Source organism: Mesorhizobium sp. M1396, from assembly GCF_040317725.1.
Classification (GTDB): Bacteria; Pseudomonadota; Alphaproteobacteria; order Rhizobiales; family Rhizobiaceae; genus Mesorhizobium.
The window spans coordinates 1-110,392 of sequence record NZ_JAMYLA010000007.1 but is presented as its reverse complement, the minus strand read 5'-3'; the positions used below and the strand labels follow the sequence as shown (position 1 = coordinate 110,392).

Here is a 110,392-nt window from a genome sequence, read left to right as displayed (position 1 = left end):
GCGCCCAGGAGGCGGCGGAATGCCTGATGACCGTGTGGCCGCTCAATCGCGGCCCGCGCCATCGTGATGCCCTCGACACTTGCCTCAAAGTGCTGGAAGGTTATCGTTCGACAGCGGATGCGCGCCGGGCGCTGATTGAAGCCGCCAAGGAATCGGAAGTTCTGGTGCCCGACGACAAACTGCCCGACGACCGGCTGCACTGAGCGGACGGACCTTTCAACCGGAGGTTTTCATGGCGAAGCTGACTTATAAGATCGTCGAGCATGACGGCGGTTGGGCCTACAAGGTCGGAGCGACGTTCTCGGAGACGTTTCCCACCCATCAGGACGCATTGCGCGCCGCCGAAATCGCTTCGGCCGAGCAACGGATCGCCGGAGCCACGGACGGCATCCAGTACGAGGATGCCGATGGCGAATGGCATGAGGAACTGGCCGACGGCCGGGATCGGCCTCAGACAGAGGTTTCCGACTAGTTTGGGATCTACAGTCAGTTTTTGGCATTGAGCGGGACGCCGGCCGCGGACGTCCGGAGAGGAAACGCTCCGCGGCCAGCAACCGCCGCGTGGCCCTATTTGCCGCAGTACCGATCGTTGACGTTCAGCCCGGCATTGGCGTCTGGACCGGGCGTGTGATCGGCACATGGGCCAATCCCGCCGGTATTGCCCAAAGTGTTCAACCCGGAGCCATCCGCACTGATACTACCGGTGGTGTTGGGATCGACAGTCGTCCGGTCTTCATTGCCGAACAACCACCAGCTATGGTTTGGAATAGTTGCTATCCGACGACGGCGCCATCGCCGCTGTGGCAAGACCGATCGTCAGGACGGATGCTGCGAGTAGTTTTGTGTACATTTTGAATTACTCCATATCTTCGTCGTCTTGGGTGCGACACGGGGTAAAACCCGGCATTCAGCCGAATGGTTCCTTGAAATTGTTGTGAAGCCGGTTTGATGTCGGCTTGGAAAACGCACGTGCCGCAAGGCGTTTGATGAAGGCAATGACCCGGTCCGGCTCATTGAATTGAGGCATGTGGCCGAGGCCGTCGACAGATTCGAAATCAAGTGTTTCGATCTTGTCCTGCATTGGCTCGCCGTGGGTACGGATATCGATGACGCGGTCGGCCGTTCCGAAGAGAATGCCAGCCGGCATAACGATCTCGCCATAGCGCTGCTCGATGCGGCCGAGATCTTGCTCGACCGCGACGACATCGGAGGACGTGGCGTAGAAATGGGTTGGCCTCAGCCCGAGCCATCCACCTGCGTCGACCATGTAGTCGGCAGGAAAAACCCGCGGCGCGAAGATGAATTCCATTGTCGGCCGCGCATATCGGAGACTTGTCGGTATCGCCATGGTGTAAGCCATGATCCAGCGCAGCGGGCGTGAGGGGATATAGAGCAAGCCGGACTTTTCGCGCATGCCGGCTTCCAGATGGGTCAATGGCGCCAAAAGCGCGATGCCGGAAATCGCCTCGGGATGCTCCACTGCCAGGGTCAGCGCGACGGCGCCGCCCAGCGAGTGACCGACCACCAGCGGCCTTTCCAGCCCCAGGGCTTCAATGAAGCGTCGCACGATCTCGGCCTGTTCGGGCAGCCGGCCCGTGGCGCCGCGCGCTCGCACCGAATAGCCCGACCCCGGTCGATCGAGCGCGATCAACCGGTAGCCCGGACCGAACCGTTCGAACAGAGTGTGCCGGAAATGATGGAGCTGGGCGCCAAGCCCGTGCACGAAGACAATCGGCTGCCCCTCACCCTGATCGACATAGTGGATGCGGTTGCCGTCGACCTCGATGAATTTTCCGACCGGCGGCACCAGCCTTTCAGCCTTGGCGGCGATCCACAGCGTCGCCAGCACCAGACTGGCGATCCCCAGGACCGCCAGCAGGAACAGCGTGCCCAGAAGCCATGACAGAATCGGCAAGATCATTGTTCACCGGACCAGAACCCGCATGAGCTTAGCTTCCTCCGATCCAGGTGCAACCTTCCGTCGAAACGGCGAGCGCGAAGGTCGTCCGTTTCGACGGTCGACTTTTGTGACGCGGCACCCTGTCCGGTTGGCAATGGATATCTCGGGTGCGGATTGTTCACCGTTCCGGCGGCATTGCGGCCGCCGCCGCGCCGCGCTATCTCAGGCCACCCGTCATACCGGAGCCTCCCATGCCTGAAATCGTGACCGCGGCCATGCTCGTCATCGGCGATGAGATTCTGTCTGGCCGAACCAAGGACAAGAACATCGGCCATCTCGCCGATATCATGACGGCGATCGGCATCGACCTGAAGGAGGTGCGCATCGTCCCGGATGAGGAAGACGAGATCATTGCCGCGGTGAACGCCGTGCGCGCCCGTTACACCTATGTGTTCACCACTGGCGGCATTGGCCCGACGCATGACGACATCACGGCCGATTCCATTTCCAAGGCTTTTGGCGTGCCTTGCGAATACGATGCCAAGGCCTATGCACTGCTGGGGGCAAGTTACGCCGCGCGCGGCATCGAATACACGGAGGCCCGCAAACGCATGGCACGGATGCCACGTGGTGCCGATCTCATCGACAACCCGGTGTCCGTTGCACCCGGCTTCCGTATCGGCAACGTCCATGTCATGGCCGGTGTGCCGTCGATCTTCCAGGCCATGCTCGACAATGTCGTGCCGACGCTAAAGGCCGGCACGAAAATGCTGTCGGCAACCGTGCCCTGCCCATTCGGCGAAGGCCTTATCGGCGGGCCGCTTGGCGATATCCAGAAAGCGCATCCGGACACGATCATCGGCTCCTATCCGAAATATGGCGACGGCAAGTTCTGGACCGAACTGGTGGTGCGTGCCCGCAGCCAGGAGGCCCTGGATGCCGCGCGTACCGATGTCGAGGCAATGGTGGCCGGGTTCGCCAGCAATCCCGGCTGAGCTGGTCCAGACCGGAACCAAGCACGACGCTGCAACGTTTCCTCGGCACGAGTTCGGTAGCTCGTAGATTGAGGGATTATCATGCGCTTCAAAACCATTGTCGCCATTCTGCAGAACGAGCAGGACGCGGAGCGCGTGCTCGACTGCGCCATTCCTCTCGCCAACCGGTTCCAGAGCCATCTGATCGGTATCCACGCCGAAACGCTTCCCGTGCCCTACACCTCGGCCACGGGCTTTCCGGACACTGAATTCCTGCAGGTTTCGGCCGACATGAACCGCGAGCGTGCCGAAAAACTGCAGGCGACTTTCCTCAGACGTATCGAGGATTCCGGCCTGTCCTTCGAGTGGCGAAGCCTGGAGAGCTTTTCGGGCGACAGTGCGCTGACCGGGATTTCGAGCGTGCGCGCCGCCGACCTGATCATTGCGGCGCAGCGCGAAACGGGCGGTGACCCGAGCGCTGATGTCGACACGCTGGTCTATGATGCCGGCCGGCCGGTGCTGGTGGTGCCGCATGAGGGTCCGCTGATCACCACCTTCAAACACGTCCTGCTCGCCTGGAACGGCAGCAAGGAGGCGGCGCGCGCCGCTTTCGACGCGCTGCCCTTCATCATCGAAGCCGAGAAGACCGAGATATTGGTCATCGATCCGCCTGAAACGCTCGACGACAGCGCGGAGGCCGCCGGCGCCGAAATCGCGTCAGCGCTGTCGCGCCACGGCGCCACCGTCAGCGTCTCGCTGCAGCAGTCGGGAGGCAATTCGATCGACGACATCATCCAGACCAGGATCGCGGAGACCGGCGCCGATCTGCTGGTGCTCGGCGCCTTCAGCCACTCCTGGCTGCGACAACTTCTGTTCGGCGGCGTGACGCGCAGTGTGCTGCGCACCGCGCCGGTAGCAGCCTTCCTGTCGCGTTGACGCATGTCGCGCAGGTCGCGGGTTTTGAGACAACGACATGCAGACTTGGAGCGGATCGCATGCATCTGTTTCGATGCGACGCGTTTGAAGTCCACCGCGATCGCTCAGGCCTGCGCTTGCCAAGGCCCCTGCTCTTGCCAAGACCCCTGCTCTTGCCAAGGCCCATGCTCTTGCCAAGATGGGGGCTTTCCAGCTAATTCCGCGCGCATTCCCCTGTTTTCTTGCGCGCGATCCCCGCGTGCTGCGGAGTGCGCGACATGTCCCTTCCCGAAAAAGCCTTTCCGGTCTCCTGGGACCAGTTCCATCGTGACGCCCGGGCGCTCGCCTGGCGGCTTGCCGGCGCCAACAAGGGGCAGTGGAAAGCGATCGTCTGCATCACGCGCGGCGGGCTGGTCCCCGCGGCGATCATCTCGCGCGAACTCGGCATCCGCGTCATCGAGACGGTCTGCGTCGCCTCCTATCACGACTATACCAGCCAGGGGCAACTGCAGGTGCTGAAAGAGATCACGCCGGCCTTGCTGGCCGACGATGGCGCCGGCGTGCTGATCATCGACGACCTGACCGATACCGGCAAGACGGCGGGCATCGTGCGCGCGATGATGCCGAAGGCGCATTTCGCCACCGTCTACGCCAAGCCGAAAGGCCGGCCGCTGATCGATACTTTTGTCACCGAAGTCAGCCAGGACACCTGGATCTATTTTCCGTGGGACATGGGCTTCACCTACCAGAAGCCGATCGCCGACGATCACGCCAGCTGATTCGCAACAACCTGGCTGTTACAGATCAGCAGCTTGCACGGCATTATTTGCTTTCGCGAATAGGCCCGGCAGGCCGGATATTTTGCGAAATCGACGTCTATTGGCGGAAATCGGCCGGACGAATGAAATTTTTTACTTTTATTGCCGACAATTAGCCCTAAGATTCGTGAGACGGCAAACGATTCCGGAGGCTGGGGCTAGCTTCTTCGATGTTGACGAGGCCAACGACGCACAATCATCTGGCCGAAAGGGTCCGACGGCTCTTCGGCACGGCGCCGTGCCGCCTTCAGGTCGCCGCCCTGCCCTGGCGCGATGCCGGGAACGGTGTCGAGATCCTGCTGATCACCAGCCGCGATACCGGCCGTTGGGTGTTGCCAAAGGGTTGGCCCGAGGCCAGGGAGCCGCTCTGCGAGGCCGCGGCGCGCGAAGCCGCCGAGGAAGCTGGGCTGCGGGGGAGTATCTCTCATCTCGAAGCCGGCCGCTACTTCTACGCCAAGGTGCTGGCTTCCGGCGAAGAAGTGCCGTGCGAGGTCCTGGTGTTCCCGCTGCACGTCGACAAGATCGCCGACCGCTGGAAGGAAAAACACTCCCGCACCCGCAAATGGGTCAGTTCCAGCGAAGCCGTGCGCATGATTAACGAACCCGACCTTTGCCAGATCATCGCCTATTTCTGCGCCGACCCGCACAGTTTCCCCTGACGCGACATTGAGCGGCGGCATCGCGCTGCCTGCAACCGGATCGGTTTGCAAGGGCAAGCGGAACGGCTTTTTCAAAGGCGAGACACGCTGCGCCGCGCATCGACGTGAATGCTTTGCTAAGGAATCAAGGGTACGATTCGGCAGCTCTGGTATTTTCATCGATGGCGAACCCCGCAAATCCAATTCCGAACGAGTCCGGCGAGCCCCAGCGCGAGCATCGTCCGCGCGTGCTCAAGGGCGGGTCGATCATCACCGGAATTTCGAATTCGGAAGTCGGTTGCACGCTGCGCAATCAGCACGAAGGTGGCGCCGAACTGAAGATACCACTCGAAGCCCGGGTTCCCGATCGCTTCCTTCTCTATGTGCCGCTCGACGGCATTGCCTATCGGTGCGAGGTTCGCTGGCGGCGCAATGACCGCCTTGGCGTGCAGTTCACCGGCACCGAGCCAAAGCCCCGGCTGCACTACGGCTGATCCTGTCGGAACCTGGGGGCAAGCGCGTGCCTCACCCCCTTGCCCTGGCAATAGTGTGAACATCGCCCGCATCCACGTCTCCCATTGGGCGGCAATTGCGATCGCCGCGCCGGTTTCTATCCCCGTTATCCACATATGTGACACACAAGATGTTGGGGTCACAAAAGCTACGCAAACGAATCCTTGACGGCGCAAAACGAGTCGCCTTTTATAGGCCATGCGCTTCTGTTGAGAGTGCGACCGGAAAGTTCTGAGCCCGGTATTTTTCCCGGATTATGTGCGTTTTTGCTCGCATTTCCGCCCGTTTACGAGGCCGGCGGAAGCGTTGGAATTGTGGGGCGATTGGGGACAATTGGGACAATTGTCAGGCTTGAATAAATTGTCTGTTAACACTATATTTAGTGTTTGCAGGTACGTTCGACGCTAGATAGTGTGAATTTCCCTCAAGTGAGGGAATCGAAAAAATCAGTTTTGAGGGACCCGTGGGGTTCGTCGGCGCGTTGGACAGTTACTTCGCAAGGAGTTTTGACCAGCAGGGCCGGCGGAGACCGCGAAATGGAGAGCCGGCCGTTTTCGAACGCCGGCAGACGGCGGACATGCGTGTTTCGCATTGGGGGCAGAAATCCCCTGACGAAAGCGCTATATATAGACAAAAGGGACCGGACCAATGCGCATCGAGCGTCGTTTCACCAAGCCAGGACAATCTGCCTATGCGGAGATCGAATTCCGCAAGGCGCTTTCGGAGATCAAGAATCCGGATGGTTCGGTGGTGTTCCGCTTGGACAACATCGATGTGCCGGCGCAGTTCTCCCAGGTCGCCGCCGACATCCTGGCGCAGAAGTATTTCCGCAAGGCCGGTGTCCCCGCACGCCTGAAGAAGATCGAGGAGAACGACGTCCCCTCCTTCCTGTGGCGCTCCGTCGCCGACGAGGCGGAACTTGCCAAGCTGCCGGAAGCCGAGCGCTACGGTTCCGAGATCGACGCCCGCCAGGTCTTCGACCGGCTGGCAGGCACCTGGACCTATTGGGGCTGGAAGGGCGGCTACTTCAAGGCGTCGGAGGAAGATGCGCGCGCCTTCCGAGACGAGCTTGCCTACATGCTGGCCACCCAGCGCGTGGCGCCGAATTCGCCGCAATGGTTCAACACCGGCCTGCACTGGGCCTATGGCATCGACGGCCCGAGCCAGGGCCACTTCTATGTCGACCCGTTCACCGGCAAGCTGACCAAGTCGAAATCCTCCTACGAGCATCCGCAGCCGCACGCCTGCTTCATCCAGGGCGTGCAGGACGACCTCGTCAACGAGGGCGGCATCATGGACCTCTGGGTGCGTGAAGCGCGCCTGTTCAAATATGGCTCCGGCACCGGCTCCAACTTCTCGCTGCTGCGCGGCGAAGGCGAAAAGCTGTCGGGCGGCGGTCGCTCGTCCGGCCTGATGAGCTTCCTCAAGATCGGCGACCGCGCGGCAGGCGCCATCAAGTCGGGCGGCACGACGCGCCGCGCCGCCAAAATGGTCATCGTCGACGCCGACCACCCCGATATCGAGGAATTCATCGACTGGAAGGTCAATGAAGAGCAGAAGGTCGCCTCGCTGGTGACCGGCTCCAAGATCGTCAAGAAGCATCTCGAAGCGATCATGAAGGCCTGCGTCAATTGCGAAGGCAATGGCGACGACTGCTTCGATCCATCGATCAACTCCGCGCTGAAGCGCGAGATCAAGGCGGCCAAGAAATCCGCCGTGCCGGAGAACTACATCTACCGCGTCATCCAGTTCGCCAAGCAGGGCTATTCGTCGATGTCGTTCAAGACTTACGACACCGACTGGGATTCGGATGCCTACCTCACGGTTTCGGGCCAGAACTCCAACAATTCGGTGTCGCTGAAGGACGACTTCCTGCGCGCTGTCGAGGACGATGCCGACTGGCACCTGACCGCCCGCAAGGACGGCAAGGTGCTGAAGACGCTGAAGGCACGGGACCTGTGGGAAAAGATCGGCTATGCCGCCTGGGCATCTGCCGATCCGGGCCTGCATTTCAACACGACGATGAACGACTGGCACACCTGCGCTTCCGCCGGTGCGATCCGGGCGTCCAATCCGTGCTCGGAATACATGTTCCTCGACGACACGGCCTGCAACTTGGCCTCGATCAATCTGCTACCCTACCGCAACGCCGACGGCACCATCGACATCGCCGCTTACGAGCACACCGTACGGCTGTGGACCATCGTGCTCGAAATCTCGGTCATGATGGCGCAGTTCCCGTCGAAGGAGATCGCCAAGCAGTCCTATGAATACCGCACGCTCGGCCTCGGCTATGCCAATATTGGCGGCCTGCTGATGACCTCGGGTATTCCCTACGATTCCGACGAGGGCCGCGCCATCTGCGCCGCCCTCACCGCGATCATGACCGGTGTCGCCTATGCCACGTCGGCTGAGATGGCCGGCGAGCTTGGCGCCTTCGCCGATTACGACCGCAACGCCCAGAATATGCTGCGCGTCATGCGCAACCACCGCCGTGCCGCCTATGGCGAGAAGCAGGGCTATGAGAAGCTCGCCGTCAATCCGGTGCCGCTGGTCGCCTCCGACCTGAAGCAGCCGGAACTCGCAACCCACGCCAAGGCCGCCTGGGACCGCGCCATCGAGCTTGGCGAGGAGCATGGCTATCGCAATGCGCAGGCAACCGTGATCGCGCCGACCGGCACGATCGGCCTGGTCATGGATTGCGACACCACCGGCATCGAGCCCGATTTCGCGCTGGTCAAGTTCAAGAAGCTGGCCGGCGGCGGCTACTTCAAGATCATCAACCGCGCCGTGCCTGAAGCGCTGCGCACGCTCGGCTACTCCGAGGCCCAGATCGGCGAGATGGAGGCCTATGCGGTCGGCCACGGCAATCTCAACCAGGCGCCGGCCATCAACCCCGGCGCGCTCAAGGCCAAGGGTTTCACCGACGACAAGATCGCGGCGCTCAATGCAGCGCTGAAGTCGGCCTTCGACATCAAGTTCGTCTTCAACCAGTGGACGCTCGGCGCCGACTGGGTGAAGGAGACGTTCGGGTTCTCCGACGAGCAGCTCAACGACTTCTCGTTCGAGATACTGCCGGCGCTGGGCTTCTCCAGGAAGGACATCGAGGCCGCCAACATCCATGTCTGCGGTGCGATGACGCTGGAAGGCGCGCCCTTCCTCAAGCCCGAACACCTCGCCGTGTTCGACTGCGCCAGCCCGTGCGGCAAGATCGGCAAGCGCTCGCTGTCGATCAACAGCCACATCCAGATGATGGCGGCGGCACAGCCCTTCATCTCCGGCGCCATCTCCAAGACCATCAACATGCCCAACGATGCCACGGTGGAAGACGCCAAGGGCGCCTACATGCTGTCGTGGAAGCTGGCGCTGAAGGCCAACGCGCTCTACCGCGACGGCTCGAAGCTGTCGCAGCCGCTCAATTCCTCGCTGCTCGCCGATGTCGAGGACGACGAGGACGAAGCTCTCGAGCAACTGATCGCCGCACCGGCGGCGGCGCGCGCGGCACAGATCACCGAGCGGATCGTCGAGCGCATCATCGAGCGCGTGTCGCGCGAGCAGGAAAAGCTGCCCGGCCGCCGCAAGGGCTATACGCAGAAGGCCAAGATCGGTGGCAACACCATCTTCCTGCGCACCGGCGAATATGACGATGGCCGCCTCGGCGAGATCTTCATCGACATGAACAAGGAAGGCGCGACGCTGCGTGGCCTTCTCAACAACTTCGCCATCGCCATCTCGCTCGGCCTGCAGTACGGCGTGCCGCTCGACGAATATGTGCACGCCTTCACCTTCACCAAATTCGAGCCAGCCGGCATGGTGCAGGGCAACGACGCCATCAAGAGCGCGACGTCGATCCTCGACTACGTGTTCCGCGAGCTGGCGATCTCCTATCTCGGCCGCAACGACCTCGCCCATGTCGACCAGTCGGACTTTTCCAACACCGCACTTGGCCGCGGCATCAGCGAAGGCAAGACGGACGCGGTCTCCAAGGGCCTGACCCGTGGCGCCTCGCCGGTGAAGCTGGTGTCGCGTGTCAGCGGCAATGATCCGAAAGGCTTTGCAGCCCCCTCGGGCGCCCCTGGCCGCTCGGTGCCGACAGCCTTCTCCGGCTCCAACGTGCTGGCGCTGAAACCGGCCAGCGACGAAGCGGTCGCCTACAAGCGCGACTATGAGGAGCGGGCGAAGGAACTGGCCGAGGACATCACCTTCGAGGAAGCGGCTGCATCCGACGCCACGGCAGGCTTGTTCACCGATGCCGCGGCCCTTGAGGCGGCCGAAGCCAAGAAACTCGCCAACGACCGCCGCGCCAAATCGCTGCTCCAGGGCTACACCGGCAATTCCTGCTCCGAGTGCCAGAATTTTACCATGGTGCGGAACGGGACTTGTGAGAAGTGCGACACGTGTGGTTCGACGAGCGGGTGCAGCTGAGAGCTGATGCCGCCTCGGCTTACGGTTCGCGAAGTCATTCGCCTGCTGGAGGCCGACGGCTGGTATCTGGTTGCAACCAAGGGCAGTCATCGCCAATATAAGCACAAGATCAAAGCCGGCCGCGTCACCGTGGCCGGCAAGCCGTCTGAAGAGGTTGCACAGGGAACACTGAACAGCATCCTCAAGCAGTCTGGTTTGAAGGAGTGATGGCATGCGCTACGCGGTAGTGATTGAAAAAGCGGGTGATAATTTCTCCGCCTATGTGCCGGACCTCCCCGGCTGCATCGCGACCGGTGCGACCGTACCTGAGGTGGAAACCGAGATTCGCGACGCAATCCGCTTTCACATCGAAGGTTTGCGCGCCGATGGGCTGGACGTGCCCAAGGGTGTCAGCCTCGCGGAATACGTAGAGGCATAGAAGGCAGACCACATAGCCCAATCAATCCGGATTGGACTTGGTCTCGGTACCTACCCCGCCGGCAACACGTACAGCGTCTGCTCGTCAAACAGCGGCTCGTCCTGGCCTATTCGCACGAACAGCAGCTTGCGCGCCTCACCCGGCACCTCGAAATACTGGATGCCATCCGGCATTTCGCCCCAGTCGCCGCAGGGCGGCTCTGGAACCTCGTTGGGGTCGGCCACCGCTTTCAGTTCTTTCGCGTAGGCCGCGTCGGGGCTGAATGTGTAGCGCTTGATGCCGGCGGGAACTGTGCCCTCGGTGTAAGGCGCCAGCACGCAGCGCGCGCTGACGGTCTTGTCGGTCTTTTGCAGGAACAGACGCTGCAAGGCGGCCTCGGCGGTTTCGCCTGATATGATGTCGAAGACCTCGATAAGAGGGTCGGCCGCGCCGCCATCGCTGTATTTGATGGCAAGGGCATTGCCGGCGAATTCGAAGTGGATCTGGCGGAAGCCGAAATCGCAGCGCTGCACCCAGGCGGCGAGCCCGACACTCCTGTCGGACAGCCTTTCCCAGACGCATTTGTCAATGGGCGGGCGCGACGGCGCCGGCTCGCCCGCCACGGCGGATATCGTCGTGGATGCAAGCAGGGCGCTGACCCAGATGATCGATTTCATGGCACTATTCATCGTTGCATCCTGTCAAAGTGAAGGCATCCCAGGCCGAACCATCGGGATTGGCATTGGCGAAATCAGCCAATTCGCTGAAGGCCACACCGAAATCGGGTAAAAGCAGCCCTTTCGGCGCCGCTGTCGCTTCGCGCGAATTCAACTGCTCGGCGCCGCCGCCGGTCAAGGCATAGACTTGGCCCTGCCATATCCTGCACAGCCCGCTGCCATCCTGCAGGCCCGCTTCGCGGTCGTCGTCTGTGCAGGTGTGGCGGATGGTGCCGAGCGGAAAGGAATTCCTGCCGTTGGTCCAGGTGATGTCGGCCGGCAGGCTTGTGCCGGTGTTGGGCACGGTCAGCGAAAACACCTGCGCCGTCAGCGCCGCCGGCTCGTTGGCGAGCGGCCGAAATTGCATGACGGCACCCGAGCGCTGTTCCCGATAGGTGGCGTGGCTCAGAAGGCAGTCCGTGGCGCTCGCCGCCTGCATCGGACCGAGAAGGCCCAGGAAGACGAAGGCCAGTTTGCGGGTGATCATTAGATGTCTCTGGGAAAGCGTTGCCTGGGTACTCCCGCACAGTCGCATCATCCGTGCAAAAGCATAAGCGAAATCCGGAACGGCAGCGTTTGTCCACGCCTGGACGAAACGTATCCCGTATCGTTCCCAACAGTCTGTATGGTCGAGCGCAACAACGAAGGAGAAAACCCGGTGATGCGGCGCTTTATGACGACGATGACGATGTCCGCATTCGCGGTTGGCCCTGCGATGGCGGCGGCGCCCTATGTCGGAGCATGGTCCAGCGACCGGCTGAACTGCAGTGCGACCGCCGACGTCCAAAGCCAGACTGTGTTCACCGTGGATCGGGCGTCGCTGTCGCTTCCCGAATTCGGCTGCGAGCACGCGACGTTTCGCAAAAACCCGACCGGCTGGGTGGTGCATGCCAGCCAGTGCTACGGGTCGGACCCGTCACTGGAGGAGCCGTTCACGCGCGTCATCCGTATCGTCAGGCATGGCGCCACGGTGCGGTTCACCTGGCATGGCTTCGACAGCGGGCCCCTCGTCCGCTGCTGAAGGCATCCGGCGCCTCACACCAGCAGGGCGATCGCTTGTGGCGGAGACCACCAATTGTCGAAGTCGGCGCCGCCCCTCATCGCCCTGCCGGGCACTTCTCCCCGTATAGTGACGGGGTGAAGTGGGGCCGGCCGCAACCTCGGCACCCATTCTGCAACGCTGGAGATTGGCGAAATCCATCGCGAAAGCGTCCTTCTCCCCGTCACTATACGGGGAGAAGATGCCGGCAGGCAGATGAGGGGCGGCGCCAACGTCCGGAAAAGGTTGGGGTACGAATCCGAACCCGAAGCGATTGTCCGCTCACACCAGCCCGACCAGAAACGCGGCGCCGCCGAGAAAGCCAACCGAACAGACCCACAGCAACCAGAGGCCGCGCACCCGGCATTCGAGCACCGCCGAGGCGGGGTTAGCGGGGTCATAGCGCACGTCGACCTTGCTGCCCTCGACATACTGCCGTGCCTGACCGCCGACGAGGCCGAGCAGCGAAGCCGTCACGGTGGCGCCGAAGGTGACGCGATCGGCACTGTAGCGCTGGCCGGCGACGCCATAGGAGTAGACGATCCGCGATTTGAAGACCGTGCGCCAGCGTCGATAGCCTGAATGGCTTCGCAGCGCCTGCAGGCCTGACGCGTCGACGCGGCCGGCCGCGACCGGCCATTTTGCCGCCTGCTCGGCCAACGATTTCTGGGCGAAACCCATGCGCAGGACAAACAGGCCCATGAACAGCAGCAGCGCTCCCGCGCCGAGATTCTGCGGCTTGGGCAGATGCGGCCCGATAGCCTCCAGGACGCCCCCGACGGAAAACACCAGCACAACCGCGCCGATCACCAACCCTGCCGAAAGCTGCACCATGAACTTGAAGGCGCCGTCCGGCATGGTGCGCTCGATCACGGCTTTGCCCGGATCGGCCGGATTGTAGAAGACGGTCACTTCCGCGCCGCGAGGAAACTGCGCAAGGGTTTCGGCGACTCCGAAATTCCCCAAATTCTCCTTCACGCTGTAGCGCGAGCTTTGAAATTTCTTGCCGCCGACCTTGTATTCAAAGGTGATCGCCGGAAAATTGCGCATTTCGGTGGTATCAGTGCTATCCGAGCCAACGCCCGAGCGCCTCACTTCACGGGCTTCGACGCGCGACGAGATGATCTTTCCCGGCGCCGGCAACCAGCGGCTGAGTGCCTTTACCTCTCGCCATTTCAGGAAGGTGATGAGCGACAACATGCCGGCGACCACGCAGGCAAAGCCGACAAGCAAAATCTTGAGTTCCAACTCGTCTCCCCCCAGGAGTGCAGGAGCCTGCACATAGACAGCAAGGCTGCGGCAATGTCTTGTTTATTCGCGAAGCCTCCCCTTCGGATCTGGAAACGACTGTCTTCCGTTGATCTGGATCAACGCACATGCACCGTGCGTGCTGTCTTCTCGACACTCATCGAAGGGAGAACCAACGTGTCGACTTACGACCTCATGATTACGGCCGCGGTCTTGCTCTATTTCGGGTCATTCTCCGCGGTCCTGGCCTATGCCACCCTCGATGAATCGCGTCGCCGGCCACGCAGATAAGAGCAGCGCAAACAGCAACAGCCACGCGCGAAGGAACGCCGGGCCTGATCGGCTGCTTCAGTTGGCGTCGGCGACGGAGATCCGGCCACCGGCCCAGGCGCGCCATTGCCGTTCGTCGCCGTGGAAGACGTTGAGGTCGATGCGGCCGGTGACGCCATGCGACAGGCCGGAGCCGGAATACTGCCAGAACAGCCATTTGCGATCGGGGTAGACCTTTGACGGGTGCCGCGCCACCGCCCGCAGCCAGAACGGATAATCGAGGAAGGCGCCGCGCAGATTGTCGCGATAGAAATCGGGCGCGGTGTAGACGATGGGCCGCTGGCCGTAATGGCGCTCCAGCCTGTCCATGAACACCTGCATCTTCTCCAGCACCTTTTCACGCGACGGCCGCCGCTTGCAGCTGGACTCGCCGTTCCACTCGACGTCGATCACCGGCGGCAGAGCGCCTTCGACCCTGGGCACGTTGCGGATAAACCAGTCGGCCTGCTCGCCGGCCGTACGGCACCAGTAGAAAAAGTGATAGGCGCCGCGCTTCAGGCCGGCGGCGTCGGCATTGCGCCAGTTCCTGGTGAACATCGGATCGAGGTGGTCGCCACCGTCGGTCGCCTTGATGTAGGCGAAGTTGGCGCCCTGAGCGCGTAGCTTGTTCCAGTTGACGTTGCCCTGCCAGCGCGAGACGTCGACGCCGTGCACGGCAAGGTAACGGGGCGAAGCCTTGCCGAAATTGATCGGCTTGGCATCACGAAATCCATAGCGCGTAAGCGGCCCGGCAAGCATCGGAAGCGCCGCGCGGCTGAGCAGCCTCGGCGGCGATACCAGGGCCGCCGGCTCGATTGAGGGCTCGACGCTGTCCGACGGATCAGGCGCAGAAAGTGCCACCGTCTCTTCCTCCGCCAGTCCGAAAGGCCGCGGACTTTCGTCGACCGGCGCCATTTCGACGCTCGGCGCCTTGCTGGCCATTGCCCGCGGCACCGCCGCGATAGGCGCCGGCGGCCGTATCACGGAACTGGTGGTTTCGCTCGACGGCTTCTGCAAATCCAAAGCGTCGACGCCGGCCGTCGACGTACAGCCGGCAAGGCATAGCGATGCGATCAAGAAACTGATGGCGCCCGAAATCCGCATCTGGACCTGTACTCAAAACACAACAGACCGAGGGCAAAACGACAGCCAACGGACAAACCGGATCAGTTATGAATGAGAAATTACCAATAAAGTTTGAATCAAAGATTATTTGCCCGAGCGAGGGTTCCAAGCGGGGTCGGGAAGTGACCTCGGGCGCTAGCCGTTCTTCCTGAATACCCCAATCATCGGCCCCAGGTTCCAGTAGTCGTCATTGCGGCCGATGGCCGGTGCGAACAGGCTGGATATCGTGCCGTCGAGGAACAGCGCATTGTTGCAGCCGAGCGCGTCGCGGAAAAGACGGGCGAAGGCATGGAAGGTCACCGTGCCGTTCGAAATCGCGAAGACCGCGACGCCGTCCTTGCGCACCCCGACACCGTCGCGGGTTTTGCGCGAGGTGCCGTCGGCCTGGAATTTCGGATGCAGCTTACCGTCGATCACCAGCATCGGCCCGGATTGGGTCGCATAGTCGACGGGCGGACGCCTTTTCACAAAATCCTTGGTGGCGCGGACCGCCGCCTTGCCGTCGCGCATGTAGAAGATGCCATTCGGCTGTAGGGAAAAATTGCCGCTTCCCGACCCGGTCTTCACAGAAGCCATTTCCTGGCCCTGCTCGACATACAGACCGACCGGCGCGAGGTTCGGGTGATACATGCCGGCATTGATGCCGAACAGCATCGTGCGCCCAGCCGCCCGCTGCGAGGCAGCCAGATTGTGCAGCGACTGAAACGGCTTGCCCGCCGGATCCTTCCAGAACAGTTCGACCTGATATCGCTTCGGGTCAACCTCGCACACGAGATAGCTGGTCGCCTCGAAGGCGAAGTCCCGGCACGGCGGCAGCGAGGCAACCCATTGGCCAAACCCCATGCCGAGTGCCGCCACCGACGGCAGCGCGCCCTTGGCCAGCGCCAGCAGCAACGGCACCGATTGCAGAAGGGTGAAGAAATCCATGCGCGTGCTGGAATCCAGATTCGGGGTCCAGTACGGATATAGCCCGTTTCAAGCGATACTGCCCATCGCTACGCTCAGCAATAGGACGACGCCGAGCACCCCGCGATAGATGACAAACGGCCAGGCCGAGAAACGCTCCAGCACACGCATCAGGCCCCTTGGGCGGTCGAGGAAATCGGCAGCAGTTCGGTGATGCCTTGCACGACGCCGAGGAACGCCACCTTGGCAGGCCGACGAAGCTCGTGTCCAGGCCTTGAGTGCAAATGTCGGCCAATGTCGAATTCCATGCATGAGAGATCGGGCTTGCGCGGACCGACCAGTCGAGATCAATCCCGGGCAAGCCTTATCGTCATGGGCCAGATAATCAAATTACGGATTTGTAAGCTGATGCGCCGGCATGCGCGCGATTGAAAACCGACCCAGCTTGGGCCGGTCTGAGATTCACTGGGAAAATTGCAACGCGATTACGGGCAGAGCCAGAGTTTCTGGCATGCCCTGGCGATCACATGAGCCGGTGGAACAACAGGCTCATCGACGGAAGGCCGGCGAACCCGTTCGAGCAGCATGCGCACCTGTTCGGGGCGCACACGGTCGCGCTCCATCACAAGCAGGACCATCGGATCGCTCAAAAGCTCGTCCAGGGTGGTGATGCTGTCGTTCATCCGTCGTCTCCTCGAATGCCGTACCCGCGACCCATAAATAGGGAGACAATGATGGCCCGCCAATGACGCTTTGCCGGCTATCTCGTGTTGATTTGGATTAAATTCTGTTCAGGCGGTGCCCTCCGTTCCGAAGAAAAAACTAGCCTGGCGGCGGGGCGCCTTCGTACTGCGGCAGGCCGTCATCGAGCACCAGCCAGGGCTGCTTCGAGGCCGTGAAAATGTGCATTTGCGGCTTGAAAACCGTGGGGTCGTCGAGCGAACCGGTGGTGATGCCGATAATCCCCGCGGAATCACGCCGGGAAAACATCGTCGTGCCGCAGTTCGGGCAAAAGCCGCGCTTGAGGTCCGGCGAGGAGTTTGCCGTCGCCAGCGGCCCGTCGACCGTCAAATCGTCGATGCGAAACAGCACACGTGCGTTGAAGGCGGCGCCGATCGCCTTCTGGCAAACGCGGCAGTGGCAAATGCGCTCATTGATCGGGGCCGCGTCCGCGCGGTAGCGCACCGCCTTGCACAGGCATCCGCCCTCATATCTTGCCATTGTCTGGATCCATTGGTGGGAGAGAATAGGGGCAAGTTAGTGGCGGGACCGTTTGGGTCAATTGAAAAGCTTTGATACAACGTCATCGCTTATGCTGATGCGGGCGGCCATGACGCCGGACATCGAAACCATCGTAATGACCGCGTGAAAATCCGCCGACTGCCGCTAGACAGCCGGCGGTTTGGGCGGTCATTCCGTTTCGCCGACCACCTCGTCCCAGGTCTTCACCTTGGTCTCGCCATTGAGGAAAGGCAGGGCCGCGGCCGTCAGTTCCGGGGCGAAGAAGACGTCGTAGTGGGTACGGTTGGGCAGGATCGCCAGCCGGTTCTGCGACAGGTTCTCACGCATCCAGCCGGCGTCCTTCAGCCCGCCGCCGAGCATCTGGTAAAACTTGATCTCGTGCTCGGGCTTGTACATATCGCTGTCGCCATAGGCCAGCATGACCGGCATCTTCAGCTTGGCGACGTCGGCCGAGTAGTCGTAGTTCTGGCGCATGAAATTGCCAAGCGCGTCGAGCAGTTTCGGGAAATCGTCTGGATGTGGCGCCACCGCGACATAGGATTTGTACATCGGCGTGTCCTTCATGAACTTAGCCGCGGCCGCGCTCACCTGCGCCTGCTGCGGGCGCATCTCGTCATAGAAGCCGTCGGCCGCGTAGCCGGTGGATACCAGCACGAGGCGGCGCACCGCTTCGGGATGCTGGACAGCAAGACGGAATGCGACGCCGCCGCCCAGGGAATACCCCATGACGTCGATCTTGTCGTAGCCGAGCGCCTTGACGATATCGGCCATGTCGTCGCCCATCGCCTCCAGGCTGAACGGCCGATCGCCGAGTGCCGTGCGGCCATGGCCCTGCAGGTCGACGCCGATGACCGTGCGGTTCTCGGCAAGTTTCGGCAGGATCGGCGCGAACATATCCGTGGTGCCAAGACCGCCATGCAGCAGAAGCAGCGGCTCGCCCTTGCCATAGATGGCATAATAATAGTTCAGGCCGTTGATCGGCAGCAGGCCGGACTTTTCCGGCTTCGGCAGTGCATTCGTTTCAGTCGTCATGGCGGATTTTGTCTCCTCTGCATTGGTGGTGCCCGGGCAGCCAACGAGTGCTACGACCGAAGCAAAAATGGCGAAAAACAGGGTTTTGAGCATATCGATCTCCTCTCCTGCCGATATCAAAGCGTCATGCCGATCAAGGCGTTTGGCCGATCAAAGAGTTTTAGCGAGTTCTTCGAGCTGGTCGGTGCACTGTCCCCAACCCTCGTGGAAACCCATCTTCTCATGCTGTTCGCGGTCTGCGACGCTCCAGTGCCTGACCCGAGCGATGTAGCGGGTCTTGCCGTTGCCCTCGTCCTCGAAGGTCAGCACCACGGTCATGAACGGCTTTTCCGATGGCTCCCAAGCCTCTGTGTAGGCGTCGGTGAAGACGATCTTCTTGCCGGGAACGACTTCAAGGAAAACACCAGGGTTGGGGAATTCGTTGCCGTCCGGGCTAGCCATGACGACAAGGCTCGAGCCGCCGCTGCGCACATCCATCTCGGCGCGCGGCGTCGTCCATGGCTTTGGCGAGAACCATCGCGTGACCAGCTTCGGATCGGTCCAGCAGCGGTACACGTTCTCGCGCGGCGCATCGATGATGCGAGCCAGGACCAGTTCGCGGTCGTTGGCGGGAGCGATGTCGAGCTTGGTGGTCATGAAGATGTCCTCGGCTGTCGGTTTGATCTGGCTTCCGTCCCAAGGACGAGCCGATGAACCGCAAGCCGACACCGCCGGCGAAAAAATGTCAGCACCGTCTCCATTGGCCCGAGGCGTCACCCAACTTCGTCATCCTCGGGTCTGCGCCGCGTCGCTGCGCTCCTTGGCTCCGCCCGTGGATGACGAAGCGATGGGCGCGTTTCCGCCAATCGCCGGGGCATTCAACTTATTAAGGCAGCATATTTGATCCAGAAACTGGGTGTTCTTGTCGACGTGTCAGTGACGCTTGGCTTGCACCAGATAGGCCTCGATCTCGGTCTCGCCGAGCCACTTGGCCGCTTCCAGCCGATGCAGGCCTTCGACGAGGATATGGCGCTTGCCGTCATGGCGAACCTGGATCGGCGTCTTCATGCCGTTTTCCAGAATGTCCTCGGCCAGATGGCGGACGGTCTCGGGATGCAGCGTCTTCTTGCGCGCCGTCGGCACGTAGATCTCGTCGACCTTGACCTTTTGCACTCTGAGCATGCCGATCCCCCTGGCGGAAACGCCGCCTCCCCTGAGATAGTCCGTTTGATGGAGGCGGCCAAGGGTGCGGCTAACGAATGCTGGCCCGATCGTTTCCATTTGACGCTGGACCGGCAGATCGCCGAAATGGCGGCCTCGAACTTCTCCGGTGTTCATGACCCATCTGCCGACCGAGTTTCCCGATTTCGGACTGACGCCGGAGCAGCGCCGGCACGCGGTGCGCGGCCACTACTACGAGTGGCCTGGCATGGATGGCGAGCGCGGCGAGATCTGGTGCTACAGCGACCGGTTTTCCTATCGCGCCGGCGAGACGGTGGCGTTGCATGTCAGTTCGACGGCCTCGCGGTTCAATATCGCAATCGTCCGCGACGGCGGCACGGAGACCAAAGTGTTCGAGCAGGCAGGCATTGCGGCACGCTGGCAGGACACGCCCGACCAATGTTCGGCCGAAGGTTGCGGCTGGGACGTGTCCTTCGAATTCCGCGTCGAGTCGGACTGGCCATCCGGCGCCTACCGGGTGACGCTGACCGCCGATGGCCGTGATGGCAAGCCGATCCAATGCCACCATCTGTTCATCGTCAGCCCGCAGCCAGGCCGCAAACCCGGCCGTGTGCTGCAGGTGGCGGCGACGGGCACCTGGCTCGCCTACAACACTTGGGGCGGTTCCAACCATTACCAGGGCATCACCGGGCCGGACCGCAACCAGTATTCGCCCATCGTGTCGACGCAGCGCCCATGGTGCCGTGGCTTCGTCGTGCTGCCGAAGGACGCGCCACGCGTGCCGCTGGAAGTCGCCGTGCCGCCGAAGACGGTGCCGCGTTATCCGCATATGGAGTGGGCGCTCGCCACCGGCCATTCGAAGAAATACGCTTCGTCGGGCTGGGCGAGCTATGACAGCCACTTCTTCCGCTTCGCCGAACGGGCCGGCTATGAAGTCGATCTCGCCAGCCAGCATGATTTGCACTTTTCGCCCGAGATTCTCGACGGCTACGACTGCGCCGTCTTCGTCGGCCATGATGAATACTGGACCTGGGAGATGCGCGACGCCCTCGACAATTATGTCGGGCGCGGCGGCCATGCGGCGCGCTTTGCCGGCAATTTCATGTGGCAGACGCGGCTCGAGGACGAAGGTCGCCGGCAGGTCTGCTACAAATATCGCTCGCGTGCCGAAGACCCGACCTATCTCCCAGGCGGCGACGTCACCCGCGCCACCAATTCCTGGGAAGCGCCGGAAATCGCCCGGCCTGGTTCGGCGACCTTCGGGCTCAACGCGACGCGCGGCGTCTATGCCGGCTGGGGCGGTTGCGCGCCGCGCGGCGTGCGTGGCTTTCCGGTCTACCGGCCCGAGCACTGGGCCTTCGCCGGCACTGGCATCTACTACGGTGACCTGCTGGGCGCCGACAGCCATGTCTACGGCTATGAGGTCGACGGGCTCGACTTCGAGATACGCGGCGGCCTGCCCTATCCAACGGCCACAAGCGGCGCACCTGATGGCCTCCAGGTTCTCGCCGTCGGAATGGCCAGCCAGGTCGAGGAAAGCGCCGATATCCCGATCGAGGACCAGTTCCTCACCGACGAGGATGGGCGTTTCACCGCCGAAACGCTGTTTGGCGAGGCGAGCGACGCTAATCTGGAAAAAGTCAAACGGGGCAATGGCATGATCGTCAACTTCCCGCGCGGCAAGGGCGAGGTGTTCCACGCCGGAAGCTGCGAATGGGTCGCAGGCCTGCTAAGACAGGACCCGATGGTCGAACGCGTCACAAAAAATGTCCTCGATCGTTACCTCGGAAAGTCCTGACATGTCGAAAACCCAGACCGCCGCTCAAGACACCGAAGCTCGGCGAGAATCGCACCTGTTCTATCTGTCCAACCTGCGCCGACCGCTGATCGACCGCGCCGAAGGCATCTACATGTGGACGCGGGACGGCCGCCGCTTCATCGACGGATCGAGCGGCCCGATGGTCGCCAATATCGGCCATTCCAACCGCAACGTGCTGGATGCCATGAAGCGGCAGATGGACCGCGCCACCTTCGCCTACCGCCTGCATTTCGAGAACGAGCCGGCGGAAGAACTGGCACGTGAGCTGGCCGGCAAGCTGCCGGAAGGCATGGACCGCATCTTCTTCGTCTCGGGCGGCTCGGAAGCAACCGAATCCTGCATCAAGCTGGCGCGGCAATGGGCGGTCGCCACCGGCCAGGCAAGCCGCTGGAAGGTGATCACGCGCTTCCCCTCCTATCATGGCGGGACGCTGGGTTCGCTGTCGATCACCGGCGACGATGCGCTGGCCGAAACTTTCGAGCCGATGATGCGGGTGATGCCGACCGTGCCGGCACCGAATGCCTGGCGCGACCGCGACAATCTTTCGATGGAACAGCGCGGCATCCGCTATGCCGACATGCTGGAGGAGAAGATCCTGGCCGAAGGGCCGGAGAGCGTGGTCGCCTTCATCATGGAGCCGATCGGCGGTGCGGCGACCGTGGCCCTGGTCGCGCCTGACAGCTACTATCCGCGCATCCGCCAGATCTGCGACCGCTACGGCATCCTGCTCATCCACGACGAAGTGATGAGCGGCGCCGGCCGCACCGGAAAATTCCTCGGCGGCGATCACTGGAACTGCAAGCCCGACATCGTCGCGCTGTCCAAGGGACTTGGCTCGGGCTATGTGCCGCTTGGCGCGCTGGCGGCACCGATGCGGCTGGTGCAGCCGCTGCTCGCCTCGGGCGGCTTCCAGCACGGCCACACCTACGCCGGCAATCCGCTGGCCTGCGCCGCAGGGCTTGCGGTGCTCGGTGAAATGGACCGGCTTGACCTGATCGCCAATGCGGCTGCCATGGGCGACGTGCTGATGGACGGGCTGAAGGGGCTGGCGAAACGGTTTCCATTCATCGCCGACGTGCGCGGCAAGGGCCTGCTCACCGGCGCCCAGATGGTTGCCGATCCCGAGACGCTCCGACCGATCGACCAGACCAAGAAGGCCACGCAGCGGCTGCTCGACCTCGCCTATGAGCGCGGGCTGATCATCTATGGCCGCAGGGTCAAGGGCGGCGTCGACGGCGACAATTTCATGGTCGCGCCGCCGATGATCGTCACCAGGAAGCAGGTCGGCGAGATCGTCTCCATCATCGGCGACTCGCTGGACGTTCTCGCTTCCGAGTTCGACCTGCCGGTCGAAGGTCGGGGGTAGAAGAATGGCGCCGAGAAAGGTCATCATCACCTGCGCCGTCACCGGCTCGGTGCACACGCCGTCTATGTCGCCCTATCTGCCGGTAACGCCGGACCAGATCGCCACCGACGCGATCGCGGCGGCCGAAGCCGGCGCTTCGATCCTGCATCTGCACGCCCGCGACCCCAGGGATGGCCGCCCAACCGCCGATCCGGATGTCTACATGCAGTTCCTGCCGCGCATCAAGCAGGCGACCGATGCGGTGATCAACATCACCACCGGCGGCTCGTCGCTGATGACGCTGGATCAGCGGCTAGCTGCACCGCTCAGGACCGAACCGGAGATGTGCTCGCTCAACATGGGCTCGATGAATTTCGCGCTGTTTCCCATGCTCGACAAGCCACGGGAATGGCAGCACGAATGGGAGCCCAAGCTGCTGGAAGCGACGCGCGACACCATCTTCAAGAACACCTTCGCCGATATGGAAGGCGTGCTGGAGAGGCTGGGTAAGGGTTGCGGCACACGCTTCGAATTCGAGTGCTACGACGTCGGCCATCTCTATTCGCTGGCGCATTTCCGCGACCGGGGCCTGGTGTCGGGACCGCTGTTCATCCAGTTCGTGCTGGGCATATTGGGCGGCATCGGCGCCGACCCTGACAATCTCGTCCACATGAAGCGCATCGCAGACAAATTGTTCGGCGACAGCTACCAGTTCTCGGTGCTGGCCGCCGGCCGCAATCAGATGCCGCTGATCTCGATCGCAGCAGCCATGGGCGGTAATGTCCGTGTCGGGCTGGAGGACAGTCTTTATGACGGCCGCCAGCTGGCGAAATCCAATGCCGACCAGGTGCGCCGCATCCGTGGCATTCTCGACGGGCTCTCGCTGGAGGTCGCCACGCCCGCCGAAGCGCGCGACATGCTGGCCCTCAAGGGCGGCGACCGGGTGGCGTTTTGAGAGACGACCGTGATCAATCCATCAGCCAATGACGTCCGGCTTCGCCCCGGAACCCTTGATGACGCCGAAACCATCCATGCCGCACTCTTGCGCCTCGGCACCCATATCGGCGCGCATGAGGAGATCACGTCCACCGCTGATGATCTCCGCCGCTACGGCTTTGGCGAAAAGCCAGCTTTCTCGACGTTGATCGCCGAGGTCGGCGGCGAGTTCGCCGGTCTCTGCCTGTATTTCCCGATCTTTTCGACCTGGATGGGGCGGCCTGGCGTCTATGTGCAGGACCTCTATGTCGAGGACCGTTTTCGCGGCCGCAAGATCGGCGAGCGGCTGCTGCGGCACGTTGCGGCGCGGTGCCGGAAAGAGGGCGGCGCCTATCTCCGACTGTCCGTCGACACCGACAATGAGGGTGCCAAGGTCTTTTATGAAAGGCTGGGCATCGCCTGGTCGAGCTATGAGCAGACGCAGAAGATCATCGGCGAGGCCTTCTTTGCCTTCGCCGACGCGACCGAGAATGGGGAGCAGGAATGAAAGCCTTCTATGCCGAGGAACAGAAGCGCCACGACCCCAAGGCATTTCTTTCGAGCGGTGCGGCGCAGCCCAATCCGGAAAAGCCGGAGCGCGTCGAGAGATTGCTAGCCGGCGCAAAATCCGCAGGCTGCACGATCGAGCGGCCGCGCAATCTTGGGCTCGGCCCGGTCGCGGCGGTGCATACACCGGAATATCTGCATTTCCTCGAACATATCCACGCTCGCTGGCAGCGCATCGAGGGCGGGTCGGCCGAAGTGATCCCCAACATCCACCCGATCGCCCGCAACGGCTCCTATCCGGCTTCGGCGGTCGGCCAGGCCGGCTACCACATGGCCGATACCGCTTGCCCGATCTCGGGCGAGACATGGCAGAGCGCGCTGTGGAGCGCCTGGAGCGCGGTCGAAGCCGCCGAGGCGGTGATATCAGGCGCACCGGCCGCCTACGCGCTGTGCCGCCCGCCCGGCCATCACGCCTTTGCAGATGTCGCCGGCGGATTCTGCTTCATCAACAATTCGGCGATGGCCGCGCAGGTCTTGCGCAAGCGGGCGGCGCGGGTAACGATCCTCGATGTCGACCTGCATCATGGCAATGGCACGCAAGGCATCTTCTATTCACGGCCTGATGTTCTCACTGTCTCGCTGCATGCCGATCCGGTGCGCTTCTATCCGTTCTTCTGGGGCCACGCCGACGAGCGCGGCGAAGGGCCTGGCCTCGGCTATAACTTCAACCTGCCGCTGCCGCGCAAATCCACTGATGCGGCGTTTCTGGAATCGCTAGAGGTGGCATTCCAGCGCATTCGTGCCTTTTCGCCCGACGCGCTGGTCGTGGCGCTCGGCCTCGACGCGTTCGAGGGCGATCCGTTCGGTGGACTTTCGGTGACGACACCGGGCTTCTCGCGCATTGGCGAGGCCATCGCCAAGCTCGGCCTGCCGACCGTCATCGTCCAGGAAGGCGGTTATCTCTGCGACGAGCTCGGCGACAATCTCACCGCCTTCCTCACCGGCTTCGGCGGCAAGGCGCGGTGATTTTGCCCTGACAGTGCGTCAGGAGCGCTGTTGTCTGAGCATCGCGATCACCCGATGCACGCTCTCCAGCGTCTCGTCGATTTCGGCAGATGTGTTGTAGTGGGCGATGCCGATGCGCACGACGCCTTGCTCGGCCGGAATGCCGAGCTGGTGGACGATCTCCCAGGCGTAGTTGTGGCCGGACCACAGGAAGATGTTTTCGGCGTTCATCTGCCGCACGATCGTTTCCGGCACTATGCCGTCGACCGTGAAGGACACGGTCGGCACGCGTTCGCCAAGCTGCTTCGGATCGGTGATGCCGTGGATGGTCAAGCCCCCGATATCGGACAGGCCATCGATCAGCCGTTGCGCCAGCGGGTTCTCGTAGGCGGTCGAGACGTCGAACGCCTTGGCGATCTTCCGCCTTCTTGAACCGCCCTCGCCCGCAGCGGCGCCGAGATCGGCAAAGTAATCGACGGCGGCGGTGAGGCCGGCCATCAGCTCGATCTGCGGCGTGCCCAGTTCAAACCGCTCCGGCAGGCCATTGGACGAGCAACGGCACTTGTATGGTCTCAGGCCATCGATGACGTCGCGCAGGCCCCACAATATGCCCATATGCGGACCGAAGAATTTGTAGGCCGAGCAGATCAGGAAATCGCAGCCGATGTCCTGCACGTCGATCAGGCCGTGCGGAGCGAACTGCACGGCGTCGACATAGACAAGGGCGCCGGCATTCCTGGCGATGGCGGTCAGCGCCTTCACCCGGTTGATCGAGCCGGTCAGGTTGCTGGCGTAGTTCAACGCGACCAGCCGGGTCCTATCCGTAAGCAGCGCGGCCAGCGTCGCCTCTTCGACCTGCCAGCTCATTTCGTCGAACGGCAGCCAGCGCACGACGAGGCCGAGGTCCTCGGCCAGTTGCAGCCAGGGCGAGACGTTGCCCTCATGGTCCATGCGGGTGAGGATGATCTCGTCGCCAGGCTGCATCGTGCGGCCAAGCGTGCGCGACATGTGATAGGTCAGCGTCGTCATGTTGGCGCCGATTATGATCTCCTCGGTGCTTGCGGCGCCAAGGAAATCGGCCATTGCCGCGTGCGCCTCGTCGACGACGGCCTGCGCGGCAACCGTCGTTTCGAAATAGCCGCCGAGATTAGCATTGGTGGTCAGGAGACAGCGCGACACGGCGTCCGCGACGGCTTGCGGCACCTGCGTGCCGGCAGGGTTGTCGAGATAGATGCGGCGGCGGCCCTTATCGGTCAGGGAAAGAGCCGGAAACTTTTGACGCACTGTCTCGACCGGAAAATTCATTGTCGCCCGCTCCCTTGGAATTATCGAGTATTCGCCACATCCGATCCCGTTCAGGGACAGGGATTGCCGACCCGCTGGTGGATCGCATCCACCGCCTTCTGCATCTCCTCGGTCCAGACGACATCGACGGAAGACAGCGCCATGTCGAGCTGCGAAATGGTCGTAGCGCCGACGATGTTGGAGGTGGCGAAGAGCCGACTTGAGACATAGGCATTGGCAAACAGTGCCGGCTCCAGGCCAAAGGAGCGCGCCAACTCATTGTATTCAAGCTGGGCTTCGGCGGCACCTGGCGTCTCGTAGCGCTGGCCGCGATTGAACAGTTGCGAACGCGACCCCTGCGGACGCGCGCCATGGTCGTATTTGCCGGTGAGGTAGCCCTGCGCCAGCGGCGAATAGGGGAGCAGCGACACCTGCTCGCGCTCGCAGACCTCGGCGAGGTTCACCTCGAAGGTGCGGTTGACGAGATTGTAGGCGTTCTGGATCGACGCGACGCGCGGGCCGATACCCTTGTCAGCCTCGGCAAGGAACCGCATCACGCCCCAGGAACTCTCGTTCGACAGGCCGAAATGGCGGATCTTTCCCACCTTCACCAGTTCGTCGAACACGGCGAGCGTCTCGGCGATCGGTGTTTCGTCGGCCGGCGCGCCCACAGAATCGGCGCGCGGCGATACGGCGCCGACGCGCGTCGGATTGGCGCCCCAGGGAATGTCCCGTTCCGGCCAATGGATCTGGTAGAGGTCGATGTAGTCGGTGCCGAGCTTGGCCAGCGATTTCTCGATGGCGTCAAAAATATCGGCGCGCACCAATTGCGATGGCCTGTCGCCGCGAAACCACCGGTTGGCCGTGCGGCCGACGACCTTGGAGGCAAGGATCACCTTGTCGCGGTTGCGGTTGGCTTTCATCCAGCTGCCGATGATCTTTTCGGTCCACCCTTGCGTCTCCGCCTTGGGCGGGATCGGGTAGAGTTCGGCGGTGTCGATGAAATTGACGCCGCGCGAGAAAGCCAGGTCCATCTGGGCGTGGCCTTCGGCCTCTGTGTTCTGCTGGCCCCAGGTCATGGAGCCCAGGCAGATTTGGCTAACAAGAAGATCGGTCCGACCGAGACGGCGTTTGTGCATGGGATTCTGCTCCGGAGGAAAAGCGTGCGCGGCAGCGCGGGGAGGAAGCCCCATCCTACGGAAAGCAGAGGCGCTCTCCAAGCCTCGCCAGACCGACTTTTTGCTTGAACAAGCTACGTTTAGCGGCGAGCACCGGCCAGCGCGCGGCGCTTGGCCTCGTCGATCAGCATGTTGGCCACCTGCATGCGGATCATGGCGCGCTGGCGCAGATGCGGTGCGACACGGTCCGGATGATTGGCGAAGGCAAAGCTGCGGCGCATGCGGCTGAAATCGGCGACCTGCTTGGGCTGATTGAGGCCAAGTTCGACGGCGATGGATTCCGGATCGATCGGCGGCAGCTTCTCCTCGGGCTTTGGCTCTTCGCCGGCGAGAGCCAGTTTGGCATGATCGAGCAAGGCGGCGAATTCGGTCGCCAGATCAGCACCCGCCTCACGATATTCAGTGGCAAAGCCGCTGCCAGAAACCTTGATGCGGCCGGAATGGAGTTCATCGGCCACCGAGAGATAGTCGAACGGGATGGATGGACGCGCACCGGCCTCCTCGCCCTCGATCCCGTCGCCCCCAATTCCGTCGCCCTTGTCGGAAGCGACGAAGAGGTCGTCGAGCAACGAAGCGAAATCCCGCTTGGTGCCAGTCGCGATGTCAGCCTCCTCCTTGCCAGACTATCCGGGTGTCGAAGCATAGAATCGGCTCGTTAAAAATGCATGCCATCGATCTTAACGAATTTAGCATTGCCTGGATCGCTGCTCGGGCACCGCAATCCCGGACAAAAAGCCGGAACACACTTTCATGCAGTCCGGAATTCGCCAGGAGTGGCGAGGAAAAACCGGCCATGTAGCCAGCATTCGAGCCTGCGGGGCTCGCCGTGCAAAAGTTTCAGTCCGTTGCAAAATATGGCCGAAGAAATCACCAGCACATGGCTGGCATGCAAATGCTGCACTGCACAATTGTCACGATTCATCTATATTGGCGGCCGTGGAGGACCAATCAGGGGCTTGAATCATGGGTTTCTTCACTGAAATGTTCGCCCGGCCGCGGCCGCAGGAGCATCTGAGATACCGTTCCGCGCTCGCACTGCTCCATGCGATGAGCAATGCCGACCGTGCGGACATCGGTATCAAGCCGGCCGACTTTCCACGCATTGCCCGCGAAATGTCCATTCGTTAGGCGTATACCGTCGCGAGATGTCCCGGCCTCCACGGGACATCTCGAAACTCAATCCTCAACGCGCTCCCAGGAACGTCGCCTTGCCCAGCGGCACGCCGTTGTGGCGAAGGATGTCGTAAGCGGTGGTGAGATGGAAATAGAAGTTAGGCATAGCCACATGCAGCAGATACTGCATGCCGGGCATCGAGCTTTCGCGTCCGCCAAGCTTCAGCTCGATGGTCTTGTCATCCGAACCGTCGAATTCGGCCGCCGAAAATGTCGCCAGTAGGTCCAGGGTCTTCGTGATGCGCGCCTGGACATCGGCGAAACTCGCCTCATTGTCCTCGTATCTGGGCACCTCGCGGCCGGCGAGCCGTGACGGCGCACCCTTGGCATGGTCGGTGGCGATCTGCACCTGCCGGGTCAGCGCATACATGTCGGGCGCCAGCCGCGACGTCAAAAACACCTGCGGGTCGATCTTGCGGTCAATCGCATTCTGTTCGGCGGTCGCAAGCACATTGGAAAGTGCTTTCAGCCTGACTGAGAACACAGGCACGGATGCCTCATACATCGATATGGTCACGTCAAATCTCCTGTCCGGCCGAACGCCGGCGGATGCGACGTAGCGCCTTCGCGCACGATTCTTCAAGACCGCCGAACCAGCGCCACCACGTTGCCGCAATCGCCATTGTAGACTCTCCTATCGAGCGGAGATTCCCGATGAGACGCGCCCTTTTCGCAGCGACTGCCCTTCTCTCGATCGGCCAGACGGCATTGGCCGCCGAAGATGTGCCCGAAGCGCCCTATATCGACGACAGGTCGAGCGCCGAGGCGGTCGTCCGCTCGCTCTACAGCGCCATCAACCGGCATGAATTCGCCCGCGCCTGGGGGTATTTCGGTGATACGAAGCCGGCAAAGGATTTCGACAGTTTCGTCAAGGGTTATGACGGCACCGACAAGGTCGAGGTGGAGACCGGGGCCGTTTCGGACGAAGGTGCAGCGGGCAGCATTTTCTACAACGTCCCCGTCGCCATCCGCGCCACCGACAAGACCGGCGGCGAGAAGGTCTTTGCCGGCTGCTACACGTTGCGCCAGGTGAATGCGCAGATCCAGGCGGCGCCACCCTTCGATCCGATCCACATCGAAAAAGGCGCGCTGAAACCCTCCACCGCTGATTTCGAGGAGGCGCTGCCGCCAAGCTGCGGCGACGGGCCGCCACCGCCGAAGAAGGACACGGCACTGGAGCAGGCCAAGAAGGCCTTTCTGGCGACCTATGGCGACCAGTGCGACAAGCAGTTCCTGGCCAATGAGCCGGAGGGCTTTTCGATCAAATACAAGGACAAGAATGCGCAGCCCGGCGATCCTGACAAGGAAACGCGGCTGTTTCATTTTTCGTGTTCGGCCGCCGCCTACAATGAAAGCTCGGTCTACTACATGACGGATGAGGTGGACGGCGTGCGGCAATTGCAGTTCGCCGAACCGGAGACCGATATCCGCTACGAGAACAACGACAGTGACGGCAAGCTGTTGAGCGTGACGGTGATCGGCTTCCACACCACGGGATGGGCCACCAATTCCGACTATGACCCGGACGCCCATACGATCACAACGTTCAACAAATGGCGCGGCATCGGCGATGCCTCCGACTCCGGCACATATCTGTTCCGCAACGGTGATTTTTCGCTGGTCCAGTACGACGTCGATGCGTCCTATGACGGCGAGGAAAATCCGCAGACGGTTGTCGACTACAACACCGCGCCGTAGGGAAGACTCAAATCAAGAACGCCGCGTTCGACCCGTCCTTCGCTTTCACCTTCTCGATTCAGGCCGCGAACGCATCGGCCGAAAGAAGGCGCGAATGTCCTGGACCAGAAGATTCGGTTCCTCCAGTGCAGCGAAATGGCCGCCTCGCGGCATCGGCGTCCATCGCTGCACGTCGAAGACCCTCGCCACCCAGGAGCGCGGCGGCATTGGCAACTCGCGGGGGGAAAAGCGCTACCCCAAGCGGCGGCGAAACGCGTTCCAGAGCCTTGAACGCAAGAGGGGAGAGCCGATTCTCCTTGTAGAGCCGCAAGGACGAGGTGAGCGCATTGGTGAACCAGTAGAGAGAAACGTCCGTAAGGAGCGCATCCATGCCAAAGGCGCGTTCCACGTCACCGTCGCAATCGCTCCAGGAACGGAACTTCTCGATCATCCAGGCCGCGAGACCGATCGGCGAGTCTGTCAGCGCATAAGCAAGCGTCTGAGGCTTCGTGCCCTGCAGATGGGCATAGACACCCTCCGTTGCCGCCCAGGCCGCAGCCTTGTCCAGAAAGGCCTGTTCCTCAACGGTGACAGGTGGCTGAGCTGCACCCAAGGGTGGCCGATAGCTCCCGGGAATGTAGTTGACGTGGACGCCAAGCACGTTTTCAGGAAGGAGCCGCGCCATCCAGGCGGAGACGCCCGCGCCGATGTCGCCGCCCTGGCAAGCGAAGCGGTCATAGCCGAGCCCGCACATCAACTGCACCCATAGCTCCGCGATGCGGCCGGAGTGGAAGCCTGGTTCCGTCGGCGCCTGCGAGAAGCCGTATCCGGGCAACGAGGGAACCACGACGTGGAAGGCGTCGGCTGGGTCACCACCATGGGCAGATGGGTCCGTCAGCAATGGAATGATGTGTTCCATTTCGATGAAGGAACCGGGCCAGCCATGCGTGATGATCAGCGGCAGCGGCGCCGGTCCGGTGCCTGGCTGGTGGACAAAGTGGACGTCCAGGTTGTTCACCCTAGCCAGATATTGCGGCAGCCGGTTCAGCCGCGCCTCTTGCGCTCTCCAGTCGAAGCGATCTCGCCAGTAATCCGCAAGGCGCTCCATGAACGGCAGGTCGGCCCCATCGTTCCAGCCTGTTTCGTTTAGAGAAACTGGCCATCGCGTTGCGTGAAGACGGTCCTGGAGATCCTCAAGTTGTTCGTTCGGAATCTGGATATTGAAGGGGCGAACGTCCATCGTCGTACTTCCGAGCTGTTGGATCATATCAGCCTACACCAGCAAGAGGATATCGGCCGAGCAATGACCGCCAAACCCACTGCACTTTGGCCGATATACATCAGGGCGCCTTCGACAGCATCCAGTTGAGCGTGCCGCGCCAGTCGATCATGCGGATCGGCGTGCCATGGGTGCCGGTCTCGAAACGGACGAAACGCGTCGGATAGGGATAGGCTTTCGATCTGGCGATGATCGAGCGGAAGAAGGCTTCCTGCTTTTCCACCGGGAAAACCACGTCATGGCTGCCTTGACCGAAGAAGATCGGGACATGGCGCCGGAAGGCGGGGCTTGCCAGGAAACTCTCGTCCCATAGCGAACCGAGCAGCAGCAGCCCGTTGATGCGCCGGCCGGTATCGTTGCGGGCGGCAAGCTTCCAGCACAGGGCGCCGCCCATCGAGCCACAGGCGACGAAGATCTTCGCGCCCGGCGATTGCTCGGCATAGTGATTGATCAGGGCCGCGACCTGCGCCGCGCCGGTGTCGCCGAAATCGGAAAAGTCCGGACTGAGATAGAGGCCGCCATTGCCGGCCATCAGGTTCTTGAGCCGGTTGAAATTGCCGCCGAAGGTGAAGTCGTCGACGCCCTGCTTGCGACTGCCGCCCTGCCCGTGCAGGTAAAGCACGATGATGCCGGCGCCCTCGGTCTTGCCGACGGCAATATGCCTGACATCGCCGGCATCGGTCTTCAAGAGCAGATCCTGCTGCACCTTGCGAACGCCGGTGTCGGTGTATTGGGCGTGCACCCGGCGCTCCGGGACCTGGTCACGCTGGTTGATGTCGCGCATCTCGCGATAGTCGATGACGGTGTAGGCGCCATTGGTGTCGGACGACAGAGTGGCCGGATAGGCGAAGAGATCGTCCTTGAAGGGCTTTAGCTCGAGAGCGGTGGCGTAACCGGCAGAAAACAAGAAAAATATCGAAATCAGAAAGGCATGGAGCGTGACCGCCCCCCTCTGACCTGCCGGCCATCTCCCCCTCAAGGGGAGAGATTGGATGCGCCTTTGGCTTTCGCCAATCTCCAAAGTTGCAAGATGGACGCCGCCATCGAAGCTGCCGATCTCTCCCCTTGAGGGGGAGATGGCCGGCAGGCCAGAGGGGGGTAAAAGCGCAAACGCAGAGGGAAGGAAGCGAGTAGCCATGCCCAAGGCATGCGTAATTCGGCTTGGGTTTGTCAATCCTGCAGCACGCCGCCGGCGCCTTCCAGCGCCTCGCGTGTGTCGACATCGACAGACGCCGCCGCACCGATCTCGACATCGATGACATCGAGCCCTTCGGTCTCGACCAGATGGCGTGCGCCGGTGTCGCCTTCGAGATGGGCGATCGCCGGGAACAGCGAACGCGGCAAAAGCACCGGGTTGCCGCGCTTGCCGTCATGCGAGGCGCGGACCACCGAATTGCCGCCGGCCTTGCGGAAGGCATCGATCAACCTGTCGAGGTCATCGGACGCGATACCCGGCATGTCGCCGAGAACGATCATTACACCGGCGGAGTCTTCCGGCAGATAGGCAATGCCGGCTTTCAGCGAGGTGGACAGGCCTTCGTTAAAATCGGGATTGTCGGCGAAGGTCACGTCGAGGCCCGCCAGCGCCGCGCGCACCCGCTCGCGCTGGTGGCCGGTGACGACAATCGTGCTAGACGCCTTCGAGCCGAACGCCCGCTCGGCGGTGCGGCGCACCAGCGGCTTGCCATCGAACAGTGCCAGCAGCTTGTTCGGTCCACCCATGCGGCTCGACCGGCCCGCCGCCAGCAACACGATGCCGACCTTAAGCTGGCTTTTGGCCGGCAGCGGTTCCCGCGGCTGCGGCCGCGTCGGGATTTCCATCAGCAGCCCGCCGACGCCCATGCCGGCGATATCCTTGGCGGTCACATCAAGGCCAGCGATCAACCGATCCAGTACCCAATCGAAGCCGTTCTCCTTGGGGCTGCGGGCGCAACCGGGCGCGCCGATGACTCGCTTGCCATCGAGTGTGCCGAGCACCAGCAGATTGCCGGGATCGACCGGCATGCCCGCGCGGATGACAGTTCCACCCGCCCTCTCGATCGCGGCTGGAACGACATCGGCGAAATCGCTCATCGCCGAGGCGCCGAAGATCACCACCATGTCATTGTCGCGCGCCAGGGACGCCGCGGCTTCCGCCACCGGTGCGATTTCATGCGGCGTACGGCGCTCCGCCGTCAGCCTGCCGCCCGTGCGCGCCAGCCGGGCCTCGGTGACGCGCAGCGTCTTGTCGAGCACTCCAGGCTTGATGCCCGGCAGAACCGTCTGGATGACGCCGACACGCACCGCCTGGTAGGCATTGACGGCAAAGATCTCGCCGCCCGCGCAAATTTTTGTCGCGGCGTCGACCAGGGCTGAACTGACCGCGAACGGAATAATCTTCACCGTCGCGACCATCTGGCCTTTCTCGACCGGCGCATGCTGCGCCAACGTGGCGATGGTGATGGCCGGATCTATGGCATTGATGGCGTCAACCATCGCGGCATCGACCGTGAAGATGCCCGACGCGCTGGCATGGAGATTGACCCGCCCGGTCGCGGCCGACCTGGCCTCGATGCCGCGAAAGGCCATGCTGTCAGCGATCGCCTGCGCGGCGGCATCCTCGCCGAGGTCGTCGGCGGCCAGCACGGCCGCAACGACCTCGGAAATACCGGCGGCCCGCAGCAGCACCACGTCTTCGGCGCTTAGCCTGTGCGCCTTGCGGAAGTGGCGTTCACCAGCGGTGGTGGCATGCGCCAGCACCGCGCCTTCAGCCGCCTCGATCGGGATCGATCCGAACTTCACGCCGCCGCGCCTTTGGCTTCCACACCGCGCGAGCGGAAGGCGTGGATCGCTTGCGCCAGCACCGCAACAGCGATCTCGGCCGGACTGGCAGCACCAATATCGAGCCCGATCGGCGCATGAATACGGGCGATCTGGTCAGCGGTCGCGCCCAGCGCCAGCAGGCGCTCGACACGCTTGGCATGCGTCTTCCTGCTGCCGAGCGCTCCGACATAGAAACAGTTGGCGTCAAGCGCGGCCTTCAGGGCGAAATCATCGATCTTCGGATCATGGGTGACGGCGGCCAGCGCGGTGTAGCTGTCGAGCGGCTGGCGCTTCAGCACATCCTCCGGCCATTCGGCATGGAGCGCCACGTCGGGAAAGCGGTCCGGGGTGGCGAAAGCGGTGCGGGGATCGATGATCTCCACGGGGTAGCCGGCGATTTTCGCCATCGGCGCCAGCGCCTGGCTGATATGGACAGCGCCAATCACGACCAGACGCGGCTGTGGCAGGTGCGCATTGAGAAAGAAGGTTCGCCCCTCGGCTTCGACCGAACCGGAATTGCCAGTGCGGAACGTCCTGGCGATCGCGGCGCCGAGATCGCCGGCAACTTGGTCGCCCTCGCGCACGATGCGGTCGCGGCCATCACCAAGGTCGGTGACAAGGATCGCCGCGCGGCGGGCGCGGCGTTCGGCGTTCAAAGTTTTTAAGGCATAGGGATCCATCCGAGATCAACCCAGTCTTTCCACATACACCTTGATGCGGCCGCCACAGGACAGGCCGACCTGCCAGGCGGCTTCATCGGCAACGCCGAATTCCAGCATTCTTGCCTTGCCGCTGTCGATGACGTCGATGGCTTCTGTCACCACAGCGCCTTCGACGCAGCCGCCCGAGACGGAGCCGTGGAAATTGCCGTCCGCATCGATGACCAGATGGCTGCCTACGGGACGAGGCGCCGATCCCCAGGTCTCGACCACTGTCGCGATGGCCACGTCCTTGCCGTCCTTCATCCAGCCCTCCGCGATGATCAGGGGGTCGCGGGCCTCATCCAGATAAATGCTGTCGCTCATCGTTGCTTCTCTCAGGGTCTGTTTTTCCTAAAGAACTGGCAAACATATGGCTATGCGGCGTGCCTCGCGCCAGCTTCCAGCCATCGGCGCGGATCAACGGATTGTGCCGACTTCTTGTCCAGCGACGCGCAGAGATCGGCCAGCGCGTCGAGATTGTGCACCGAGCGAAACTCGTCGACATGCGGCAGCATCGCCTTGACGCCGCGGGCGCGCGCCTGGAAACCGTCGAAGCGCAGCAGCGGGTTCAGCCAGATCAGCCGCCGGCAGGATTTGTGCAGGCGCTCCATTTCCTCCGACAGTCCGGCGACATCGTCGCGCTCCAGTCCGTCGGTGATCAGAAGCACGACCGCGCCCTGCCCCAGCACGCGCCGCGACCATATCAGGTTGAACTCGGCCAGCGTGTCGCCGATGCGGGTGCCTCCCGACCAGTCCCTGACCGCCGTCGAACAATCGGCAAGGGCGGCATCGGGGTCGCGATGACGCATCTGCCGGGTCAGGTTGGTGAGCCGGGTGCCGAAAACGAACGTGTGCACACGCCGGCGTTTTTCCGTCAGCGCATGCAGGAAATGCAGGAAAATGCGCGTGTACTGGCTCATCGAGCCGGAAATGTCGGCCAGCACAACCAGCGGCGGATGAACCTCGCGAGCTGAGCGGAATTTCGGCAGGATCAGTTCACCGCCGGTGCGCGCCGCTGAGCGCATCATGGCGCGCGGATCGACGCGACGGCCATGCGCATCGGCCTTGAAACGCCGCGTCCGCACCATGTCGAAAGGCAGCCGCAACTGGGCGATCGCCTTCTTGGCGTCAGCCATCTCGGCCGCATTCATCTGGGCAAAGTCCTTGCCGCGCAGCACCTCATTGCCGGAAAAAGTGAAGCGGGCGTCGACCTCGATCTCGGGAATTTCCTGGGCCGGTTGGTTCTTCTGATGGCCTTCGAACATCGCCTGGCTGACACGGTTCTCGGCGGCGCGCGGCTTCTGCTTCTCCCTGACATCAGGCGCCACCGGCGAAAACATCGCCAGCATCTTTTCAATCAGCTCGCGCGATTTCCAGAACAGCCGGAAGGCTTCGTCGAAAGTGGCGTAGTCCTCGTGCCGCGACACCAGCACGGCGTGCAGGGTCCAGTAGAAATCATCCCGCGAGCCGATGCCGGCGACCAGCACCGCCTCGATGGCGTCCTTGACCGAAGCCGGCCCGACCCTCATGCCGGACTTGCGCAGAATGCGGGCGAAATAGACGATGTTGTCGGCGATCCGCCCGTCGGCCTTCGCTTCTTTCGGCTCCTGGTTCGGCATCGCCTACTCCGCTGCCGAAAGCTCGGCCTTCACCTCGTTGAGGATGCGCCGGCCTTCGCCCTGTTCGATACGGGCAATGTCGTCCTGATATTTCAGCAGCACGCCGATCGTGTCGGAGACGGTTTCAGGATCGAGCGCCACCTTGTCGAGCTCGGTCAGCGCGCCGGCCCAGTCGATGGTCTCGGCGACACCCGGCACCTTGAACAGCTCGATCTGGCGCAGCTTCTGGATGAAGGAGACCACTTCGGCCGAAAGCCGTTGATTGGCCTGCGGCACCTTGCGGCGCACGATTTCCAGTTCGCGCTCGGCATTGGGATAGTCGACCCAATGATAGAGGCAGCGCCGTTTCAGCGCGTCGTGGATTTCGCGGGTACGGTTGGTGGTGATGATGACGATCGGCGGCTCTTCCGCCTTGATGGTGCCGAGTTCAGGCACCGTGACCTGGAAGTCGGACAGGATTTCGAGCAGGAAAGCTTCGAACGCCTCGTCGGTGCGATCGAGCTCGTCGATCAGGAAAACCGGAGCAGCCCCCGCCTTGCCGGTCAGCGCATCGAGCACCGGGCGGCGGATCAGGTATTTTTCGGAGAAGACGTTGCGCTCCATGGCGGAGCGCTCGACCTTGCCGGCCGCCTCCTCCATGCGGATCTCGATCATCTGCGCGGCATAGTTCCACTCATAGACGGCAGACGAGACGTCGAGGCCTTCATAGCACTGCAGGCGGATCAGCCGGCGGCCGAGCGCCTGCGCCAGCACCTTGGCGATCTCGGTCTTGCCGACGCCGGCCTCGCCCTCGAGGAACAGCGGCCGCTTCATGCGCAACGACAGGAACAGCACGGTCGCCAGCGACCGGTCCGCCACATAGTCCGCGCCGGTCAGGAGATCGAGCGTCTCGTCGATCGTCCGCGGCGCGGCGCGCGGTTTCAGCTCGGTCATTCTTTCTCCGTGAACGCCGGCGCTCCGCTTTCCAGAACGTGGTAGCCGCGAGCGTGGTAGATCAGCGGCCGCAAATTATCGCCCATCCGCAGGCCTGTCACCTTGCCAAAAAGCACACGATGGGTGGCGAGGTCCTTGGTGTCGATCAGTTCGCAGTCGAACACGGCGAGCGCGCCCTTCAGCGTCGGCGCGCCGGTCGAGATCAGGTCCCATTCGCCGAGCGCGAAACGCTCCTCGACCGGCAGGCCGGTCATGCCGGAAAACCCGACCGACAGCGGCTCCTGATGCGAAGCCAGGGTGTTCAAGGCAAATCTGCCGTTTTTTACGAACGGCTCATTCTTGGGATTTTCACGGTTGAGGCAGACCAGAATGATTGGGGGCGTGTCCGAGACGGAACAGGCCGCGATCACCGTCGCGCCGCGCTTGCCGGCCGGCCCATCGGTGGTGACAACATGAACATGGCCGGCAAAATGGCTCATCGCGTCGCGGTAGGCCTGCGGCCCAATGTCGTTCTTCTTCAGCACCGTATATTTTCCATGATCAGGATCCCACCGACATATATGGCCATACATAGCCCGCCACAAGCGAAGTGCTTGAGCCATATCCCGAAATTCGCGTGTTGCACCAAGGTCGGGCAGCCTTTAGGTCTTGGCGGTAAGTAGGTGCCAGCAGCATAAGACCGGCACAGAGGACCTCATCGCTCGAATGCGACCCAGGACTAGAACAATAGCGGCACTATCCTGGCTGTTTCTGGCCAGTGGTGCGAATGCCCAGACGCTGTTGGTTGGCGTCTCAGCGCCCCTGTCTGGACCATCGGCCATTCTCGGCAAGCAGATCGAGGCCGGTACCGGTCAGGCGGCCGAAGCGAACGGCATGGAACTCAAGATCGTGGATGACGCCTGTACCGCCGACGGCGGCGCTGCCGCGGCCAGGGAATTCGTCGCGGCCAAGGTCAATGTCGTGGTCGGATTCCTGTGCACCGAGGCGATCGAGGCGGCGATGCCGATCCTTAAGGATGCCAACGTTCCAGTCATTACCGTTGGCGTGCGAACTGAAAGCCTGACCGACCGCCGCGCCAAGACCGGCTGGCCGGTCTATCGCCTCGGGCCACGCGGCGACGATGAGCGCAACGCCGTCGCCTCCACCCTCACCCGTCTGTGGCAAAACGAGTTGTTCGCCGTCATCGACGACGGCACCATCTATGGCCGCGAAATCGCCGAGACGTTGCGGGCGGCCGCCGAGCAGGCAGCGCTGAAACCGGTATTCGTCGACACGTTCCGGCCGCAGCTCGACAACCAGATCGGCATGATCGGCCGGCTGAAGAAAGCCGGCGCCACTCATGTGTTCGCCGGCGGCGACGGTGACGACATAGCCATCATGGGCCGCGATGCCGCACGGCTCCAGGCGGGCATCGTCTTTGCCGGCGGGGAGAACCTCCGCACACCGCTCGGCGATGTGCCCTATGCCGTGGGCACATTGATGATCGCACCGCCGGAATGGGCCGAAGTCGCCGACCCCAAAGTATTGTCGGCCTTTGCCACGCAGAAGGTCGTGCCTGACGGTTATACGCTGCCCGCCTACGCGGCGGTCGAGATCGCCAAGGCGGCGTCAGGCTTTTCCGAAGCCTCGGGCAAGCCGCTGACCGAGGCCCTGACCGGACAGGATTTCACCACTGCGATCGGGCCGATCCGCTTCGACGCGAAAGGCGATTTCAGCCAGGGCCCCTACCGCGTCTTCCGATTCGACGGCACGCGCTTTGCTCCTTTGGAAAGCAACTGATGTTTCGCACCGGCCCGCGCAACCTGATCACCGACGTCGCCGGACTGCGCGTCGGCAACGCGTCCGACGCCAGGCTGAAGTCCGGCGTCACGACCGTGCTTTGCGATGGACCGACGGTGGCCGGCGTTCAGATCGTGGGCGGTGCGCCGGGCACCCGCGAGACCGACCTGCTCGAACCGCACAATTCGGTCGATGTGGTGCACGCCGTGGTGCTTTCGGGCGGTTCGGCTTTCGGCCTCGACGCGGCATCGGGCGTGCAGGCGGCGCTGCGTGAACGCGGCATCGGCCTTGAGGTCGGTGGCTTTCGCGTGCCGATCGTGCCGTCGGCGATCCTGTTCGACCTGCGCAATGGCGGCGACAAGGACTGGGGCCTTTATCCACCCTACCGCGAGCTTGGCTATGAAACCGTGCAAACCGCCGCCGCCGATTTCCCGCTTGGCACCATCGGCGCCGGCACCGGTGCGCTGACCTCGGGGCTGAAGGGCGGCCTCGGCTCGGCCTCGACGCTGCTGGACAGTGGCATAACCATCGGCGCGCTTGCCGCCGTCAATCCGACCGGCTCGGTGACAACAGGCCGAACCCGTCATTTCTGGGCGGCACCGTTCGAAATCGGCGACGAATTCGGCGGGCTTGGCTATCCCTCGCCGATGCCGGACGACGCGAAGCGGATCCTGCTGAAATACCGCGACAAGCATGTGGGCAGACAGATGGAGGCCGGCGGCAACACCACCATCGCCGTCATCGCCACGGACGCGGTTCTCACCAAGGCTGCCGCAAAGCGCCTGGCAATCTCGGCGCATGACGGCTTCGTGCGCGCCATCTGGCCGACGCACACGCCGGCCGATGGCGACCTGGTATTCGCGCTGGCAACAGGGACGAGCGGCATCGAACTCACCGCCGACGCGGCAATCGACCTCTATGCCGCGGCCGGCGCCACGATGGCGCGCGCCATCAGCCGCGGCGTGTTTGCCGCGACGCCGGCCGAAAACGATCTGTTTCCGGTCTGGTCATCGCGTTTGGGATAAACAGAGGCCCTCGATCATACCCGATCGGACTTTTCTTCCTCGAAGGTCACCGCGACATCGGAATTCGCGGACAGCCACACCTTGTTGCCGTCGACCTCCGCAATCAGGCTCACGGGAACATAATGGTGATGGCCCCTGTGAGTACCCTCGCCGCTATCGGCCTTGGTCAGCTTGATGCGCTGGCCGTCGACCTTGTCGACGGTGCCGACATGCACGCCATCGGCGCCGACGACTTCCATATGCTCACGAATTTTGCTGGTGTCGGTCATGGTGGTTCTCCATTGGGACTGCCGACGATAACAAATGACGGGCCGATTGGATGCATCGGCTTTCGCACCGCACGACGTTTTGATTTCGTCGTGGTAGTGGATGGAGACGACAACGGCTGAGGGTGAAGAAACCGATGCGAATGCTCTTTCTGTTTGCCGTTTGCCTGCTTGGACAGTTTGCGACATCGATGACTGCCCGTGCCGGCGACGTCGCCCAACTTGAAATCCTGGGCTTCACCAAGGACGGCAGCGTCTTCGCTTTCGAGGAATATGGCGTGCACGACGGATCGGGCTTTCCCTATGCCAACCGCTATTATATCGACACCAGCACCGACAGCTTTCTCAAGGGCACCCCGATCCGGGTCCGGCTCGAAGACGAGAACGCCCAGCTGGATGCGGCGCGCCTTCAGGCCCGGCAAAAGGGCGAAGCCATTGTCGGTCAGGCCGAGCTGAGCGCCAACCGCGGCATAACAGCGGGTTTCAACCCGGTGACCGAGCTTTCGGCCGATCCGCACCGGATGGCTGTCAACCCGCGCCCGATCTTCTCTCCGGTCGACCAGCCGCTCGAGTTCCGCCTGGACGAGTTGGGCATGAACAACACCGAAGGCTGCGAAAGCCAGGGCGAGATCAACGGTTTTCGCTTGCTGCGTATCGAAGCGCAGGATGGCGGCACCACCAAGCTGCTGCATGAGGACAAGGCGATACCGAAAAGCCGGGGTTGCCCGAATGGCTATCGCATCGGCGCCGTGCAAACCTTTTCAATGGACAGTCTGAGCGCCTACGCGGTGCTGATCGCGGTGCGCCAATACGGCTTCGAGGGACCGGACTTTCGCTGGATCGCGGTGACCGGCCGCCTGTGACACCTTTTGTTCAATCCGCCAGGCGCGACCGCGCCCTGAGCCGCCTTCGCCGGGCGATGCCGGAACTTCGCACCGCGCTTATCGGCGCCTTGTTGTGGGCCGTGACGATGGGGGCCAGCGCGCTCGTCACCCTGTTCTTGGACAACTGGGAGACCCCGGCGAAAATCCGCATTGTCACCTTGCTTTTCGCTGTGGGAGCTGCGCTGGCCTTTCCGATTGGCCTGTTTGCCGCGAAGCTGGTCTCGCAGGGCAGGCGCTGGGAAGTCGCCTTCGCGGCGGCGTTCGTGTGCCTCACCGGCGCGACGGTCGGCCTGACCGCTGGGCTGTTTGCGCTGCAGTACCGCTCCTACTATGCCGAGTGGCATGCACCCGCCTTCACCCACACCTGGGCCCTCCAGTTCGTCTTCACGACCTTGATTGCGCTCTACCAGTTCGTCGTGCTGGGCATCCGGCTCTACTTTCCGCTTGGTTTCGTGACCCTGTTTGCCGCGAGCGTCTGGTTTGCGCGCCAGCGGCGTTGAGCATTTTGCTCGCCTCTGTTAGGACGCGGGCAAACCTCTCGATACGTCAGGACTGACCGATGATCCCTCGCTATTCCCGGCCGGAAATGGTCGCCATTTGGTCGCCCGAGACCCGGTTCCGCATCTGGTTCGAGATCGAAGCCTATGCGTGCGACGCGTTGGCGGAACTCGGCGTCATCCCCAAGGAAGCCGCAAAAACCATCTGGGAAAAGGGCGGTGCTGCGAAATTCGATGTCGAGGCAATCGACGAGATCGAGCGCGTCACCAAGCATGACGTCATTGCCTTCCTCACCCATCTTGCCGAATTCGTCGGGCCGGACGCCCGCTTCATCCACCAGGGCATGACCTCGTCTGACGTGCTCGACACCTGCTTTGCCGTGCAGCTTACCCGCGCCAGCGACATCCTGCTCGCCGACATCGATGGCCTGCTCGCGGCCCTCAAGCGCCGCGCGTTCGAGCACAAGGACACCGTCACCATCGGCCGCAGCCACGGCATCCATGCCGAGCCGACCACCTTCGGCGTCAAGCTGGCGCAGGCCTATGCCGAGTTCTCGCGCTGCCGCGAGCGGCTGGTGCATGCGCGCGAAGACATCGCCACCTGCGCGATATCGGGCGCGGTCGGCACCTTCGCCAACATCGACCCCTATGTCGAGGAACATGTGGCGGCAAAGCTCGGCCTGAAGCCGGAGCCGGTGTCGACGCAAGTGATCCCGCGCGACCGCCACGCCATGTTCTTCGCCACGCTCGGCGTCATCGCCTCGTCGATCGAACGGCTGTCGATCGAAATCCGGCATCTGCAGCGCACCGAAGTGCTGGAAGCGGAGGAGTATTTTTCGCCGGGCCAGAAAGGCTCTTCGGCAATGCCGCACAAGCGCAACCCGGTGCTGACCGAAAACCTCACCGGCCTTGCCCGCATGGTGCGCTCCATGGCACTGCCGGCGATGGAGAATGTGGCGCTCTGGCACGAGCGCGACATCTCGCACTCCTCGGTCGAGCGCATGATCGGGCCGGACGCCACGGTGACGCTCGATTTCGCGCTGTCACGATTGACCGGCGTCATCGACAAGCTGCTTGTCTATCCCGACAACATGCTGAAGAACATGAACAAGTTCCGCGGTCTCGTGCATTCGCAGCGCGTCATGCTGGCGCTGACGCAGGCCGGCCTGTCGCGCGAAGAATCCTACCGGCTGGTGCAGCGCAACGCCATGAAGGTATGGGAGCACGGCGCTGATTTCCTTGAGGAACTGCTCGCCGACAAGGAAGTGACCGCAGCGCTACCGGAAGCCGAAATCCGCGAGAAATTCGACCTGGGCTATCACACCAAGCACGTCGACACGATCTTCAAGCGGGTGTTCGGCGAAGCCTGAGACGAGCTTTCCTTCTCCCCGTCACTATACGGGGAGAAGGTGCCGGCAGGCGGATGAGGGGCAGCGCTGACTTTAGCGACGATCGCGCCCATTCAGGCTTTGACAATTTCACGACCTTGGCGCTGCCCCTCATTGCCCTGCCGGGCATTTCTCCCCGTATAGTGACGGGGAGAAAGACGCGCTCGATGGCGATCAGGCTTTGCCGGGAACAGTCCTGATGACCGTGCCCCAGGGATCTTCGCGGGTTATCGGGCTGGTCACATTGTCCGAACGCATTTCGACCCAGGCCAGACCGGATCTGCTCGGATCGCGGCGGCCGGCGCCCGAACTCTGCCAGGCGTTGGCGCCGATGTGGTGGTGGTAGCCGCCGGAGGACAGGAACACCGCCTGGCCGCCATATTTGGCCACCGTGTCGAAGCCGAATTCCTGGTTCCACCAGGCCTCGGCGTCTTCCGGCCGGCCCACCCGCAGGTGGACATGGCCGACGATGCTGTTTTCCGGCGCGCCCTGCCAGCCGGCGTCGCCCGCCGGCACTTCGGCAACGACCGACGGAATGTTCAGCCGCTCTGTCGCCATGGCGATCTTGTCGCCATTCCACTTCCAATCCTGCGGACGGCGGTCGGCATAGATCTCGATGCCGTTGCCTTCGGGGTCGGTCAGGTACAGCGCCTCGCTGACCAGATGGTCGGAAGCCCCTTCGATGGTGATCTTGCCGGCGATGGCGTGGTTGATCCAGCGGCCGAGATCGGCGCGGCTGGGCAGCAGGAAGGCGGTGTGGAACAGGCCGGCGCTGCGCGGATCATCCGGCTTGGCCGAAGCATCTGCCTCGATGACCAGCAACGGACGGTTGGCTGCGCCCAGCGTGATCGCGCCGTCGGCACGGCTCAATTCCCGCAGGCCGACGACGCTCCGATAGTAGGCCGCGAGGCTTTCAGCATCGCGCGCTTTCAACCCAACGCGGGCAACGCTGACCGGCGTGGTGGCGGCAAAGGGCAGTTCACTCATCAAATGCTCCGTTCGACCGGCCTGCGGTGAAGCTCCCAAGGCAAAAAATCCGCGCCGCCAATCATTGTACGCCGTGTCAGGGTTTCCGCACACGGCAGTTTCTTTTCCTGATCACAGATCGTCCATCGGCATCGTTCACACAAGACGCGAAGAAGCGAACATCGTGTTCACTATTGTGATCAAGAGCGCTGTTCATGACCCGTTGCACGAAGCGACGCGGCTCGCTATCTCAGCGCCATGAAAGTCAAGGAAGCAGATATTCTCATCGTGCCGGGCTACACCAATTCCGGCCCCGACCATTGGCAGAGCCGCTGGCAGTCGAAGCTGTCGACGGCGCGCAGGGTCGAGCAGGCGGAATGGTCGAAGCCGGTGCGCGACGACTGGACGGACAATGTTGCCAAAGCGGTCAACGAGGCCGAGAAGCCGGTCGTGCTGGTGGCGCACTCGCTCGGCGTCGCCACGGCGGTGCAAGCAATCCCGCGGTTCCGCAAGCCGGTCGCCGGGGCTTTCTTCGTGGCGCCGCCCGATGTCGCCAATCCCGAGATCAGGCCGAGGCACCTGATGACCTTCGGCCCCTACCCGCGCGAGCCGCTGCCCTTTCCGTCCATCGTGATCGCCAGCCGCAACGATCCGTTCTGCGCCTTCGATGTCGCCGAGGACATTGCCCGAGCATGGGGTTCGCTGTTCGTCGATGCCGGCGAGACGGGTCACCTCAACGCGGATTCGGGCTTTGGTCCGTGGCCCGAAGGCTCGATGACCTTCGCCAAATTCCTGACGGACCTGAAACCCTGAGTTCGTTCAGGACCCGATCGAATCCCTGACGCTGTTGATCAGGGCTTTTGCACCGAGCCCGATCAGCGCGTGTTCCGATCCCATGGCCAGCAGCCGGTAGCCCATCGACACGACACGGCCTGCAATTGCCGGGTCGACAACATAGATCGCCGCATGTTTGCCGGCCTTGCGGGTGCGCTCGGCGACCGACGCCACTGTCTCCATCATGCTTTCCAGCGTCGAATCGACCGTGGAGCCATTGCTCCAGGCGATCGAGAAATCCGACGGGCCGAGGAAAATACCGTCGATGCCGGGCGTGTCGAGAATGCCATCGAGCGCATCGAGGGCGGCGCGCGTCTCGACCATGGCGAAGGCCATTGTGCGCTGGTTGCTGTCGCGCAGCCATTCGGCCTGGTCGCCCTTGCCGTGGCGTGGAAAAGCGTAGGTTGGGCCCCAGGAACGCTCGCCGAGCGGCGGGTATTTCATGGCGGCGGCGAACAGTTTGGCGTCAGCCACCGAATTGACCATCGGCGCGATGACCGCCTCGGCGCCAAAATCGAGCGCGCGGCTTGCCATGTCGAAACGGCCGACGGGAATGCGCACCAGCGCCGGCTTGCCGGCAGCGAGCACCGGCACCAGCCCACGCAGCACGCTGTCCTCGTGATGGCCGCCATGCTGCATGTCGAGCGTGACTGCATCAAAACCCTGCTTGGCGACGATTTCGACGGTCAGGGCATCCGGCACGCCGGACCATGCGGTGAACAGCGTTTCATCGGCCGAAAGACGGGACTTCAGGGACATCTAATCGCTTCCTTGTTAATGTCGGCAATTTCAGCCGGAAACCGCGGCAAAGGCAAAGAAAAACCGCCCGGATAGACCGGGCGGTCGATTGGTCCAGTCATTCTATGGTCTGTCGCAGGGTCTCCGGCGCAAAACCGTGGGACACTTTTGCGGAACCTGCTTCGGCCGGATCAGGTGTTCTTGATCTCCTCGATCGCCTGCGCCATCAACTCGTCCATGGTGCGGCGGATCTGATGGTCCGACTGGTCCACGCCGGCCGCATCGAAATCCTTGCGGATCTTGCGGAACACGTCGTGGTCGCCGGCTTCCTCGATGTCGGAAACAACCACTTCCCTGGCATAAGCGTCGGCGTCGGCGCCGGACTTTCCGAGCTTTTCGGCGGCCCACAGGCCGAGCGCCTTGTTGCGACGCGCCGCAGCCTTGAACCGAAGTTCCTCGTCGAAAGCAAACTTGCGCTCAAAGCCCTCTTCGCGGTCTTTCATGCTGCTCATGGCGTCCCTCCGGGTCAAATTCGATTCGTTGGCGGTGGATATGTGTGTTGCTAAAGCACAAACCAAAAGGTCGCGGGCCGGTCAATACGCTTCGTCGCATGCTGCGCTGCGGCATTTCGGTCCCGAAAGCGGTTGATTGGAAGGATTTGCCGATTGAGCAAATGTTGCGATTGGGATAGACCCGGCATTGAACCCTACCGTAGCCGCACTATTTCAGGCAGACGGACAGGAAATGGTCTGATACCGCCTGTCCGGAACCCCAGAGAAAAAATCAGATGAAAAATCGCCGCCGCATTTATGAAGGCAAGGCCAAGATCCTCTATGAGGGACCTGAGCCGGGTACGCTCATCCAGTTCTTCAAGGACGACGCAACCGCGTTCAACAAGAAGAAACATGAAGTCGTCGACGGCAAGGGCGTGCTCAACAACCGTATTTCCGAACACATCTTCAACCACCTCAACCGCATGGGCATCCCGACCCACTTCATCCGCCGGCTCAACATGCGCGAGCAGCTGATCAAGGAAGTCGAGATCATTCCGCTCGAAATCGTCGTGCGCAACGTCGCCGCCGGTTCGCTGTCCAAGCGCCTCGGCATCGAGGAAGGCACCGTTCTGCCGCGTTCGATCATCGAATTCTACTACAAGGCAGACGCGCTCGACGATCCGATGGTGTCGGAAGAGCACATCACCGCGTTCGGCTGGGCGAGCCCGCAGGAGATCGACGACGTCATGGCGCTGGCCATCCGCGTCAACGACTTCCTCTCCGGCCTGTTCATGGGCGTCGGCATCCAGCTCGTCGACTTCAAGATCGAATGCGGCCGCCTGTTCGAGGGCGACATGATGCGCATCGTCGTCGCCGACGAGATTTCGCCGGATTCCTGCCGCCTGTGGGACGTGGCGACACATGACAAGCTCGACAAGGACCGCTTCCGCCGCGACATGGGCGGCCTCGTCGAAGCCTATCAGGAAGTTGCCCGCCGCCTAGGCATCATGAACGAGAACGAGCCGCCGCGCCCGACCGGCCCGGTGCTTGTCGCCTCGACCGAAGGCATCAAAGGCAAGCCGCACTAAGACCGACATTCGAACAGGAGCATGTCCAGCGTGATCAAGGCCCGCATTACCGTCACCCTCAAGAACGGCGTGCTCGACCCGCAAGGCAAGGCGATCGAACATGCCCTGTCCGGATTGGGCTTCGGCGGTGTCGGCGCGGTGCGGCAGGGCAAGGTGTTCGACGTCGAGCTGGCGGAAAGCGACAAGGCCAAGGCCGAGGCCGATCTAAAGGCCATGTGCGACAAGCTGCTGGCGAACACGGTGATTGAGAACTATAGTGTAGCCATTACCTGAGGTTGTACCGGAGGCACTATGGCGGAAGTCACGAATGAATTGATGTTCGAGCTTCTCAAGCGTGTGCATCACGACATCGGTGAGCTTCGTCAGGACGTTTCCGAGACGAAACGGGAATTGAATGTGATGCGGGGCCACATGGTAGCCACGCAAAGCGATATCCATAACGTCTATGGCATTCTCACCCGTCAGGATGAGCGCCTTGAACGCATAGATAGACGTCTTGATCTGCGAGAACTCGCCGAAGCACAGAGGCCTTACGAACCCAAATGAAATCAGCCGTCGTCCTCCTGCCTGGCCTCAACCGAGACCGCGACATGATCGCGGCGCTGACCAAGATTTCCGGAAAGCCGCCGGTCACGGTCTGGCAGACCGATACCGAAATCCCGGATGTCGACCTGATCGCCATTCCGGGCGGTTTTTCTTTCGGCGATTATCTGCGCTGCGGCGCGATCGCGGCGCGCATGCCGGTCATGCGGGCGGTGGCCGAAAAGGCAGCCGCGGGCGTGACGGTCATCGGCGTCTGCAACGGTTTCCAGATCCTGGTCGAGGCCGGCCTGCTGCCCGGCGCCTTGATGCGCAACACCTCGCTGAAATTCGTCTGCCGGCAAGTGAAGCTTGAGATCACCAACGCCAACACCATGTTCACCCGCCGCTACCAGCCAGGCCAGATCATCCGCACGCCGGTTGCGCATCATGACGGCAATTATTTCGCCGACGCCGATACACTTGCCCGTCTCGAAGGCGAAGGCCAGGTGGTGTTCCGCTACGCGGACGGCACCAATCCCAACGGCTCGATCAACGACATTGCCGGCATCATCAACGACCGCGGCAATGTGCTTGGCCTGATGCCGCACCCGGAGAACCTGATCGAAGCAGCCCATGGCGGTACCGACGGCCGTGGACTGTTCGAAAGTGCGCTTGGCATTGCCGCCTGAAATCATCGAGGCGAGCTTGAAAACAGCCGGACATTCCTGTCTCTTTGTCGGGGCAAGTCCGCTTTATGGGGGAGAAAAACGGTCATGAAACTCTATTCGCGGCCGTTGTCGCCCTATTCGTCGATCGTGCGGGCGCTGGCCTACATCAAGGACGTGCCGCTCAAGATCATAGCTCCGCCGCCCGGCTTTCCCATCCCGGAAGAGTTTCGCGCCATCTCGCCGATGAACCGGATTCCAGTACTGATCACTGGTTCGGGGGAAACGATCGTCGAATCGGTGGTTATCGCCGAGTATCTCGAAGAACGGTTTCCGGAACCGGCGCTGCTGCCGCCCGACTCCAAGGACCGCGCGCTGGTGCGCATGTTCGCCCGCATCACCGATCTCGATGTGCTGACCCCGATGATGAAGCTTTTCGAGCTTCATTCCATGCCGAAGCGAAACAGTGCCGAGATCGACGCCCAGTTCGTCCGCCTGCATCATGGACTGGCGGCGATCGAGGAGCGCATGGCGCAAGGGCCCTTCGCGCTCGGTGACGACATCAGTTTCGCCGATGCCTGGCTGACGCCGACGCGGTTCATCTTCAACAATTTCCGCGCGATGACAGGACGCCACGACCTGCTCGACTTCTATCCCAAATTCGACGCCTATGAGCAGATCGCCTCGCAGCATCCGGCATTGTCGCGGGTGTGGGGCGAGATGACCGACGGCCTAGAGAATTTTCTGTCCGAGCTTGAGATGGGGGCCGCTTGACCAGGAACAAGACGATGGCGCTGGTTGCCGCCGCGGGTTTCGCGCTGGCATCCTGCCAATCGACCCCGAAAAGCACGCCGGTCCCGTCAGGCAAAAGTGCGGCGTTGCTGGCCATGGAACAAGTGGCGATATCAGCCCATAAATGCTGGATCGCCAGCAAGGACCCGGCCTTCAAGCAGTATCAGATGGCCAATGAACTGAATTCGTTCAGCGGCACGCCGCGTTTCCTGCTGGTGCCGGCCAAGCACTATGGCGGCAAACCGTTGCTGGTCGTGCAGGCGCAAGGCAGCTCAAGCCGCGTCGACGTGTTCGGGCCGCTGATGAACGATCCGCTCGGCGCCCGCATCGGCTCGGACATCGCCCGCTGGCAAGCCGGCAATCCGGCCTGCGCCGCGACCGCCTAGCCATGGGCCGCTTTCTGCGGATAGCGGGTCTGGTCATTGGCCTGGCCGGGCTCATCCTGCAGTTCTGCATCAGCATTCCGGCGTCGATGGAAGCAGGCCGCGGCCTGCTCGGCTCCATCATTTTCGTTTTCAGCTTCTTCACCATCCTGACCAACATCGGCGCGGTGCTGGTATACACCTCGCTGCTGTCGTCCACCGGCTATGCATGGTTGCCGGCCTTCGCCGGGACGCGGATGCGGGCTGGCGTTGCCGTTTCGATCGCGCTGGTCTTCATCATCTACGCCACGGTTCTGGCACAGCTTTGGCAGCCGCGGGGACTGTTCCTGTTCTGCGACGTCCTGCTGCATTATGTGACGCCGGTGCTGTTCGTGCTGTGGTGGCTGATATCAGGCGCCGACGGTCGGACGCGGTGGAGCGACATTTCCTGGTGGGTGCTCTATCCCGTCGCCTATCTGATCTATGCGCTGGTGCGGGCGCCGCTTGCCGGCGAGGTGCCCTACCCGTTCCTGGACGTCGCCAAGAACGGCGCGGCCAGCGTCGCCATCTCAGCGGCGGCCATCACCGGACTTTTTATCGTGCTAGGCGTGGTCGCCGTCCTTGCGGATCATGGCGTTGCGCGCACCAGGGCATCGAGCGTCCGTTAGGGCTATGCGGATCTTCGATCGGTCCGCATTTCCTTTTTGGACCATGGTCTTCCCCAAAAACCGGGTCAGTCCCAGAACGGCCTGATACTCTCGCGGTGGGCATCGCAGCGCGAGACGCCGATATCCTTGAGTTGGTCATCGGTCATTTCCAGCAGCGCCAACCTGCTGCGCCGACGCTCCAGCAGATGATCGATCGATTTTGCCAGCGACCTGACCACGCGCACCAGACGGCTGACAAAACCGCTTTGGCCCGATGGGCGTGCCGATTGGCCTGACGATTCGGCTCTCGAATGACGGATTGTAGCGATTGTATTCATTTTCTCTCTACCGGAATTCCAAATTGCACCCGTTTTGACGCAATACTGATATGTATTGACTCATAATTCGGCGCAATATACAAAATTGTCACCATGACAAATTGGCTTCCAGATCTCACCGCCGGCTCCGGCCCGCTTTATCAGCGCCTGGCGGATTCGATCGAAACGGATATCGATCGGGGCGTGATCGATGCCGGAGCAAAGCTGCCGCCGCAACGCGACCTCGCCTACGACATCGGCACCACCGTCGGCACGGTCGGCCGGGCCTATCAATTGCTGCGCGAGCGCGGGCTGGTGAGCGGCGAAGTCGGGCGCGGAACCTATGTTCTCGGCCAACGCGCCGATGACGCGAAGCCGAATTTTCCGGCGCCGGACGCCAGCGGCGAAGGCACTCGCCATATCGATGCACCGCGCGGCAAACTGCGTTTCGACAGCACGGCAGCGGCAGACGTCGGCCAGGGCGCTGATATCGCCGATGTCCTGTCGCGCACGGCGCAGGACCATCCGCATGAGATTTCAAGCTACACGCGGGATTTCCCCGACCGCTGGTACGAAGCCGGCGCCCGCTGGCTGTCGCGCAATTCGTTTCGCCCAAATGCCGACGCCATCGTCCCGACGCTCGGCACCCACGCCGCGGTGATGGCGGCAATCGCAGCGCTGACCACGCCCGGCGATTATGTCGCCTTCGAGCACCTCACCTACTCGCAGATTTCCCGTAGCGCCGGGCTGATCGGCCGGCGCACCGCGCTGGTGGCGTCTGACGACGAGGGCCTCGACCCGCAGGATTTCGAGCGCGTCTGCGCGCAAAAGCATCCCAGGATGATCTTCCTGATGCCGACGGCGCAAAACCCGACGCTGGTGACCTTGTCGGCGGCGCGCCGCGAAGCAATCGCGCGTGTCGCACGCGAATACAATGTCGTCCTCATCGAGGACGATCTCTACGGCAATTTGACCGACGATCCGACACCGTTGCTGGCCGAATATGCCCCTGAACGCACCATCGTCGCCGGTGGTCTGTCGAAGTCGGTCGCGGCGGGTGTGCGCGGTGGCTGGCTTTCCTGCCCGCCTGCCTATCGTCACCGCATCCGCGTCGCCCACAAGATGATGACCGGCGGCATGCCCTTCCTGCTGGCGGAGGTGAATACAAGGCTGGTGCTGTCGGGCCAAGCGGACGAGATACGCGGGCGCAGCATCGCTGAAATCCGCGCCCGCATAGCGATCGTGCGCGAGACTTTGGCGGGCTTCGCGTTCAAGTCACACGACAGGGTGCCCTTTGTCTGGCTGACCCTGCCCGACCCCTGGCTCTCCGGCACCTTCAAGAACGCCTGCCTTGAGCATGGCGTGCTGATCGACGACGAGGACGAGTTCAAGGCCGGCCGCTCCGAGCAGGTTTTCCACGGCGTCCGCTTCGGCGTTTCGCAACCACGGCAGCGCAAGGACATCGCCGAAGGCGTTGCGGTGATACGGCGACTTCTCGATGAAGGCCGTGCCGGCTACGACAGCTTCTCCTGAGCCAGTTCGCGACTGACGGGCCTACCACTTCTACCGGCAGGCCCATCACTTCTTAAGCGACGGTTTGGCGCGGAGCAGTCCCTATAAAACTGGCTCTCGGATCAGCCCTCTGCCTTGAAGTTCTTGGCTTCCTTCTCGGCCTTGTCTTTCCCGTGCTTCTCGGCCAGCTCCTTGGCCTGCCCAGGTGAAACGTCGGTGGTCTCCGCGATATGCATAGCCTCCTTGTCCGAGAGGCGATTGTCTTTCTTGCCTTGCTTGGTGGCCATGGTCCAAATCTCCTGATTGGTTGGAGACCTAACGGCCGGGATGTCATCCCGTTCCCCAATGGCGGTGAAGAAGCCTCTCGCGAACAGACACAATGTTCCCCCACGACTGCCGCTACGCGCGGATCGATGGCCGGATCAAAGCCGCGATCTCGTCGCACCCGTCATCGCCTTGTAGCTTTCCGTTGTTTTTCAGCATCCGATGGGTGTATTGGCTCCCAAGCTTGCGATAAGACGGGACTCAAAATCCCAACGCGCCCCGGATAAAAATCGCCGCCCATGACCATTTCCAATTCCGTGCCGATCACCCCCGAGCTCATCGCCGCGCACGGGCTGAAGCCCGACGAGTATCAGCGCATCCTCGACCTCGTTGGCCGTGAGCCGAGCTTTACCGAACTCGGCATCTTCTCGGCTATGTGGAACGAGCACTGCTCCTACAAATCCTCGAAGAAGTGGCTGCGCACGCTGCCGACCACCGGCCCGCAGGTGATCCAGGGTCCGGGCGAGAATGCCGGCGTGGTCGACATCGGCGACGGCGACTGCGTCGTCTTCAAGATGGAGAGCCACAACCACCCGTCCTACATCGAGCCCTACCAGGGTGCGGCGACCGGCGTCGGCGGCATATTGCGCGACGTGTTCACCATGGGGGCGCGGCCGATCGCGGCGATGAATGCACTGCGCTTCGGCGCGCCTGACCATCCCAAAACGCGGCACCTGGTCAGCGGCGTGGTTTCCGGCGTCGGCGGCTATGGCAACGCCTTCGGCGTGCCGACGGTCGGCGGCGAGGTCAATTTCGACGCCCGCTACAACGGCAACATCCTGGTCAATGCTTTCGCGGCCGGCATAGCCAAGACAGACGCTATCTTCCTGTCCGAGGCCAAGGGCGTCGGCCTGCCGGTCGTCTATCTCGGTGCCAAGACCGGCCGCGACGGCGTCGGCGGTGCCACGATGGCTTCGGCTGAATTCGACGATGAGATCGACGAGAAGCGCCCGACCGTGCAGGTCGGCGACCCTTTCACCGAAAAGTGCCTGCTGGAGGCCTGCCTCGAACTGATGGCCTCGGGCGCCGTCATCGCCATCCAGGACATGGGTGCGGCCGGCCTCACCTGCTCGGCGGTCGAGATGGGCGCCAAGGGCGATCTCGGCATCGAGCTCGATCTCGACAAGGTGCCGGTGCGCGAAGAGCGCATGAGCGCCTACGAAATGATGCTTTCGGAAAGCCAGGAGCGCATGCTGATGGTGCTGCGCCCCGAGAAGGAAAAGGAAGCCGAGGCGATCTTCCACAAATGGGGGCTCGACTTCGCCATCGTCGGCAAGACCACCGACGATCTGCGCTTCCGCGTCCTGCACCAGGGCGACGAGGTCGCCGACCTGCCGATCAAGGATCTCGGCGACAAGGCACCGGAATATGACCGGCCATGGGTCGAGCCGAAGAAGCCGGCGCCGCTGGCCGCCAATGACATCCCGCAGGCCGATGTTGCCGATGCGCTCCTGAAGCTGCTCGGCGGACCGGATCTTTCCTCGCGCCGCTGGGTCTGGGAGCAATACGACACGCTGATCCAGGGCAATTCGCTGCAGCTTCCCGGCGGCGATGCCGGTGTGGTTCGCGTCGAAGGCCATCCCACCAAGGCGCTCGCTTTCTCGTCCGACGTGACGCCGCGCTATTGCGAGGCCGACCCCTATGAGGGCGGCAAGCAAGCGGTGGCTGAATGCTGGCGCAATTTGACCGCCACCGGCGCCCTGCCGCTGGCCGCCACCGACAATCTCAATTTCGGCAATCCGGAACGGCCCGAGATCATGGGGCAATTGGTCGGCGCGGTGAAAGGCATAGGCGAGGCCTGCCGCGCGCTCGGCTTTCCGATCGTCTCCGGCAACGTCTCGCTCTACAACGAGACCAACGGCCAGGGCATTCTGCCGACACCGACCATCGGCGGCGTCGGCCTGATCGCTGACTGGTCGAAGATGGTGCAGACCGGCTTTGCCGCGCAAGGCCAGATGATCCTGCTGGTCGGCGCGCCGGCCTCCTGGGGAACGCATCTCGGCCAGTCGGTCTATTTCAGGGACATCCACGGCCGCACGGATGGCCCGCCGCCGCCGGTCGACCTCGATCATGAAAGGCGCGTCGGTGACCATGTGCGCGCGCTCATCGCGTCCGGCATCGTCACGGCGGCCCATGATGTGTCCGATGGCGGCATCGCGGTGGCTTTGGCCGAAATGGCAATGGCCTCCGGCGTCGGCGCGACCGTTCCCGGGCTTGTCGGCACCGACCCCATCCCGGTCTGGTTCGGTGAGGATCAGGGCCGTTATCTCCTGACGCTGTCGATCGACCCGCATGGCGATGAATGGGACGCCATCCGCAAGCAGCAGAGCGAACTCGGCATTTTCGCGCCGTGGATCGGCTCGACCGGCGGCAGCGTGCTGAAGCTTGGCGAGGCGCGGGCAATCCCGGTCAGCGAATTGACCGGGGCCCACGAAGGCTGGTTCCCCCGCTTCATGGACCAGGCCAGTTGACCGGACTGGCTGCCCGGGCGATGCTTGCAGTCGTCTTCTGGCCGTCGCTGTTCTTCTTCTGGTTCCTTGGGCCGTTCGTCTTTTTCCTGCTGTCGACGACCTCAAGCGAGGTTTGCCCCCAGCTGGAAACGCGCGCGCAGTTTCTTGCCACAGCCAATGGCGCCATCCCGATGCTCGTCGCGCAAAACCTCATCTACGCGATCCCGATCGTCTGCCTGGTGCTTTGGGGCCGCCTTTTCCCTGATCCGGAACGGGCGAGGCATATCGTCACCTGCATCAAGCTTTTTGCTTGCGCGGCCGTCATAGGGGCGCTGTGGGAGTACGGCTCCTCGCTGATCTGCGACGGCTACGGCCAACCGTTCTTCTCGCCTCTCTGGCAGATGACGAGTTATCTTCCCATTGTCAGCCTGGTTATCAACGTTCCTCTCTATGTGCTGGCCTTCAGCCTTGGCCGCGCCTTCTCGACACGCGAGGACGCTGTCGAGGATGAAGCAAGCCCACCGGCCTAGGTCTTCCCTGTGGTTCTCGGACCGTCTTGCCTTTGGCGGGACAGAACGGCTTCAATCCGGACCGGAAAGGCTTTAGGCTCGCCCGACTCTCATCATGGCCGGCTACCGGCCGCTCGAAACAGGATTCTGCCATGGCAATGGATGCCCACGACATCGAAAAGCTGATCAAGGAAGGCATTCCGGACGCCAAGGTGACAATTCGCGATCTTGCCGGTGACGGCGACCATTATGCGGCCGAGGTGGTGGCCGAGAGCTTCCGGGGGAAAAGCCGCGTGCAGCAGCACCAGATGGTCTATGACGCGCTAAAGGGCAATATGGGCGGCGTGCTGCACGCGCTGGCGCTGCAGACCAGCGTTCCCGACTGACCCGCACCGGAACAACCGCAACGACGCGAATCAGTGTCGAGAGAACCGCTTGGCCCAACACAGCCCATCCTTTGCGCCATTTCAGCCACGGCACGGCTAAAGTCTTGTTTCGAGCAATCGTTGGGTTTATTTGAAGGGAAATGTTTCGAGCCTGACTCCCACAGGCGGGAAAGGATATTCCATGAGCGGTATCAACGACTACATCGACAACGAAGTGAAGGGCAACGACGTCGTCCTTTTCATGAAGGGCACGCCCGGTTTCCCGCAATGCGGATTTTCCGGCCAGGTCGTCCAGATCCTCGACTATATCGGCGCCGACTACAAAGGCGTCGACGTGCTGACCTCGGCCGAACTGCGCCAGGGCATCAAGGAATATTCCAACTGGCCGACGATCCCGCAGCTCTACGTCAAGGGTGAATTCGTCGGCGGCTGCGATATCATCCGCGAGATGTTCCAGGCGGGCGAACTCCAGACATTCCTTGTCGAAAAGGGCGTCGGCGTCAAAGGCGCCGCCTGACCGCTATTTTTCGTGCATGTCGTCTGCCTAACCGCCGCACACGTGCATGAAACGCCAGGGCAGCCCACCTCGGCAATTTTTATGTCCTGTATGCAGGACCGAGACGAGCCAATGCGCCGGCCCGCCGGCGCATTTTCGTTTTAAAGATCGGACTTGCCGTGGACCAGCAAAAATCAGCGCCGCAATCGGCAAGCAAACTGCCCATTCCACGCTGGGAGTTCATCGCGCTGTGCGCCGCGCTGATGGCGCTGAACTCGCTGGCCATCGACATCATGCTGCCGGCTCTGCAGCAGATCGGCGCCTCGCTCGGCGTCGAGAACGAAAACCACCGGCAATATGTAATCACCGCCTATATTCTGGGCTTCGGCGGCGGCCAGCTGTTCTTTGGGCCGATCTCGGATCGCTTCGGCCGTCGCGCGCCGCTGGTCGCCGGGCTGGTGGTCTATGTCGCCGCGGCCGCGGCGGCCGCCGTTGCACCCAGCTTTGAAACACTGCTCTTGTGCCGGGCCGTGCAAGGCATTGGTGCTGCCGCGACCCGCGTCATCGCCGTCTCGATCGTGCGCGATACATTCGACGGCCGGCGCATGGCCGAGGTGATGTCACTGATCTTCATGGTGTTCATGGCGATTCCGGTCATTGCTCCCGGCATCGGCCAGTTCATCATGCTGTTTGCGACCTGGCACTGGATCTTCGTCACCATGGCCGTCGGTGCGCTTATTGTCTCGGCTTGGTCGCTGCTGCGCCTGCCTGAAACATTGCATCCCGAACATCGCCGGCCGCTGACCGTCAACTCCATCCTCGGCGGGTTTCGCATCGTGCTCACCAACCGCATTGCAATCTGCTATGCCTTCGCCAGCACCTTCATTTTCGGCGCCATGTTCGGCTTCATCGCCTCGGCGCAGCAGATCTATGTCGACATATTCAATGTCGGCGAGATGTTCCCGGTCATCTTCGCCGGGGTTGCGGGCGTGCTTGCTTTCTCCAATTTTCTGAACTCGCGCCTTGTCGGCCGCATCGGCATGCGCCGCCTGTCGCAGAGCGCGCTTCTGCTGTTCCTGGTCATCAGCCTTGCCTGGCTGGTCATTTCGCTGGAAATGAAGATGCCGCTCTGGCTGTTCATCACCTTCTTTGCCTGCGCCATGCTCCCGTTTGGCGCGCTCGGCGCGAATTTCAACGCGTTGGCCATGGAGCCGCTCGGCCAACTGGCCGGCACGGCGTCGTCCATCCTGGGTTTCATGCAGACTTTTCTCGGCGGCATTCTCGGCACGCTGATCGGTCAGGCTTTCAACGGCACGGTGACGCCGCTGGCCGCCGGCTTCTGCAGCGTCTCGGTCGCGGCGCTGCTGATGATTTTCATCGCCGAGCGCGGCAAGATGTTCCGGCCGCAGAACCCGCCCGTTTCAGGGCACATCACCGATTTGCACTGAATTGTCGTTTTTGTGCGTGTCGTTGTCCCGGGGCCACTTTTGGGCGACATGCATCAGGACGCACCTTCAAGGGCCGCTGTGAAGCGAGGGGCAAGCATACGCCCCGCGATGGCTCCGCCCATGCTGTCCGAAAAAGGCAATGGCAGAGCCTCGTCGAGTGCCTTGAGGATTGACGCCACGAAGGCCCGGCTGAGCTGGGGATCGGTCCCCAGGTCGGAATATGTGGCGCGAGGCTTGCCAATCAGCGTGCCGTTGCGGCGAAGCGAGAACCGCAGCGTCAGCGACATGCCGGCGGTTCCAGGTGGCGGCTTCCAACAAGCATAAATAGCGTCCGACATCTCCTTTATCGTGTTGACGGGATCGGGACTGCGACAGGTGCGCTCTTGCGATCTTGCTTCGTGGGAGCTGGCAAACAAGGCGGCGGCAAGAACCGCCGCGACAATTGCGAACCGAAGTTTCATTCGAGAGCCTCCGGATCTGCGTGAGATTGCATCGCTCTTTCGCTGCCCACCGCCGATTCAAAGCACTGGCTAGGAAATGATCCTATTGCGCCCAAAGCTCACGGCGCAATTCGTGCCAGCTTTCGCGATCGGGTGCGACAAGCAGGCCGCCGCCGACATGCGAGGGCAGATAGGCGCTGCCGTCGAAGCGCGCGGCATGACCTCCAGCCTCGGCATGGATCAGCACGCCAGCCAGATGGTCCCACGGCATAAGCTTGTTGTAGACGACGAAGTGGGCATGGCCGCTTGCCAGCAGGCGATATTCGTGCGCGGCGCAGCGATAGGCGAATTGCGACAGGATCTTCGTCTGGTTGCGCGCCAGCCGCGACCGGTCGGGCTCGGGCATATACTGCCAGGAGACCGAGCCGGTCATTTCCGAGATCGGCGCGGGTGCGGCGACATGCACCTTCTCGATGCCGCCATGCGCATGCCGGATATAACTGCCGGCGCCCCTGGCGCCGATCAGCCAGTCCTTGCCGACGGGATCGTGGATGATGCCGGCAACAGTCTCGCCCTTGACCACGACCGCCAGCATGACGCCGAACAGCGGCACGCCGGAGGCGAAGTTGAAAGTGCCGTCCACCGGGTCGATGACGAAAGCCAGATCGGCATCGCCCAGACCATCAAGCAGTGCCGGATTGTCGGAACAGGCCTCCTCGCCGACGACCATCGCCTGGGGATAACGCTCGCGCAGCCGCGCGGTGATGAGCCGCTCGGCATTGACGTCGGCTTCCGTCACCAAGTCGGCGGCCGAGGTCTTCTGGCGGATGTCGCCCTCGCCCAGCCGGCGAAAGCGCGGCATGATTTCTGCCAGTGCCGCCTCGGCCAGAATGCCGGCCAGCCAGTCGATCGCGGTGTCGTCAAATGTCATCGGCTTGCCTTGTGCTGAGTGTCTCATTGAGCGCGGCGAAATCGAACAGCCTTCTGTCGAGCAGATGCGATGGCCTGCTGTTCGACAGCGCGCGCAGCATCGTGTCCTTGCGGCCGGGCATGCGCTTTTCGATATCCCCGAGCATGGCCTTCATGGCGTTGCGCTGGAGACCTTCCTGGCTGCCGCAGAGATCGCAGGGAATGATCGGGAACTGCATCGCGGCAGCGAATTTTTCGAGGTCGACCTCGGCGCAGTAGCTCAGCGGCCGCAGCACCATGACGTCGCCGTCGTCGTTGAGCAGCTTTGGCGGCATGGCGGCGAGACGGCCGCCATGGAACAGGTTCATGAAGAAGGTCTCGAGAATGTCCTCGCGATGATGGCCGAGCACCAGCGCCGAGCACCCCTCCTCGCGCGCGATGCGATAGAGATGGCCGCGCCTGAGCCGCGAACACAGCGAGCAATAGGTGCTGCCCGCAGGCAGCTTGTCGGTGACGACGGAATAGGTGTCCTGATATTCGATCCGGTGCGCAATGCCGTATCTGTCGAGATAGTCCGGCAGGATATGTTTGGGGAAATTCGGCTGGCCCTGATCGAGATTGCAGGCCAGCAGATCGACCGGCAGCAGGCCGCGCCATTTGAGGTCGAGCAGAACGGCGAGTAGACCGTAGGAATCCTTGCCGCCCGACAGCGCTACCAGCCAGCGCTGGCCGGGCTTCACCATCGAGAAATCCTCGATTGCCTGTCGGGTCAGCCGCAGCAGCCGCTTGCGCAATTTGTTGAACTCGACCGAGGACGGCACATCGGCAAACAGCGGATGGAAGCCGCCCTCGATGTCGGCTGGTTCAAGCGATTCGGCGTCTGGCAGCATGTTCATGGCGTCAGTTCCAAAACCCGGGAGCAACGACGGTTCGCACTTCGTTGCGCCCGGGATTAGCGGACATGGCCGACAAAGAAAAGGCCGCCTCGATGGGCGGCCTTTGAATGGTATCGCAAAACGCGCCCGTTTTAGCGCGAATAGAATTCGACGACCAGGTTCGGTTCCATCTGCACGGCGAACGGAACGTCCGCCAGGCCGGGGATGCGCGAGAAGGTCGCGACCATCTTGTTGTGATCGGCTTCGATATAGTCCGGCACGTCGCGCTCGGCGAGACCGACCGCTTCCAGAACGATGACCAGCTGCTTCGACTTTTCGCGGACTTCGACGACGTCGCCCGGCTTGCAACGGTACGAGCCGATGTTGACGCGCTTGCCGTTGACGTTGACGTGGCCGTGGTTGACGAACTGGCGGGCGGCGAAAATGGTCGGCACGAACTTGGCGCGGTAGACGACCGCGTCGAGACGCGATTCGAGCAGGCCGATCAGGTTCTCCGAGGTGTCGCCCTTGCGGCGATCCGCCTCTTCATAGACCTTGCGGAACTGCTTTTCCGAAACGTCGCCATAGTGACCCTTCAGCTTCTGCTTGGCGCGCAGCTGCAGGCCGAAATCGGAAAGCTTGCCCTTGCGGCGCTGGCCATGCTGGCCGGGGCCGTATTCACGCTTGTTGACCGGGGACTTCGGGCGGCCCCAGATATTTTCGCCAAGACGGCGGTCGATCTTGTACTTCGCGGATTCGCGCTTGCTCATCGCATTCCCTTTTTCATAACAACACACCCGGAACCTCATGGTCCGGGTGAAGGAAACGCGCCCTCCTCTGGCCTCCGTTTTCGAGACCTGACAGGGTTTTCCCACGCAACGCGGCGGAAAACCCACGGGACACGTCAGTTCAAACAAGATAGTAGAATTGAGTTTCCACGCATCTTGCGCACATAAAGAAAAACCACCGGGCGTTGCGGCCCGGTGTTGGCGCGCTGATTAAACGGAGATTTAGCCGGTGTCAAGCTTGCGGCTAGGCTTCCGGTTCGGCTCAGGCGACCGACGTTTCAAAGGCCGTGGCTTTAGCAGCGGGCTTTTTTGGTTCCGTCTCGCGTTCCGCGAACGCCTTGTCGCCCTGGTCATCCCCGCGAAGGGCATGCCTGACGTCAATGCTTCGACTTCTTTTCCGGCAGGCCCTTGCGCTTCGTCTCGGCGAATTCCTCGAGCTGCTTTTCGCTCATCGATTCGTACATTCCCTTGGAAGCGCCTTTGAGTTCGCCCTTCTTCGTCTCGCCGCGCTTGGCCGACAGAGCGGCGCCAGCGGCTTTCTGCTGAGCTTTCGAGGTGGATGGCATGGCTGTTTCTCCCTTTATTGCCTGAGGGGAAAACGCAACGAGCCAACCAATGTTCCGGATATCAGGCGACCGTCAGGCCAAAGCCCTGCATGAGCCGGCTGGTGGCGAAGTCCATCTTGCCGGAGGTGAAGACGGCAATGTCAGGCTCACCCACCGGCAGCGGTCCGTCGACCGGTGCAAGCAGCGACATGGCGCGACGGGCGATCGCTTCGGCCGGGTCGATCCAATCGACCGGCCAGGGCGCGGTCTTGCGCATGCGATTGGCCAGGAACGGATAGTGCGTGCACCCGAGCACGACGATATCGGTGCGGGCGCCGTCCTTCTCGACAAAGCATGGTGCGATCTCCTGACGCACAATCTCCTCGTCGACGAACCCCTCGCGCATGTAAATCTCGGCCAGCGGGGCGAGCCGGTCCGAGCCGACGAGCCGCACATGGCATTTCTGCGCCCATTTGCTGATCAGGTCGCGCGTGTATTGACGCTTGACCGTACCTGGCGTCGCCAGCACCGAGACCAGCCCGGAGCGCGTGCGCTCCGCCGCCGGCTTGATCGCCGGCACCGTGCCGACAAAGGGATGGCCCGGGAATTTCGCGCGCAGCGCGTCGATCACCAGCGTCGACGCGGTGTTGCAGGGGATGACCGAAATCTCGGGCTTGAATTTTTCCAGCAGCGCGCCGAACAGGCCGAGGATATGGGCGTTGAGGGCCGGCTCCTCCCAAGCGCCATAGGGGAAAGCGGCGTCGTCGGCGACATAGACGAAGCGGCGATCGGGCATCAGCACGCGCGCCTCGCGCAGCACGGTGAGCCCGCCGATGCCCGAATCGAACATCAGGATCGGCCGCTCAGTCATTGTCGGTTCCCTTTCCGCCGAGCGGCGGTATGTCGTCGTCCTTGCCGGTATCAGCCAGGCGATTGCCTTCCGCCTTGCGGGCGCGCGCGGCGGCCGCGGGCAATCGTCTTGGATCGTCGCCCGGGGAACCATCGCCGCGCGGCATCGCCGGCGAAAATCGGTCGAGCGACGAGATGATGCCGCGCAGCACCTTGAGCTCCGGTTCGGCAAATCCGGGACGTGTCAGCACAGCGCGCAGATTGTCCACCATCTTCGGCTTCTTCGGGGCCGGCCGGAAATAGCCGCGCGCTTCCAAGGCGCCTTCGAGATAGGCGAACAGGCCGTGCAGTTCTTCCTTGCTCGCCGGCTTCATATTCGGGCCGGAAAAATTGGTCTTGGTCTCGTCTTCCAAGCCTGACTTCATCCATTCATAGGACATCAGCAGCGCGGCCTGGGCGATGTTGAGCGAGGAGAAATCAGGATCCACCGGGAAGGTCACGATCTCGTCGGCAAGGCCGACCTCGTCATTGTAGAGGCCGAAGCGTTCGCGTCCGAACAGGATGCCGGTGCGCTGGCCCATTGCGTGACGGGCCCGCAGCATCCTGCCCGCTTCCACCGGCCCGCGCACGGCTTTGAAGCCGTCGCGCTGCCTGGCCGTGGTGGCGAAAACAAAGTTCAGGTCGGCGAGCGCGGAGGCCAGATCGTCGAAGACGGTGACGGCATCGATGACATGATCGGCGCGACTGGCCGCCGCGCGTGCCTTCTCGCTCGGCCAACCGTCACGAGGGTTGACGAGACGCAGCTCCGACAGACCGAAATTGGCCATGGCGCGAGCGACCATGCCGATGTTCTCGCCGAGCTGCGGCTCGACGAGGATGATCGCCGGGCCGGCGTCTGCAGTATTATCGCGATCTTCGATGATGGGCATGATTGTCAATGAACTGCTGTTTGCGGCATTTCAGCGTCCCTGCCATATTCGGCCGCGAAAATGAAGCATTCGCAAATGACGGCGGTCGTGCCTCACATTCGTGACCGATAGCCGTTTGCGCGGTCAAAAACGCTTTGATATACGGGCGGCATCCCCCGGCCGAACGCGATGCGGGCAAGGCCATCCCATTTCCCAGCAACGAGGCATTTTTTCCATGGCGAAAATAAAGGTGGCGAACCCGGTCGTCGAACTCGACGGCGACGAGATGACCCGCATCATCTGGCAGTTCATCAAGGACAAGCTGATCCACCCCTACCTCGACCTGAAGCTCGAATATTACGACCTCGGTATCGAGCATCGCGACGCCACCAATGACCAGGTGACCATCGATTCGGCCAACGCCATCAAGAAATACGGCGTCGGCGTGAAATGCGCGACCATCACCCCCGACGAGCAGCGCGTCGAGGAATTCAAGCTGAAGAAGATGTGGAAGTCGCCGAACGGCACAATCCGCAACATCCTCGGCGGCACCATCTTCCGCGAGCCGATCATCATGAAGAACGTGCCGCGGCTCGTGCCCGGCTGGACCAAGCCGATCATCGTCGGCCGCCACGCCTTCGGCGACCAGTACCGCGCCACCGATTTCCGCTTTCCCGGCAAGGGCAAGCTGACGATCAAGTTCGTCGGCGAGGATGGCAAGGTGATCGAGCACGATGTCTACGACGCGCCGGGCGCCGGTGTCGCCATGGCCATGTACAATCTCGACGACTCGATCCGCGAATTCGCCCGCGCCTCGCTGAATTACGGCCTGCTGCGCAACTATCCGGTCTATCTGTCGACCAAGAACACCATCCTCAAGGCCTATGACGGCCGCTTCAAGGACATTTTCCAGGAGGTCTACGAGGCCGAATTCGAAGCCGAGTTCAAGTCGAAGAAGCTGTGGTACGAGCATCGCCTGATCGACGACATGGTGGCTTCCAGCCTGAAATGGTCGGGCGGCTATGTCTGGGCCTGCAAGAACTATGACGGCGACGTCCAGTCCGACACGGTTGCGCAGGGTTTTGGCTCGCTCGGCCTGATGACCTCGGTGCTGATGACGCCGGACGGCAAGACGGTGGAAGCCGAAGCCGCGCACGGCACCGTCACCCGCCACTATCGCCAGCACCAGAAGGGCGAGGAAACCTCGACCAATTCGATCGCCTCGATCTTCGCCTGGACGCGAGGCCTCGCCCACCGCGCCAAGCTCGACGACAATGCCGAGTTGAAGCGTTTCTCCGAAACGCTGGAACGGGTCTGCATCCAGACCGTCGAATCCGGCTTCATGACCAAGGACTTGTCGCTGCTGATCGGCCCCGACCAGCCCTGGCTTTCGACCACCGGTTTCCTAGACAAGATAGACGAGAACCTGCAGAAGGCGATGGCCTGACCTGTCGAGGTCCAGGAGGGCTAGCATGAGCAAGCCCATCGTCTATGGGGCGGACTACAGCGTCTATGTGCGCATCGTCCGCCTCGTGCTCGCGGAAAAAGGCGTCGACCACGAGCTTGTGCCGGTCGATGTCTTTGCCACTGATGGCATTCCTGCCTGGTATTTCGAGCACCACCCCTTCGGTCGCATCCCGGCCTTCGAGCATGAAGGCTTTCGGCTCTTCGAGACGAGTGCGATCGCCAGATATGTAGACGAATCATTTGACGGGCCGAGCTTGCAGCCGAGGGAGCCTCGCCGCCGCGCAACCATGAACCAGATCATCGGCATGCTCGACGCCTATGCCTACAGGTCGATGGTCTGGGATGTCGCCGTCGAGCGGCTGGAGAAAGAAGCGCCCGACGAGGCGCTGATCGCCAGCGGGCTTTCGCAGGCAAGCAAAGCGCTTCAGACGCTTGCCTCGCTGAAAGCGCCGGGGCCGTGGCAGCTGGGCGACCAACTGACCCTGGCCGATCTGCATGCGGCGCCGATCATTGGCCATTTCGTCAAGGTCAGTGAAGGGCAAAGCCTGCTCGCTGAATTTCCGACGATCCAGGCTTGGTGGGAGCGGATTTCAGCTCGTCCAAGCTTTGTCAGAACCGAAAAGACCGAGTGATCTTCGGTTTCGCCGTACCCATGTGGCGCTGGCCGCGATCTCTGCGGCTACCCTTCAACACTGGCAATTAGCGAAATCGTGCGCGAAAGCGCCCTTCTCCCCGTTCACGGCAGGGCTATCGCATATGAATTCTTGCGAAGAAGAACCCCCAACCTAACCCTCCCCACAAGGGGGAGGGAACGCTGCCGCGTGCCTTTAATTCCTCTTGGCGCCGAAAAGACAGGCGATCCTCCTGGGTCAGCGCCAACGGAAGTCTCCCTCCCCCTTGTGGGGAGGGGTTAGAGGTGGGGGTCCGTGCCGGGCAGACATCTGACGAATTCCATATGCGTTAGCCCTGCCGTTCACGGGAAGAAGATGGCGGCAGCCAGATGAGGGGCAGCACCACCCAGCAAAGATAGGGCTCCCCGCCGTGAGGGCCGTTAGTCAGGCGGCTTCGAGTGCAGCCCTTACCGCCGCAATCGCATCATTGGCCCTGGACGCATCCGGGCCGCCGGCCTGCGCCATGTCGGGCCGGCCGCCGCCGCCCTGCCCGCCCAACGCGGCGGAGGCCACGCGCACCAGATCGACAGCGCTGAAACGGCCGACGAGATCGTCGGTGACGGCGACCACGACGCTCGCCTTGTTGTCCTCGCCGGCGCCGACGAAGACGACGACGCCGGAGCCGAGCGAAGTCTTGCCGGCATCGGCCAGCGGCTTCAGATCCTTCGGCGAGACCCCGGAGACTGCCTTGCCCAGGAAGCCGACACCGGCCACCGTCTCGTTCTCGACCGGCGCACCAGGGGCCGCGCCCCCGCCCAGCGCCAGCTTCTTGCGCGCTTCGGTCAGTTCCTTTTCGAGCTTCTTGCGCTCGTCGAGCAGCGCCTCGACACGCGCCGGCACGTCGGCCGGCGAGATCTTCAGCGTCGCGGCAACCGTTTTCAAACGCCGGTCCTGCTCGTCGAGGTGCCTGCGCGCGGCCTCGCCGGTCAGCGCCTCGATGCGGCGCACGCCGGCAGCGACCGCGCTGTCCGACACGACACGCACCAGACCGATGTCGCCGGTCGCCCTGACATGCGTGCCGCCGCAAAGCTCGACCGAATAGGGCCGGTTGGCCTTGGCGCCATGCACGCCGGTGCCCATCGAAACGACGCGCACTTCGTCACCATACTTCTCGCCAAACAGCGCCATGGCGCCTTCGGCGATGGCATCGTCGACCGACATCAGGCGCGTGTTCACCGGGCCGTTCTGCACGACGATCTCGTTGGCCATGCGCTCGACCTCTTCGAGATCCTCCGGTGAAATGGGCTTGTTGTGCGAGATGTCGAAGCGCAGACGCTCCGGCGCGACCAGCGAGCCCTTCTGCGCGACATGGCTGCCCAGCACCTCACGCAGAGCCTCATGGATCAGATGCGTCGCGGAATGGTTCGCGCGCAGTCTGGACCGGCGCGCATGGTCGACCTTCAACTCGACCGCCGTGCCTGTCTTGACCGTGCCGCTGGCCACCTTGCCGATATGGACGAACAGCCCATCGGCCTTCTTCTGCGTATCGGAGATCTCGATCGAGAATCCTTCACCCGAGATGACGCCGGTGTCGCCCATCTGGCCACCGGATTCGGCATAGAATGGCGTCTGGTTGACGACAATCGCCACCGCATCGCCCTTGCCGGCGCTGTCGATGGTCGTGCCGTCCCTGACCAGCGCCTGGATGATGCCTTCGGCCTGCTCGGTCTCGTAGCCGAGGAATTCGGTGGCGCCCGCCTTCTCGCGCACCGAAAACCAGATGGTCTCGGTGGCCGCATCGCCGGAGCCAGCCCAATGCTTGCGCGCCTCGGCCTTCTGCTGCTCCATGGCATTGGTAAAGCCGGCAAGATCGACCGAGATGCTGCGCTGGCGCAGCGCGTCCTGCGTCAGGTCGAGCGGGAAGCCGTACGTGTCATAGAGCTTGAAGGCCGTCTCGCCGTCCAGCATGTCGCCGGCATGCAGCATTTCCGTCGCCTCCGAAAGCAGTCCGAGGCCGCGCACCAGCGTCTTGCGAAACCTGGTCTCCTCGAGCTTCAGGGTTTCGGTGATCAACTGTTCGCCGCGCACCAGTTCCGGATAGGCCTGGCCCATCTCGCGCACCAGCGCCGGAACCAGGCGCCACATCAGGGGATCGCGAGCACCGAGCAGCTGCGCATGACGCATGGCGCGGCGCATGATGCGGCGCAGGACATAGCCGCGGCCCTCGTTCGACGGCAGCACGCCGTCGGCCACCAGGAAAGAGGACGAGCGCAGGTGGTCGGCAATGACACGGAAGGACGCGACCGTCTCCTTGTCGGGCCCATGCCCGAGAGCGGACGACGACGCCTCGATCAGATGACGGAACAGATCGGTCTCGAAGACGCTTTCCACCCCTTGCAGGACGGACGCCATGCGCTCCAGGCCCATGCCGGTGTCGATCGACGGGCGCGGCAGGTCGATGCGTTCCTCCTTCGTCACCTGTTCATACTGCATGAAGACCAGGTTCCAGAATTCGAGGAAACGGTCGCCGTCCTCCTCAGGGCTGCCGGGAGGTCCGCCCCAGATGTGTTCACCGCGGTCGATGAAGATCTCAGAGCATGGCCCGCACGGTCCGGTGTCGCCCATCGCCCAGAAATTGTCCGAGGTCGCGATGCGGATGATGCGGTCATCGGAAAACCCGGCGATCTTCTTCCAGAAGCCGGCCGCTTCGTCATCCGTGTGATAGACGGTGACCAGCAGCTTGTCCTTGTTCAGCCCGAATTCCTTGGTGATCAGGTTCCAGGCTAGTTCGATGGCGCGCTCCTTGAAGTAGTCGCCAAAGGAGAAATTGCCGAGCATCTCGAAGAAGGTCAGATGGCGCGCGGTATAGCCGACATTGTCGAGGTCGTTATGCTTGCCGCCGGCACGAACGCTCTTCTGGGCGGTCGAGGCGCGCGAATAGGGCCGCTTCTCCAGGCCGGTGAAGACGTTCTTGAACTGCACCATGCCGGCGTTGGTGAACATCAGCGTCGGGTCGTTGCGCGGCACAAGCGGGCTCGACGCGACGATCTCGTGACCCTCCTTGCGAAAGTAGTCGAGAAATGTCGACCGGATTTCGTTCACGCCACTCATGAATGCTGCCTTTTCGAGAGAGCCGCCGGCAAACCGGCGGGAAATGGGCTCTGCGTTTTAGAAGATAGACTTTTTAGAAGATAGACTTGGCCTTTTAGCCGCCGCGCTTCACCCTGTCCAGAAACACGGAATTGGTCCAATCCACGGCCTTTGCCGGCTGTCCGAGCCAGGCCCATTTCCCCGCCAAAACGCAAAACCGCCGGCGCTAGGCCGGCGGTTCAAAACGCAATAACTCGGAACTCGATTACATAAGCCTGAGATAATAGAGCGAGATTATGGCCGAACTCCGGCCATCGCCCAAGGCTCTCACATCGCGCCGGATTCCTCCTCGAAACCGTCGTCGCCACCTTCGGAGCCGCCATTCTCAAGGAATTTCTCGGCGATCAGCCCGGCGTTCTGCCTGAGCGCCAATTCGATCTCGCGCGCGGTGTCGGGATTGTCGCGCAGGAACAGCTTGGCATTCTCACGGCCCTGGCCGAGACGCTGCGAATTGTAGGAGAACCAGGCGCCCGACTTCTCGACCACGCCGGCCTTGACGCCGAGATCGACCAGTTCACCGGTCTTGGACACGCCTTCTCCATACATGATGTCGAACTCGACCACCTTGAAGGGCGGCGCCAGCTTGTTCTTGACCACCTTGACGCGGGTCTGGTTGCCGACGACCTCGTCGCGGTCCTTGACCGAGCCGATGCGGCGAATGTCGAGGCGCACCGAAGCGTAGAATTTCAGCGCGTTGCCGCCGGTCGTGGTCTCGGGCGAACCGAACATGACGCCGATCTTCATGCGTATCTGGTTGATGAAGATGACCATGGTGTTGGAACGCGAGATCGAAGCGGTCAGCTTGCGCAGCGCCTGGCTCATCAGGCGGGCCTGCAGGCCGGGCAGCGAATCGCCCATCTCGCCTTCGATTTCGGCGCGTGGCGTCAGCGCCGCCACCGAATCGACCACCAGCACGTCGATGGCGCCGGAGCGCACCAGCGTGTCGCAGATTTCCAGCGCCTGCTCACCGGTGTCGGGCTGCGAGATCAGGAGGTTCTCCAGATCGACGCCAAGCTTGCGGGCATAGACCGGATCGAGCGCGTGCTCGGCATCGACGAAGGCGCAGATACCGCCCTTCTTCTGGGCTTCGGCCACGGTGTGCAGCGCCAGCGTCGTCTTGCCCGAGCTTTCCGGCCCATAGATCTCGACGATGCGGCCGCGCGGCAGGCCACCGACGCCAAGCGCGATGTCGAGGCCAAGCGAGCCGGTCGGCACCGTTTCGATCTCGACGACCTGCTCGTTCGCGCCGAGCCGCATGATCGAGCCTTTGCCGAAAGCCCGCTCGATTTGCGACAGCGCCGCATCCAGAGCCTTTGATTTGTCCACCGCTTTGTCCTCTACCAGCCGCAAAGAATTCTGAGCCATGATACATCACCCCTTGGTCGTCAATGAAGGCCGGACAATCCGTAATCCCTGCCAATTTGTACCTTTTTTGTTCTCGTTTGGCAAGAGGGGTCAAATATCTGAAAAACAATCAATATCCAGATTTGTTCTTTTTTTGTCTCACGATTTAGCTTCACGACGTCTAACGCATTGGGGCCAGGCGGCTCGATTGTTTCGATCCGCCGAATCGCTACCTTTGCATGCGAAGCGCCGTCACGCAGTCTAGCGCTTGTGCGACCGGAATAACAAAGGTGATATCGCCGGCATGCTGAAATCCACGAAAATACTGGCCGTAGGCGGCGCCCATATCGATCGGCGCGGCCAGGTATCAGGTCCCTACGTGCCGGCTGCTTCCAATCCCGGCACGATGCGCGAGGATGTCGGCGGCGGCGTTTTCAACGCGCTGCGCAGCGCAGTTCGCCGTGGCGTGTCCGCGTCGCTGCTGTCGGTGCGCGGCGGCGATGCCGCTGCCGATGCCGTTTCACGAGCCATCGCCGAGGCAGGCATTACCGACCTGTCCGCGGTGTTCCTCGACCGCACCACGCCGAGCTATACGGCGCTGATCGACAACGAGGGCGAACTGATCGTCGGCTTCGCCGACATGGCGCTCTATGACCTAGCGTTCCCCAAGCAGATCAGGCGCTCCAGGGTCCGGGAGGTGATCGCTGCCGCCGACGCCGTCTTCTGCGACGCCAATCTGCCGACGGCGGCACTGGAGCGGCTGGTTTCGCTTGCGGCCGGCAAACCCGTCTTCGCCATTGCCATTTCGCCGGCCAAGATCGTGCGTTTGAAGCCGGTGCTCGGCAATCTGGCCGTCGTCTTCATGAACCGGCGCGAAGCGACCGCACTGGCGGACCTGGACGTGGCAACTTCCCCGCAAGACATCGTCGCCGGGCTGAGACGCGCGGGGCTCAGGAGCGGCGTGGTGACGGCGGGCGGCAGTGCCATGCTGGGCTTCGATGACGCCGGCGCCTTCTCGATCCTGCCGCCGCCGCCAAGGAGGATAGCCGACGTCACCGGCGCAGGCGATGCGCTGGCCGGCGCAACGGTCGCTGCCTTGCTGCACGGCCTGCCGCTGCGGGTGGCCCTGCGCGAGGGCATTGCCGCGGCGACGCTTGCCATCGAAAGCCCGGACGCCGTTCCGGATTTCACCGCGGCGACCTTCGCGGAGGCACTGGCCCTTGTGCCGGATGCGCAGGAAGTGGCATGAGACCGGCAAATTCATAGTGCCGGAGTTTTTCGCGCGCCCAAGTGGACGCGACGCACTCCGGGATGGAGATCCAGATGACCCCAGAGACCGCCCGCCCCTTCATCGACATCCACGCGCCGGTGGCGCAGGCCCTGGCCGCCGGCCGGCCGGTGGTGGCGCTGGAAAGCACCATCATCACCCATGGCATGCCCTACCCCGACAATGGCGCCATGGCCGCGGATGTCGAAAAGATCATCACCGACGGCGGCGCCGTGCCGGCGACGATCGCCGTGGTCGGCGGCCGCATCAAGATCGGGCTCTCGGACGGCGAGCGTGAGTCCCTTGCAATGACAGGCGATGCCATGAAGCTGTCGCGCGCCGATCTCGGCTTCGCCGTCGCGCAAGGGCGCACCGGCGGCACAACGGTCGCCGCCACCATGATCGCGGCGCATATGGTCGGCATAAAAGTGTTCGCCACCGGCGGTATCGGCGGCGTCCACAAGGGTGCGGAAAAGAGCTTCGACATTTCCGCTGATCTCGACGAGTTGGCGCGCACACCGGTCATCGTCGTGTCTGCGGGCGCCAAGGCCATCCTCGACATCGAAAAGACGCTGGAAGTGCTGGAAACGCGCGGCGTGCCGGTGATCGGCCATGGCTGCGAGACGATGCCAGCCTTCTGGTCCAGGCATTCGCCGTTCCGCGCGCCGCTGACCCTGCACAGTCCGGAAGAGATCGCGCATTTCTACCAGACTCGGGCTTCGCTGGGCCTCGCCGGCGGCGTGCTGATCGCCAATCCGGTGCCCGAGAACCACGAAATCCCGGCCGAAGAGATGGCCGGTTACATCGAAGCCGCGCAGAAGGCCGCAGAGGCGCTCAACGTGACCGGCAAAGCGGTGACGCCGTTCCTGCTGTCGAAAATCCTCGAACTGACCGACGGCAGGAGCCTGAAGACCAACATCGCGCTGGTCGAAAACAATGCAAGGCTGGCGGCGAAGATTGCGAAGGCGCTTTAGGAGTGCCGCCAACGTCGGCGGGACAGCACCCCCCTCTGGCCTGCCGGCCATCTCCCCCGCAAGTGGGGAGATCGGATGTCGCATCGGCTTTCGCCAATCACCAGCGTTGACGAGTGTGAGCCGGCGGTTGAGCTGCCAATCTCCCTCCTTGCGGGGGAGATGGCCGGCAGGCCAGAGGGGGGTGCTGTCCCTCGGCGTTTCCAACCCTGCACAGCCGCAACGTCCGAAAATCGTCTCACTTCCCCGCCCTTCGTCCCGCCTCATACGCCCGCCCTGCCCAGACCGTCATCTCGTCGGGATCATCGAAAGCGCTGTCGGGAACGCTCCAATAGGGCATGGAGACTAGCTTGCCGTGGCGGGAGCCGGTGTAGGTCCATCGCCGGCAACCGGCGGCTTCGAAGTCGGGCGCGCTTTGCTCGTCGGCCTTCAGCAGCAATTCGCCGCGCAGCACCACGGCGACGATGACGCCGTCGAAATAGATGCCCTTGCCGCCGAACAGTTTGCGGATGCTAACCGGGCCGAGGCCTTCGAACAGTTCGGCGATGCGTTCATTGTCCATGCCGCGATCATGTCACCGGCATTTGACATTGTCATCGCGCAACCAAAATCATGCTGACAGGTTGAGAACATTCCGTCGGAGTCTTTTTGTCATGCCGCTTCTGCTCAAGGGATCCTGCCGCTGCAATGCCGTGCGTTTCGAGGTGGAGAGCCACACGCCGGTGCCGTTCATGCTGTGCTACTGCTCGATCTGCCGCAAGCAGCAAGGCGGCGGCGGTTTTGCCATCAATCTCGGCGCCGACTACGAAACGCTGAACATCAGGGGCAAGAGAAGTCTCGGTGTCTACCGGGCCGAGATTGAAGACGACGAGCACCCACATTGCGAGATATCGACCGGCGAACGCAATTTCTGCAAGAAGTGCGGGTCGGCGCTGTGGCTCTACGATCCGACCTGGCCGGAACTGGTGCATCCCTTTGCCTCGGCTGTCGACAGCGATCTGCCGAAGCCGCCCAGCAAGGTGCATTTGATGCTGAAATACAAGGCGAACTGGGTCGAGCCCGATATCGCCAAAGGCGACAAGGCATTCGACGTCTACCCCGAGGAATCGATCGCCGACTGGCACAAGCGGACGGGCATGTGGGTGGAGTGAACAAAGTGCCGGCGGACTTCGGATAGGGCAGCGCTGCCCCTCATCCGACCCTTCGGGCCACCTTCTCCCCGTAAACGGGGCGAAGGAAGATCAGGCCGAGGCGCGTGCCTCTGCCAGCGCCTTCAGATCGGCCGGCTTCAATTCGACGGACTCGCCGCAGCCGCAGGCCGAGCTCTGGTTCGGGTTGTGGAAGGTGAAGCCGGTGCGCAGCGTCGTCTGCTCGAAATCCATCTCGGTGCCGAACAGGAAAAGGGCTGCTTCCGGCGCCACATAGACATGGGCGCCGTCGCGCTCGATGTGGTCGTCCTTGGTGTTGGGCTCGGTCACCAGATCGACGGTGTATTCCATGCCGGCGCAGCCGCCCTTCTTGATGCCGAGGCGGATGCCATGCGCATTGTCGCGGGTGGCGACGATCTCGCGCACCCGGTCGGCGGCCTTTTCGGTCATCGTGATGACGGCAAAGCGTCCCATGTTTTCTTTCTCCATTCCGTACAGGTTCAAGGCCTGCCGAACGATTCTCACCTAAAATGGTGAAGTTTTATGACTGGCGCAAGTGCGCTACCTTTGCCGTGCCCGACGACTAATACCAGCCTACCGCGACCTGCGCCTCTTCCGACATGCGATCGGGCGACCAGGGCGGGTCGAAGGTCATGGCGACCTCGACGCCTGAAACGCCCTCGACGGCGCCGACGGCGTTTTCCACCCAGCCGGGCATTTCGCCGGCGACCGGGCAGCCGGGGGCTGTCAGCGTCATGTCGATCTTGACCGAGCGATCGTCCTCGATCTCGATCTTGTAGATGAGGCCAAGCTCGTAGATATCGGCCGGGATTTCCGGGTCGTAGACGGTCTTCAGCGCCGAGACGATGTCGTCGGTCAGCCGAGCCAGTTCATCGGCGGGAATCGCCGAGGCGGAAACCAACGGGTTGATGGCCGCTTCCGGTGCGGTCTCGGTGGTGTGGCTCACATCATCCATGGTCGTTACCCAAAAAAATCTTCACCCGAAGAATTTGCGCGCTTTTTCAAGCGCCTCGGCCAAAGCATCGACTTCGGCCCTGGTATTATACATGCCGAACGATGCCCTGCATGTGGAGGTTACACCAAAACGTTTCAACAGCGGCTGCGCGCAATGGGTGCCCGCGCGGACGGCAACGCCTTGCCGGTCTATCACCATCGACACGTCATGGGCGTGAATGCCTTGCAGTTCGAACGAGATGATGGCGCCCTTACCTGGTGCGTCGCCGAAGATGCGCAGCGAGTTGATGGCGCGCAGCCGCTCATGCGCATAATTCTTGAGGTCGGCCTCATGGGCCGCGATGCGGTCGCGGCCGATCTTTTCCATATAGTCGAGCGCGGCACCTAGTCCGATCGCCTGGACGATCGGCGGCGTGCCGGCCTCGAAGCGGTGCGGCGGCTCGTTGTAGGTGACGATGTCTTCCGTCACCTCCTCGATCATCTCGCCACCGCCCATGAAGGGGCGCATGCCTTGGAGAATGTCCTTCTTGCCGTAGAGCACGCCGATGCCCGAGGGGCCGTACACCTTGTGACCGGTGAAAACGAAGAAATCGCAGTCGAGATCCTGCACGTCGACAGGCATATGCACCGCACTCTGGCTGCCGTCTACGAGTACGGGAATTCCACGCGAATGCGCGATGCGGACGATCTCCTTGATCGGCGTCACCGTGCCCAGCGCATTCGACATCTGGGTGATGGCGACAAGCTTTGTCCGGTCTGTCAGCCGCTTCTCGAATTCCTCGATGTGGAAGACGCCGAGATCGTCGACCGGTGCCCAGACCAGCTTGGCGCCCTGCCGCTCGCGGATGAAGTGCCACGGTACGATGTTGGAGTGGTGCTCCATGATCGACAGCACGATCTCGTCGCCCTCGCCGATGTTGGGCATGCCATAGCCATAGGCGACCGTGTTGATGGCCGAGGTCGTGTTCGAGGTGAAGACGATGTTGTCGGTGCTCGGCGCGTTGAGGAAGCGGCGCACCGTCTCGCGCGCCTTTTCATACGCATCGGTCGCCGCATTGGAGAGGAAATGCAGGCCGCGATGGACGTTGGCGTATTCCTGGGAATAGGCGTGCTGGATCGTATCCAGCACCACCCGCGGCTTCTGTGCCGAGGCGCCATTGTCGAGATAGACCAGCGGCTTGCCATAGACTTCCCGCGACAGGATCGGGAAATCGCGGCGGATCGCTTCGACGTCGTAGGGAATGTTTTCGAGTTTCTGGTCCATCACAAAGTCCTTGCCGGCCGAGGCCGCGATCCTTCCAACGGCGCTAGCCGTGCGTCAAAAACCAGCCGTCGAGCCGCGTTTCGAGCGCCTCGACGATCGCCTCGTCGTCCAGTTCCTCGATCACCTCGGCGACAAAGGCTTTCACGAGCAACCCCCGCGCGGTCTTCTCGTCGACGCCACGTGCCATCAGGTAGAACAAATGGTCGTGGTCGATCTCGGTGACGGTCGCGCCATGGCCGCAGATGACATCGTCGGCGAAGATTTCCAGCTCGGGCTTGGTCGAGAACTCGCCGTCGTCCGACAGCAGCAGCGTGTTGCAAGCCATCTTGGCATTGGTCTTCTGCGCGTATTGGTGGACGTTGATGCGGCCCTGGAAGACGCCGCGCGCCTTGCCCGTCACCACATTGCGGATCACTTCCGTCGAGGCCGTGTGCGGCACGGCATGGTCGAGAACCATGGTCACGTCAGTGTGGGTGTCGCCGGCCAAAAGGTTGATGCCGCGCAGTTTGAAGTCGGCGCCTTCGCCAGTCGTCCTGACCATGATCTCCTGACGCACAAGCTTGCCGCCAGCGTTCATGACGAACAGCGTCAGCTTCGCATTCTTGCCGATATGGGCCTTGAACTGCGCCAGATGCGTCGCCGTTTCCGACTGTTCCTGGACGATCAGCCACGTCACCTCGGCGCCTTCGCCCAGCACGAGCTGGCTGACCGAGCTGACCAGCGCAGCGCCGTCACCCGCCTGGCGCTCGACGATGACTGCCTTGGCACCAGCGCCGACACGCACCGGCAGGCGTACATGGGTCTGGCCGCCGGCCTGCAAGTTCTGCAGTTCGATCGGCTTTTCAAGCTCCGTGCCATCGGCGATATCGACGAAATAGCCGTCGGCGACAAAGGCCGTGTTCAGCGCGCCGATGGCATCGTCGCTGCCATAGGGATCGAGCCCCGGCGCGATGCTGCCGTCGATCAGCTTTTCCGACACAGGCTGGAAGGCGACGCCTTCGACCACCGGCACCTTGGCGTCGGACTTGCCGTTCAGGATCGACACCACAGTGGACCCATCGACGATCGGTGCAATGGCCTTGGCCATGGCGGACGGGTCGAAGTCCGGCACCGCGTTCAACAGCCGGCGCAGGTCGGTGTAATGCCAGGATTCGACACGCCGCGTCGGCAGGCCGTGCTTGATCGCCTCGATGGCGTTGTCGCGCTTCAGCATCACCGCGCCGTCGCCCGGCAGCAGCGACAGCCGGTCGCCGAACGCGTCGATCAACGCTGTTTCGGCCGGTGTCCGCTGCGGTTGTGTGTGGATATTCATCAGTCTTGCCCCGCCTTTTGGCACAAAATGGCCTGGCATCTCACGCGGCTTGCCCGATCACGCCGGCATAGCCGTTGGCTTCGAGGTCGAGCGCCAGCGACTTGTCGCCCGACTTGATGACCTGGCCCTTGTAGAGCACGTGCACGCTGTCGGGCACGATGTGTTCGAGCAGGCGCTGGTAATGGGTGATGACCAGGAACGCCCGGTCTGGCGCGCGCAGCGCGTTGACGCCATCGGAAACGATCTTCAGCGCATCGATGTCGAGGCCGGAATCGGTTTCGTCGAGCACGCACAGCTTCGGCTCCAGCAGCTTCATCTGCAGGATCTCGGCGCGCTTCTTCTCGCCGCCGGAGAAGCCGACATTGAGCGGCCGCTTCAGCATCGCCATGTCCATGCTGAGCGAGGCGGCGGCTTCCTTCACCCGCTTCAGGAATTCCGGGATCTTGAGCGGCTCCTCGCCACGCGCCTTGCGCTGCTCGTTCATCGCCACTTTCAGGAATTCCATGGTCGCGACGCCCGGTATCTCCATCGGGTACTGGAAGGCGAGGAAAATGCCCGACGTGGCGCGCTCGGCCGGATCCATTTCCAGGATCGACTGGCCGTTGTAGAGGATGTCGCCTTCGGTGACCTCGTAGTCCTCGCGGCCGGCGAGGATGTAGGACAGCGTCGATTTGCCCGAGCCGTTCGGTCCCATGATGGCAGCAACCTCGCCCGCTTTCACCGTCAGGTTCAAGCCGCGGATAATTTCGGTGCCGTCATCGACGATGCGGGCGTGCAGGTTTCTGATTTCAAGCATTCTTTTGTTTCCTGAATATCTGTCCGGTCAACCGACCGAGCCCTCGAGCGAAATTCCGATCAGCTTCTGCGCCTCGACGGCGAATTCCATCGGCAGCTGCTGGATGACGTCCTTGACGAAGCCGTTGACGATCAGGGCGATCGCCTCTTCCTCCGGAATGCCGCGCTGCATGACGTAGAATTTCTGGTCCTCGGAAATCTTCGAGGTCGTCGCTTCATGCTCGAACTGCGCCGTCGAGTTCTTGGCTTCCATGTAGGGCACGGTGTGCGCGCCGCACTGGTCGCCGATCAGCAGCGAGTCACAGTTGGTGAAATTGCGGGCGTTGGTCGCCTTGCGGTGCGCCGAAACCTGGCCGCGATAGGTGTTCTGCGAGAAGCCGGCGGCGATGCCCTTAGAGATGATGCGGCTCGACGTGTTCTTGCCGAGATGGATCATCTTGGTACCGCTATCGACCTGCTGGTAGCCGTTGGAGACGGCGATCGAATAAAATTCGCCCGAGGAATCGTCGCCGCGCAGGATGCAGCTCGGATATTTCCAGGTGATCGCCGAACCGGTCTCGACCTGCGTCCACGAGATCTTCGAACGATGGCCACGGCAGTCGCCACGCTTGGTGACGAAATTGTAGATGCCGCCCTTGCCCTCGGCGTCGCCGGGATACCAGTTCTGCACCGTCGAATATTTGATCTCGGCATCGTCGAGCGCCACAAGTTCGACCACCGCCGCATGCAGCTGGTTCTCGTCGCGCTGTGGCGCCGTGCAACCTTCGAGATAGGAGACGTAAGCCCCCTCCTCGGCGATGATCAGCGTGCGCTCGAACTGGCCGGTGTTCTTCTCGTTCATGCGGAAATAGGTCGACAGTTCCATCGGGCAGCGTACGCCCTTGGGCACGAAGACGAACGAACCGTCGGTGAACACGGCGGAATTCAGCGTGGCGTAATAATTGTCGGAGGTCGGCACGACCGAACCGAGATACTTCTTCACCAGCTCCGGATGCTCGCGGATGGCTTCCGAGATCGAACAGAAGATGACGCCGGCCTGCGCCAGCTCCTTCTTGAACGTGGTGACGACGGAGACGGAATCGAACACGGCGTCGACGGCGACGCGGCCCGATTTGTAGACATTGTCGCTGGCTTCCTCGAGCTCGGAGGCGTCCGTCTTCTGCACGCCGGCGAGAATTTCCTGTTCCCGCAGCGGAATGCCGAGCTTCTCGTAGACCTTCAGCAGTTCAGGATCGACGTCGCTGAGCGAGGTCGGGCCGGGCGTGCTCTTTGGCGCCGCGTAGAAGTAGATGTCCTGGAAATCGATCTTCGGATAGTGGACGCGCGCCCAGGTCGGCTCGTCCAGCGTCAGCCAACGGCGATACGCTTCCAGACGCCATTCCAGCATCCAGGACGGCTCGTCCTTCTTGGCCGAAATGAAGCGGATGATGTCTTCGCTCAGGCCCTTGGGGGCCTTGTCCATCGCTATTTCGGTCTGGAATCCGTATTTGTATTGGTCGACGTCGATCCTTCGGACCCGATCGATCGTGTCCTGCACAGCAGGCATAGGCGTTCTCCATCCACGCCGGGGTCAAGGCCCGACAGTTTTCAAACTATGGCACTGCCAATCAACGCCGAAAAAGCGCTCGCGGCAGCGTAAGTTCCATATAGTGCGCCGCGACCGGAAATTCACCCGGCCAGCATGAAACGCACGGCTCTACCAGGCCGAAAGGCCCAAAATTGTCCAACCGCTCACGCGGCCTGGTCTCTATCCGCCTTTTGCCTAGCGGCTTGCCGCGCGGCGATCCCCGCCAGCGCGGTGCGGAACAGCTCGATATCCTCAGCGCCCGTCGCCGGACCGATCGACACGCGCAAGGCGCCAAGACTGTCGCCGTATCCCATGGCCTTCAGCACATGGCTCGGTCCGACCTTGCCCGACGAACAGGCGGAGCCGGCCGACAGCGCCACACCGGCCAGATCGAAGGCGATCTGAGCGGTCTCGGCTTTGACGCCCGCAATAGCGAAGAATGTCGTATTGGCAAGCCTTGGCGCACCAGTTCCAAAGATTTCCGCGTCCGGCACCAGCGTTTTCACGATCGCCTCGATCTCGTCGCGGCGCTGGCGCACCGCATCCATGGCTTGCAGTCCGACAATCGCCTCACGCGCAGCCGCGCCAAAACCGGCAATGGCGGCGAGGTTTTCGGTGCCGCCACGGTGGCCCTTTTCCTGGCCGCCGCCATTGATCAGCGGCTGCGGCATCATCAGATCGGAGGCGGCGACGATGGCGCCGACGCCCTTGGGGCCGCCGATCTTGTGCGAGGACAGTATCAGATAATCGGCGTAACCCGCTGACATGTCGATCGAAACGCGCCCCGCAGCCTGAACGGCGTCGACGACGAGGATGCCGCCCGCTTCCTTGACGATCCCGGCGATGCGATCGATCGGCTGGATGACCCCGGTCTCGTTGTTGGCGGCATGGATGGCAACCAGCGGCAGGCCATCGGCCTTGTCATGCTCGGCAAGCACAACGGCCAAGGCCGCAAGGTCGGCGATGCCGTTGGCATCGACGCCGATCCGTGTCACCTGCGCTGCCGGGAAGCGTCCGCCATTCAGCAGGCAGGGGTGATCGGCCTCGGACACGTAAAGCCGGCTCATGCGCACAGGGCCGCGTCCCATCCGCCAGTCTGATGTCAGCAGCGTCGAGGCGGCTTCCGTCGCGCCGGAGGGGAACACGACATGCTCTGGCTTGGCGTTGACCAGTGCTGCCACGTCACGCCTTGCGGTCTCGATCAGACGGCGTGCGGCGCGCCCTTCGGCATGGACCGACGACGGGTTGGCGACGATATCAAGCGCCGCGACCATAGCCTCGCGGGCCACTGCAAGCAGCGGCGCACTGGCATTGTAGTCGAGATAGGCTCGATTTGCGGCCATTTTCGTCCAGTTGATCCCGTCAGAAGCCATTCCGCCGACGTATCGCGTTATTTCCTTGAAATTCCAAGGCGAGGCGTCCTATTTACGCGGCTTGCGGCGCGGGTGGCCCGGCTCGATGTCTTGCCACTCAGTTTTGAACAATTCTAAACTAGCTTCTAAGAAGACGCTCGCCCTGCGTCAAGGCCAGAGGAAGACTTGTTCCGGGCGCCGCGCATTCGTATGCAAGTGGAGTATTTTATGCCTGAGGTCATTTTCACCGGCCCTGCCGGCCGTCTGGAGGGGCGCTACCAGCCTTCCAAGGAAAAGAGCGCGCCGATCGCCATCGTTCTGCACCCGCACCCCCAGTTCGGCGGCACGATGAACAACAAGATCGTCTACGACCTCTTCTACATGTTCCAGAAGCGGGATTTCACCACGCTTCGCTTCAATTTCCGCGGCATCGGTCGCAGCCAGGGCGAGTTCGATCACGGCACTGGTGAGTTGTCGGATGCGGCCGCGGCGCTGGATTGGGTGCAGTCGCTGCATCCGGATTCAAAGAGTTGCTGGGTCGCCGGTTATTCCTTCGGCTCCTGGATCGGCATGCAGCTCCTGATGCGCCGGCCGGAAATCGAAGGCTTCATCTCGATCGCGCCGCAGCCCAACACCTATGATTTCTCGTTCCTGGCGCCCTGCCCTTCATCGGGCCTGATCATCCATGGCGATGCCGACAAGGTGGCGCCGCCGAAAGATGTGCAAGGCCTGGTCGACAAGCTGCACACGCAAAAAGGCATCACCATCACGCAGAAGACCTTGCCCGGCGCCAACCATTTCTTCTCCAACGACGCCGACCTGTTGCTCGAGGAATGCGCTGATTATCTCGACCGCCGGCTTGCCGGTGAATTGTCGGATCCGCGGCCGAAGCGGCTGCGTTAAGCAAAGGAAGGGCGGCGGCGGTGTACGAGCCTCCTCATTTCAAGGAAACGCGGCCGGACATCCTGCACGGGCTGATCCGGGCGCACCCGCTCGGGCTGTTGATTTCCAACGGACCCGAGGGCCCGGTCGCCAACGCCATCCCGTTCCTGCTCGACGCCGACGTCGGGCCGAACGGCCGGCTGCGGGCGCATCTGGCGCGGGCCAACCCGCAATGGCGCCTGTTGGCCGACAATCCGGCTTCACCAGTGCTGGTCGTCTTCCAGGGCAGCGATGCCTATGTGACGCCGTCCTGGTACGAGACCAAGCGCGAAACCGGCAAGGTGGTGCCGACCTGGAATTATGCCATCGTACAGGTGCGCGGCACCGTCACGGTGATGGACGACCAGAACTGGCTGGCGCGGCAGATCGCCGATCTGACCGTGTCCCAGGAAGGCGCTCGCGAGGCACCCTGGGCGGTGACCGATGCGCCGGCGCCCTTCATCCAGTCGCAGATCAAGGGCATTATCGGGCTGGAGATCGAGATCAGCGAAGTCCACGGCAAGTGGAAGGTCAGCCAGAACCGGCCTGTCGCCGATCGCGTCGGCGTTGCCCAAGGGCTCGAAAGCGAAGAGAACTCGTCGCTTGACATGGCTGGCATGGTGAGATCTTACGGCGGTCTGGACGGGAATTAAGCTTCGGGCCAAACCGGACGCTCAGGTCTTCCGGCTCGGTCTGATCAGCCAAAACGTCTTTTTGCGGACCGGCAATCCCGATGGCATCGGGCGAAAGATGAAGCCGAGCCGGGCAAAGACCAGCCCGCAGGCAATCGCGAAGGCGCAGCCAAGGCCGAAGCCGGCGACGGTATCGCTGGGATAATGCGCGCCGACGAAGACCCGCGTCGAGGCGATGCACGCCGTGATCGCCAAGGCGATGTACCAGCGCCTCGGAAACAAAAGCAGGGCCACCCCGAAAACGGCGCCCATGGTCGTGGCATGGCCGGACGGGAAGCCGGCAAAGCGCGCATCAAAAGCGAAGGGACGCAAGGCCAGCACACCAAAGTCGCCGAAATAGAGCGGGCGAGCCCGACCGATCGCGTATTTCAGCACATTGACGGCGAGGCCCGACAGGCCGGCGGCGCCCAGCACCAGAAAAGCCAGGCAGGTCCAGTTGTAGACGAGCATCAGCGAGCGCCTCGAGAGGCTTCGCCAGTCCGTCAGGTTCGCGGCGACGAGCAGAAGCGCCGACGGAATGAGATACCAGCCACCCAGGCCGAACTGCGTGAAAAAGTCGGCAAGCCCGGCAAATTTCGCCGACCACTGGCCGTGAAGCATTCCAGCCGGAGTGTCGAGGCGAACGAACGCCGCCGCCGTCAGCAGAACCCAGACCAGCACCCAGACCGACCATAAGATGTTCGGGTATCTGGCCGGACGGACGGCAAAGCGCCTTTTGGCGATCCGCATCGTATCGCGAAAATTGTCGAGGGACCGGCGACCTACCCCAAGGAGCAGACCGGAAACGGAAGGGCGCGATTTCACCAGCATTGGAAATTCGACCCTGTCATCGACCAGCGATCATTGGGCCACACGATAAAGGCCGAGCGACAGTTTGTCTCCCGACGAATAGTTGAGGCCATCGATCCGGGCAACGCGGCTCGCGGATTTGCCTTGTGCCGCCAGCAGGCCATTCAATTTCTGCTCATCGCCAACCTGTGCCAACGCCAGCGCGCAGGCAGGGTCGGCAAGCAGATGTTTGGCGACGCCATCGACATCGGTCAGCACGGTGTTGGTGCCCACCAGGAACACCAGGCTCGGCTCGTGATATTCCGCCGAGGCGAGCACCGTGGTCTCGCAGGGCCTGTTGGCACGGACCGCCGCTTCGATGGCCGGGCTCAGCCAGATCGGCTTCAGCGAAGGCGCGATGACGCCGAACAGCAAGCCATAGGTGATGCCCGCGCAGACCGCGATGGCGCCGATGCGGCGCAGCGGCACTTGCAGCTCCCTGGAAAAAGCGAAGTAGCCCGCCCCCAGTGCTGCCGCGGCCGCCGGAATGCTCCACCAGGAGAAGGTGCCAGTGAGGTAGATCGGCGCTCCGACGCAGACCGCAGCTAGGCCGAGGCTGACCACGACAAGACCGAATGCGGTCGACCACCACAACCAGTTTTGCCAGCGCTTGAGCGGCGCATTCGCATCCTGCGGCGACAATGTCAGCAGCCAGCCTATCAGCAGCGCCATGCCGGGATAGGCCGGCAGGACATAATGCGGCAGCTTGGTCGGGATCAGCTCGAACACCAGCCAGAACGGAATGTACCAGGCGAGGCAGAAACGCAGCCGGGGATCGTCGCGCAACCGGTTGAGGGCCTGGAGCCCGGCGCCGACCGCGATCAGGCCGAAGGGCCACATGAATAGCGAATAGGTCAGCATGTAGAAACCGGGCGGCAGGCCGTGCGATTCCTCACCCGAGGCGACCTTGGCCACCATGTCCTTGCCGACGGCATCCCTGAGAAAGGCGCCGCCGCTCTTCCAGGTGATGAGGACGGCCCAAGGCAGCACGATAAGGAGCACCAGAGCGACACCGCGTACGAGCTTCAGCTTCAAGATCCAGCGCCAGTCGCGCTCGAACGCAAACAAGGTGGCGACCGTCAGTACCGACAACAGCGGGGCCACGGGTCCTTTTATAAGGATTCCCAGCCCTTGAGCCGCCCAGAATATCCACGGCAGATGGGCGGCTACCGGTTCGTTTCGGCGCGACGCCAGATAGACTTGGGCGAGCGCGCCTTGGGCCGCCACGCAGCAGGCCAGCAGCATGGCGTCGGTCTTGGCGTCGCGGCCCTCGAAGGCGGTGGCGAAGATCGCCGCCATCATCAGGCCGGCGGCGAGACCTGCATTGGCTCCGAAGAGCTTCGTGCCCGTCCAGGCGATGCCGACGACGGCCAGGGCAATGCCAAGCATGGAGACGAGGCGGTAGACCCAGATCGGCGCCGCCGCCCCCTCGCCGCTCAGCGCCACGGCCGCCGATTGCAGCCAGTAGATGCCGATCGGCTTCTTGTAACGCGAGGCATCCTGAAAACGGATGTCGACATAGTCGGAGGTTTCGACCATCTGCTTGGTGGCCTGGACAAAACGGGATTCGTCGCGGTCGACGGGTGGAAGGCTCGCTAACCCGCTGAAAGTCATCAGCACGCTGAACAGAAGGAGGAGAAGGTAATTCCTGTTCATCGCGGGAGCTTTCCGGATCTGATCTGCGGGATGGCCCCGTCGCGGCGCCTCAGGCCCTGCCCCTGCGCGGCGCCTCAATACGCCAGCCAAAAGAATGAGGCAAGAAGTGGGCTTGGCCATCCGCACGGGCCGCAAAACCGGAAACCACTTTTGCTGATCGCGCTTGGATGCTAAACGCCCGCGTTCATGCACGTCCGAGCCGCAGCGGCCGGGCGCTTTCGGGAAAGAAACAATGTCCGCCTTCAAATCCGATTTCCTGCGCACGATGAGCGAGCGCGGTTTCATCCACCAGACTTCGGATGATGCCGGCCTCGACAATATCTTCGCCAAGGAGACGGTGACGGCCTATATCGGCTTCGACGCGACCGCCAAGAGCCTGCACGCCGGCTCGCTGATCCAGATCATGATGCTGCACTGGCTGCAGCAGACCGGTCATCGGCCGATCGCGCTGATGGGCGGCGGCACTTCGATGATCGGCGACCCGTCGTTCAAGGACGAGGCGCGCAAGCTTCTGACCCCGCAGGACATCGACGACAATCTCGCCGGCATCCGCCGTAACTTCATGCCCTACCTCAAATTCGGCAGCGGTCCGAACGACGCCATCATGGTCAACAACGCTGACTGGCTGATGGAGATCAACTACGTCAATTTCCTGCGGGACGTCGGCCGTCACTTTTCCGTCAACCGCATGCTGGCCTTCGATTCCGTCAAGCTCCGGCTCGATCGCGAGCAGTCGCTGTCGTTCCTCGAATTCAACTACATGATCCTGCAGGCCTATGATTTCGTCGAGCTCTACAAGCGTCTTGGCTGCCGCCTGCAGATGGGTGGCTCCGACCAGTGGGGCAACATCATCAACGGCATCGATCTCGGCCACCGCATGGAGAACGCGCAGCTTTATGCGCTGACCACGCCGCTGCTCACCACCTCGTCGGGCGCCAAGATGGGCAAGTCTGCCTCGGGCGCGGTCTGGCTCGATGCGGAGATGCTGAGGCCCTATGAGTTCTGGCAGTACTGGCGCAACACCGAGGATGCCGACGTTGCCCGCTTCCTGAAACTCTACACGACATTGCCGCTGGACGAGGTCGCACGGCTCGAGCGGCTTGGCGGGTCAGAAATCAATGAGGCCAAGAAGATCCTCGCCACCGAGATCACCGCCCTTCTGCACGGCCGCGCAGCCGCCGAACAAGCCAGCGACACGGCGCGCAAGACGTTCGAGGAAGGCGCGCTCGCGCAATCGCTGCCGACCGTCGAGGTTGACAAGGCCGCTCTCGAAGCCGGCGTCGGCGTCCTGTCGCTGCTGGTCACCGCGGGGCTGGCGGCGTCGAACGGTGAGGCGCGGCGGCACGTGCAAGGCGGTGCCGTGCGCCTGAACGACGAGCTGGTCAGCGACGAGCGCCGGCTGGTGACTTCAAGGGATTTGAGTCCGGAAAACGTCGTAAAGCTTTCCTTGGGAAAGAAAAAACACATTCTGGTGCGGCCGATTTGAGATCGCTCACCGGTACTCGAAGATCGATCTGAATATCCCGGGCGCGATCACCGACAGCGGATTGATGTCAAGCAGCGGCTTGTTGGCATTGCCCTTGAGCCGGTAGGTGACGCCGATCAGGCCGCGGTCGCGGCCATTGCCGAGCAGCGCGCCGACGATGGGCAATTCGCCGAAGATGCGATTGAGGCCATAGACCGGCATGAACGTGCCGGTCATGTCCATGTTGTTGTTCTGGTCGTAGAGCGTGCCCTGGAACGTCGTGCCGATGCGCGGACCGCGCAGCACGCCATTGGCCAGTTTCAGATAGCCGCTGCCCTTGTCGATCTCGGCGTAACCGCGTTCGAACTTCACCCGCGACGTGTCCAGTTTGCCCTTGACCGCCTGATTGAGGCTGCGGCTGTCGCCGGCCGGCGTGGTCGAGACGATGGAGGCGAGCTTCGGTTCGTTGACCACGAAAAAGTTGCTGGTGTCGACCTTGCCCTTCAGCGCTCCGTCGCTCGGCCCCGCCAGCGCCAGGATGATCGTTCCGCCTTCCATATGCTCGTAGATGTTGAGGAACCTGAGGATAGCGCCGGCGTCGGCGGACTGCATGTTGAGCGCGCGCCGGCCGGCTCCAGTGGTGTTGCTGATGCTTATGGCGGCGCCCGAACTTGCCGTCGCGCTGACCTTCAGCCCGTTCACCCGCGAACCGGCCGCGCTGTAGTCGAGCTTCAAATTGGACAATTGCTCGTCGTGGAAACCGGTCAGCCGGTCGACATCGGCGCTGACGGAAATGGCGTCGGAACCGGTGGTCTTGGTCGCTGTGTCGACATCCGAGGTGAACTGCTTGATGAGCGAGCGGGCATCCAGCGCATTGCCTGATATGTCGACCGCATAGCCCTTGCCGGATCGCTTCACCGACACCGCGACGTCGTCGCCCCTGTTTAAGGTGACCTTGCTGAACCGCGCCGACGACAAGGCACCATTGATCAGCACGATGCTGCCGTCGACGGAGAAACTCTTTCCGTCGAGGTTGAAGTCGGACAGCGTCGTCGTATCGCCGGCCTTGGTCATGACGAATGTGACATTGGCGGGGACCCCAGCGCCCTTGCTCCAACCCGCCCAGGGGATGTCCAGCCTGGCATTGGTCAGATCGGCCGAGACGTTCTGGTTGCCGCTCCCATTCTTGTCGATCGCGACTTTCACCGTTCCGGCAAGCAGCGGCTTCAGACCGGGCATGGCGGCGGCGCGGACCTTGTCGTCGAGCACCATGGCTACCTTGCGGCTGCGCGCCGGCCCATCATCCCTGAGGGGCTCGATCAGATCGAGTTCGGCCGGTATGCCGTTCAGCGACGCCTTTGCGGAGATCACCGCCTTAACAGGGTCGACCGTGATCGAACCGTCGGCATCCGTCACGGTCTGCCCCTCGAAAGGCTTGGCCAACGACATGCCGGTGTAGTCGAGCGACACCAGCCAATCGAGCTTGGAACTGTCGACGCCGGACTGCAGCGGAATATCCGCCTTGACGTGGCCGGTGACGCTGCCCGACAGCTCTTCGGGCAGAATTCCGACATGGCGCATGGCGTTGATCGGCTCGTAGGATGCGAGTTCGGCAACAGCGGATGCGTCGCCGTCAACGTCGATGTCGAGCGCGCCGATGACCGGCGGGCGATTGGCCGCCTTGACCGTCAATGTACCGTTGCTGGCCGCCACGGTGCGACCGCTGGGCATATAGACGGTGCCCGAGGACAGGGAGACATCGACATCGTTGCCGTGGAAGCCGACGACGCCAACCGCGTCGCGTATCGGCGGAATGCGGCCGGCCGTGTCGAAGCGCGATCCCTCGATCTGGAAGCGGCCGAATATTTCGTCTGCGGACAGCGGCACGCCGTTGCCCAGCCGGCCCGGCACGACCTGGAACTGGAGGTTGGCGTCGACGACGCGGCCTCCGAACAGATTGGCGAGCACCCACAGCCTGGCTTTGCGCGCCGAAAACCACGGCCACAGCTGCTTGACGTGAGAGACCTGCATGTTGTGGATATTGATGGCAAGGTTGATCCCCGGCGCCTTGCCGTCGACGAACGCCACGGCAGCGGTGCCAAGCACTTCGCTGGAGGCAGCGGACCGAAGCGCGATCTGCTCGGCGACCAGCCTGTGGCTCACCGTGTTGTAGACACCGGCAATCCGGGCGAGGAAGGTCAGCGCTGGCTCAGGCGACTCCGAAGGCGCAAGCGACGAACCGTCGCTGGTCAGGTCATAGCGATAGGAAGGCTCCTCACCCGCCGCCCCGCTTGCCGGCTTCGGACCGATCGAACCGGCGAAATCGAATGTCGAGCGACCGGTCTTCATCAGCAATCTGTCGACCTGGACCTTGTTGCTGCCGGAAACAAGCGTCGCATCGACATCGACGTCAGCGGGCAGCAACCCGCGCGTGCCTAGATCGAGAATGGAACCAGTCGACGACAAAAGAGCCGTCAGCCGCGATGCATTCGCCCCCGATCCTTCCGATCCCGTCAGCTTCAGCGCGACCGCGCCCAACTTCCCGGCAGCGGCCGCGGGGTCGCCGGCATCCGCCAGGTCGATGCTGGCATCCAGCGCCGTGACCCGGTGTGCCGCGATGTCGCGGGTGGCGGAAGCGGCAACGGTAACCGTCCTGCCGTTGACATCCGCCTTGGATGAAAACCGCATACCGCCCGGTCCCGATTGCACGACGGTGGCGTCGGTTATATTGAACAGCTTGATCGTTCCGGTTTCGGGCAGCACGAATTCGACATTGCGAAGATCAATCTGGCGCAGCGAATCTTCCCGCACGGCATCGAGCGCGCGGTTGACGTTTCCGAACACCGCATTGGACAGCTTCTCCGGATCGATGAGGCCGTCCGCATTGCGCAGGGCGGCGGTCCAGTCGCCGCCGGACGGCATCGCCGCCACGACAATGCGGGCATCGGAGATCCTGGCGCTGGTCAGCCGCACATCCCCCCACAGCAGCGGAACCAGGCGAACGCCGAAGCGCACGCGGCCGGCATCGGCCATCGGCTTGCCGTCGGCGGTCTTCAAGCTGACGTCGCTGACCTGGAGAGCTATGAAACTCGAACTGTCGAGAGTGATGCGCGCCGGCCCGACCGCGACATTGACATCGACGCCGGCCAGTTTCTCAAGAGCCGTTTCCGCCTCGATACGAAGCCGGTCGGCCCCGATGCCGGAGGCGCCAACCAGATAAACGAGCACAGCGGCCAGCAGCACGAGAGCGACCAGACCGGCGAATGCCCTTGCCAGGATGCGAAAGCCGCGCCCGATCGACGCCTGACCAAGTGGCGGCACGCGGCAGGCGGACGGAAAAGCGGCCAGGTCGGTGATCTCATCACGCCTGAACCGGATCTTCTCGTGCTGCGGTTGCTCCTGATCCACGCAATTTTCCGTTGTACGAACTCGATCGTGGACGAATCCCCGCTCGACACTATATCGGTGTGGCTTCGCGCGTAACCTCAAACAAGGGCATCGGTATGGCTGACCTCGACGTAGGCGATCTTGCGCCGCAATTCGATCTGCCGCGCGACGGCGGCGGATCGCTCAGCCTTGCCGCATTCTCCGGCAAGCCCATTGTCCTCTATTTCTATCCGCAGGACGACACAACAAGCTGCACCCAAGAGGCGATCAGCTTTTCGCGGCTGAAGCCGGACTTCGAGAAGGCGGGCGCCGTGGTGATCGGCCTGTCGCCCGACACCGCCGGGAAGCACGACAAGTTCAAGTCGAAATACAATCTGACCATCGACCTTGCCGCCGACGAGGAGCGCAAGGTGATCGAGGCCTACCATCTGTGGGTCGAGAAATCGATGTATGGCCGCAAATACATGGGCGTCGAGCGCGCGACGTTCCTGATCGGACGCGACGGGCGGATCGCCAGGATCTGGCGCAAGGTCCGCGTCAAGGGCCACGCCGAGGAAGTGCTCGAAGCCGTTCGTGCGCTTTGAGGATTGCCGGCACGGCTGTTCGTGCCTTCCCTATGCTCGCCTGACGAGCGTCGCCGCAGAGCCGGTGCACCACAAGCCTTTGTTAACCTTAATAATGTGTAGTCAAGCTGTCGTGGTGTCGTAACCGAAAGCTTGGTCCCGTGAACGCAACCGGTCAGTCAGCAGTCTTCGGCAGGCGCAAGGAGCCCCATACGGTCATCATCGCCCGGGGCAACGAGATCAGGCACTTCACCATCCGACCCTGGCTCGCGGCCTTTATCGGCTCGGCGCTGGCCGCCATCGCCATCGGGTACCTCCTGGCGACCTCCTATCTCGTGCTGCGTGACGATTTGATCGGCGCCACCACGGCGCGGCAGGCACGCATGCAGCAAGCCTATGAAGATCGCATTTCGGCGCTTCGCGCCCAGGTCGACCGCATCACCAGCCGCCAGTTGCTCGACCAGCAATTGATGGAAACCAAGGTCAGCGAACTGCTGGAACGCCAGAGCCAGCTGAGCCAGCGCCACGGTCGCCTTGGTCCGCTGCTCGAACGCGCCGAGAACGAAGTTGGCGCCGCGCCGGCCGAGGATCCGGCAGCGGTTTCGAAGCCGGACAAACGCGCCGAAGTGACCGGTAGCATCAAGGAACCCGCGCGGAACTATGCGGTCGCCAGCCTTGGCGCCGACCTCGGCGCCGGCGACACCAGGCCGTTTTCGCTATGGTCGACCCGCTCCGATCCGCTGCCCAACGATTCAGCCGCGGATCGCGCCGACAAGCTCTTCATCTCGATCAACCAGTCGCTGAAATCCATCGAGAACGACCAACTGACCCGTATCAGCACGCTTGCCGACAACGCCTACAAGAGCGCCGACGCGATTACCCAGGCGCTTCAAGCAGCAGGACTGCCGGTCGACAGCGATTTCGGCAAGTGGGATAGCGATGTCGGCGGACCGCTGATCCCGCTCGACTCCTCGATGATGTTCGACAGCAAGGTCAAGGAGTTGGACGAGGCGCTTGACACGCTCGACCACCTCAAGAAGGAAGCGCGTCGGCTGCCGCTCACCAACCCGGCGCCGGGCCACTCCGTCACCAGCCCGTTCGGGGTGCGCACCGACCCCCTTCTCGGTACCGCGGCGCTCCATTCCGGCATGGATTTCAGGGCGCCGATCGGCATGGCCGCCAAGGTCACGGCTCCCGGTATCGTCACCAAGGCCGGCTGGAACGGCGGCTACGGCCGCATGATTGAAGTCGACCATGGCAATGGTTTTGCGACGCGCTACGGGCATCTCAGCGAGATCGACGTGACCGTTGGCGAGAAACTGGACGCCGGCGCCGTCATCGGCAAGACCGGCAGCAGCGGCCGCTCGACCGGCCCGCATCTGCATTATGAAGTCCGCCACAATGGCGAAGCGATCGATCCCTTGCGCTTCCTCACGGTCGGCAGGAAGGTCGCACAGTACCTCTGAAGAATGCAGGCCGGGAGTTGACCGGCGGCCACCATCCCGCGCTGCCTCATCCTTTTTCGGATCCGTGTCGCCGTTCGGGCTTTCCCCTTGCGGGGCGGACGCAGATTGTCGAAGCCCGTAGAGCGGTCGGCATCCGACGTGTTCCATCTGCCGGCCAGATAGATGATTGCGATAACCGCAGCGAACAGCAGCAAGGCATGGATCGTATCCATATCCGCTGTGTAGTGCACAAGGGATGGCTCGGACAGCTGTCGGCTTTTCTGCGCCATAGAGCCATTGGCACCCGGCTTGCCCGTTGACAGCATTTAAGTTGTAGGATGATATGAATAAGCATACACACCTGCAACAAAGCCGGCCCGACAATGACCATCCACGGCATCTCGCCCGACATTCTCGCAGCACTGGAGCGCGTCCTGGGACAGAGCGGCGTGGCCGCCGATGCCGCTGGCATGGAAAAGTATCTCGGGGACTGGTCCGGCGATCATCATGGCGGCGCCCTTGCCGTGCTGAAGCCGGCCTCGGTCGCCGAGGTTCAGGCCACTGTCCAGCTGTGCGGCACGCTCGGGCTGGCGATGATTCCGCAAGGCGGCAACACCGGGCTTGTCGCCGGCGCAATCGATATCGGCACGAGCCGAGGCGCGGCGGTCATCAGCCTGGAGCGGTTGAACAGGATCCGCCTCGTCGACGCCGACAATTTCATCCTGCAGGCTGATGGCGGCTGCATCCTGCAGCACATCAAGGATGCCGCCGAAGATCGAGATTGCGTGTTTCCGCTAGCGCTCGGCGCCCAGGGAAGCTGCCAGATCGGCGGCAACGCGGCGAGCAATGCCGGTGGCGTCAACGTACTGCGCTACGGAATGACCCGTGACCTCATTATCGGTCTGGAAGTGGTGCTGCCGGACGGCGAACTGTGGAGCGGCTTTTCCGGCCTGCGCAAGGACAATCGCGGCTACGACCTGAAGCAGCTTTTCATCGGCAGCGAAGGAACGCTGGGCATCATCACCGGTGTCGAGGTCAAGCTGTTTCCGAAACCCGGCCGCATCGAGACGGCTTATCTGGGCCTTCCCTCGTTCGAAGCGGCCATCGCGCTGTTCCGGCAGGCCCGGCGCGGATGCTCGGACCTGATATCCGCCTTCGAGATCATCGGATCGGAATGCGTGGAGCTTGCGCATCTGGTCGACCCGACCGTCGTCGCCCCGGTCGCCGCCCCCGTTCATGTGCTGATCGAACTGTCGTCGAGCACAGCCGTCGACCTGCGCACGCTGCTGGTCGATTTCCTGGCCGGCGCAATGGAAAACCAACTCGTCGCCGATGCCGTCCTGGCCGAGAGCAGCGCACAGGCCAGGGCTTTCTGGGCGATTCGCGAAGGGCTGGTCGAGGGGCAAGCCAAGCGTGGCTATCACGTACGCACCGATCTTTCGGTGCGTATCTCCGATATTCCCACGCTGATCGCCGATGCCCGGCGGTTTGTTACGCGGGAGCATCCGGGCTGGGTTTCCCAGGCCTACGGCCATGCCGGCGACGGCAACGTCCATTTCAACGTGCTGCCGCCGCTTGGCCTTGCCGAGCCCGACGCGCGTGCCAGGGGCGCCGACATCACGGCCGGGCTGTACGAGGTCATCAATGCCCTTGGCGGCTCGATCAGCGCCGAGCACGGCATCGGCCGCACTCGCCAGCGCGTCTACTGGACGGGAATGTCTCCCGTCCACCGTCGGCTCGTCAGCGCGCTAAAGAATGCCATCGACCCTAATGGGCTGATGAACCCCGGCTGCCTCTTTCCCGCGACGGAGACCTTGTCATGAAACAACGACTGGCTGCCATCGGCACTGTCGAGGCATTGCCGCACCGGGTCGCGGCGTTCCTCAGCCGCGAGATCGAGTCAGGCGACCTCAATCCGGGCAGTTTGCTGCCGACAGAACAGCAGCTCTCGGAGAAATTCGGCGTCAGCCGAAACGTGGTGCGCGAGGCGATCGCGCAATTGCGCGCCGATGGCATGGTGGAAGCGCGACAAGGCATCGGCTCCTTCGTGTTGGCACCGGAGCAGCGGGCGACAATCCGCATCGACCGCGAGACGCTGAAGGAAGGGCAGAATATGGAGCGGCTCTTCGAGCTGCGCTGCATCCTCGAGGCCGAGTCGGCAGCGCTTGCCGCCGAGCGGCGCGACCAGGAGCATCTCGACGCCATCAAGGCTGCGCTCGACCGCATGAGCGGCGAAGAGCGCTGGGAAGACGGCAGCATCGACGCCGATCTTCTGTTTCATCGCGAAATCGCCCGGGCGACAGGCAACAGCTACATCCACACCTTCATTTCCTTCGTCTGCGAACAGATCCGCCGCTCGATCTATTACGCACGACAAACCAACCCGTTGCACGACCTGGTGGAAGTCAATGTCGGCGAGCATGTGCGCATCTATGAGGCGCTGGTCGCCGGCGACCCGGCAGAAGCCGAGGCGGCGATGCGCGCGCATATCATCGGCGCCGCCAACCGTGTCGGCGTCAGGCTGCCGACGTCGCGTGGCCAGCGCGCCGACGGAGGGAAATAGCCATGTCGCTCGGGACCGCATACCGGATTTCGGACGTATGTCTGCTTGTCGAGGACATCGAGCGAACGGTTGCCTTCTATGTCGACAAGCTCGGCTTCCGCCTGCGCCGGCGCGCCGAAGGTTTTGCCGACTTCCATGGCGAGGGCGTGACGCTTGCCGCCTGGGAAATCGACCATATCAGCCAGCATACCGGCGTCTCGAAGCTGCGTTCGCCGCGCCACGCGCACAAGGTCTGCGTAGCGATCAAGCTCGACGCACCCGGCGAGATCGACCGCCTGTATTCCGAGCTGACCGCCAAGGGTGTGCCCTTCCAGGGCCTGCCCGAGAACTATGTCTGGAACGCGCGCTGCGCCTATTTCACCGACCCGGACGACACGCTCTGGGAACTCTACGCCTGGCTCGACGGCGGCCCCGGCGACTACCACGACGAACAGCCGTAGACGACACCGCGCCAAGGGAACGGCGCGCAAGGAAGAGACAGACAAGTCTTGCAACAGGAGCGAAAAATGAGTGGGAACAATTACAACGTGAACCGCCGCAGCTTCATGAAATCCGGCCTGGCGGCCGCGGCCGCCGCATCGGCCGGGATGCAACTGGTGCTGACCCCCGGCGCGAAGGCGGCCGGAAAGGTCGTCATCCAGTATGACTGGCTGATGTCCAACGGCCAGATCGGCGACATTGCCGCCGTTGCCAACGGCTACTTCAAGGACGCCGGGCTCGACGTGGAATTCAGTCCTGGCGGCCCCAACGCCTCGACCGTGCCGCCGGTGATCTCGGGTGCGGCACAGCTCGGCCAATTCTCCGAAACGCCGCAGCTTTTCGCGGCTCGCGCCAGCGGCGTACCGGTCAAGATCATCGCTTGCGGCTTCCGCACCGGCCCTTACGCCTTCACCTCGAAGGCGGCAAATCCGATCCGCGGCATCGCCGACCTCAAGGGCAAGAAGATCGGCATCCAACCGACCGCGCGTTTCGTCATCGACGAGATCCTGGCCAAGAACGGCATGAGCCCGTCCGACGTCACCGTCGTCAATGTCGGCTTCGACAAAGGGCCGCTGGTGCGTGGCGATGTCGATGCGATCGGCGGTTGGATCACCAACACGCAGGCATTGAGCGTCGTCGGCGATGACCGCATCGACCTTCTGGTGCGCGATCTCGGCCTGAATTCCTACGCGGACGTCTACTTCGCCACCGACGCCGCAATCGAAAAGGATCCGGACACGCTGGCGAAATTCATCGGCGCCGTCGCCAAGGGCTGGGGCTGGGTGCACGCCAACCCGCAGGACGCCGTGAAGAAAATGGTCGCCGCCTATCCCGAAATGGACCTCGGCTGGGAAGAGAAGACCATCAACCTCGTGCTGAAACTCTCCTTCGATGCGGCAACCGCCAAGGATGGCTGGGGGACGTTCGACCCGGCATCGATCGAGGAGCAATTGGCACTGCTGGACAAGGTTGGGCAGTATCCGAACGGCCGGCCAGCCACCGCCGACGTCCACACCACCAAGATCCTCGAACTTTCGGCCACCGAGCGGCCGAAGCTCGACGCACCCGCCGCCTGATGGCGAGCGCGATCGAAGCCAGCAGGCTGGATGTCGGCTATGACGGCCGCCAGGCGGCCGTCAAAGTGCTCTCCGGCCTCGACCTCAGCGTCGAGACCGGATCCTTCCTGTCGATCCTTGGGCCTTCCGGCTGCGGCAAGTCGACCTTGCTCCGGGTGGTTGCCGACCTGCTCGATCCGCTCGGCGGCACGATCAGCGTGCTCGGCGACACGCCTCATGCTGTCCGGTCGCGCCGCGATGTCGGCTTCGTCTTCCAGGACTCGACCTTGCTGCCCTGGCGCACGGTGCGCGACAATGTGCGTCTGCCGCTTGGCGTCGGGCAAGGCAGCCTGACCCGCAAAATCGAGGACCGCAGTGACGAATTGCTCGATCTGATGGGGCTTGCCGGCTTCGGTGAGCGCCTGCCGCACCAGCTTTCCGGCGGCCAGCGCCAGCGCGTGGCGATCGCCCGAGCATTGCTTGGACAACCAAAACTGCTGCTGATGGACGAACCGTTCGGGGCACTCGACGAGATCACCCGCGACCGCCTCAACGACGAGCTGCTTGCTTTGTGGCGGCGCACGGGCACGACGATCCTGTTCGTTACCCATTCGATCGCCGAAGCCGCCTATCTCGGTGAGCGGGTCATCGTTCTGGCCGCCAATCCGGGGCGACTGGTCAAAGACCTGGACATGCGGCCGCTCAAGCAGGAGGGCAACCGCTGCTCGCGTGAGGACCCGTCAATCGTCGCCGCCATGGCCGACCTGCGCACCGCGCTGGAGCGCGCGTCGTGAGGCCGGCGCCGCTGTCTCCGCAGTTGGCAATCGCCCTGCCCGTTCTCGGCGCGGCGTCGCTGCTTGTCACCTGGCAGTATCTGCTGCCGCTTCTCGGCGTGCCGGCCTATATCGTGCCGACGCCGACGGCGATATCAGGCGTCTTCCAGAAGAATTTCGCGTTGCTCATCGACAATCTCAGGCCGACGCTGATCGAGGCGCTGGCCGGCTTCGTCATCGGCAATCTGGCTGCCGTCCTGCTGGCTGTCGTGTTCGTGCACAACCGCATCCTTCAGGCAGCCTATTTTCCGATCGTGCTGTTCTTCAACACCATTCCGATCCTGGCGCTGTCGCCGATCATCATCCTGATCTTCGGGCTCGGCATGACGCCGAAGATCGTCATCGCGGCGGTGATCTGTTTCTTTCCGACGCTGGTGAACATGATCCGTGGCCTGGATTCGGCCAGCGATAACGAGCACGAGCTATTTCGGGTGCTGTCGGCGACACGCTGGGAGATATTTTGGGACCTGCGCCTGCCGCGTGCGCTGCCGATGCTGTTCTCCTCACTCAGGATCGCCTCGGCGACGGCGGTCATCGGCGCCATCGTCGGTGAATGGATCGGCTCGGACAAGGGCCTCGGCGCGCTGATTATCCAGGCGAGCTTCAACTACCAGTCGGACCGGCTTTACGCGGCGATCGTTTTGTCATCGTGCCTGTCGATCGCGCTGTTTTGTGCCGTGGTGATGGTTGAGCGCCGGGTCATCAAATACTGAGCCGGCGAGCTGTTTTTTGCCGATCCGTGCTCTACGGCGCCGTGCGCAGGCAAACCGCCTGCCGTAGCCTCATCCTCAGGATTTGACGTGGATCTCCCGCGGGAACTTGGTCAGCGTCTCATTGCCGGTTTCGGTGACCAGGATGGTCTCGCTGATCTCGATGCCCCAGCCATCCATCCACATGCCAAGGATGGAATGAACGACGTTGCCTGATTCGAGCACGGTCTTGTCGCCCGGCCTGAGGCTGATCGTGTGTTCGCCCCAATCCGGCGGATATGCGACGCCGATGGAATAGCCGATGCGCGACTCCTTCTTCAGTCCATGGCGCTGGATGACCTTGCGCCAGGCGCCCTCGACGGCTTCGGCTGATGTTCCCGGCCTGACCGCGTCGAGCACCGCATCCATGCCCTCGATCACCGCTTTGGCCGTATCCGAGACATTTGTCGGCGTTTTGCCGAGCTGCAGGGTTCTTGCCAGTCCGGCGGCATAGCGGCGGCAGACACCGGCAAGTTCCAGGGCAATCGTCTCGTTTTCGCCAAACCGCCTGTCGCTCCACATGATGTGCGGCGCGGAAGCATTCTCGCCACCGAGAATTGTCGGCGGCAGCGCGGTGATGTCACCCGCGAAGTCCGGACTGCCGGCGATCTGCGCCGCCTGGATGGCGGCGATGGCATCGCATTCGCGAACTCCCGGCGCGATCACCTCGAAGGCCCGCGTGACCGCCGCTTCGGCCAAAGTCGATGCCTTGCGCAAATAGGCGATCTCGGGCGGCGATTTGACCGCGCGGATCCAGTTCACCAACAGATCGGCATCTTGCCATTTCGCATTGGGAAGTCCGGCGACAAGCCGGGCATGTGCTTTCGGGGAGAAATAGTAGGCTTCGAGTTCGATGCCGATAGCGCGGTTCCCCCAGCCGTTCGCCACGATCCAGTTCGCGATCCAGTCCATCGGATGGCGATCGGCACGCTGAACATGATCCTCCGGGAAGCCAACCACATTCTCGGGCTTCATCCAGGCTGTCAGAAGACCGCCGGCCGCATCCATGGCGCGCCCGATCCAGACCGGCTCAAGCTCCTCGATTGGAACGAGCACGACCTGGGGCGTGTAGAATGACCAGCCATCATAGCCGGTGATGTAATGCTGGTTGGCAACGTCGTTGACAACAAGGAGCTCGAGACCGCGCCTGGCCATCTCGGTGCGGATCTTGCGAAGCCGCTGTTGGTACTCTTCGCGGGCAAACGGCAATTCGATCATCCTTGCTCCATGCTTTGTCGGATCAGAGGTCGCGGGGTTGGCTCACCTTTGAGACGCTTTCGACATGGCGGCAATCGGCCAGCGTGGCGCGTGAGCAGGTCCTGAACCGGGTTACGTTTCCATTTATTTTTGAATTCCATTTGACTGAATAAATAAGCAGTGCGAAGCTACCACCTCCTAAGGGCGCAAATCATGGCACTGCGGGGGACCAATCAGGAGTTCGGGCGGCCGTACAACCGGCGCATCGTGCTTGAGTCGATCCGCCTGCACGGGCCGATCGCTCGCGGCGAGATCGCCCGGGGCGTCGGCCTCACCGTCCAGACGGTGTCCACCATCGTTCGCGAACTGGAAGAACAGGGCTACATCCTGTCGCTGCGCGAAGAACCGAAGGGGCGCGGCCTGCCACCGGCGACCCTACGGATCAACCCCGAGGGCGGCTACGCCGTCGGCACTCACATCACCCCGCTCGGCATCAGTGCCGCCTTGATCAACCTGAGCGGCGACGTGATCGAGAGCACTTACCGCGAGGCGCCGAACGCGACGCCGGACCACGCCTTCGACCTCATCGCGGCGATGGTGAATGAATTGACCGGACTGCGGGCTGGAGGACGGGTTCTCGGCGTCGGCATGGCCCTACCCGGCCCGTTCGATGTCGAATCCATGAGTTTTGTCGGTCCGACCACCATGACCGGCTGGAAGGATGTGGCGCTGGGTGAGCGGCTGGCGGCTTCCACCGGGCTGCCGGCCTTCTTTGAAACCGACATGGCGGCCGCGGCCATGGGCGAGCGCCTCTACGGCCTCGGCGCGCAGTTTTCCGAATATTACTATCTCTATTTCGGCGTCGGCCTTGGCGGCGTCATGGTTCATGACGGCTCCGCGTTGCGCGGCGCCTGGGGCAATGCCGGCGAGATCGGGCACATTCCCGTCGTTCCCGGTGGCGAGGCCTGCCCGTGCGGCAACAGCGGTTGTCTCGAAAGATACCTCTCGCTCGAGGCGCTCCGGCGCTGGAACGGCAGCGAGGCCGAATGGGTGGCCGAAGTCGCACCGATCTTTCACAATGCCGTCGCTGTCATCGAGAACCTGTTCGACCCCGAAACGGTCATCCTTGGCGGGCTGGCGTCCATCGATCTGCTCGAAATGCTGGCCGGTTCGGCTGCCGGCCTGCATAATTCCGTTTCCGCACGCAAGGACCGCACGACGCCTCGAATCCTCGTCGCGCGCGGCGGGCAACATTCGGTGTTGCGCGGCGCCGCCGCCCTTGCGGTTTCTGGGGTGCTGTCACCGCGCTTCGGGCAGATGTTTGCTGCCGAACGCGAACGCGAGCGCGACCTTATCAAAGGCAGGGAGATTGCGGCATGAACGAACCCTTGCTGGTGCTCGACAACGTCACCAAGAATTATGGCGCGATCGAAGCGCTCAAGGGGATCAGCTTTTCGATCGGCAAGGGCGAGGTCGTGGCGCTGCTGGGCGACAACGGCGCCGGCAAATCGACGCTGGTCAAGATCATCGCCGGCGGACTGGAGCCGACCTCGGGCCGCATGCTGTTCGAGGGCAAGGAGTTCCTTGCCCGGTCGCCCGCCGAGGCCAAGGCGGCGGGCATCGAGACCGTCTACCAGGACCTGTCGCTGTGCACCAATGTCGACGTGGTCGCCAATTTCTTCATGGGCCGCGAGATCACCAGGAAGGTTCTTGGCATTCCGGTGCTCGACGAGCGCGCCATGGAAGCCGTCGTCGGAAAAGCGCTGGCCAGTGCCGGCACCCATATTCCCTCGCTGCGCACCAATGTCGAGCACCTTTCGGGCGGCCAGCGGCAAGCCATCGAGCTCAACCGGTTCGTGCACTGGGGCGGCAAGCTGGTGCTGCTCGATGAACCGTTCGCAGCGCTTGGCGTCGAACAGACGCGGCGCGGTCTCGACATGATCCGCCAGGTGGCGAACCAGGGCATCGGCGTCGTCATCATCACTCATATCATGCAGCAGGCCTTCCAGGTCGCCGACCGGATCGTGGTGATCCGGCAAGGCGTCGTGGCGGGTGATGTCGCACGCAACAAAACAAGTCCCGATGCGGTGATCAACATGATCACCGGAGAGACGCTTGCCGGTGCCGGACCGACAGGCTGAGGGACAAAAGAGGGGTCCGGCGTAAAAGAGGAGCGAACGACATGAAGCGAATACTTGTTGCTGTCTTCGGTATCCTTGCACTGGCCTTTGCCACGCTCACGCCGGCATTCGCCCAGTCCAAGGGTATCGTCTACTATATGGTGCCGACCCTGCTGGACGAGTTCCAGACCGGCTCGGTGAGCGCGCTGGAGCTGTTCCTGAAGCAGACCGGCTACGAGATGAAGACGCTGAACGCCGACAACAAGACCGACGCCCAGCAATCGCAGATGAACGACGTCATCGCGCTGAAACCGGCGGCCATCATCCTGGCGGCGGTCGACTTCAATGCGCTGAAACCGTCCATCGAGGCCGCCCGCGCAGCCGGCATCCCGGTGGTCGAGTTCGACCGCCAGATCACGTCGACACCGTCCGACTTCACCTCTGTCGCCGGAACGGTCGAGATCGGCTACGTCGCCGCCGAGCAGGCCGAGAAGCTGCTGAAAGCCAAGAACGGCTCGGTGAAGGGCAAGATACTGCAGGTGCTCGGTGACCCCGGTGACCCCTACACGCTCGACATCCAGAAGGGCTTTGAAGAGAAGATGAAGGCGTTTCCGGACGTCAAGATCATCTCGCTTCCGGCCATGCAGTGGGAAGCCAGCAATGCCGGCACCATCGTTGCCGACCAGATGCTGGCGAACCCCGACATCGACCTGATCTTCAGCCATGCCGCGCACCTTTCGGTCGCTGCCGTCGCCTCGCTCGAGGCCGCCGGCAAGAAGCCGGGCGACGTCATGCTGATGAGCTCGAACGGCGCTCCGGTCGGCCTCGACCTGATCCGCAAGGGCTGGCTCAACGTCGAAGTCGAGCAGCCGCTCTACGCGCAGGCCGCGGCCGTCGCCATGTTCATGGACAAGATCGCCAAGAAGGAAGAGATCAAGCCCGGCGAGTATGAGGTGCTTGGCCTGAAATCGACCGTGACCAAGGAAGCCTGGGGCCCGAACATCAAGATCCCTGGTGCCGCCATCACCAAGGAGAACGTCGACAACCCGGCCTTCTGGGGCAACCAGAAGCCGCCGACGGACACCGTCAAGTCGGTCGACTAGTCATCCGAAAGCGCTCCGGGCCGTGGCGGCCCGGAGCCTGCCCTTTCACAACGCCGCGTCCGAAAGGACGCCGTGGCGAATTTGAATCCGCGCCTGGACCAGACGAAATCGAATTGATTTCGCGGGGCATGCGCCAACCGGATCAGCCCATGAACCCGCGCACACGCAAAGCCCTGGAGTTCGTTCTCGACAACCTCGTCTGGTTCATGCTGCTGTTCGTGCTGGTGGTCTTTTCCATCTTTGTTCCGAACTATTTCCAGCTCGGCATCTTCGCCAACATCATCGAGGCTTCCAGCGTGCTCGGCGTCATGTCGATCGGCCTGGCGCTGGTCATCATCGCCGGTCACATGGACCTGTCGGTCGAATCCGTGGCAGCGCTCAGCGCCATGGCGGTCGGCATCCTGTTCTGCTCGTCGGGCATCGGCATGGGCGTGAAATTGCATCCGGAATGGCTGATGGTTCCGGTTTCGCTGTTCGTTGCGCTGGCCGTCGGCGGCATCATCGGCGCCTTCAACGGCTACCTGGTGGTCAAGGTGAAGATGAGCGCCTTCATCATCACGCTGGCGTCCTACATCTGGGTGCGCGGCCTCGTGCTGGTGATTTCGGGCGGCCGCTCGGCACAGGATCTTGCGCCGGCCATCCGCTGGTTCGGCATCCAGCGCCTGATCGGCCTGCCGCTGACCGCCTGGATCGCGGTCGCCTGTTTCGTCGTCTTTTCGCTGATCATGGCCAAGACGCCGTTTGGTCGGCATCTCGTGATGATCGGCGGCAACGAGACCGCAACCTTCCGTGCCGGCATCCGCGTCAACCGCAATCTCGTCATCGCCTTCGTACTCGCCGGCGCCATCGCCGGCCTTGCCGGCTGGCTGCTGGCGATCCGCACCTCGGGCGCCACCGCCAATCTCGGCGTCGGCCTGCTGTTCAACGCCTTCGCCGCCGTCGTCATCGGCGGCGTCAGCCTGAAAGGCGGCGTCGGCACCCTGCCCGGCGTCTATGCCGGCGTGCTTTTGCTCTCGGCCATCAACACGGCGATCAACCTGATGGGCCTGCCGGCCAATTTCACCCAGGTCATCCATGGCCTGCTGGTGCTGGCCGCCGTGCTGCTCGACGCTTTCAAGCAAACCATCCGCCAAAGACTCGCATGACAGGACGGCTCGCATGACCAATCGGTTGCAAGACAAGGTGGCGCTGATCATCGGCAGCGCCCGCGGCATCGGCAAGGGCATCGCCCTGCGCTTTGCCGAGGAAGGCGCGAGGCTGGTGCTCGCCGACACCGAGGTCAAGGCGGGGCAAGCGACCGCGGACGAGCTCGGCGTCCCCTTCATCCGCACCGACATCTCGCAAATGAGCGACGCCGAGGCCGCCGTGGCGCTAGCGCTAAAGCGCCATGGCCGCCTCGACATCATCGTGCAGAACGCCGGCATCTATCCCTGGCAGCTGATCGAAAACACCAGCGCCGACGACTGGGACCGTGTCATGGCGGTCAATCTGCGCGGCACCTTCAATGCCAGCCGCGCGGCCCTGGTGCCGATGAAGGCGCAAGGCTTTGGCCGCATGCTCTACACCTCGTCCATCACCGGCCCGCACGTCACCAGCCCGGGCCATGGCCATTACTCGGCCAGCAAGGCCGGCATCAACGGCTTCATTCGTGCGGCGGCGCTGGAATTTTCCGGCTACGGCATCACCGTCAACGGCGTCGAGCCCGGCAACATCCTGACCGAGGCGATCGAGCTGCATCGTGGCGCCGCCTATATCAAGAACATGGAGGACTCCATCCCGCTCGGCCGCCTCGGCAGCCCGCGCGACGTGGCCAACGCCTTCCTGTTCCTCGCCTCCGACGATGCCAGCTACATCACCGGCACGACCATCATCGTCGACGGCGGGCAGCTGCTACCGGAAGGCAATGATTTTCGGCTCTTGCCGCCGTGATCTCTTATGGCGTGTTGACCAGCAGATAGAACTCAGATTCCGAGGGATCTGAGTTGCTTTTGCAACAAGAAATTTTTGACATTCAACGTCTACATTTCTCCGATGCAAGGGATTTGATACCCTTAGGAGAAATGGCGCGAGTGACGGGGCTCGAACCCGCGACCTCCGGCGTGACAGGCCGGCACTCTAACCAACTGAGCTACACCCGCGCATTGACGAGCACGTGTCAGCCGTGTTCGTCGTTGGGGCGCTGGATAAGGGGTTCGCCACCGGGTGTCAAGCGCACCAAACCATCATAACAACAAACTGGAGAAGGTTTTTTGACAGCCGGCATTTTGTTCGCAAATACGGCCTGCGAACAGGGCGTTGCCTGTTCATTTAGCCTTGCGAAGCCGGTCCCGACCGCTTAAAGGTCCGGCCCGGAGCGGGCGATTAGCTCAGTTGGTAGAGCGCTTCGTTTACACCGAAGATGTCGGCGGTTCGAGCCCGTCATCGCCCACCATATTTTTCAATAACTTAGACCAGTGTCAGCTTTGAATCCGCTACCGATTGAGAGCGTAACGAACAGTGTGGCGACCTCAACTGGGTGGAAGCCCCTTCAAGGGATTGAGAAACGGCACTCCCAAAGGCGTGAAATGCCGCTCGTTTGCGGTCAGGACCGTAAAGCCGTGCGCCGCTGCCGTGGCGGCGATGGCGATATCCTCGAACCCAGGATCATGCGCCCGCGCCCGGTCGATGATCGCTCCGGCGTGGCGCGCTTCCTCTATGCCAAAGGCAAGGATGCGGCCCGCATAGAGGTGTTCGACGGAAGCCAGCCAACGATGCAGCCGCGCGGCCTTCGTAGTGGCTCCGATGCGGTCGGCGCGTGTAATGCCCGCCTCGATCTCGGCAATGGTGACGGCTGAGAGAAACAGGCGTTCGCTGTCCCGACGCAACCATGCCGAAAAAACCATAGGGCCGACTTCGGCCCTCGCGATCGGCGATGTTGCCGACACGATGTTGGTATCCATCAAATACACGGTCAGAAATCGCCCTCACGCAACGCGCGCGCGGGTCTGCGAGTGCGTTCGGGAATGTCCTCGGGCCCACCAGGGAACGCGTCGAGGAGTTCGCCAAAGGTTGGTACCTTGGAAAGCCTCTCATACTCCTCGAAAGCCAAGACGACGGCTTCCTTGCGACCGTGTCGGGTAATGACGGAGGGCTCGCCGGAAACCGCCTGATCAACTACGGCGGACAGGGTCGCCTTTGCATCCTTCAGTTGGATTTCCTTCATTGTAGGTTGCTCCATATGACTACCGTTGGTCATATTTAGTCGCAAAACGCCTCATTGGCAACAGGCGCTCCCCCAGCGACTGACCTTCGGCAATCCCTGCACCCCAATTCAGCATCCGCATTTTTGGAAACCTTATCCGGCTTCCGGTTCCTCGGCTTGTAAGCGGGGACGTACTGGAGTGCCGGCCCATCGCGCCGGAGGTCGCGGGTTCGATCGCCGTCACTCGCGCCATTTCTCTGAAGGGATACAAGCTCTTGGTCGGATAAATGTCGACGTTGATTGTCAAAAATGTCTTGTTGCAAGAGGTAACTCAGATCCTTTCGGATCTGGGTTTGACTCTTCGAGAAATCCCAGCGTTCTCAGGGTTCGCAATCTTAGCTTGCTCCGGAGTTGAATCGCTCTGCCAACCGCTCATAAAAGAGCTTGTGCATTAGAACGCCCACTATGGTACCTAGGTCATTCGGTTTATCTTGTGCCGCTGCTACTTCTTTTGCCTTCTCATACAGTGGTCTGCCTTGTTCATTCATTTTGCCTATCGAGGCAAATGCGCATATGGCGGCATTGTCTGCGCCTTCCTCAAAATCAGAATCCTTGTGGGCGAGCGTGGCCAAGCGAACGTATTCTTCACTGATTGCTTGTCCGTTCATGTTCGACAATGCAGTAAAGACGTCGTTGAGCAGATGACCCTTATCCTCCCGTGACAGCTGTCGACCGGACGTGTAGTTAGCGTGAAAGCTAATCATAAACCCAAGAAAGCCGAGAACATACTCATCGCGCCAGAAGCCCGCTGGAATACCGTTCAGATTCTGGAATATTCCGACAAACGGGCGAACGGCTGAAATAGTGTGTTCCGTTGCAAGACGGCGATTTCGCCCAAACATGCTTGTCTCCTGCTCAGCCGTTTCTTCGACATACCGTCAGATTGCAAAGCGCCAGAAACCTCTAAACTATAACAACGAGCGACAGGGGATCCATCTGGGTCTTGATCCTACCCCCTCGCCAGCAGCGCTTCGACCTCCTGCAGCGTCGGCATCGACGGCGCGGTTCCTGGTCGCGTCACTGAAATTCCGGCGACCGCGCAAGCAAAGCGCACGGCTTGCAACGGCTCCACGCCTCGCGAAAGGGCCGCGGCCAGCCCGCCATTGAAGGCATCGCCCGCCCCTGTGGTTTCGACCACTGGGCCGGCACTGATGGCGGGAACATGGTCGGAGCGGTCCTTCGAGTGCAAAAGCGCGCCCTTGTCACCCAGTGTGACGATGACCGTGCCGACGCCCTTTTCAAGCAGACTGTCCGCGGCGCGGCGCGCCTCATCGACCGAGGAGACCTTCATCCCGGTCAGTTCCTCCGTCTCGGTCTCGTTGGGCGTGAGATAGTCGCAGAGCGTGTAGATGCGGTCGGGAAGCTTTGCCGCCGGGGCCGGGTTGAGGATCGTCGTCACCCCTGCCCCACGCGCGATCTCCAGCGCCCGCATGGCTGCTTCGATCGGCTGTTCGAGCTGGGTGACAAAGACGCCGGCACCGCCGATCAACCCGGCATTGGCTTCGATATCGGCCGGCGAGATCAGCATGGCGGCACCGGGGCTGACGATGATGGCGTTGTTGCCGGTCGTCTCCTCGACGAAGATGTAGGCGGCACCGGTATAGCTTTCCGGCGTGTCGATGACGGCATTCTTGACGCCCGCCCGCGCCCAGGTCTGCCTGGCCATGTCGGCGAAGGGGTCGACGCCGAGGCGGGTGAGGAAGGTGACGTCGGCGCCAAGCTTGCCGGCGGCGACCGCCTGATTCGAGCCCTTGCCGCCCGGACCCAGCGTGAAGGATGTACCGAGGAGGGTTTCCCCCATGCGCGGCTGCCGTTGTGCCCTGTAGGCGGTGTCGGCGACGAAGACGCCCAATATGACGACCGGCTTGCCCGAAGCCATGCCGCTACTCCGCATCCGGCGGAACGACGCCCTTGCGGAAGGCGAAGCAGCCATAGAAGCGGCGCTCGCCGGTCTGGATGACGCAATAGGCTTGTTTGGCGCGCTCGTAGAAGGCATAGCGCTCGACCGCTATCATCGGCCACGACTTGCCCTCGGCCGCGTCGACTTCCTTCTGCACTTCCTTCTGCACGGGCGGAATCTCATCCGGCTTGCCGACGATTTCCATGCGCGCGGCCGAGTCGTCGACGAACGTGTCCAGCGGGTAGAGCGACAGCACCGCCTTTGCAACCTCGGCGGCCGACGCATCGATGCGCAGCAGGCGGCCGAGCGCGGTCTGGCGCGCCACCGAATCGGACGGAAAATTGGTGTCGGCGATGATCAAATCATCGCCATGGCCCATTGCCCGCAATGCCTGCAGCACGTCGGCATTGAGCAGCGGGTTGATGCCTTTGAGCATGATATTCCTCGTGAAGTCCGGTTGAGATCAGAGACGCTTGCCGGTCTCGGCGTCGAAAAGGTGGACCTGGTCGAGCCGCGGCTTCAGGGTGAGCGTGTCGCCCGGCTTGAAGTCGTGGCGCTCGCGAAACAGCGCCACCATCTCGCCTTCGCCGAAGCGCAGGAAGACCAGCGTTTCCGAGCCGGTCGGCTCAACCACCGAAATCTTCGCCGGCACGCCATCGGGATGAATTTCGAGATGCTCCGGCCGCACGCCATAGACGATGGCCTGGCCGTCCTGTGCGGCATTGTCCGATGCAACCGGGAACAGCGTACCCGCGATGTCGACACCCGGCTTGGCGCCCTTGCGCATGACGCCCTTGAGCAGGTTCATCGAAGGCGAACCGATGAAGCCGGCGACAAACAGATTGGCCGGCCGGTCGAACAGTTCCAGCGGCGCGCCGACCTGCTCGATGCGACCGTCGCGCATGACGACGATCTTGTCGGCCATGGTCATGGCCTCGATCTGGTCGTGGGTGACGTAGATGGTGGTGGTCTTCAGCCGCTGGTGCAGTTCCTTGATCTCGGTGCGCATCTGCACGCGCAGCTTGGCGTCGAGATTGGAGAGCGGCTCGTCGAACAGGAACACCTGCGGATTGCGCACGATGGCGCGGCCCATCGCCACGCGCTGGCGCTGGCCGCCGGAAAGCTGGCGGGGATAGCGCTTCAGATAGGGATTGAGGTCGAGGATGTCGGCGGCGCGCTTGACCCGCTCGGCGACCACGGCCGGATCGGTTTTCCGCAGCTTGAGCGCAAAGGCCATGTTCTGCTCAACCGTCTTGTGTGGATAGAGCGCATAGTTCTGGAACACCATGGCGATGTCGCGCTTGGCCGGCGGCAGATGATTGACGATACGGTCGCCGATGGCGATCGTGCCGGCGGAGACGGTTTCCAGCCCGGCCACCATCCTGAGCAGCGTGGACTTGCCGCAACCCGAAGGGCCAACCAGCACCACGAACTGTCCGTCCGATATGTCGACGCTGACTTCGTGCAGAACCTTGACGGTTCCGAATGCCTTGGCCACCTTGCTGATCGCGACTTGCGCCATATCTCCCCCGTCGGTTCCATTAACCGTAGGCGCAGAAGCTAACCAACGCGACCGGTCAGGGCAAGTCAGTCTGATACAGGTAAACCCGTTCTCGTTGACACGGCGTTTGGTTGCGAGAATAGTGGCAGGCGCTGGTCAAAATGTCGGTACCCGATCCGCAATCGGAACTTCAATCAACGCAGGGTGGGGTCCTGCTAATTCGTTTCCGAACCGGGAGCATCGTTGGCGCTCCAGCGTCCGACAGTTGGTCACTTATTCACACTGAATTCTGGGAGGAACAGGCAATGAGAACGGATCTTTACGAGAAACTGGTTCGTGCCGGCGCCACAAGGCGCGACATATTGAAGGGTGCGGCCAGCATGGCCGCGATTGCAGCCGCATCGGGCGCCGGGCTTGGCGCCTTGACGCGCCCGGCTTCCGCCGCAAGCGAACTTCGCTCCAAAATCCTGCAGATTCCCGGCGTCGGCAAAGGCCAGCCGACGGATGCTGATTTCCAGAAGGTCGGTGAGCTCTGCCTCGAGGCCACCAAGGCCAACGTCAAGGAAGGCGAATTCGCCGGCGTCGAGCTGACCTTCATGGGTCTCAACAACCAGAACCTGCACAATGTTCTGTTCCGCGGCTTCCTGAAGCCATGGGAGACCTATACCGGCGCCAAGATCAACTGGATCGACCTGGCGCAGGCCGATTACAACGCCCGCCTGCAGCAGTCGATCGCCACCGGCACCGTCGATTTCGACATCATCGAGATGGGCGCACCGTTCGAAGGCGATGTCTGCGGCAAGGGTCTGACGTCGGAAATGCCGGATTGGGTCAAGGACCAGATCGACATGAAGGACGTCGTGGCCTATCTGCAGCCGCCGGTCGGCACCTGGGACGGCAAGCAATATCGCGTGACCGTCGACGGCGACGCGCACAATTTCAACTACCGCACCGACGTGTTCGCCGATGCCGACCTCGCCAAGGCCTGGAAGGATGGCGGCGGTGAAGGCGAGTGGGGCGTGCCGAAGACCTGGCAGCAGGTGCAGGCGGTGACGAAGTTCCTCAAGGGCAAGAAGCTCAAGGACCAGGACGTCTTTGGCTATCTCGACGCGCCCAAGGCGTGGGGCGGTTTCGGCTTCTATTTCCTCGGCAGCCGCGCTAGCGCCTATGCCAAGCATCCGGACGACAAGGCCTGGCTGTTCGACGCCGACACGATGAAGCCGCGCGTCAACAATCCGGCCTGGGTGCGCGCCATCCAGGACGTCATCGACGCGCTGCCGTCCGAACCCGCAGACCAGATCAACGCCGATCCGAACACGACTGCCTTCCAGCAGTTCCTGGCCGGCACCGGCTCGATGGTCACCTGGTGGGGCGACGTCGGCTCAAACGTCAAGACCAACGACTCCTCGGTCGTCGGCGATGTCACCGGCTTCTCGATCCTGCCGGGCTCGGACGATGTCTACAACTCCAAGACAGGCAAATGGGACAAGCTCGCCAGCGGCCCGAACTATGCGCCGAACTGCGCCTATCTCGGCTGGGGCGTCTATGTCATGGCCCGCGTCGACAGCGACGAGAAGAAGAAGAAGGCGGCATGGTCCGCCGCCGCCCATCTCGGCGGCAAGGACCTGTCAATCTGGACGGCGATGTATCCGTCGGGCTTCCAACCCTACCGCAACTCGCATTTCGACATTCCGGAATGGGTTGCCGCCGGCTACGACGAGGCCTTCATCACCTCGTATCTCAAGTCGGAATCCGACAGCTACAACCATCCGAACGCGGCGATCGAGCCACGCATCCCCGGCATCTTCCAGTACTACAGCGCCGCCGAGGACATTCTGGCCAACACCTTCGCCGGCAAGATGAAGGCGCAGGAAGGCGCAGACGCCATTGCGGCGGCCTGGGAGAAGCTGACCGACCAGATCGGCCGCGACAACCAGGTCAAGCTCTACAAGGCTTCGCTCGGCATGTAGGCTGGCCTATGAACCGTGGGGGGGGGGCGGCCCCCGGCCCCCGGAATACGGCCAACGGGCCCGGAGGGGCGAGCAAGACCGGCGCGAATTTTGGGGCCGCGCAGCGCCCCCCAAACAACGTGCGGCGGGCAACCGCGGCCGA

The 110,392-nt window shown here is 62.6% G+C and carries 116 protein-coding genes, 2 tRNA genes and 2 pseudogenes (1 of these 120 cut by a window edge); 61 read left to right on the top strand and 59 right to left on the bottom strand.

From position 1 onward, the window contains the following. A protein-coding gene (locus NKH02_RS06550) for a DUF982 domain-containing protein (RefSeq protein WP_352629032.1) crosses the window boundary here: on the top strand, positions 1–203 show its 3' portion. The gene continues 76 nt to the left of window position 1, outside the view; 203 of the gene's 279 nt are visible here — the last part of the coding sequence; the start codon falls outside the window, past its left edge; it ends in the stop codon at positions 201–203. 29 nt (positions 204–232) lie between these two features. Continuing rightward, a complete protein-coding gene (locus NKH02_RS06545; protein WP_023759465.1) occupies positions 233–472 on the top strand; it encodes a DUF2188 domain-containing protein in 240 nt (79 codons plus the stop codon). 435 nt (positions 473–907) lie between these two features. On the opposite strand, the gene NKH02_RS06540 is transcribed toward NKH02_RS06545, so the two are convergent. Then, complete coding sequence (locus NKH02_RS06540; RefSeq protein WP_352877300.1) at positions 908–1,921, bottom strand: alpha/beta fold hydrolase; 1,014 nt, start codon at positions 1,919–1,921, stop codon at positions 908–910. Between the two features lie 230 nt (positions 1,922–2,151). On the opposite strand from NKH02_RS06540, the gene NKH02_RS06535 reads away from it, so the two are divergent. The 8 genes from NKH02_RS06535 (at position 2,152) to NKH02_RS06500 (ending at position 10,601) form a co-directional block, all read left to right on the top strand. Further along, a complete protein-coding gene (locus tag NKH02_RS06535; RefSeq protein ID WP_352877298.1) occupies positions 2,152–2,895 on the top strand; it encodes a competence/damage-inducible protein A in 744 nt (247 codons plus the stop codon). An 81-nt stretch (positions 2,896–2,976) separates the two neighbouring features. Beyond that, positions 2,977–3,810 (top strand): universal stress protein, encoded by an 834-nt coding sequence (locus tag NKH02_RS06530; protein WP_352877297.1) that lies wholly within the window; start codon positions 2,977–2,979, stop codon positions 3,808–3,810. Positions 3,811–4,067: 257 nt separating this feature from the next. After that, complete coding sequence (gene gpt, locus NKH02_RS06525) at positions 4,068–4,568, top strand: xanthine phosphoribosyltransferase (protein ID WP_352864113.1); 501 nt, start codon at positions 4,068–4,070, stop codon at positions 4,566–4,568. A gap of 209 nt (positions 4,569–4,777) precedes the next feature. After that, a complete protein-coding gene (locus NKH02_RS06520) occupies positions 4,778–5,266 on the top strand; it encodes an NUDIX hydrolase (protein ID WP_352877295.1) in 489 nt (162 codons plus the stop codon). 161 nt (positions 5,267–5,427) lie between these two features. After that, complete coding sequence (locus NKH02_RS06515; RefSeq protein ID WP_352877294.1) at positions 5,428–5,739, top strand: PilZ domain-containing protein; 312 nt, start codon at positions 5,428–5,430, stop codon at positions 5,737–5,739. Positions 5,740–6,406: 667 nt separating this feature from the next. Beyond that, positions 6,407–10,183, top strand: coding sequence for a vitamin B12-dependent ribonucleotide reductase (locus NKH02_RS06510; protein ID WP_352877292.1), 3,777 nt, complete (start codon positions 6,407–6,409; stop codon positions 10,181–10,183). 6 nt (positions 10,184–10,189) lie between these two features. Further along, entirely contained in the window at positions 10,190–10,390 is a 201-nt protein-coding gene (locus NKH02_RS06505) for a type II toxin-antitoxin system HicA family toxin (RefSeq protein ID WP_352877290.1), read from the top strand. A gap of 4 nt (positions 10,391–10,394) precedes the next feature. Then, positions 10,395–10,601 (top strand): type II toxin-antitoxin system HicB family antitoxin, encoded by a 207-nt coding sequence (locus NKH02_RS06500; RefSeq protein WP_352877288.1) that lies wholly within the window; start codon positions 10,395–10,397, stop codon positions 10,599–10,601. A 50-nt stretch (positions 10,602–10,651) separates the two neighbouring features. Here NKH02_RS06500 and NKH02_RS06495 read toward each other — a convergent pair whose 3' ends face one another. Both NKH02_RS06495 and NKH02_RS06490 read right to left on the bottom strand, forming a co-directional pair. Beyond that, entirely contained in the window at positions 10,652–11,269 is a 618-nt protein-coding gene (locus tag NKH02_RS06495) for a hypothetical protein (protein ID WP_352877286.1), read from the bottom strand. Beyond that, the gene (locus NKH02_RS06490) at positions 11,262–11,783 is read right to left on the bottom strand and encodes a hypothetical protein (protein ID WP_352877283.1); all 522 of its coding nucleotides are present in this window, start codon (positions 11,781–11,783) and stop codon (positions 11,262–11,264) included. Before NKH02_RS06490 ends, NKH02_RS06495 begins: the two co-directional genes overlap by 8 nt. 174 nt (positions 11,784–11,957) lie before the next feature. Here NKH02_RS06490 and NKH02_RS06485 point away from each other — a divergent pair, with 174 nt between their 5' ends. Continuing rightward, positions 11,958–12,317, top strand: coding sequence for a hypothetical protein (locus NKH02_RS06485; protein WP_352877281.1), 360 nt, complete (start codon positions 11,958–11,960; stop codon positions 12,315–12,317). A 300-nt stretch (positions 12,318–12,617) separates the two neighbouring features. Here NKH02_RS06485 and NKH02_RS06480 read toward each other — a convergent pair whose 3' ends face one another. Together NKH02_RS06480 and NKH02_RS06475 are read right to left on the bottom strand one after the other, a co-directional pair. Next, on the bottom strand, positions 12,618–13,583 hold the full coding sequence (locus NKH02_RS06480) for a DUF3592 domain-containing protein (protein WP_352877279.1): 966 nt from the start codon (positions 13,581–13,583) through the stop codon (positions 12,618–12,620). A gap of 348 nt (positions 13,584–13,931) precedes the next feature. After that, entirely contained in the window at positions 13,932–14,909 is a 978-nt protein-coding gene (locus NKH02_RS06475; RefSeq protein ID WP_502913786.1) for a glycoside hydrolase family 25 protein, read from the bottom strand. Here NKH02_RS06475 and NKH02_RS06470 point away from each other — a divergent pair. Beyond that, the gene (locus tag NKH02_RS06470) at positions 14,824–15,072 is read left to right on the top strand and encodes a hypothetical protein (protein ID WP_352877275.1); all 249 of its coding nucleotides are present in this window, start codon (positions 14,824–14,826) and stop codon (positions 15,070–15,072) included. The two genes, NKH02_RS06475 and NKH02_RS06470, sit on opposite strands and share 86 nt — an antisense overlap. Positions 15,073–15,152: 80 nt before the next feature. Here NKH02_RS06470 and NKH02_RS06465 read toward each other — a convergent pair whose 3' ends face one another. From NKH02_RS06465 to NKH02_RS06435, 8 genes and pseudogenes are all read right to left on the bottom strand, one after another. Next, positions 15,153–15,944 carry a phosphodiester glycosidase family protein gene (locus NKH02_RS06465; RefSeq protein ID WP_352877272.1) on the bottom strand — a complete coding sequence of 264 codons (792 nt, stop codon included), beginning with the start codon at positions 15,942–15,944 and terminating at the stop codon, positions 15,153–15,155. A gap of 48 nt (positions 15,945–15,992) precedes the next feature. Next, positions 15,993–16,100 (bottom strand): annotated as a pseudogene (locus NKH02_RS34530) (undecaprenyl-diphosphatase); the annotation flags it as partial. A gap of 5 nt (positions 16,101–16,105) precedes the next feature. Then, a pseudogene (locus NKH02_RS06460) lies at positions 16,106–16,218 on the bottom strand (undecaprenyl-diphosphatase); the annotation flags it as partial. Between the two features lie 190 nt (positions 16,219–16,408). Then, a complete protein-coding gene (locus NKH02_RS06455) occupies positions 16,409–16,606 on the bottom strand; it encodes a hypothetical protein (RefSeq protein ID WP_352864079.1) in 198 nt (65 codons plus the stop codon). 139 nt (positions 16,607–16,745) lie between these two features. After that, complete coding sequence (locus tag NKH02_RS06450; RefSeq protein ID WP_352877270.1) at positions 16,746–17,144, bottom strand: GFA family protein; 399 nt, start codon at positions 17,142–17,144, stop codon at positions 16,746–16,748. Between the two features lie 189 nt (positions 17,145–17,333). Next, a complete protein-coding gene (locus NKH02_RS06445) occupies positions 17,334–18,290 on the bottom strand; it encodes an alpha/beta fold hydrolase (RefSeq protein ID WP_352877269.1) in 957 nt (318 codons plus the stop codon). Positions 18,291–18,347: 57 nt separating this feature from the next. After that, entirely contained in the window at positions 18,348–18,833 is a 486-nt protein-coding gene (locus NKH02_RS06440) for an SRPBCC family protein (protein ID WP_352877267.1), read from the bottom strand. A 276-nt stretch (positions 18,834–19,109) separates the two neighbouring features. Then, a complete protein-coding gene (locus NKH02_RS06435) occupies positions 19,110–19,358 on the bottom strand; it encodes a ParB N-terminal domain-containing protein (protein ID WP_013532091.1) in 249 nt (82 codons plus the stop codon). A 154-nt stretch (positions 19,359–19,512) separates the two neighbouring features. On the opposite strand from NKH02_RS06435, the gene NKH02_RS06430 reads away from it, so the two are divergent. From NKH02_RS06430 to NKH02_RS06410, 5 genes are read left to right on the top strand one after another with little or no spacing between them, the layout of a single operon-like run. After that, positions 19,513–21,156, top strand: coding sequence for a N,N-dimethylformamidase beta subunit family domain-containing protein (locus NKH02_RS06430; protein ID WP_352877265.1), 1,644 nt, complete (start codon positions 19,513–19,515; stop codon positions 21,154–21,156). A 1-nt stretch (position 21,157) separates the two neighbouring features. Next, positions 21,158–22,543 carry an aminotransferase family protein gene (locus NKH02_RS06425; RefSeq protein ID WP_352877263.1) on the top strand — a complete coding sequence of 462 codons (1,386 nt, stop codon included), beginning with the start codon at positions 21,158–21,160 and terminating at the stop codon, positions 22,541–22,543. A 4-nt stretch (positions 22,544–22,547) separates the two neighbouring features. Continuing rightward, entirely contained in the window at positions 22,548–23,477 is a 930-nt protein-coding gene (gene kce / locus NKH02_RS06420; protein WP_352864060.1) for a 3,5-dioxohexanoate:acetyl-CoA acetone transferase, read from the top strand. 12 nt (positions 23,478–23,489) lie between these two features. Beyond that, on the top strand, positions 23,490–24,005 hold the full coding sequence (locus tag NKH02_RS06415) for a GNAT family N-acetyltransferase (RefSeq protein WP_352877368.1): 516 nt from the start codon (positions 23,490–23,492) through the stop codon (positions 24,003–24,005). Next, a complete protein-coding gene (locus NKH02_RS06410; protein ID WP_352877261.1) occupies positions 24,002–25,030 on the top strand; it encodes a histone deacetylase family protein in 1,029 nt (342 codons plus the stop codon). The genes NKH02_RS06415 and NKH02_RS06410 overlap by 4 nt, the downstream gene beginning before the upstream one ends. Positions 25,031–25,048: 18 nt before the next feature. Here the strand turns inward: NKH02_RS06410 and NKH02_RS06405 are convergent, their stop codons facing one another. From NKH02_RS06405 to NKH02_RS06395, 3 genes are all read right to left on the bottom strand, one after another. Further along, positions 25,049–26,314, bottom strand: a complete 1,266-nt coding sequence (locus tag NKH02_RS06405) for a cysteine desulfurase-like protein (protein ID WP_352877260.1) — start codon at positions 26,312–26,314, stop codon at positions 25,049–25,051. Between the two features lie 50 nt (positions 26,315–26,364). Then, complete coding sequence (locus NKH02_RS06400) at positions 26,365–27,432, bottom strand: aldo/keto reductase (RefSeq protein WP_352877258.1); 1,068 nt, start codon at positions 27,430–27,432, stop codon at positions 26,365–26,367. A 119-nt stretch (positions 27,433–27,551) separates the two neighbouring features. Further along, a complete protein-coding gene (locus NKH02_RS06395; RefSeq protein ID WP_352877256.1) occupies positions 27,552–28,040 on the bottom strand; it encodes a hypothetical protein in 489 nt (162 codons plus the stop codon). 394 nt (positions 28,041–28,434) lie between these two features. Between NKH02_RS06395 and NKH02_RS06390 the strand changes: the two genes are divergently transcribed. Next, positions 28,435–28,599 (top strand): hypothetical protein, encoded by a 165-nt coding sequence (locus NKH02_RS06390; RefSeq protein WP_109669696.1) that lies wholly within the window; start codon positions 28,435–28,437, stop codon positions 28,597–28,599. 55 nt (positions 28,600–28,654) lie between these two features. Here the strand turns inward: NKH02_RS06390 and NKH02_RS06385 are convergent, their stop codons facing one another. Next, on the bottom strand, positions 28,655–29,161 hold the full coding sequence (locus NKH02_RS06385) for a DUF1993 domain-containing protein (protein ID WP_352877253.1): 507 nt from the start codon (positions 29,159–29,161) through the stop codon (positions 28,655–28,657). Positions 29,162–29,298: 137 nt separating this feature from the next. Between NKH02_RS06385 and NKH02_RS06380 the strand changes: the two genes are divergently transcribed. Beyond that, entirely contained in the window at positions 29,299–30,342 is a 1,044-nt protein-coding gene (locus tag NKH02_RS06380) for a DUF1176 domain-containing protein (protein ID WP_352877251.1), read from the top strand. A 58-nt stretch (positions 30,343–30,400) separates the two neighbouring features. Here NKH02_RS06380 and NKH02_RS06375 read toward each other — a convergent pair whose 3' ends face one another. From NKH02_RS06375 to NKH02_RS06340, 8 genes are all read right to left on the bottom strand, one after another. After that, positions 30,401–31,561 carry an epoxide hydrolase family protein gene (locus tag NKH02_RS06375; protein ID WP_352877248.1) on the bottom strand — a complete coding sequence of 387 codons (1,161 nt, stop codon included), beginning with the start codon at positions 31,559–31,561 and terminating at the stop codon, positions 30,401–30,403. 100 nt (positions 31,562–31,661) lie between these two features. Further along, positions 31,662–32,516, bottom strand: a complete 855-nt coding sequence (locus NKH02_RS06370; protein ID WP_502913516.1) for an alpha/beta hydrolase — start codon at positions 32,514–32,516, stop codon at positions 31,662–31,664. Positions 32,517–32,770: 254 nt separating this feature from the next. Further along, positions 32,771–34,381: an NTP transferase domain-containing protein gene (locus NKH02_RS06365; protein ID WP_352877244.1), complete on the bottom strand. Its 1,611-nt coding sequence runs from the start codon at positions 34,379–34,381 to the stop codon at positions 32,771–32,773. Then, complete coding sequence (locus NKH02_RS06360) at positions 34,378–35,082, bottom strand: XdhC family protein (protein WP_352877243.1); 705 nt, start codon at positions 35,080–35,082, stop codon at positions 34,378–34,380. Before NKH02_RS06360 ends, NKH02_RS06365 begins: the two co-directional genes overlap by 4 nt. A gap of 6 nt (positions 35,083–35,088) precedes the next feature. Further along, a complete protein-coding gene (locus NKH02_RS06355) occupies positions 35,089–35,427 on the bottom strand; it encodes an XdhC family protein (RefSeq protein WP_352877241.1) in 339 nt (112 codons plus the stop codon). A 50-nt stretch (positions 35,428–35,477) separates the two neighbouring features. Beyond that, a complete protein-coding gene (locus tag NKH02_RS06350; protein WP_352877239.1) occupies positions 35,478–36,722 on the bottom strand; it encodes a vWA domain-containing protein in 1,245 nt (414 codons plus the stop codon). Positions 36,723–36,725: 3 nt separating this feature from the next. Continuing rightward, positions 36,726–37,655: an AAA family ATPase gene (locus NKH02_RS06345; RefSeq protein ID WP_013532114.1), complete on the bottom strand. Its 930-nt coding sequence runs from the start codon at positions 37,653–37,655 to the stop codon at positions 36,726–36,728. Further along, positions 37,652–38,179 (bottom strand): flavin reductase, encoded by a 528-nt coding sequence (locus NKH02_RS06340; RefSeq protein ID WP_352864032.1) that lies wholly within the window; start codon positions 38,177–38,179, stop codon positions 37,652–37,654. Before NKH02_RS06340 ends, NKH02_RS06345 begins: the two co-directional genes overlap by 4 nt. 181 nt (positions 38,180–38,360) lie before the next feature. On the opposite strand from NKH02_RS06340, the gene NKH02_RS06335 reads away from it, so the two are divergent. Both NKH02_RS06335 and NKH02_RS06330 read left to right on the top strand, forming a co-directional pair. Continuing rightward, entirely contained in the window at positions 38,361–39,434 is a 1,074-nt protein-coding gene (locus NKH02_RS06335) for a branched-chain amino acid ABC transporter substrate-binding protein (RefSeq protein WP_352877237.1), read from the top strand. Next, on the top strand, positions 39,434–40,459 hold the full coding sequence (locus tag NKH02_RS06330; protein WP_352877235.1) for a P1 family peptidase: 1,026 nt from the start codon (positions 39,434–39,436) through the stop codon (positions 40,457–40,459). The genes NKH02_RS06335 and NKH02_RS06330 overlap by 1 nt, the downstream gene beginning before the upstream one ends. A gap of 14 nt (positions 40,460–40,473) precedes the next feature. Here NKH02_RS06330 and NKH02_RS06325 read toward each other — a convergent pair whose 3' ends face one another. Then, positions 40,474–40,728, bottom strand: a complete 255-nt coding sequence (locus NKH02_RS06325; RefSeq protein ID WP_352877233.1) for a DUF2171 domain-containing protein — start codon at positions 40,726–40,728, stop codon at positions 40,474–40,476. A gap of 134 nt (positions 40,729–40,862) precedes the next feature. Here NKH02_RS06325 and NKH02_RS06320 point away from each other — a divergent pair, with 134 nt between their 5' ends. The 3 genes from NKH02_RS06320 to purB are packed head-to-tail and all read left to right on the top strand — an operon-like array spanning position 40,863 to position 43,476. Beyond that, the gene (locus NKH02_RS06320) at positions 40,863–41,588 is read left to right on the top strand and encodes a DUF2259 domain-containing protein (RefSeq protein ID WP_352877231.1); all 726 of its coding nucleotides are present in this window, start codon (positions 40,863–40,865) and stop codon (positions 41,586–41,588) included. Positions 41,589–41,644: 56 nt separating this feature from the next. Beyond that, positions 41,645–42,109: a hypothetical protein gene (locus NKH02_RS06315; RefSeq protein WP_352877230.1), complete on the top strand. Its 465-nt coding sequence runs from the start codon at positions 41,645–41,647 to the stop codon at positions 42,107–42,109. 59 nt (positions 42,110–42,168) lie between these two features. Continuing rightward, positions 42,169–43,476 (top strand): adenylosuccinate lyase, encoded by a 1,308-nt coding sequence (gene purB, locus NKH02_RS06310; RefSeq protein ID WP_352877229.1) that lies wholly within the window; start codon positions 42,169–42,171, stop codon positions 43,474–43,476. A gap of 192 nt (positions 43,477–43,668) precedes the next feature. Here the strand turns inward: purB and NKH02_RS06305 are convergent, their stop codons facing one another. After that, complete coding sequence (locus NKH02_RS06305; RefSeq protein ID WP_352877226.1) at positions 43,669–44,481, bottom strand: VOC family protein; 813 nt, start codon at positions 44,479–44,481, stop codon at positions 43,669–43,671. A gap of 237 nt (positions 44,482–44,718) precedes the next feature. Between NKH02_RS06305 and NKH02_RS06300 the strand changes: the two genes are divergently transcribed. After that, positions 44,719–45,273: an RBBP9/YdeN family alpha/beta hydrolase gene (locus NKH02_RS06300; protein ID WP_352877225.1), complete on the top strand. Its 555-nt coding sequence runs from the start codon at positions 44,719–44,721 to the stop codon at positions 45,271–45,273. A gap of 6 nt (positions 45,274–45,279) precedes the next feature. Here NKH02_RS06300 and NKH02_RS06295 read toward each other — a convergent pair whose 3' ends face one another. Together NKH02_RS06295 and NKH02_RS06290 are read right to left on the bottom strand one after the other, a co-directional pair. Further along, on the bottom strand, positions 45,280–46,053 hold the full coding sequence (locus NKH02_RS06295; RefSeq protein ID WP_352877223.1) for an HpcH/HpaI aldolase family protein: 774 nt from the start codon (positions 46,051–46,053) through the stop codon (positions 45,280–45,282). 170 nt (positions 46,054–46,223) lie between these two features. Then, positions 46,224–46,544, bottom strand: a complete 321-nt coding sequence (locus NKH02_RS06290) for a DUF1476 domain-containing protein (RefSeq protein WP_352877221.1) — start codon at positions 46,542–46,544, stop codon at positions 46,224–46,226. A 275-nt stretch (positions 46,545–46,819) separates the two neighbouring features. Here NKH02_RS06290 and purC point away from each other — a divergent pair, with 275 nt between their 5' ends. The 7 genes from purC to NKH02_RS06255 all read left to right on the top strand — a co-directional run bounded on the left by purC (position 46,820) and on the right by NKH02_RS06255 (position 50,623). Further along, positions 46,820–47,614 (top strand): phosphoribosylaminoimidazolesuccinocarboxamide synthase, encoded by a 795-nt coding sequence (purC, locus tag NKH02_RS06285; RefSeq protein WP_352864010.1) that lies wholly within the window; start codon positions 46,820–46,822, stop codon positions 47,612–47,614. 30 nt (positions 47,615–47,644) lie between these two features. Next, positions 47,645–47,887, top strand: a complete 243-nt coding sequence (purS, locus tag NKH02_RS06280) for a phosphoribosylformylglycinamidine synthase subunit PurS (RefSeq protein WP_023759521.1) — start codon at positions 47,645–47,647, stop codon at positions 47,885–47,887. Between the two features lie 18 nt (positions 47,888–47,905). After that, positions 47,906–48,160 carry a hypothetical protein gene (locus NKH02_RS06275; protein WP_352877218.1) on the top strand — a complete coding sequence of 85 codons (255 nt, stop codon included), beginning with the start codon at positions 47,906–47,908 and terminating at the stop codon, positions 48,158–48,160. After that, positions 48,157–48,825, top strand: a complete 669-nt coding sequence (purQ, locus tag NKH02_RS06270) for a phosphoribosylformylglycinamidine synthase subunit PurQ (protein ID WP_352629143.1) — start codon at positions 48,157–48,159, stop codon at positions 48,823–48,825. The genes NKH02_RS06275 and purQ overlap by 4 nt, the downstream gene beginning before the upstream one ends. 84 nt (positions 48,826–48,909) lie before the next feature. Beyond that, complete coding sequence (locus tag NKH02_RS06265; RefSeq protein ID WP_352877216.1) at positions 48,910–49,575, top strand: glutathione S-transferase family protein; 666 nt, start codon at positions 48,910–48,912, stop codon at positions 49,573–49,575. A gap of 14 nt (positions 49,576–49,589) precedes the next feature. Further along, positions 49,590–49,979 (top strand): hypothetical protein, encoded by a 390-nt coding sequence (locus tag NKH02_RS06260; protein ID WP_502913785.1) that lies wholly within the window; start codon positions 49,590–49,592, stop codon positions 49,977–49,979. Between the two features lie 2 nt (positions 49,980–49,981). Continuing rightward, complete coding sequence (locus NKH02_RS06255) at positions 49,982–50,623, top strand: Pr6Pr family membrane protein (protein WP_352877212.1); 642 nt, start codon at positions 49,982–49,984, stop codon at positions 50,621–50,623. A gap of 65 nt (positions 50,624–50,688) precedes the next feature. Here the strand turns inward: NKH02_RS06255 and NKH02_RS06250 are convergent, their stop codons facing one another. After that, complete coding sequence (locus tag NKH02_RS06250) at positions 50,689–50,940, bottom strand: DUF1127 domain-containing protein (RefSeq protein ID WP_352864641.1); 252 nt, start codon at positions 50,938–50,940, stop codon at positions 50,689–50,691. Positions 50,941–51,033: 93 nt separating this feature from the next. On the opposite strand from NKH02_RS06250, the gene NKH02_RS06245 reads away from it, so the two are divergent. Further along, positions 51,034–52,452, top strand: coding sequence for an aminotransferase-like domain-containing protein (locus NKH02_RS06245; protein ID WP_352877209.1), 1,419 nt, complete (start codon positions 51,034–51,036; stop codon positions 52,450–52,452). 101 nt (positions 52,453–52,553) lie between these two features. Here the strand turns inward: NKH02_RS06245 and NKH02_RS06240 are convergent, their stop codons facing one another. Next, positions 52,554–52,718 (bottom strand): hypothetical protein, encoded by a 165-nt coding sequence (locus NKH02_RS06240; RefSeq protein ID WP_168991916.1) that lies wholly within the window; start codon positions 52,716–52,718, stop codon positions 52,554–52,556. A 276-nt stretch (positions 52,719–52,994) separates the two neighbouring features. On the opposite strand from NKH02_RS06240, the gene purL reads away from it, so the two are divergent. From purL to NKH02_RS06215, 5 genes are all read left to right on the top strand, one after another. Beyond that, entirely contained in the window at positions 52,995–55,226 is a 2,232-nt protein-coding gene (purL, locus tag NKH02_RS06235; protein ID WP_352877207.1) for a phosphoribosylformylglycinamidine synthase subunit PurL, read from the top strand. Further along, positions 55,223–55,735 carry a hypothetical protein gene (locus tag NKH02_RS06230; RefSeq protein WP_352877205.1) on the top strand — a complete coding sequence of 171 codons (513 nt, stop codon included), beginning with the start codon at positions 55,223–55,225 and terminating at the stop codon, positions 55,733–55,735. Before purL ends, NKH02_RS06230 begins: the two co-directional genes overlap by 4 nt. 131 nt (positions 55,736–55,866) lie before the next feature. Continuing rightward, on the top strand, positions 55,867–56,100 hold the full coding sequence (locus tag NKH02_RS06225; RefSeq protein WP_006206026.1) for a BolA/IbaG family iron-sulfur metabolism protein: 234 nt from the start codon (positions 55,867–55,869) through the stop codon (positions 56,098–56,100). A 181-nt stretch (positions 56,101–56,281) separates the two neighbouring features. Next, entirely contained in the window at positions 56,282–56,617 is a 336-nt protein-coding gene (gene grxD, locus NKH02_RS06220) for a Grx4 family monothiol glutaredoxin (RefSeq protein ID WP_095085430.1), read from the top strand. A 158-nt stretch (positions 56,618–56,775) separates the two neighbouring features. Beyond that, the gene (locus NKH02_RS06215; protein WP_352877203.1) at positions 56,776–58,044 is read left to right on the top strand and encodes a multidrug effflux MFS transporter; all 1,269 of its coding nucleotides are present in this window, start codon (positions 56,776–56,778) and stop codon (positions 58,042–58,044) included. A 53-nt stretch (positions 58,045–58,097) separates the two neighbouring features. Here NKH02_RS06215 and NKH02_RS34525 read toward each other — a convergent pair whose 3' ends face one another. The 7 genes from NKH02_RS34525 to NKH02_RS06180 all read right to left on the bottom strand — a co-directional run bounded on the left by NKH02_RS34525 (position 58,098) and on the right by NKH02_RS06180 (position 63,379). Beyond that, complete coding sequence (locus tag NKH02_RS34525) at positions 58,098–58,505, bottom strand: UCP034077 family protein (RefSeq protein WP_502913784.1); 408 nt, start codon at positions 58,503–58,505, stop codon at positions 58,098–58,100. A gap of 82 nt (positions 58,506–58,587) precedes the next feature. After that, positions 58,588–59,415 (bottom strand): inositol monophosphatase family protein, encoded by an 828-nt coding sequence (locus tag NKH02_RS06205; protein ID WP_352877199.1) that lies wholly within the window; start codon positions 59,413–59,415, stop codon positions 58,588–58,590. Then, positions 59,405–60,289, bottom strand: coding sequence for a tRNA 2-thiocytidine(32) synthetase TtcA (gene ttcA / locus NKH02_RS06200; RefSeq protein ID WP_352877196.1), 885 nt, complete (start codon positions 60,287–60,289; stop codon positions 59,405–59,407). The genes NKH02_RS06205 and ttcA overlap by 11 nt, the downstream gene beginning before the upstream one ends. A 131-nt stretch (positions 60,290–60,420) precedes the next feature. Further along, positions 60,421–61,038, bottom strand: coding sequence for a 30S ribosomal protein S4 (gene rpsD, locus NKH02_RS06195; RefSeq protein ID WP_023759539.1), 618 nt, complete (start codon positions 61,036–61,038; stop codon positions 60,421–60,423). A gap of 395 nt (positions 61,039–61,433) precedes the next feature. Continuing rightward, positions 61,434–61,622, bottom strand: coding sequence for a DUF3008 family protein (locus tag NKH02_RS06190; RefSeq protein WP_352863986.1), 189 nt, complete (start codon positions 61,620–61,622; stop codon positions 61,434–61,436). A gap of 61 nt (positions 61,623–61,683) precedes the next feature. Then, complete coding sequence (gene murI / locus NKH02_RS06185; RefSeq protein WP_352877194.1) at positions 61,684–62,472, bottom strand: glutamate racemase; 789 nt, start codon at positions 62,470–62,472, stop codon at positions 61,684–61,686. Then, positions 62,465–63,379 (bottom strand): RNA methyltransferase, encoded by a 915-nt coding sequence (locus tag NKH02_RS06180; protein ID WP_352863983.1) that lies wholly within the window; start codon positions 63,377–63,379, stop codon positions 62,465–62,467. Before NKH02_RS06180 ends, murI begins: the two co-directional genes overlap by 8 nt. 214 nt (positions 63,380–63,593) lie before the next feature. Here NKH02_RS06180 and NKH02_RS06175 point away from each other — a divergent pair, with 214 nt between their 5' ends. Both NKH02_RS06175 and NKH02_RS06170 read left to right on the top strand, forming a co-directional pair. After that, on the top strand, positions 63,594–64,805 hold the full coding sequence (locus tag NKH02_RS06175; RefSeq protein ID WP_352863982.1) for an NADP-dependent isocitrate dehydrogenase: 1,212 nt from the start codon (positions 63,594–63,596) through the stop codon (positions 64,803–64,805). 25 nt (positions 64,806–64,830) lie between these two features. After that, entirely contained in the window at positions 64,831–65,457 is a 627-nt protein-coding gene (locus tag NKH02_RS06170; protein WP_352877192.1) for a glutathione S-transferase family protein, read from the top strand. A 423-nt stretch (positions 65,458–65,880) separates the two neighbouring features. Here the strand turns inward: NKH02_RS06170 and alaS are convergent, their stop codons facing one another. Both alaS and recA read right to left on the bottom strand, forming a co-directional pair. Then, positions 65,881–68,547, bottom strand: coding sequence for an alanine--tRNA ligase (gene alaS / locus NKH02_RS06165; RefSeq protein WP_352877189.1), 2,667 nt, complete (start codon positions 68,545–68,547; stop codon positions 65,881–65,883). A 306-nt stretch (positions 68,548–68,853) separates the two neighbouring features. Continuing rightward, entirely contained in the window at positions 68,854–69,951 is a 1,098-nt protein-coding gene (gene recA / locus NKH02_RS06160; RefSeq protein WP_057145834.1) for a recombinase RecA, read from the bottom strand. A 283-nt stretch (positions 69,952–70,234) separates the two neighbouring features. On the opposite strand from recA, the gene NKH02_RS06155 reads away from it, so the two are divergent. After that, entirely contained in the window at positions 70,235–71,179 is a 945-nt protein-coding gene (locus NKH02_RS06155) for a carbohydrate kinase family protein (protein WP_352873410.1), read from the top strand. Positions 71,180–71,253: 74 nt separating this feature from the next. Beyond that, positions 71,254–72,171: a pseudouridine-5'-phosphate glycosidase gene (locus NKH02_RS06150; protein WP_352877187.1), complete on the top strand. Its 918-nt coding sequence runs from the start codon at positions 71,254–71,256 to the stop codon at positions 72,169–72,171. 235 nt (positions 72,172–72,406) lie between these two features. On the opposite strand, the gene NKH02_RS06145 is transcribed toward NKH02_RS06150, so the two are convergent. After that, positions 72,407–72,730 carry a TfoX/Sxy family protein gene (locus NKH02_RS06145; RefSeq protein ID WP_352873407.1) on the bottom strand — a complete coding sequence of 108 codons (324 nt, stop codon included), beginning with the start codon at positions 72,728–72,730 and terminating at the stop codon, positions 72,407–72,409. 91 nt (positions 72,731–72,821) lie between these two features. Here NKH02_RS06145 and NKH02_RS06140 point away from each other — a divergent pair, with 91 nt between their 5' ends. Continuing rightward, entirely contained in the window at positions 72,822–73,319 is a 498-nt protein-coding gene (locus NKH02_RS06140; RefSeq protein ID WP_352877185.1) for a GFA family protein, read from the top strand. A gap of 90 nt (positions 73,320–73,409) precedes the next feature. On the opposite strand, the gene sufA is transcribed toward NKH02_RS06140, so the two are convergent. The 7 genes from sufA to NKH02_RS06105 form a co-directional block, all read right to left on the bottom strand. Next, on the bottom strand, positions 73,410–73,790 hold the full coding sequence (sufA, locus tag NKH02_RS06135; protein ID WP_013532156.1) for a Fe-S cluster assembly scaffold SufA: 381 nt from the start codon (positions 73,788–73,790) through the stop codon (positions 73,410–73,412). Positions 73,791–73,899: 109 nt separating this feature from the next. Beyond that, a complete protein-coding gene (locus NKH02_RS06130) occupies positions 73,900–74,292 on the bottom strand; it encodes an SUF system Fe-S cluster assembly protein (protein WP_352877183.1) in 393 nt (130 codons plus the stop codon). A 21-nt stretch (positions 74,293–74,313) separates the two neighbouring features. Next, positions 74,314–75,555: a cysteine desulfurase gene (locus tag NKH02_RS06125; RefSeq protein WP_352877181.1), complete on the bottom strand. Its 1,242-nt coding sequence runs from the start codon at positions 75,553–75,555 to the stop codon at positions 74,314–74,316. A gap of 43 nt (positions 75,556–75,598) precedes the next feature. Beyond that, positions 75,599–76,867 (bottom strand): Fe-S cluster assembly protein SufD, encoded by a 1,269-nt coding sequence (sufD, locus tag NKH02_RS06120; RefSeq protein ID WP_352877179.1) that lies wholly within the window; start codon positions 76,865–76,867, stop codon positions 75,599–75,601. A 40-nt stretch (positions 76,868–76,907) separates the two neighbouring features. Continuing rightward, complete coding sequence (gene sufC, locus NKH02_RS06115; RefSeq protein WP_013895901.1) at positions 76,908–77,663, bottom strand: Fe-S cluster assembly ATPase SufC; 756 nt, start codon at positions 77,661–77,663, stop codon at positions 76,908–76,910. A 27-nt stretch (positions 77,664–77,690) separates the two neighbouring features. Further along, positions 77,691–79,208, bottom strand: a complete 1,518-nt coding sequence (gene sufB / locus NKH02_RS06110; RefSeq protein WP_352877178.1) for a Fe-S cluster assembly protein SufB — start codon at positions 79,206–79,208, stop codon at positions 77,691–77,693. Between the two features lie 185 nt (positions 79,209–79,393). Then, positions 79,394–80,572, bottom strand: coding sequence for a cysteine desulfurase family protein (locus NKH02_RS06105; protein WP_352877176.1), 1,179 nt, complete (start codon positions 80,570–80,572; stop codon positions 79,394–79,396). Between the two features lie 237 nt (positions 80,573–80,809). Between NKH02_RS06105 and NKH02_RS06100 the strand changes: the two genes are divergently transcribed. Together NKH02_RS06100 and NKH02_RS06095 are read left to right on the top strand one after the other, a co-directional pair. Further along, positions 80,810–81,484 carry an alpha/beta hydrolase gene (locus NKH02_RS06100; protein WP_013532163.1) on the top strand — a complete coding sequence of 225 codons (675 nt, stop codon included), beginning with the start codon at positions 80,810–80,812 and terminating at the stop codon, positions 81,482–81,484. 20 nt (positions 81,485–81,504) lie between these two features. Continuing rightward, positions 81,505–82,155 (top strand): FMN-binding negative transcriptional regulator, encoded by a 651-nt coding sequence (locus tag NKH02_RS06095; protein ID WP_352877174.1) that lies wholly within the window; start codon positions 81,505–81,507, stop codon positions 82,153–82,155. A 21-nt stretch (positions 82,156–82,176) separates the two neighbouring features. On the opposite strand, the gene NKH02_RS06090 is transcribed toward NKH02_RS06095, so the two are convergent. After that, positions 82,177–83,004: a phosphatase PAP2 family protein gene (locus NKH02_RS06090; RefSeq protein WP_352873393.1), complete on the bottom strand. Its 828-nt coding sequence runs from the start codon at positions 83,002–83,004 to the stop codon at positions 82,177–82,179. A gap of 30 nt (positions 83,005–83,034) precedes the next feature. After that, a complete protein-coding gene (locus tag NKH02_RS06085; RefSeq protein WP_352877173.1) occupies positions 83,035–84,678 on the bottom strand; it encodes an ArnT family glycosyltransferase in 1,644 nt (547 codons plus the stop codon). 232 nt (positions 84,679–84,910) lie between these two features. On the opposite strand from NKH02_RS06085, the gene tyrS reads away from it, so the two are divergent. Then, the gene (gene tyrS / locus NKH02_RS06080) at positions 84,911–86,164 is read left to right on the top strand and encodes a tyrosine--tRNA ligase (protein ID WP_352877171.1); all 1,254 of its coding nucleotides are present in this window, start codon (positions 84,911–84,913) and stop codon (positions 86,162–86,164) included. A 6-nt stretch (positions 86,165–86,170) separates the two neighbouring features. On the opposite strand, the gene NKH02_RS06075 is transcribed toward tyrS, so the two are convergent. Continuing rightward, positions 86,171–89,551 carry a hypothetical protein gene (locus NKH02_RS06075; protein WP_352877169.1) on the bottom strand — a complete coding sequence of 1,127 codons (3,381 nt, stop codon included), beginning with the start codon at positions 89,549–89,551 and terminating at the stop codon, positions 86,171–86,173. 95 nt (positions 89,552–89,646) lie between these two features. On the opposite strand from NKH02_RS06075, the gene NKH02_RS06070 reads away from it, so the two are divergent. The 8 genes from NKH02_RS06070 (at position 89,647) to NKH02_RS06035 (ending at position 97,182) form a co-directional block, all read left to right on the top strand. Continuing rightward, positions 89,647–90,114 (top strand): peroxiredoxin, encoded by a 468-nt coding sequence (locus tag NKH02_RS06070; protein ID WP_352873386.1) that lies wholly within the window; start codon positions 89,647–89,649, stop codon positions 90,112–90,114. A 140-nt stretch (positions 90,115–90,254) separates the two neighbouring features. Then, entirely contained in the window at positions 90,255–91,559 is a 1,305-nt protein-coding gene (locus tag NKH02_RS06065) for a peptidoglycan DD-metalloendopeptidase family protein (RefSeq protein WP_352877166.1), read from the top strand. A gap of 362 nt (positions 91,560–91,921) precedes the next feature. Beyond that, positions 91,922–93,361 carry an FAD-binding oxidoreductase gene (locus NKH02_RS06060; RefSeq protein WP_352877164.1) on the top strand — a complete coding sequence of 480 codons (1,440 nt, stop codon included), beginning with the start codon at positions 91,922–91,924 and terminating at the stop codon, positions 93,359–93,361. Further along, positions 93,358–94,101: a FadR/GntR family transcriptional regulator gene (locus NKH02_RS06055; protein ID WP_352877162.1), complete on the top strand. Its 744-nt coding sequence runs from the start codon at positions 93,358–93,360 to the stop codon at positions 94,099–94,101. The genes NKH02_RS06060 and NKH02_RS06055 overlap by 4 nt, the downstream gene beginning before the upstream one ends. A 2-nt stretch (positions 94,102–94,103) precedes the next feature. Then, the gene (locus tag NKH02_RS06050) at positions 94,104–94,541 is read left to right on the top strand and encodes a VOC family protein (protein WP_352877160.1); all 438 of its coding nucleotides are present in this window, start codon (positions 94,104–94,106) and stop codon (positions 94,539–94,541) included. Positions 94,542–94,607: 66 nt separating this feature from the next. Further along, positions 94,608–95,657: an ABC transporter substrate-binding protein gene (locus tag NKH02_RS06045; RefSeq protein ID WP_352877158.1), complete on the top strand. Its 1,050-nt coding sequence runs from the start codon at positions 94,608–94,610 to the stop codon at positions 95,655–95,657. Next, positions 95,657–96,430, top strand: coding sequence for an ABC transporter ATP-binding protein (locus NKH02_RS06040; RefSeq protein ID WP_352870597.1), 774 nt, complete (start codon positions 95,657–95,659; stop codon positions 96,428–96,430). Before NKH02_RS06045 ends, NKH02_RS06040 begins: the two co-directional genes overlap by 1 nt. Continuing rightward, positions 96,427–97,182 (top strand): ABC transporter permease, encoded by a 756-nt coding sequence (locus tag NKH02_RS06035; protein WP_352870596.1) that lies wholly within the window; start codon positions 96,427–96,429, stop codon positions 97,180–97,182. The genes NKH02_RS06040 and NKH02_RS06035 overlap by 4 nt, the downstream gene beginning before the upstream one ends. A gap of 75 nt (positions 97,183–97,257) precedes the next feature. Here NKH02_RS06035 and NKH02_RS06030 read toward each other — a convergent pair whose 3' ends face one another. Then, a complete protein-coding gene (locus NKH02_RS06030; RefSeq protein ID WP_352877157.1) occupies positions 97,258–98,436 on the bottom strand; it encodes a M24 family metallopeptidase in 1,179 nt (392 codons plus the stop codon). Positions 98,437–98,628: 192 nt separating this feature from the next. Here NKH02_RS06030 and NKH02_RS06025 point away from each other — a divergent pair, with 192 nt between their 5' ends. The 5 genes from NKH02_RS06025 (at position 98,629) to NKH02_RS06005 (ending at position 103,567) form a co-directional block, all read left to right on the top strand. Beyond that, positions 98,629–99,795: an ROK family transcriptional regulator gene (locus NKH02_RS06025; protein ID WP_352877156.1), complete on the top strand. Its 1,167-nt coding sequence runs from the start codon at positions 98,629–98,631 to the stop codon at positions 99,793–99,795. After that, entirely contained in the window at positions 99,792–100,556 is a 765-nt protein-coding gene (locus NKH02_RS06020) for an ATP-binding cassette domain-containing protein (RefSeq protein ID WP_352877153.1), read from the top strand. Before NKH02_RS06025 ends, NKH02_RS06020 begins: the two co-directional genes overlap by 4 nt. A gap of 41 nt (positions 100,557–100,597) precedes the next feature. After that, positions 100,598–101,638, top strand: a complete 1,041-nt coding sequence (locus NKH02_RS06015) for a sugar ABC transporter substrate-binding protein (protein WP_352877152.1) — start codon at positions 100,598–100,600, stop codon at positions 101,636–101,638. A 149-nt stretch (positions 101,639–101,787) separates the two neighbouring features. Then, complete coding sequence (locus tag NKH02_RS06010) at positions 101,788–102,783, top strand: ABC transporter permease (RefSeq protein WP_352870591.1); 996 nt, start codon at positions 101,788–101,790, stop codon at positions 102,781–102,783. A 13-nt stretch (positions 102,784–102,796) separates the two neighbouring features. Beyond that, positions 102,797–103,567, top strand: coding sequence for an SDR family NAD(P)-dependent oxidoreductase (locus NKH02_RS06005; protein ID WP_352877149.1), 771 nt, complete (start codon positions 102,797–102,799; stop codon positions 103,565–103,567). Positions 103,568–103,699: 132 nt separating this feature from the next. Here the strand turns inward: NKH02_RS06005 and NKH02_RS06000 are convergent. Further along, positions 103,700–103,776: transfer RNA gene (locus NKH02_RS06000), tRNA-Asp, on the bottom strand. 217 nt (positions 103,777–103,993) lie between these two features. Here NKH02_RS06000 and NKH02_RS05995 point away from each other — a divergent pair. Next, positions 103,994–104,069: transfer RNA gene (locus NKH02_RS05995), tRNA-Val, on the top strand. A gap of 76 nt (positions 104,070–104,145) precedes the next feature. Here NKH02_RS05995 and NKH02_RS05990 read toward each other — a convergent pair. The 6 genes from NKH02_RS05990 to NKH02_RS05965 form a co-directional block, all read right to left on the bottom strand. After that, positions 104,146–104,586: a PIN domain-containing protein gene (locus tag NKH02_RS05990; protein ID WP_352877146.1), complete on the bottom strand. Its 441-nt coding sequence runs from the start codon at positions 104,584–104,586 to the stop codon at positions 104,146–104,148. 2 nt (positions 104,587–104,588) lie between these two features. Continuing rightward, on the bottom strand, positions 104,589–104,840 hold the full coding sequence (locus NKH02_RS05985; protein WP_352877144.1) for a type II toxin-antitoxin system Phd/YefM family antitoxin: 252 nt from the start codon (positions 104,838–104,840) through the stop codon (positions 104,589–104,591). A 374-nt stretch (positions 104,841–105,214) separates the two neighbouring features. Beyond that, positions 105,215–105,721 (bottom strand): hypothetical protein, encoded by a 507-nt coding sequence (locus NKH02_RS05980; RefSeq protein WP_352877141.1) that lies wholly within the window; start codon positions 105,719–105,721, stop codon positions 105,215–105,217. 107 nt (positions 105,722–105,828) lie between these two features. Next, positions 105,829–106,758, bottom strand: a complete 930-nt coding sequence (gene rbsK / locus NKH02_RS05975) for a ribokinase (protein WP_352877138.1) — start codon at positions 106,756–106,758, stop codon at positions 105,829–105,831. Between the two features lie 4 nt (positions 106,759–106,762). Further along, entirely contained in the window at positions 106,763–107,215 is a 453-nt protein-coding gene (locus NKH02_RS05970; protein WP_352870586.1) for an RbsD/FucU family protein, read from the bottom strand. A gap of 27 nt (positions 107,216–107,242) precedes the next feature. Beyond that, complete coding sequence (locus NKH02_RS05965; RefSeq protein ID WP_352870585.1) at positions 107,243–108,301, bottom strand: ABC transporter ATP-binding protein; 1,059 nt, start codon at positions 108,299–108,301, stop codon at positions 107,243–107,245. 284 nt (positions 108,302–108,585) lie between these two features. Between NKH02_RS05965 and NKH02_RS05960 the strand changes: the two genes are divergently transcribed. Beyond that, positions 108,586–110,250 carry an ABC transporter substrate-binding protein gene (locus tag NKH02_RS05960; RefSeq protein WP_352877135.1) on the top strand — a complete coding sequence of 555 codons (1,665 nt, stop codon included), beginning with the start codon at positions 108,586–108,588 and terminating at the stop codon, positions 110,248–110,250. Positions 110,251–110,392 lie beyond the last annotated feature (142 nt).

What these genes read in the sequence shown, in the direction of transcription:
- NKH02_RS06085 (WP_352877173.1), bottom strand. Translation starts at nt 84,678, where the DNA reads ATGAACAGGAATTACCTTCTCCTCCTTCTGTTCAGCGTGCTGATGACT.
- NKH02_RS06405 (WP_352877260.1), bottom strand. Translation starts at nt 26,314, where the DNA reads ATGAATTTTCCGGTCGAGACAGTGCGTCAAAAGTTTCCGGCTCTTTCC.
- NKH02_RS06465 (WP_352877272.1), bottom strand. Translation starts at nt 15,944, where the DNA reads ATGGATTTCTTCACCCTTCTGCAATCGGTGCCGTTGCTGCTGGCGCTG.
- NKH02_RS06545 (WP_023759465.1), top strand. Translation starts at nt 233, where the DNA reads ATGGCGAAGCTGACTTATAAGATCGTCGAGCATGACGGCGGTTGGGCC.
- NKH02_RS06305 (WP_352877226.1), bottom strand. Translation starts at nt 44,481, where the DNA reads ATGAGTGAACTGCCCTTTGCCGCCACCACGCCGGTCAGCGTTGCCCGC.
- NKH02_RS06295 (WP_352877223.1), bottom strand. Translation starts at nt 46,053, where the DNA reads ATGTCCCTGAAGTCCCGTCTTTCGGCCGATGAAACGCTGTTCACCGCA.
- NKH02_RS06040 (WP_352870597.1), top strand. Translation starts at nt 95,657, where the DNA reads ATGGCGAGCGCGATCGAAGCCAGCAGGCTGGATGTCGGCTATGACGGC.
- purQ (WP_352629143.1), top strand. Translation starts at nt 48,157, where the DNA reads ATGAAATCAGCCGTCGTCCTCCTGCCTGGCCTCAACCGAGACCGCGAC.
- NKH02_RS06505 (WP_352877290.1), top strand. Translation starts at nt 10,190, where the DNA reads ATGCCGCCTCGGCTTACGGTTCGCGAAGTCATTCGCCTGCTGGAGGCC.
- alaS (WP_352877189.1), bottom strand. Translation starts at nt 68,547, where the DNA reads ATGAGTGGCGTGAACGAAATCCGGTCGACATTTCTCGACTACTTTCGC.
- NKH02_RS06170 (WP_352877192.1), top strand. Translation starts at nt 64,831, where the DNA reads ATGAGCAAGCCCATCGTCTATGGGGCGGACTACAGCGTCTATGTGCGC.
- NKH02_RS06500 (WP_352877288.1), top strand. Translation starts at nt 10,395, where the DNA reads ATGCGCTACGCGGTAGTGATTGAAAAAGCGGGTGATAATTTCTCCGCC.
- NKH02_RS06175 (WP_352863982.1), top strand. Translation starts at nt 63,594, where the DNA reads ATGGCGAAAATAAAGGTGGCGAACCCGGTCGTCGAACTCGACGGCGAC.
- NKH02_RS06540 (WP_352877300.1), bottom strand. Translation starts at nt 1,921, where the DNA reads ATGATCTTGCCGATTCTGTCATGGCTTCTGGGCACGCTGTTCCTGCTG.
- purL (WP_352877207.1), top strand. Translation starts at nt 52,995, where the DNA reads ATGACCATTTCCAATTCCGTGCCGATCACCCCCGAGCTCATCGCCGCG.
- NKH02_RS06445 (WP_352877269.1), bottom strand. Translation starts at nt 18,290, where the DNA reads ATGCTCAAAACCCTGTTTTTCGCCATTTTTGCTTCGGTCGTAGCACTC.
- NKH02_RS06535 (WP_352877298.1), top strand. Translation starts at nt 2,152, where the DNA reads ATGCCTGAAATCGTGACCGCGGCCATGCTCGTCATCGGCGATGAGATT.
- ttcA (WP_352877196.1), bottom strand. Translation starts at nt 60,289, where the DNA reads ATGAACATGCTGCCAGACGCCGAATCGCTTGAACCAGCCGACATCGAG.
- NKH02_RS06325 (WP_352877233.1), bottom strand. Translation starts at nt 40,728, where the DNA reads ATGACCGACACCAGCAAAATTCGTGAGCATATGGAAGTCGTCGGCGCC.
- NKH02_RS06260 (WP_502913785.1), top strand. Translation starts at nt 49,590, where the DNA reads ATGGCGCTGGTTGCCGCCGCGGGTTTCGCGCTGGCATCCTGCCAATCG.
- NKH02_RS06530 (WP_352877297.1), top strand. Translation starts at nt 2,977, where the DNA reads ATGCGCTTCAAAACCATTGTCGCCATTCTGCAGAACGAGCAGGACGCG.
- sufB (WP_352877178.1), bottom strand. Translation starts at nt 79,208, where the DNA reads ATGCCTGCTGTGCAGGACACGATCGATCGGGTCCGAAGGATCGACGTC.
- NKH02_RS06440 (WP_352877267.1), bottom strand. Translation starts at nt 18,833, where the DNA reads ATGACCACCAAGCTCGACATCGCTCCCGCCAACGACCGCGAACTGGTC.
- NKH02_RS06360 (WP_352877243.1), bottom strand. Translation starts at nt 35,082, where the DNA reads ATGGATCCCTATGCCTTAAAAACTTTGAACGCCGAACGCCGCGCCCGC.
- NKH02_RS06355 (WP_352877241.1), bottom strand. Translation starts at nt 35,427, where the DNA reads ATGAGCGACAGCATTTATCTGGATGAGGCCCGCGACCCCCTGATCATC.
- NKH02_RS06130 (WP_352877183.1), bottom strand. Translation starts at nt 74,292, where the DNA reads ATGGATGATGTGAGCCACACCACCGAGACCGCACCGGAAGCGGCCATC.
- NKH02_RS06490 (WP_352877283.1), bottom strand. Translation starts at nt 11,783, where the DNA reads ATGATCACCCGCAAACTGGCCTTCGTCTTCCTGGGCCTTCTCGGTCCG.
- NKH02_RS06485 (WP_352877281.1), top strand. Translation starts at nt 11,958, where the DNA reads ATGCGGCGCTTTATGACGACGATGACGATGTCCGCATTCGCGGTTGGC.
- NKH02_RS06250 (WP_352864641.1), bottom strand. Translation starts at nt 50,940, where the DNA reads ATGAATACAATCGCTACAATCCGTCATTCGAGAGCCGAATCGTCAGGC.
- sufC (WP_013895901.1), bottom strand. Translation starts at nt 77,663, where the DNA reads ATGCTTGAAATCAGAAACCTGCACGCCCGCATCGTCGATGACGGCACC.
- NKH02_RS06520 (WP_352877295.1), top strand. Translation starts at nt 4,778, where the DNA reads ATGTTGACGAGGCCAACGACGCACAATCATCTGGCCGAAAGGGTCCGA.
- NKH02_RS06005 (WP_352877149.1), top strand. Translation starts at nt 102,797, where the DNA reads ATGACCAATCGGTTGCAAGACAAGGTGGCGCTGATCATCGGCAGCGCC.
- NKH02_RS06015 (WP_352877152.1), top strand. Translation starts at nt 100,598, where the DNA reads ATGAAGCGAATACTTGTTGCTGTCTTCGGTATCCTTGCACTGGCCTTT.
- NKH02_RS06105 (WP_352877176.1), bottom strand. Translation starts at nt 80,572, where the DNA reads ATGGCCGCAAATCGAGCCTATCTCGACTACAATGCCAGTGCGCCGCTG.
- NKH02_RS06455 (WP_352864079.1), bottom strand. Translation starts at nt 16,606, where the DNA reads ATGAACGACAGCATCACCACCCTGGACGAGCTTTTGAGCGATCCGATG.
- NKH02_RS06375 (WP_352877248.1), bottom strand. Translation starts at nt 31,561, where the DNA reads ATGGACGTTCGCCCCTTCAATATCCAGATTCCGAACGAACAACTTGAG.
- NKH02_RS06010 (WP_352870591.1), top strand. Translation starts at nt 101,788, where the DNA reads ATGAACCCGCGCACACGCAAAGCCCTGGAGTTCGTTCTCGACAACCTC.
- NKH02_RS05985 (WP_352877144.1), bottom strand. Translation starts at nt 104,840, where the DNA reads ATGAAGGAAATCCAACTGAAGGATGCAAAGGCGACCCTGTCCGCCGTA.
- gpt (WP_352864113.1), top strand. Translation starts at nt 4,068, where the DNA reads ATGTCCCTTCCCGAAAAAGCCTTTCCGGTCTCCTGGGACCAGTTCCAT.
- purC (WP_352864010.1), top strand. Translation starts at nt 46,820, where the DNA reads ATGAAAAATCGCCGCCGCATTTATGAAGGCAAGGCCAAGATCCTCTAT.
- purB (WP_352877229.1), top strand. Translation starts at nt 42,169, where the DNA reads ATGATCCCTCGCTATTCCCGGCCGGAAATGGTCGCCATTTGGTCGCCC.
- NKH02_RS06335 (WP_352877237.1), top strand. Translation starts at nt 38,361, where the DNA reads ATGCGACCCAGGACTAGAACAATAGCGGCACTATCCTGGCTGTTTCTG.
- NKH02_RS06380 (WP_352877251.1), top strand. Translation starts at nt 29,299, where the DNA reads ATGAGACGCGCCCTTTTCGCAGCGACTGCCCTTCTCTCGATCGGCCAG.
- NKH02_RS06155 (WP_352873410.1), top strand. Translation starts at nt 70,235, where the DNA reads ATGCTGAAATCCACGAAAATACTGGCCGTAGGCGGCGCCCATATCGAT.
- sufD (WP_352877179.1), bottom strand. Translation starts at nt 76,867, where the DNA reads ATGAATATCCACACACAACCGCAGCGGACACCGGCCGAAACAGCGTTG.
- rbsK (WP_352877138.1), bottom strand. Translation starts at nt 106,758, where the DNA reads ATGGCTTCGGGCAAGCCGGTCGTCATATTGGGCGTCTTCGTCGCCGAC.
- NKH02_RS06330 (WP_352877235.1), top strand. Translation starts at nt 39,434, where the DNA reads ATGTTTCGCACCGGCCCGCGCAACCTGATCACCGACGTCGCCGGACTG.
- NKH02_RS06300 (WP_352877225.1), top strand. Translation starts at nt 44,719, where the DNA reads ATGAAAGTCAAGGAAGCAGATATTCTCATCGTGCCGGGCTACACCAAT.
- NKH02_RS06090 (WP_352873393.1), bottom strand. Translation starts at nt 83,004, where the DNA reads ATGCTGGTGAAATCGCGCCCTTCCGTTTCCGGTCTGCTCCTTGGGGTA.
- NKH02_RS06290 (WP_352877221.1), bottom strand. Translation starts at nt 46,544, where the DNA reads ATGAGCAGCATGAAAGACCGCGAAGAGGGCTTTGAGCGCAAGTTTGCT.
- NKH02_RS06205 (WP_352877199.1), bottom strand. Translation starts at nt 59,415, where the DNA reads ATGACATTTGACGACACCGCGATCGACTGGCTGGCCGGCATTCTGGCC.
- NKH02_RS05970 (WP_352870586.1), bottom strand. Translation starts at nt 107,215, where the DNA reads ATGCTCAAAGGCATCAACCCGCTGCTCAATGCCGACGTGCTGCAGGCA.
- NKH02_RS06430 (WP_352877265.1), top strand. Translation starts at nt 19,513, where the DNA reads ATGACCCATCTGCCGACCGAGTTTCCCGATTTCGGACTGACGCCGGAG.
- NKH02_RS06400 (WP_352877258.1), bottom strand. Translation starts at nt 27,432, where the DNA reads ATGCACAAACGCCGTCTCGGTCGGACCGATCTTCTTGTTAGCCAAATC.
- NKH02_RS06050 (WP_352877160.1), top strand. Translation starts at nt 94,104, where the DNA reads ATGTCGCTCGGGACCGCATACCGGATTTCGGACGTATGTCTGCTTGTC.
- NKH02_RS06390 (WP_109669696.1), top strand. Translation starts at nt 28,435, where the DNA reads ATGGGTTTCTTCACTGAAATGTTCGCCCGGCCGCGGCCGCAGGAGCAT.
- NKH02_RS06025 (WP_352877156.1), top strand. Translation starts at nt 98,629, where the DNA reads ATGGCACTGCGGGGGACCAATCAGGAGTTCGGGCGGCCGTACAACCGG.
- NKH02_RS06450 (WP_352877270.1), bottom strand. Translation starts at nt 17,144, where the DNA reads ATGGCAAGATATGAGGGCGGATGCCTGTGCAAGGCGGTGCGCTACCGC.
- NKH02_RS06225 (WP_006206026.1), top strand. Translation starts at nt 55,867, where the DNA reads ATGGCAATGGATGCCCACGACATCGAAAAGCTGATCAAGGAAGGCATT.
- NKH02_RS06350 (WP_352877239.1), bottom strand. Translation starts at nt 36,722, where the DNA reads ATGCCGAACCAGGAGCCGAAAGAAGCGAAGGCCGACGGGCGGATCGCC.
- grxD (WP_095085430.1), top strand. Translation starts at nt 56,282, where the DNA reads ATGAGCGGTATCAACGACTACATCGACAACGAAGTGAAGGGCAACGAC.
- NKH02_RS34525 (WP_502913784.1), bottom strand. Translation starts at nt 58,505, where the DNA reads ATGAAACTTCGGTTCGCAATTGTCGCGGCGGTTCTTGCCGCCGCCTTG.
- tyrS (WP_352877171.1), top strand. Translation starts at nt 84,911, where the DNA reads ATGTCCGCCTTCAAATCCGATTTCCTGCGCACGATGAGCGAGCGCGGT.
- NKH02_RS06070 (WP_352873386.1), top strand. Translation starts at nt 89,647, where the DNA reads ATGGCTGACCTCGACGTAGGCGATCTTGCGCCGCAATTCGATCTGCCG.
- murI (WP_352877194.1), bottom strand. Translation starts at nt 62,472, where the DNA reads ATGACTGAGCGGCCGATCCTGATGTTCGATTCGGGCATCGGCGGGCTC.
- rpsD (WP_023759539.1), bottom strand. Translation starts at nt 61,038, where the DNA reads ATGAGCAAGCGCGAATCCGCGAAGTACAAGATCGACCGCCGTCTTGGC.
- NKH02_RS06315 (WP_352877230.1), top strand. Translation starts at nt 41,645, where the DNA reads ATGCCGGAACTTCGCACCGCGCTTATCGGCGCCTTGTTGTGGGCCGTG.
- NKH02_RS06510 (WP_352877292.1), top strand. Translation starts at nt 6,407, where the DNA reads ATGCGCATCGAGCGTCGTTTCACCAAGCCAGGACAATCTGCCTATGCG.
- NKH02_RS06045 (WP_352877158.1), top strand. Translation starts at nt 94,608, where the DNA reads ATGAGTGGGAACAATTACAACGTGAACCGCCGCAGCTTCATGAAATCC.
- NKH02_RS06190 (WP_352863986.1), bottom strand. Translation starts at nt 61,622, where the DNA reads ATGCCATCCACCTCGAAAGCTCAGCAGAAAGCCGCTGGCGCCGCTCTG.
- NKH02_RS06245 (WP_352877209.1), top strand. Translation starts at nt 51,034, where the DNA reads ATGACAAATTGGCTTCCAGATCTCACCGCCGGCTCCGGCCCGCTTTAT.
- NKH02_RS06345 (WP_013532114.1), bottom strand. Translation starts at nt 37,655, where the DNA reads ATGACCGAGCTGAAACCGCGCGCCGCGCCGCGGACGATCGACGAGACG.
- NKH02_RS06515 (WP_352877294.1), top strand. Translation starts at nt 5,428, where the DNA reads ATGGCGAACCCCGCAAATCCAATTCCGAACGAGTCCGGCGAGCCCCAG.
- NKH02_RS06125 (WP_352877181.1), bottom strand. Translation starts at nt 75,555, where the DNA reads ATGGACCAGAAACTCGAAAACATTCCCTACGACGTCGAAGCGATCCGC.
- NKH02_RS06320 (WP_352877231.1), top strand. Translation starts at nt 40,863, where the DNA reads ATGCGAATGCTCTTTCTGTTTGCCGTTTGCCTGCTTGGACAGTTTGCG.
- NKH02_RS05965 (WP_352870585.1), bottom strand. Translation starts at nt 108,301, where the DNA reads ATGGCGCAAGTCGCGATCAGCAAGGTGGCCAAGGCATTCGGAACCGTC.
- NKH02_RS06180 (WP_352863983.1), bottom strand. Translation starts at nt 63,379, where the DNA reads ATGCCCATCATCGAAGATCGCGATAATACTGCAGACGCCGGCCCGGCG.
- NKH02_RS05980 (WP_352877141.1), bottom strand. Translation starts at nt 105,721, where the DNA reads ATGTTTGGGCGAAATCGCCGTCTTGCAACGGAACACACTATTTCAGCC.
- NKH02_RS05960 (WP_352877135.1), top strand. Translation starts at nt 108,586, where the DNA reads ATGAGAACGGATCTTTACGAGAAACTGGTTCGTGCCGGCGCCACAAGG.
- NKH02_RS06060 (WP_352877164.1), top strand. Translation starts at nt 91,922, where the DNA reads ATGACCATCCACGGCATCTCGCCCGACATTCTCGCAGCACTGGAGCGC.
- NKH02_RS06275 (WP_352877218.1), top strand. Translation starts at nt 47,906, where the DNA reads ATGGCGGAAGTCACGAATGAATTGATGTTCGAGCTTCTCAAGCGTGTG.
- NKH02_RS06435 (WP_013532091.1), bottom strand. Translation starts at nt 19,358, where the DNA reads ATGCTCAGAGTGCAAAAGGTCAAGGTCGACGAGATCTACGTGCCGACG.
- NKH02_RS06410 (WP_352877261.1), top strand. Translation starts at nt 24,002, where the DNA reads ATGAAAGCCTTCTATGCCGAGGAACAGAAGCGCCACGACCCCAAGGCA.
- NKH02_RS06240 (WP_168991916.1), bottom strand. Translation starts at nt 52,718, where the DNA reads ATGGCCACCAAGCAAGGCAAGAAAGACAATCGCCTCTCGGACAAGGAG.
- NKH02_RS06145 (WP_352873407.1), bottom strand. Translation starts at nt 72,730, where the DNA reads ATGGACAATGAACGCATCGCCGAACTGTTCGAAGGCCTCGGCCCGGTT.
- NKH02_RS06425 (WP_352877263.1), top strand. Translation starts at nt 21,158, where the DNA reads ATGTCGAAAACCCAGACCGCCGCTCAAGACACCGAAGCTCGGCGAGAA.
- sufA (WP_013532156.1), bottom strand. Translation starts at nt 73,790, where the DNA reads ATGGGACGCTTTGCCGTCATCACGATGACCGAAAAGGCCGCCGACCGG.
- NKH02_RS06265 (WP_352877216.1), top strand. Translation starts at nt 48,910, where the DNA reads ATGAAACTCTATTCGCGGCCGTTGTCGCCCTATTCGTCGATCGTGCGG.
- kce (WP_352864060.1), top strand. Translation starts at nt 22,548, where the DNA reads ATGGCGCCGAGAAAGGTCATCATCACCTGCGCCGTCACCGGCTCGGTG.
- recA (WP_057145834.1), bottom strand. Translation starts at nt 69,951, where the DNA reads ATGGCTCAGAATTCTTTGCGGCTGGTAGAGGACAAAGCGGTGGACAAA.
- NKH02_RS06030 (WP_352877157.1), bottom strand. Translation starts at nt 98,436, where the DNA reads ATGATCGAATTGCCGTTTGCCCGCGAAGAGTACCAACAGCGGCTTCGC.
- NKH02_RS06055 (WP_352877162.1), top strand. Translation starts at nt 93,358, where the DNA reads ATGAAACAACGACTGGCTGCCATCGGCACTGTCGAGGCATTGCCGCAC.
- NKH02_RS06150 (WP_352877187.1), top strand. Translation starts at nt 71,254, where the DNA reads ATGACCCCAGAGACCGCCCGCCCCTTCATCGACATCCACGCGCCGGTG.
- NKH02_RS06255 (WP_352877212.1), top strand. Translation starts at nt 49,982, where the DNA reads ATGGGCCGCTTTCTGCGGATAGCGGGTCTGGTCATTGGCCTGGCCGGG.
- NKH02_RS06140 (WP_352877185.1), top strand. Translation starts at nt 72,822, where the DNA reads ATGCCGCTTCTGCTCAAGGGATCCTGCCGCTGCAATGCCGTGCGTTTC.
- NKH02_RS06100 (WP_013532163.1), top strand. Translation starts at nt 80,810, where the DNA reads ATGCCTGAGGTCATTTTCACCGGCCCTGCCGGCCGTCTGGAGGGGCGC.
- NKH02_RS06495 (WP_352877286.1), bottom strand. Translation starts at nt 11,269, where the DNA reads ATGAATAGTGCCATGAAATCGATCATCTGGGTCAGCGCCCTGCTTGCA.
- NKH02_RS06020 (WP_352877153.1), top strand. Translation starts at nt 99,792, where the DNA reads ATGAACGAACCCTTGCTGGTGCTCGACAACGTCACCAAGAATTATGGC.